The organism is Singulisphaera chitinilytica, assembly GCF_049331405.1.
In the GTDB taxonomy this organism is placed as follows: domain Bacteria; phylum Planctomycetota; class Planctomycetia; order Isosphaerales; family Isosphaeraceae; genus PoT.
In genome coordinates this window covers 114,893-230,235 of record NZ_CP186275.1, presented here as the reverse complement: position 1 = coordinate 230,235, position 115,343 = coordinate 114,893, and the positions used below count along the sequence as shown (strand labels likewise).

Annotated in this window: 91 protein-coding genes and 3 pseudogenes (1 of these 94 cut by a window edge); 38 read left to right on the top strand and 56 right to left on the bottom strand. The window is 65.0% G+C overall.

The genetic code is table 11. The features are described from left to right. On the top strand, positions 1-415 hold the 3' portion of the coding sequence (locus ACOYYX_RS39065) for an Hsp20/alpha crystallin family protein (RefSeq protein WP_422931778.1). Its footprint begins 20 nt before the window's first position; the window shows 415 of its 435 coding nt (coding positions 21-435); the start codon falls outside the window, past its left edge; the stop codon is at positions 413-415. Positions 416-1,411: 996 nt separating this feature from the next. Here ACOYYX_RS39065 and ACOYYX_RS39060 read toward each other — a convergent pair. Beyond that, the gene (locus ACOYYX_RS39060) at positions 1,412-1,636 is read right to left on the bottom strand and encodes a helix-turn-helix domain-containing protein (protein ID WP_422931777.1); all 225 of its coding nucleotides are present in this window, start codon (positions 1,634-1,636) and stop codon (positions 1,412-1,414) included. Positions 1,637-1,883: 247 nt separating this feature from the next. Between ACOYYX_RS39060 and ACOYYX_RS39055 the strand changes: the two genes are divergently transcribed. Further along, complete coding sequence (locus ACOYYX_RS39055) at positions 1,884-2,759, top strand: hypothetical protein (RefSeq protein ID WP_422931776.1); 876 nt, start codon at positions 1,884-1,886, stop codon at positions 2,757-2,759. Positions 2,760-2,935: 176 nt separating this feature from the next. Next, positions 2,936-3,334 carry a hypothetical protein gene (locus tag ACOYYX_RS39050; RefSeq protein WP_422931775.1) on the top strand — a complete coding sequence of 133 codons (399 nt, stop codon included), beginning with the start codon at positions 2,936-2,938 and terminating at the stop codon, positions 3,332-3,334. A gap of 161 nt (positions 3,335-3,495) precedes the next feature. Here ACOYYX_RS39050 and ACOYYX_RS39045 read toward each other — a convergent pair whose 3' ends face one another. The 3 genes from ACOYYX_RS39045 to ACOYYX_RS39035 form a co-directional block, all read right to left on the bottom strand. After that, positions 3,496-3,738 carry a hypothetical protein gene (locus ACOYYX_RS39045; protein WP_422931774.1) on the bottom strand — a complete coding sequence of 81 codons (243 nt, stop codon included), beginning with the start codon at positions 3,736-3,738 and terminating at the stop codon, positions 3,496-3,498. Between the two features lie 318 nt (positions 3,739-4,056). Continuing rightward, positions 4,057-4,944 (bottom strand): hypothetical protein, encoded by an 888-nt coding sequence (locus tag ACOYYX_RS39040; RefSeq protein ID WP_422931773.1) that lies wholly within the window; start codon positions 4,942-4,944, stop codon positions 4,057-4,059. Positions 4,945-4,970: 26 nt separating this feature from the next. Continuing rightward, positions 4,971-5,186 (bottom strand): hypothetical protein, encoded by a 216-nt coding sequence (locus ACOYYX_RS39035; RefSeq protein ID WP_422931772.1) that lies wholly within the window; start codon positions 5,184-5,186, stop codon positions 4,971-4,973. A gap of 212 nt (positions 5,187-5,398) precedes the next feature. On the opposite strand from ACOYYX_RS39035, the gene ACOYYX_RS39030 reads away from it, so the two are divergent. Continuing rightward, positions 5,399-5,950, top strand: coding sequence for a hypothetical protein (locus ACOYYX_RS39030; protein WP_422931771.1), 552 nt, complete (start codon positions 5,399-5,401; stop codon positions 5,948-5,950). Between the two features lie 404 nt (positions 5,951-6,354). Then, positions 6,355-7,002, top strand: coding sequence for a hypothetical protein (locus ACOYYX_RS39025; protein ID WP_422931770.1), 648 nt, complete (start codon positions 6,355-6,357; stop codon positions 7,000-7,002). 135 nt (positions 7,003-7,137) lie between these two features. On the opposite strand, the gene ACOYYX_RS39020 is transcribed toward ACOYYX_RS39025, so the two are convergent. Continuing rightward, on the bottom strand, positions 7,138-7,803 hold the full coding sequence (locus tag ACOYYX_RS39020) for a hypothetical protein (RefSeq protein WP_422931769.1): 666 nt from the start codon (positions 7,801-7,803) through the stop codon (positions 7,138-7,140). A 1,015-nt stretch (positions 7,804-8,818) separates the two neighbouring features. Here ACOYYX_RS39020 and ACOYYX_RS39015 point away from each other — a divergent pair. Beyond that, positions 8,819-9,412, top strand: coding sequence for a hypothetical protein (locus tag ACOYYX_RS39015; RefSeq protein WP_422931768.1), 594 nt, complete (start codon positions 8,819-8,821; stop codon positions 9,410-9,412). Between the two features lie 154 nt (positions 9,413-9,566). Here ACOYYX_RS39015 and ACOYYX_RS39010 read toward each other — a convergent pair whose 3' ends face one another. Then, positions 9,567-9,914: a hypothetical protein gene (locus ACOYYX_RS39010; RefSeq protein WP_422931767.1), complete on the bottom strand. Its 348-nt coding sequence runs from the start codon at positions 9,912-9,914 to the stop codon at positions 9,567-9,569. 82 nt (positions 9,915-9,996) lie between these two features. Next, entirely contained in the window at positions 9,997-10,557 is a 561-nt protein-coding gene (locus ACOYYX_RS39005; protein WP_422931766.1) for a hypothetical protein, read from the bottom strand. Positions 10,558-11,062: 505 nt separating this feature from the next. Here ACOYYX_RS39005 and ACOYYX_RS39000 point away from each other — a divergent pair. Then, on the top strand, positions 11,063-11,872 hold the full coding sequence (locus ACOYYX_RS39000) for a hypothetical protein (RefSeq protein WP_422931765.1): 810 nt from the start codon (positions 11,063-11,065) through the stop codon (positions 11,870-11,872). Positions 11,873-12,202: 330 nt separating this feature from the next. Here the strand turns inward: ACOYYX_RS39000 and ACOYYX_RS38995 are convergent, their stop codons facing one another. Further along, a complete protein-coding gene (locus ACOYYX_RS38995; protein ID WP_422931764.1) occupies positions 12,203-12,376 on the bottom strand; it encodes a hypothetical protein in 174 nt (57 codons plus the stop codon). A 145-nt stretch (positions 12,377-12,521) separates the two neighbouring features. On the opposite strand from ACOYYX_RS38995, the gene ACOYYX_RS38990 reads away from it, so the two are divergent. From ACOYYX_RS38990 to ACOYYX_RS38980, 3 genes are all read left to right on the top strand, one after another. Beyond that, on the top strand, positions 12,522-12,959 hold the full coding sequence (locus ACOYYX_RS38990; protein WP_422931763.1) for a hypothetical protein: 438 nt from the start codon (positions 12,522-12,524) through the stop codon (positions 12,957-12,959). A 1,673-nt stretch (positions 12,960-14,632) separates the two neighbouring features. Then, positions 14,633-14,860, top strand: a complete 228-nt coding sequence (locus ACOYYX_RS38985; protein WP_422931762.1) for a helix-turn-helix transcriptional regulator — start codon at positions 14,633-14,635, stop codon at positions 14,858-14,860. A 46-nt stretch (positions 14,861-14,906) separates the two neighbouring features. Further along, a complete protein-coding gene (locus ACOYYX_RS38980; RefSeq protein ID WP_422931761.1) occupies positions 14,907-16,376 on the top strand; it encodes a tyrosine-type recombinase/integrase in 1,470 nt (489 codons plus the stop codon). Positions 16,377-16,415: 39 nt separating this feature from the next. On the opposite strand, the gene ACOYYX_RS38975 is transcribed toward ACOYYX_RS38980, so the two are convergent. Further along, the gene (locus tag ACOYYX_RS38975) at positions 16,416-20,066 is read right to left on the bottom strand and encodes a beta strand repeat-containing protein (protein ID WP_422931760.1); all 3,651 of its coding nucleotides are present in this window, start codon (positions 20,064-20,066) and stop codon (positions 16,416-16,418) included. 333 nt (positions 20,067-20,399) lie between these two features. On the opposite strand from ACOYYX_RS38975, the gene ACOYYX_RS38970 reads away from it, so the two are divergent. The 4 genes from ACOYYX_RS38970 (at position 20,400) to ACOYYX_RS38955 (ending at position 24,357) form a co-directional block, all read left to right on the top strand. Then, positions 20,400-20,771 carry a hypothetical protein gene (locus ACOYYX_RS38970; RefSeq protein ID WP_422931759.1) on the top strand — a complete coding sequence of 124 codons (372 nt, stop codon included), beginning with the start codon at positions 20,400-20,402 and terminating at the stop codon, positions 20,769-20,771. Between the two features lie 422 nt (positions 20,772-21,193). Continuing rightward, positions 21,194-22,474, top strand: a complete 1,281-nt coding sequence (locus ACOYYX_RS38965) for a HEAT repeat domain-containing protein (RefSeq protein ID WP_422931758.1) — start codon at positions 21,194-21,196, stop codon at positions 22,472-22,474. A 29-nt stretch (positions 22,475-22,503) separates the two neighbouring features. After that, positions 22,504-23,142 carry a HEAT repeat domain-containing protein gene (locus ACOYYX_RS38960; protein ID WP_422931757.1) on the top strand — a complete coding sequence of 213 codons (639 nt, stop codon included), beginning with the start codon at positions 22,504-22,506 and terminating at the stop codon, positions 23,140-23,142. A 165-nt stretch (positions 23,143-23,307) separates the two neighbouring features. Then, positions 23,308-24,357, top strand: a complete 1,050-nt coding sequence (locus ACOYYX_RS38955; RefSeq protein WP_422931756.1) for a DUF1559 domain-containing protein — start codon at positions 23,308-23,310, stop codon at positions 24,355-24,357. Positions 24,358-24,559: 202 nt separating this feature from the next. Here ACOYYX_RS38955 and hpnH read toward each other — a convergent pair whose 3' ends face one another. From hpnH to ACOYYX_RS38940, 3 genes are all read right to left on the bottom strand, one after another. Continuing rightward, on the bottom strand, positions 24,560-25,561 hold the full coding sequence (gene hpnH / locus ACOYYX_RS38950) for an adenosyl-hopene transferase HpnH (RefSeq protein ID WP_422931755.1): 1,002 nt from the start codon (positions 25,559-25,561) through the stop codon (positions 24,560-24,562). A 395-nt stretch (positions 25,562-25,956) separates the two neighbouring features. Continuing rightward, positions 25,957-26,955 carry a DUF1559 domain-containing protein gene (locus tag ACOYYX_RS38945; RefSeq protein ID WP_422931754.1) on the bottom strand — a complete coding sequence of 333 codons (999 nt, stop codon included), beginning with the start codon at positions 26,953-26,955 and terminating at the stop codon, positions 25,957-25,959. Between the two features lie 86 nt (positions 26,956-27,041). Next, a complete protein-coding gene (locus tag ACOYYX_RS38940) occupies positions 27,042-27,488 on the bottom strand; it encodes a hypothetical protein (protein WP_422931753.1) in 447 nt (148 codons plus the stop codon). Between the two features lie 1,363 nt (positions 27,489-28,851). On the opposite strand from ACOYYX_RS38940, the gene ACOYYX_RS38935 reads away from it, so the two are divergent. Continuing rightward, on the top strand, positions 28,852-30,486 hold the full coding sequence (locus ACOYYX_RS38935) for a VWA domain-containing protein (RefSeq protein WP_422931752.1): 1,635 nt from the start codon (positions 28,852-28,854) through the stop codon (positions 30,484-30,486). Positions 30,487-30,608: 122 nt separating this feature from the next. Here the strand turns inward: ACOYYX_RS38935 and ACOYYX_RS38930 are convergent, their stop codons facing one another. Together ACOYYX_RS38930 and ACOYYX_RS38925 are read right to left on the bottom strand one after the other, a co-directional pair. Next, positions 30,609-34,712, bottom strand: coding sequence for a hypothetical protein (locus tag ACOYYX_RS38930; protein ID WP_422931751.1), 4,104 nt, complete (start codon positions 34,710-34,712; stop codon positions 30,609-30,611). Further along, complete coding sequence (locus ACOYYX_RS38925) at positions 34,709-35,875, bottom strand: patatin-like phospholipase family protein (RefSeq protein WP_422931750.1); 1,167 nt, start codon at positions 35,873-35,875, stop codon at positions 34,709-34,711. Before ACOYYX_RS38925 ends, ACOYYX_RS38930 begins: the two co-directional genes overlap by 4 nt. A gap of 922 nt (positions 35,876-36,797) precedes the next feature. On the opposite strand from ACOYYX_RS38925, the gene ACOYYX_RS38920 reads away from it, so the two are divergent. Further along, positions 36,798-37,124, top strand: coding sequence for a hypothetical protein (locus ACOYYX_RS38920; RefSeq protein ID WP_422931749.1), 327 nt, complete (start codon positions 36,798-36,800; stop codon positions 37,122-37,124). Here ACOYYX_RS38920 and ACOYYX_RS38915 read toward each other — a convergent pair. Then, positions 37,105-38,691: an arylsulfatase B gene (locus tag ACOYYX_RS38915; protein ID WP_422931748.1), complete on the bottom strand. Its 1,587-nt coding sequence runs from the start codon at positions 38,689-38,691 to the stop codon at positions 37,105-37,107. The genes ACOYYX_RS38920 and ACOYYX_RS38915 overlap by 20 nt on opposite strands. Before the next feature lie 315 nt (positions 38,692-39,006). Here ACOYYX_RS38915 and ACOYYX_RS38910 point away from each other — a divergent pair. Beyond that, positions 39,007-39,291, top strand: a pseudogene (locus ACOYYX_RS38910) (ECF-type sigma factor); the annotation flags it as partial. A gap of 147 nt (positions 39,292-39,438) precedes the next feature. On the opposite strand, the gene ACOYYX_RS38905 reads toward ACOYYX_RS38910, so the two are convergent. Next, positions 39,439-39,729: a hypothetical protein gene (locus tag ACOYYX_RS38905; RefSeq protein WP_422931980.1), complete on the bottom strand. Its 291-nt coding sequence runs from the start codon at positions 39,727-39,729 to the stop codon at positions 39,439-39,441. Positions 39,730-39,846: 117 nt separating this feature from the next. Then, positions 39,847-40,140 (bottom strand): hypothetical protein, encoded by a 294-nt coding sequence (locus tag ACOYYX_RS38900; RefSeq protein ID WP_422931979.1) that lies wholly within the window; start codon positions 40,138-40,140, stop codon positions 39,847-39,849. Between the two features lie 709 nt (positions 40,141-40,849). Here ACOYYX_RS38900 and lysA point away from each other — a divergent pair. From lysA to ACOYYX_RS38875, 5 genes and pseudogenes are all read left to right on the top strand, one after another. Further along, positions 40,850-42,121 (top strand): diaminopimelate decarboxylase, encoded by a 1,272-nt coding sequence (gene lysA, locus ACOYYX_RS38895; protein ID WP_422931747.1) that lies wholly within the window; start codon positions 40,850-40,852, stop codon positions 42,119-42,121. Positions 42,122-42,401: 280 nt separating this feature from the next. Next, the gene (locus ACOYYX_RS38890; protein ID WP_422931746.1) at positions 42,402-42,653 is read left to right on the top strand and encodes a hypothetical protein; all 252 of its coding nucleotides are present in this window, start codon (positions 42,402-42,404) and stop codon (positions 42,651-42,653) included. Positions 42,654-43,070: 417 nt separating this feature from the next. After that, the gene (gene arr / locus ACOYYX_RS38885) at positions 43,071-43,487 is read left to right on the top strand and encodes an NAD(+)--rifampin ADP-ribosyltransferase (RefSeq protein ID WP_422931745.1); all 417 of its coding nucleotides are present in this window, start codon (positions 43,071-43,073) and stop codon (positions 43,485-43,487) included. Positions 43,488-43,702: 215 nt separating this feature from the next. Next, a complete protein-coding gene (locus ACOYYX_RS38880; RefSeq protein ID WP_422931977.1) occupies positions 43,703-43,930 on the top strand; it encodes a transposase in 228 nt (75 codons plus the stop codon). Next, a pseudogene (locus ACOYYX_RS38875) lies at positions 43,885-44,013 on the top strand (IS1595 family transposase); the annotation flags it as partial. The gene ACOYYX_RS38880 and the pseudogene ACOYYX_RS38875, both read left to right, overlap by 46 nt. Before the next feature lie 114 nt (positions 44,014-44,127). Here the strand turns inward: ACOYYX_RS38875 and ACOYYX_RS38870 are convergent. Beyond that, the gene (locus ACOYYX_RS38870; RefSeq protein WP_422931744.1) at positions 44,128-44,988 is read right to left on the bottom strand and encodes an SDR family oxidoreductase; all 861 of its coding nucleotides are present in this window, start codon (positions 44,986-44,988) and stop codon (positions 44,128-44,130) included. Between the two features lie 84 nt (positions 44,989-45,072). On the opposite strand from ACOYYX_RS38870, the gene ACOYYX_RS38865 reads away from it, so the two are divergent. Further along, entirely contained in the window at positions 45,073-45,531 is a 459-nt protein-coding gene (locus ACOYYX_RS38865; protein ID WP_422931743.1) for a winged helix-turn-helix transcriptional regulator, read from the top strand. A gap of 24 nt (positions 45,532-45,555) precedes the next feature. Here the strand turns inward: ACOYYX_RS38865 and ACOYYX_RS38860 are convergent, their stop codons facing one another. The 9 genes from ACOYYX_RS38860 to ACOYYX_RS38820 form a co-directional block, all read right to left on the bottom strand. Next, the gene (locus tag ACOYYX_RS38860) at positions 45,556-46,365 is read right to left on the bottom strand and encodes a hypothetical protein (protein WP_422931742.1); all 810 of its coding nucleotides are present in this window, start codon (positions 46,363-46,365) and stop codon (positions 45,556-45,558) included. Positions 46,366-46,407: 42 nt separating this feature from the next. After that, a complete protein-coding gene (locus ACOYYX_RS38855) occupies positions 46,408-46,755 on the bottom strand; it encodes a hypothetical protein (protein WP_422931741.1) in 348 nt (115 codons plus the stop codon). A 309-nt stretch (positions 46,756-47,064) separates the two neighbouring features. After that, on the bottom strand, positions 47,065-47,463 hold the full coding sequence (locus ACOYYX_RS38850; RefSeq protein ID WP_422931740.1) for a hypothetical protein: 399 nt from the start codon (positions 47,461-47,463) through the stop codon (positions 47,065-47,067). A 228-nt stretch (positions 47,464-47,691) separates the two neighbouring features. Next, positions 47,692-48,021, bottom strand: a complete 330-nt coding sequence (locus ACOYYX_RS38845; RefSeq protein WP_422931739.1) for a hypothetical protein — start codon at positions 48,019-48,021, stop codon at positions 47,692-47,694. 154 nt (positions 48,022-48,175) lie between these two features. Continuing rightward, complete coding sequence (locus tag ACOYYX_RS38840; RefSeq protein ID WP_422931738.1) at positions 48,176-49,753, bottom strand: tetratricopeptide repeat protein; 1,578 nt, start codon at positions 49,751-49,753, stop codon at positions 48,176-48,178. A gap of 1,396 nt (positions 49,754-51,149) precedes the next feature. After that, positions 51,150-52,577, bottom strand: a complete 1,428-nt coding sequence (locus tag ACOYYX_RS38835) for a hypothetical protein (RefSeq protein ID WP_422931737.1) — start codon at positions 52,575-52,577, stop codon at positions 51,150-51,152. A gap of 291 nt (positions 52,578-52,868) precedes the next feature. Continuing rightward, entirely contained in the window at positions 52,869-53,852 is a 984-nt protein-coding gene (locus ACOYYX_RS38830) for a hypothetical protein (protein ID WP_422931736.1), read from the bottom strand. Between the two features lie 193 nt (positions 53,853-54,045). Next, a complete protein-coding gene (locus ACOYYX_RS38825; protein ID WP_422931735.1) occupies positions 54,046-55,410 on the bottom strand; it encodes an MFS transporter in 1,365 nt (454 codons plus the stop codon). 223 nt (positions 55,411-55,633) lie between these two features. Further along, on the bottom strand, positions 55,634-57,895 hold the full coding sequence (locus ACOYYX_RS38820; RefSeq protein ID WP_422931971.1) for a sigma-70 family RNA polymerase sigma factor: 2,262 nt from the start codon (positions 57,893-57,895) through the stop codon (positions 55,634-55,636). A 277-nt stretch (positions 57,896-58,172) separates the two neighbouring features. Here ACOYYX_RS38820 and ACOYYX_RS38815 point away from each other — a divergent pair, with 277 nt between their 5' ends. Then, positions 58,173-59,861, top strand: coding sequence for an RNA polymerase sigma factor (locus tag ACOYYX_RS38815; protein WP_422931970.1), 1,689 nt, complete (start codon positions 58,173-58,175; stop codon positions 59,859-59,861). Between the two features lie 999 nt (positions 59,862-60,860). Here the strand turns inward: ACOYYX_RS38815 and ACOYYX_RS38810 are convergent. Next, positions 60,861-61,454 (bottom strand): TetR/AcrR family transcriptional regulator, encoded by a 594-nt coding sequence (locus ACOYYX_RS38810; RefSeq protein WP_422931969.1) that lies wholly within the window; start codon positions 61,452-61,454, stop codon positions 60,861-60,863. A gap of 52 nt (positions 61,455-61,506) precedes the next feature. On the opposite strand from ACOYYX_RS38810, the gene ACOYYX_RS38805 reads away from it, so the two are divergent. Then, positions 61,507-61,875, top strand: coding sequence for a CidA/LrgA family protein (locus ACOYYX_RS38805; protein ID WP_422931968.1), 369 nt, complete (start codon positions 61,507-61,509; stop codon positions 61,873-61,875). Next, positions 61,872-62,575: pseudogene (locus ACOYYX_RS38800) on the top strand (LrgB family protein). Before ACOYYX_RS38805 ends, ACOYYX_RS38800 begins: the two are co-directional and overlap by 4 nt. 98 nt (positions 62,576-62,673) lie before the next feature. Here the strand turns inward: ACOYYX_RS38800 and ACOYYX_RS38795 are convergent. After that, positions 62,674-65,262 (bottom strand): sigma-70 family RNA polymerase sigma factor, encoded by a 2,589-nt coding sequence (locus ACOYYX_RS38795; protein ID WP_422931967.1) that lies wholly within the window; start codon positions 65,260-65,262, stop codon positions 62,674-62,676. Between the two features lie 1,530 nt (positions 65,263-66,792). On the opposite strand from ACOYYX_RS38795, the gene ACOYYX_RS38790 reads away from it, so the two are divergent. The 3 genes from ACOYYX_RS38790 to ACOYYX_RS38780 all read left to right on the top strand — a co-directional run bounded on the left by ACOYYX_RS38790 (position 66,793) and on the right by ACOYYX_RS38780 (position 69,272). After that, entirely contained in the window at positions 66,793-67,113 is a 321-nt protein-coding gene (locus ACOYYX_RS38790; RefSeq protein WP_422931966.1) for a hypothetical protein, read from the top strand. A 95-nt stretch (positions 67,114-67,208) separates the two neighbouring features. Further along, positions 67,209-68,039, top strand: a complete 831-nt coding sequence (locus tag ACOYYX_RS38785; protein ID WP_422931965.1) for a helix-turn-helix domain-containing protein — start codon at positions 67,209-67,211, stop codon at positions 68,037-68,039. 102 nt (positions 68,040-68,141) lie between these two features. After that, entirely contained in the window at positions 68,142-69,272 is a 1,131-nt protein-coding gene (locus ACOYYX_RS38780; protein WP_422931964.1) for an NHL repeat-containing protein, read from the top strand. 49 nt (positions 69,273-69,321) lie between these two features. Here ACOYYX_RS38780 and ACOYYX_RS38775 read toward each other — a convergent pair whose 3' ends face one another. Continuing rightward, positions 69,322-71,907 (bottom strand): sigma-70 family RNA polymerase sigma factor, encoded by a 2,586-nt coding sequence (locus tag ACOYYX_RS38775; protein ID WP_422931963.1) that lies wholly within the window; start codon positions 71,905-71,907, stop codon positions 69,322-69,324. A gap of 1,093 nt (positions 71,908-73,000) precedes the next feature. Here ACOYYX_RS38775 and ACOYYX_RS38770 point away from each other — a divergent pair. Beyond that, complete coding sequence (locus tag ACOYYX_RS38770) at positions 73,001-73,411, top strand: BlaI/MecI/CopY family transcriptional regulator (protein ID WP_422931962.1); 411 nt, start codon at positions 73,001-73,003, stop codon at positions 73,409-73,411. Positions 73,412-73,450: 39 nt separating this feature from the next. Next, entirely contained in the window at positions 73,451-77,005 is a 3,555-nt protein-coding gene (locus tag ACOYYX_RS38765; protein ID WP_422931961.1) for a carboxypeptidase regulatory-like domain-containing protein, read from the top strand. A gap of 77 nt (positions 77,006-77,082) precedes the next feature. On the opposite strand, the gene ACOYYX_RS38760 is transcribed toward ACOYYX_RS38765, so the two are convergent. Beyond that, the gene (locus ACOYYX_RS38760) at positions 77,083-77,835 is read right to left on the bottom strand and encodes a hypothetical protein (RefSeq protein WP_422931960.1); all 753 of its coding nucleotides are present in this window, start codon (positions 77,833-77,835) and stop codon (positions 77,083-77,085) included. A 433-nt stretch (positions 77,836-78,268) separates the two neighbouring features. On the opposite strand from ACOYYX_RS38760, the gene ACOYYX_RS38755 reads away from it, so the two are divergent. Both ACOYYX_RS38755 and ACOYYX_RS38750 read left to right on the top strand, forming a co-directional pair. Beyond that, positions 78,269-78,559, top strand: coding sequence for a hypothetical protein (locus ACOYYX_RS38755; RefSeq protein ID WP_422931959.1), 291 nt, complete (start codon positions 78,269-78,271; stop codon positions 78,557-78,559). A 393-nt stretch (positions 78,560-78,952) separates the two neighbouring features. Continuing rightward, positions 78,953-79,159: a hypothetical protein gene (locus ACOYYX_RS38750; RefSeq protein WP_422931958.1), complete on the top strand. Its 207-nt coding sequence runs from the start codon at positions 78,953-78,955 to the stop codon at positions 79,157-79,159. Positions 79,160-79,175: 16 nt separating this feature from the next. Here the strand turns inward: ACOYYX_RS38750 and ACOYYX_RS38745 are convergent, their stop codons facing one another. From ACOYYX_RS38745 to ACOYYX_RS38670, 16 genes are all read right to left on the bottom strand, one after another. Beyond that, a complete protein-coding gene (locus ACOYYX_RS38745; protein WP_422931957.1) occupies positions 79,176-79,514 on the bottom strand; it encodes a hypothetical protein in 339 nt (112 codons plus the stop codon). Between the two features lie 38 nt (positions 79,515-79,552). Beyond that, a complete protein-coding gene (locus ACOYYX_RS38740; protein ID WP_422931956.1) occupies positions 79,553-79,984 on the bottom strand; it encodes a hypothetical protein in 432 nt (143 codons plus the stop codon). Positions 79,985-80,071: 87 nt separating this feature from the next. After that, complete coding sequence (locus tag ACOYYX_RS38735) at positions 80,072-81,289, bottom strand: glycosyltransferase (RefSeq protein ID WP_422931955.1); 1,218 nt, start codon at positions 81,287-81,289, stop codon at positions 80,072-80,074. Next, on the bottom strand, positions 81,286-82,866 hold the full coding sequence (locus ACOYYX_RS38730; protein WP_422931954.1) for a hypothetical protein: 1,581 nt from the start codon (positions 82,864-82,866) through the stop codon (positions 81,286-81,288). Before ACOYYX_RS38730 ends, ACOYYX_RS38735 begins: the two co-directional genes overlap by 4 nt. A gap of 25 nt (positions 82,867-82,891) precedes the next feature. Next, entirely contained in the window at positions 82,892-84,067 is a 1,176-nt protein-coding gene (locus ACOYYX_RS38725; protein WP_422931953.1) for a glycosyltransferase family 4 protein, read from the bottom strand. A gap of 88 nt (positions 84,068-84,155) precedes the next feature. After that, complete coding sequence (locus ACOYYX_RS38720) at positions 84,156-84,809, bottom strand: serine O-acetyltransferase (protein ID WP_422931952.1); 654 nt, start codon at positions 84,807-84,809, stop codon at positions 84,156-84,158. An 88-nt stretch (positions 84,810-84,897) separates the two neighbouring features. After that, positions 84,898-86,418 (bottom strand): lipopolysaccharide biosynthesis protein, encoded by a 1,521-nt coding sequence (locus ACOYYX_RS38715; protein WP_422931951.1) that lies wholly within the window; start codon positions 86,416-86,418, stop codon positions 84,898-84,900. A gap of 75 nt (positions 86,419-86,493) precedes the next feature. Beyond that, positions 86,494-88,074: a hypothetical protein gene (locus tag ACOYYX_RS38710; protein WP_422931950.1), complete on the bottom strand. Its 1,581-nt coding sequence runs from the start codon at positions 88,072-88,074 to the stop codon at positions 86,494-86,496. A gap of 92 nt (positions 88,075-88,166) precedes the next feature. Further along, positions 88,167-89,324 carry a glycosyltransferase family 4 protein gene (locus ACOYYX_RS38705; RefSeq protein ID WP_422931949.1) on the bottom strand — a complete coding sequence of 386 codons (1,158 nt, stop codon included), beginning with the start codon at positions 89,322-89,324 and terminating at the stop codon, positions 88,167-88,169. Positions 89,325-89,375: 51 nt separating this feature from the next. After that, entirely contained in the window at positions 89,376-90,632 is a 1,257-nt protein-coding gene (locus tag ACOYYX_RS38700) for a glycosyltransferase family 4 protein (RefSeq protein ID WP_422931948.1), read from the bottom strand. 41 nt (positions 90,633-90,673) lie between these two features. Next, positions 90,674-91,984 (bottom strand): glycosyltransferase, encoded by a 1,311-nt coding sequence (locus tag ACOYYX_RS38695; RefSeq protein WP_422931947.1) that lies wholly within the window; start codon positions 91,982-91,984, stop codon positions 90,674-90,676. A 122-nt stretch (positions 91,985-92,106) separates the two neighbouring features. Next, a complete protein-coding gene (locus ACOYYX_RS38690; protein WP_422931946.1) occupies positions 92,107-93,165 on the bottom strand; it encodes an SDR family NAD(P)-dependent oxidoreductase in 1,059 nt (352 codons plus the stop codon). Beyond that, the gene (locus ACOYYX_RS38685) at positions 93,140-94,381 is read right to left on the bottom strand and encodes a glycosyltransferase family 4 protein (protein ID WP_422931945.1); all 1,242 of its coding nucleotides are present in this window, start codon (positions 94,379-94,381) and stop codon (positions 93,140-93,142) included. Before ACOYYX_RS38685 ends, ACOYYX_RS38690 begins: the two co-directional genes overlap by 26 nt. A gap of 188 nt (positions 94,382-94,569) precedes the next feature. Then, positions 94,570-95,496 carry an exosortase/archaeosortase family protein gene (locus tag ACOYYX_RS38680; protein WP_422931944.1) on the bottom strand — a complete coding sequence of 309 codons (927 nt, stop codon included), beginning with the start codon at positions 95,494-95,496 and terminating at the stop codon, positions 94,570-94,572. Between the two features lie 333 nt (positions 95,497-95,829). Further along, positions 95,830-98,124 carry a polysaccharide biosynthesis tyrosine autokinase gene (locus ACOYYX_RS38675; RefSeq protein ID WP_422931943.1) on the bottom strand — a complete coding sequence of 765 codons (2,295 nt, stop codon included), beginning with the start codon at positions 98,122-98,124 and terminating at the stop codon, positions 95,830-95,832. Beyond that, positions 98,121-98,918 carry an exosortase-associated EpsI family protein gene (locus ACOYYX_RS38670; RefSeq protein WP_422931942.1) on the bottom strand — a complete coding sequence of 266 codons (798 nt, stop codon included), beginning with the start codon at positions 98,916-98,918 and terminating at the stop codon, positions 98,121-98,123. The genes ACOYYX_RS38675 and ACOYYX_RS38670 overlap by 4 nt, the downstream gene beginning before the upstream one ends. 528 nt (positions 98,919-99,446) lie before the next feature. Between ACOYYX_RS38670 and ACOYYX_RS38665 the strand changes: the two genes are divergently transcribed. The 3 genes from ACOYYX_RS38665 to ACOYYX_RS38655 all read left to right on the top strand — a co-directional run bounded on the left by ACOYYX_RS38665 (position 99,447) and on the right by ACOYYX_RS38655 (position 105,705). After that, a complete protein-coding gene (locus ACOYYX_RS38665) occupies positions 99,447-103,652 on the top strand; it encodes a tetratricopeptide repeat protein (RefSeq protein ID WP_422931941.1) in 4,206 nt (1,401 codons plus the stop codon). A 40-nt stretch (positions 103,653-103,692) separates the two neighbouring features. Beyond that, entirely contained in the window at positions 103,693-105,096 is a 1,404-nt protein-coding gene (locus tag ACOYYX_RS38660; RefSeq protein ID WP_422931940.1) for an FHA domain-containing protein, read from the top strand. A 183-nt stretch (positions 105,097-105,279) separates the two neighbouring features. Then, complete coding sequence (locus ACOYYX_RS38655; protein WP_422931939.1) at positions 105,280-105,705, top strand: hypothetical protein; 426 nt, start codon at positions 105,280-105,282, stop codon at positions 105,703-105,705. Between the two features lie 67 nt (positions 105,706-105,772). Here the strand turns inward: ACOYYX_RS38655 and ACOYYX_RS38650 are convergent, their stop codons facing one another. Further along, entirely contained in the window at positions 105,773-106,735 is a 963-nt protein-coding gene (locus tag ACOYYX_RS38650; RefSeq protein WP_422931938.1) for a DUF1559 domain-containing protein, read from the bottom strand. Positions 106,736-107,605: 870 nt separating this feature from the next. Here ACOYYX_RS38650 and ACOYYX_RS38645 point away from each other — a divergent pair. Then, on the top strand, positions 107,606-108,658 hold the full coding sequence (locus ACOYYX_RS38645) for a DUF1559 domain-containing protein (protein WP_422931937.1): 1,053 nt from the start codon (positions 107,606-107,608) through the stop codon (positions 108,656-108,658). A gap of 98 nt (positions 108,659-108,756) precedes the next feature. Next, on the top strand, positions 108,757-109,215 hold the full coding sequence (locus tag ACOYYX_RS38640; protein WP_422931936.1) for a hypothetical protein: 459 nt from the start codon (positions 108,757-108,759) through the stop codon (positions 109,213-109,215). Between the two features lie 908 nt (positions 109,216-110,123). Here ACOYYX_RS38640 and ACOYYX_RS38635 read toward each other — a convergent pair. From ACOYYX_RS38635 to ACOYYX_RS38600, 8 genes are all read right to left on the bottom strand, one after another. Continuing rightward, positions 110,124-110,735 carry a methionine-R-sulfoxide reductase gene (locus ACOYYX_RS38635; protein ID WP_422931935.1) on the bottom strand — a complete coding sequence of 204 codons (612 nt, stop codon included), beginning with the start codon at positions 110,733-110,735 and terminating at the stop codon, positions 110,124-110,126. A 23-nt stretch (positions 110,736-110,758) separates the two neighbouring features. Then, the gene (locus tag ACOYYX_RS38630; protein ID WP_422931934.1) at positions 110,759-110,932 is read right to left on the bottom strand and encodes a hypothetical protein; all 174 of its coding nucleotides are present in this window, start codon (positions 110,930-110,932) and stop codon (positions 110,759-110,761) included. 104 nt (positions 110,933-111,036) lie between these two features. Continuing rightward, positions 111,037-111,507, bottom strand: a complete 471-nt coding sequence (locus ACOYYX_RS38625) for a hypothetical protein (RefSeq protein WP_422931933.1) — start codon at positions 111,505-111,507, stop codon at positions 111,037-111,039. Between the two features lie 227 nt (positions 111,508-111,734). Then, a complete protein-coding gene (locus ACOYYX_RS38620) occupies positions 111,735-112,259 on the bottom strand; it encodes a hypothetical protein (protein WP_422931932.1) in 525 nt (174 codons plus the stop codon). After that, on the bottom strand, positions 112,256-112,840 hold the full coding sequence (locus ACOYYX_RS38615; RefSeq protein WP_422931931.1) for a hypothetical protein: 585 nt from the start codon (positions 112,838-112,840) through the stop codon (positions 112,256-112,258). The genes ACOYYX_RS38620 and ACOYYX_RS38615 overlap by 4 nt, the downstream gene beginning before the upstream one ends. Positions 112,841-112,951: 111 nt before the next feature. Beyond that, complete coding sequence (locus tag ACOYYX_RS38610) at positions 112,952-113,569, bottom strand: hypothetical protein (protein WP_422931930.1); 618 nt, start codon at positions 113,567-113,569, stop codon at positions 112,952-112,954. A gap of 48 nt (positions 113,570-113,617) precedes the next feature. Beyond that, positions 113,618-113,962 (bottom strand): hypothetical protein, encoded by a 345-nt coding sequence (locus ACOYYX_RS38605; protein WP_422931929.1) that lies wholly within the window; start codon positions 113,960-113,962, stop codon positions 113,618-113,620. A gap of 574 nt (positions 113,963-114,536) precedes the next feature. Beyond that, positions 114,537-115,040: a hypothetical protein gene (locus tag ACOYYX_RS38600; protein WP_422931928.1), complete on the bottom strand. Its 504-nt coding sequence runs from the start codon at positions 115,038-115,040 to the stop codon at positions 114,537-114,539. Positions 115,041-115,343: the final 303 nt, after the last annotated feature.

The window sequence follows — 115,343 nt, the reverse complement described above, 5'->3', positions numbered from 1 at the left end:
TGGAGCCGTCGTCCCCTTCGTCGCCCCGGCCAATCGCCTGGACGCCCTCTTCGACCGCCTCATGGGCGAGGACGGCGGGATGAGCCCGCAGGGCTGGGCACGGACCCCGATGGCGATGTGGGCGGACGATGATCACATATGGATCGAGGCCGAGATGCCGGGCGTCTCGGAGCCGGACCTGGACGTGACGGTCCACAAGGACACGCTCTTCATCCGGGCCGAGCGTAAGCCGCAGGAAGGTCGCCGATACGTGTACAACGGGCGGTCGTTCGGCCGGTTCGAGCGGGCCATCGCCCTGCCCGAGGCCGTCGACGCGGACAACGTCCGGGCCACGCTGAAGGACGGCGTCCTCTGCATCGAGCTGGCCAAGAGGCCCGAGTCCAAGCCGAAGAAGATCGCCATCCAGGCGGGATAGTCCCGGCCCGACGGCGATCGCCTCGCTTCACGCCTATCCTTTCCCTCGCGTCCGTCCCGGGGCATACGCCTCGGGTCGGACGTCGTTGATTGATGGGGGACCGATCGTCCCTCGCGAGCCCTGGTGCTACGGGTTCGCGGTAGGATTCGAGGGACTGTGCCTGGCGCTTGTTCGGGCTAATCGCGATCGCCTGCCTCGCCGCGGAGGGCTGTTCCTTCTCATGACTCGTGGATACATAAGAGAGTGTTCGCGTTGCTCACAACTCCGCTATCAAATCCGCCCTCGAAGCCGTGACCGCCATCGCCCGACGGTCCAAGCAGGAAGCCGAACGGAACGACGAGTGAAACGACCGAAAACGGGCCGATCGCGATTAACGGCCTTGGCATGAGATATGGCGGGTTTTCTGAACGCCTGGATAGATTGACGTCCGGCCACCTAAACGCACGTCTCGTGCGATCCTGGACGATTCTAGGACGGTTCCGGCGGGATGACGGCATTGTCATTCGCCAACACGCCCGTCCCCACTCTCCCGCACCCTCGCCCCGTCGCCGCCCACGCTGGCTGCACGGGCTGCACGCGATGAAAACGGCCTGCACGGGATATATTGCACGGTTTTTTATCGACACTAGTCCATCACAATTAACCACTTAAGAAAAATCTTGGGCGTTCCCTGCTCGCTGCACACGATTTTTCGTACTCGATCTCCTAAGAGAGTTCTTCTCTTACTAATTTATTTCTGAGTCTTCAACTCTCACCACGCGTACAATAGAGAATTATCGTGTGCATCGCGTGTTTGGGTTATGGCACAAGGACTTATGGAAAGTGGTATCCCGTGCAGCAAGGGCCTATCGCGTGCAGGACAATTGTCGTTGGTTGGTAAAATGGGGTGTTTGAGATGAATGCACAAAAAGAGCCTCGCAATCCCCGTTTGTACATGTGCGATTGGGGTAATTGCAAATTGCACGAATTTACTGACGGCGAATGTTACCAATCTTTCTAGCTTTTCCTATCTGTCATAACCCCCGCCTCTTTTGCCATCTCCTCTAACATCTTCACGGCCGCACCCCGCGGCCTCCTAAAATTGGTCGACTCAACGGGAGCCACCCACCTGGCGACGGCTTGCCATTTGACGCCCAAGCGTTCCCCCATCGCTTCGAACGTTAGGCCCAACTTTTCCTTGATGGCAATGATGGTCTCTCGGTCGATCGTGGCGTCCGTCATGGTCTCACCCTTATGAAGTCCACGCCCGGCAACGCCGGCACTCGTGGGCGGCAACCGTCCCTGGCGTCAGTTGCGTCCACGTTCCCCAGCTAACGGACTCATGCAGATTCGCTTGTTAGATTTCACGGATTTCACGTAAATGGAACCGTGATATCTCAACTATTTTATTTCGAACTTGACTTTCCGTCTTTCTCCGTCATTCTGGGCGCTTTAATGAGAAGCCTGGCGGATTTGGCGGAGGTGACTTGTGGGACGTCCCGCGAAACCTTGGCAGCGGAAGGGCAAAGGGCAGTGGTTCGCGACGGTGGGTGGCCGCAAAGAGACCAAGATCGGGACGCCCGAGACGGTCAGGACAAGGAAACAGGCCAATCTTGAGTTCGCAATCCTGCAGGCCGAGGCGAGGAAGGACGCCGCAAGATCGTTCGGCGGTCCCGCCCCTAGAGATGCCCCGCTGAAGCCGCGTCCGATGGACATCAGCGAGCTCCCGGCGTTACGAGATCAATGGCCCAAGAGGCCTCCATTATCGGAATCGGGCGAGCACAAATTCGAAAGCTTTAAAGACAAATACAATGATCTATTCATTGCGCCGTTCCACCCCGGCGAAGCGAATTGCCCCGAGAGGTCTTGGTCCCTGCTCGACGATATCACCATCACCTTAGCACCGAGCGAACCCTTCCTGAACGGTTTCGACTGTTCCTGGTATGAGTGGAGATTCCTCTTCGCTGAAGAAGTCTACGAGGCAGAGAAACGCGGCTGGCCAGGCGAAGCCGACCCGGAAGCGATTCTCACGCCTCAGTACAGGGCGCTCGCCAATCTGGCCGACAGGACTGATACGCCGATCGAGCTCGATGACGATTACAGGGTAGAGAAGTCAGAAGGGGCATGGATCTTAAGAAGGGGTCGCCAAGAGTTCCTCGCGGAACTAGAAGGTCCATGGTTCGGCAGTTACAGATTTTCCGACGAAAGGCCACAACCTTTCCGGGATCCCTACGACGCGGTCGCGGCTTGCGTGCTGATTCAAGCCATTTATAAATGCCGAGAAATACGATACGAAGCAGCCTTGAAGGTGCTCGAGTCGCATCGCAATTTGATGAAGGATCAGGATAAAGCGGCGAAGAAATAGGGTTCGACCATCAGCATTGCAATGAGGCAGACGAATTTCTAATCTGGCGGAAGCCTGGAGGCATCCAACACGTGTCTCCGTAAATTATTGAATTCCCCGACCGATACGTGATAGCCGCCCACCGTGACGCCTCGCCATCCGCTGGGCGGCAATCACCGTTTCCCCCGAGCACCCGAATGGCCATCGAATTCAGCTGCGAATGCGGCAGGCAGATCAAGGTAAGAGACGAATACGCCGGGAGCCCGATCAAGTGCCCGGGTTGCAGGAGTAGCGTCCAGGTCCCCAAGCCGGGCACAGGCGAAAGCCCGCAGGTGGCGAGGGCGACGACACGGGGCCCGTCCACCCCGCAGGACCCCTCGTACTATGGATTCGCGGTCGGGTTCGCCGGTCTGTGCCTGGTACTTTCCGTGTTGGGTTTTGTGATGATCACGATCGCCCACCTGTCTTCAGAGAGCCCTTCCGCCCCGTCACTCATGCTGGTCATCGCGAGCGGTTTCGGGATGCTCTCGAGCCTGTGGATGCTCGCGTTGTCTCTGATCGTGGTGGAGGTGGGGAGGAAGGTGAGGCGGGGTTGAGGCTGAAGGGGAAGTGGGTTGCGACTCCCCGATTAGAAGGCTGCACTGCCTGCGTCGTCCCTGTTCGCGAGTCGATGGATCTTCGGCCGAGATGGACGAAAATGGCACGCTACTCAACATCGAGTTTGCGTGCCATTTCGCCTTATGTCTTTGCCTTGCACTTACAAGCCGATTTGCCAGGCCAATCGGGCGAATACAGTTGCCACACCGACGGTGTACGCGACACAAAGGGCCGCTCCCGTCACGGCAAGTTTCCTCGACCAGCCGGACGCCCCCTTGGTCAGCGATACGGCCCCGATGGAGACCATCGGCGAGAACGGCAGGACCCAGAAGCACGCCACGCTCAGGATGGCCAGTGCCTTGGCCATGCGATTGGGTACCGACGCATCGGTTTCAGAAGTCATTGATTTGAGCCCCTACGGAGTACGACCGATGTCAGAGACGTAGTATCGGCCATCCTCTGACTTTTGTCAATCGGGCACACTTTCGTAGGAGTAGGGCACGCCAGTCGAGTCGAGTGGCATTTCGGGGTGAACTTCGACCGCTCCCACGGGATTGCCGGTTAAGTAGCCCCGCGACGACTGCCCTTCCCTCCCCCGCCAGCGAATACACGTTCGCCCGATACCTCGACCGCCACCCACGTGCTCCCGGCTCGGTGGGCGGCGGAACGTTCTGCATGACTGGCAGGGCGTGAAATCAATGTGTCGTTACGGCCCTTCGGCTCACTTCTTAAGCTCTCTCACCAATGTTGTGAGTCTCCGCTCAAGCTCCGTTTCAAGAATTTTTAGACCCTCTCCGTTCGGCAAATAGCGAAGAATTCTATGGTGCTTAAGGTCAAAAGGCACGTCTTCCATCGATTGAGTAATTGGGACTACATGCTTCCCTAAAGTATGAGCTATTCCAGTTTCATACATTACGTTCGGATTCTTTCCTGTAAAATCGACAATCACTATGGATGACAAAAACAGCAAATTAAAAATATCTTGAATTATAGTGCTATCTTGCCAGATATCGTCTACGCGTTGACACCTTAATCCGCTCCATTTGCAGGCTTTTTGAATGGAACTATAAACGCTACTAAAGTGTGCCGCGAATGGCATCATGACAGCCGCCAAGTCTGGGGAGAGCGGCTCATCGGGCACCTTAAACACAGATGGACAAAACGTTATTTTGCGGGTCGCTTCTCTCGGTCGCAAAACTGACGACACGTAAGTTCCACCGATAGGACTTAGTTTTGCATGGCCATTGCCTTCTGGATAGACGATTTCCAATGCGTACGGCGACAAGGCTTTGTTCAGGAGGTCATGGGCGGCGCGCAGATCAATACGAATCTCAGCCGAGGCATCAAAATAGTCTAAATTCATAAGTTCTTCAATCAAGGTAACCATTTCAGCCGAAGGCATTTTTCCATCGACTGGTGAATCCAAGTTCAGCTTAGCCAATGCTGCTTGTGAACCCTGATTGCGAGTTTGGCCTTCCAAATTCAGGGCAAAGCCAAGCCCTCCATAAAACTCCACCAATGCTTTAACTCCACGGTATGGAAACGGCGAAGGGGCATCGCCACACACATACCGAGCTATTGTGGTGATTGTCGATGGTTTGAATCTCATGCCAAATCCTTTCAAAATGTTTTAATTTATCGTCCACCTGTCCGTTTGGGAGCCACCTTCGGGAAACCTATCTGCTTTGCGTACAGGACCGCCCCCTTCTCCATCACCTGGACAGCGGTTGATCGGTCGAATTCGGCGAGCTCATTGAGCCAATCGCGGAATTCAACCGTTCCTTTCATCGACACGACGATTGCCCGGGAGTCTGAGGTTTCGGGCGTAGCTTCAGGCTTCTTCTTGGCCATGGAAGGCTCCTTTCAGGTTCCCAAGTATATCCCATAGATGCCACGAGGCAATCCCGAAAGATACCCAAAGTAGTCCATTGACCTTTGGACTACTTTGGGATATCATTGGGATGTCGGGTCGAGGAACGGCCGACACCCGACAAACAAAATGGCCCCGCAGGTGGTGGAACACCCACGGGGCCGAGAGGCAAGCCTGTTACGAGGCCCACCCCATGTCAATCCTACTCGCAAGCTCCCCCGCCCGCCACCGGCTCCCCAACGGCCGGATCGCCGAGCCGAGTACTCATGACGTCCTGTACTCCTTGCCGCCCGCCGACGCCCGACGGGTCACACTCGCCCGTCTCCGTGCGATGAACGCGTTCGAGGTGAAGCATCCCGGCATCGAAGACGAGTACATCGAGCATGCCGGTGAGGTGGCCGCGAAGGCGGAGCTTGAGAAGGTGATTGCGGAGAGGAAGGCGAACCCCCGCCGGACGCCCGCGGTTGCCGCCCACACGACTGCCGCCCACGCGGTGGCCACGCCCGCCCGACGAGCCTACGCCCGGCCTCCCGTCCTGCCCACCCGCCGGAGCGAACGCCCCGCCCGTCCGTTCGGCGAAGGCATCTTCGACAAGCGTGCCAAGCACTCCGTCGCCGATGAGCAGTGGTGGCGGGAAAACTCGCCGACGAACGCCTACGATTACGTCGTCCTCGAGCGGACTCGCACGCTCTCCATGTGGGAAACCTGGCCCAGCTCGAAGATCGACCCCGAGCTCGGTTGGTGAGGTGGACTCGGGCGGATGGGAGATGACCTGTCCGCCCGGGGTAACCCTGCGGGGCATGGGGTGTAGGACCGACCCCGCGCCCACGGTGGGTGGCCAATCTCCCGCCATGCCTCCCACGTGGGTGGCTGCACGCCGGAGGAACGTCCACCGTCGGCCCGTCCGACCATTCGTAGTCCTGACGCCCGACCGACGCCACGCACCACGCGACCGCCCCCCCGTGGGTGGCCTGCGTCCACCGTCCACACGCCCAACCGTCCCGTCCCACCCGTCACCCGCGGGCTCGATCGCCGTGCGTCCGGTGAGTGGGATGAGGGCTCTCTCGAGATTCGACCGACCGACTGACTTCACAACCCCGTCCGAGGTGGACCGCCCGGACGTCGACCTTACATCAGGAGTGCCTACCGATGACGAAGACGCGAAATGCCGACAAGTCCCCCAAGGCAGCCGCATCCAAGGCCACCACCACGCTCGAGAGCCAGGCACCCCCCAAAGTTCGCCACCGCACGTCGGGTAAAGCGGAAGCCGCCCCGACCGCCAAAGGTCCCTCGTCCAACGTCACCCGCACCCGCCGTGTCCACCCCTCCACCGGCTCCGGCCGACCGCTGAGCCCCGCGGAGGCGTTCGTGGCCCGTGCCGTGATCGCCCGCTGGGAGGCCGCCCGGTCGTTCGTCGCCACCCACGTGGGGAGCCCGGACGGGGACGACGACTTCCGCCGTGCGAACGAACTGTGGGTGGCATCTGCCTACGACCCGACCGCCTACCGCCAGGCCTGCAAGTCCGAAGGTATCCACGCCATCGGGTCCGAGGCGTTACAGAGCTATGCCGCCCACAGGATGGACTACTCCGAAGGCCTCCCAAGGGTGGCCTGGCAGGTACTCACTCACGCCGAGCGGGACTTAGTGGAACTGTTGGTCGTGCTCGACGACGAACGGAGGATGGATGACGGGGAGGAGGTGGGGATCGTCGTGGACGGAATGAAGTACACGGCCAGTCAGGATGAGTGGTGCCGGGGGGATGTGTTCGCGAGGTTGGCGGTCGATGTGATGGGATGAGGGTGGGAAGCAATCAAAGGAGGCCTGGGTTCACGAGGATGACCCAGGCGTCCGTTTGCTAATTGGATCGCCAAGCTTTTCGTTGCGATGAGAGGATCGCGGCAAAAACATCGCCCGGCATGTCAGCTGGAGAGCCTATCGGCCCACACTCACGTCGCCGTAATAGCCTGCGGACTCGCGAAACCTCGCCTTCTCCAGCTGGATCGTCGGATCATTGGCGATTCTGGCGGCTTCGGCCCTCGCTCGCGCGTACAGATCGGGGTTATCGGTGGCGAAACTCCGAGTCGAGACCGAGCCACCGCCGCTCTTGACCGGAGTTGACTCGGTGTATCCGACGAGCGAGGCGATGGCGGGGATAATCTGGACCTTCTCCCTCTTGTCCGGCTCCTGGGGAGGCCACAACGTTTCGAGCTGGCTCCTAATAGCCGCAATCTCGCGGGCCTTGTCCGGCAATTCACGCTCGGAAGTGTCCACTACCGCCTTGCCGTCAGCGTTGAAGACTCGGAAATAAAGGACATGATCCACGTCCGCGATGATGATCGTGCTCTTAGCAAATATTGGAATCTCTGTCACATCATTTAGTGAAGAAATAAGCTTTAGATTCAATCCAAATAGCTTTTGGCGATAAGGATCTGTGAAGTTTCCATCGCTTTGCTTCCCGTCACGCTCGCGTCGTGATGCGATTGCCTTGAGGCGGTTACGGGTTGTGCGGGGCGTGTAAGATTGCGGGTAGGGCCCCGAATTGAAACCTGGGTAAAAGTCCGGCGAGAAGTCGTTAAACGAGGGATAGCCGTAGGACATCCCGACGCCAGAGCCGTACCGGTGGAAAGTATGCCCCCCAGGTGCGTGGTAAGTGTTTCCGTAACCGTATTGATTCGCCCATCTCATGTGTTGCGCCTGAGCTGGGTTACTCGTGGCTATTAGAAGGAGGGCAAAGCTGAGAACGATTATCCTAAGACTTTTCACCGGATGCGGCCCCGCAGCCAATTGCGTTCCAGATCGACGACGCCGAATCGGCAGGCCGACCCCGGAAACTCCAGTCAAACCGCACTTTTTACACCATTGCCAGCTCACGAGCAATACGTGCACGGACGAATCGCGTGTTGTTCTAATCGGGGCATAGGATCAGCCCACCTCTGCGACCGAGAGTCAGGCCAACGGCCGCCCATCCGTGGGTGGCAAGCTCAAGGACGGTCCACGGGCAAGCCCCATTCCCATGGGGTGCCTCTCTGTGGGTGGCCTGAGTCCCGTCGACTCACACCCTGCGGGGCCGGCTACCACCGTTCGCTCCACTCCCGCGGAGCCAATTACTCCTGCCAAGCCCCCCACCCCGCACTTCAAGCAGTTGGCACGCTCCTTCGACCTCGACGGTCGTCCCGTCCGGGTGATCACCCGATGGTATGACCGCAGACCGAACGTCCCAGGGGCGATGAAGGACCACGAACGACCGGGGACGTGGATCAGCCAGCATGTGGATTGCCGGGCGACGTACGAGAGGTACTGGCCGGAGGGGGCGGTGGGTTAGTAGAGGGGTGAAACCGGCGGCCTCGTGAAGAAATCATCAGGGGCCGCCGGCTGATTGAGCCGTCTCTCACCCATAAACAACACCTGATCCAGTCGCATGCTTCGATTCGTAAGGAGTGTGGAAATTACGCTTGGAATCTGGCTTAGCCAGGTGCAGTAGGCATTGCTAAGGGGTAATCTAGTTACGACCTACTGCGGCAGGCCTAATCACCGCATGTATGCTTCTGGCCTAGATGCCCTGAAGCGAAACCTGGATTGATTTCCTGATCAAATTTCACCGATAGGCAGCCCGATGAACAAGGTATTCAGAATCTTCGTGGTCACGGCCCTTGGGCCAACATCATTGTCCGGATGTAGTTGCGATCGGCAACCGAGCCAGCCCACTTCTCTCGAATCCCAGGTCATCAAACCTGATCTGCCAGAAAACGGTAATGTCGCCATCGAGAATGTTGACCCTGTATCGCAGGAAGTCTCGATGGATAAGGTACCCGCCAAAGTTCTCGGGGCGGCCAAAAACGAATTGCCCACCGTGAGACTGGAGAATGCGTACTTCACCTCGAATGAGGGCAGCATTCTCTCGTTGCCTGACTACACGCTGGACGGTGTTGACTCAGACGGGAAGAGGGGCACGGTTCGCGTTGACGTCTCGGGGAAAGTTCACGCAATCGACGGCCCGATTCCGCTTGACCGGGTGCCCTCAGACATCAAGGCAGAGGCTGCTACGGCGATGCCAGGCGTCACATTCAAATCCGCCAGGATTATGAAGCATGGCCAGTTGGTACGGACCATAGGGATTCGTGACTTCTATGAGCTTGAAGGAGTCGACGCCAGAGGGAAAGTCCGTCGTCACAAGCACAAGCTCCCAACCGGACAAACCGTTCGCTGAGTTATCCCTTGGCTGTACAACAGCGGTTGAGAAGCCAAGCCACTACAAGCAAGCCAGCCGCCGGGTCGTTCGTCGCCACCCACGTGGGCAGCCCGGACGGGGACGATGAGTTCAACCGTGCCAACCAACTGCGGGTGGCATCCACCGATCTAACCTACTCGCCCTCTGCCGCCCGCCGTACCTTCTCCCAGTCGATGAAATCCCTCTGGACGGGCCATGTCCTGAATTGGCCCTTCAGGGTGGCAAAGTCTCGCAAAATGTGGCCGAACAGGATGCCCGACATCATGGCGACCGCCACGTCCAGGTCCAGGGACCAGAAGAAGGCGATGCTGAGCCCGAAGTAGATCAACAAGACGAGGTAATACTTTTTACTCATGCCGAACCAGAGTCGGTAGGTGTAGCCCTGCTCGCGGGCCCTGAGCAGGTTGGTGGCGATCCGCCGTTCCAAGGTGGAGGCTGTCCGGTCGGATTTCGGTCCTTCATACGGGTTCGCGTCAGACATGGCTACCTCAAACCTCCAAACCCCTGCATTGAGTTGCTACGTGGTTGTCCGGTCGCTCCCCGGATATTGGCCGTGGTTGGGATCACGAACCCTCACCACCCACGGGAGGGCGCGAAGGTCGCACGCCTCCCGCCTCATTCAGTCTGGAGAAGACACCGCCCATCAGCCCACCCAGGAGGCCGAATGCCAGGGCCGCGAGCGTGTGGCCGATGCGGCGGTAATGGTACAGATTGATGACACGCCCGGTGAACGGAGCCATGCCGGTAACGCCGGGCTGGATCGATGTTGGCACCTTCGGGGGATCTTCGAAGAACTTTTCTCCCCCCGAGCTCAGATCCACCGTCATGGAAGCAGGCGGACTCGCGACCGGTTGGACGGCATCGAGCAAAGCCTTGGATAGGTATGGCGGCGCGTAAGATCCATTGGGCCCAGGCCAGAGATAGAACGCCGTCAGAAGGTAAATCCAACCGAAGATGCTGAAGCCTGAAAAGGCGTGGCGTAATTTGCCCTGGATCGCGACCGCCGCGAGCGTAGAGGCGGCCAGCAGGAATATCGTGAGTGTGAATAAAGCGCTGGCCCAGACCCCCGTGGCGGCGTGAAGGCCAGCCAACCCGATGGCGATCAAGAGTGTTACGACCATCATCCCTGCGATCGAAAGCCGAACCCTCAAGGGTGTCCTCCCTTCCAACCGAGATCAGGGCCCTTCTCATGGCCCGAATGCCGACCAGACGCGATGGCGTCAGAGACTTGGACCATAACACGCCTGGGTGATTGGGAGTAGGTGGAGGCCACCTATCAGGGCTTGCCGCGGTGGACGAACTAAGCTGCCGACAGGCATGGCGGGATCTTTTTGGCGATTGGAGTGCGCGGCGGGAGCTACTCGGCACGTCAGGATGAGTGTTGCCGTGGGATGGGTGCGTGAGGTTGACGGCGGGATGATGGGATGCGGTAGGATGAACGCCCGGGTTTATGAAATGGGCCCGGGCGTCCGCTCTTTGTGCTGGTTGCCCTTCTCATCAAATGAAGGCAGATTTCGGCATAGCAAATGTACGGCGGCTTAGTGCATCTTCGGGTGGCATTGAAAGCATGATAGAGTTCTATGGGTGATGCCGCTAATCTAGTTTCGAGACGAATTGGCGGATGACATTGTGGCAGAGGTCGATGGCATGGCAATCAATCCCCTTCTCTTCAAATACAAAGGTAATCTCTGTGCTGCTTGCGGGCTGAGCGTAGATGAAATGATGAGAAAATATGGCGTAGTGAACAAACTTTTTCAATTTAATCACACAGATCCGTCTGCTAAGCATCCCGAATACGATAAGCTAATGCAGCGTGTGATTTCGAGCGATCAACTCAACGAGGTCGACAAATGTGTGTTGTTATGCAGCGGTTGCCACATCATTTTGCATGGCCAAAACATTTCAGCGGATTTCACGATCACCGTGCGAATGGGCGGCAGAACTGCTGTCCTGAACGTCAAAGCGCAGGTTATTCACAATAAATACACAAATCAATTTACTTGTTTCACAGAAAAGCCTCTTTTTCTTTACCCCTATGCCGTTAGACGTGGCGATCTCAAGCCATCCCTTATGACTGGTTTTGAATTACACGACGGCCGCTTGCTTGATTACATGCTGGAAACGAAGAACGGTAAGCCTCTTGAGATCAGCGTTAAAGGGGGCGCTATCATGTTCAGAGCCGAAAAGATCGATGACCAGAATTGTAGAGTTCTGCATCATTCGGATTTCCCCTTGCTCAGTCTAAACGTGACCAAGGAAGATGGAAGCTTCGATTTCTCCGTTAGAAATGGTCAAACTATATACAATTCAAAAAACGAGATGAACATTAATCCAGAACCAGCATTTCCAATGTATGAAAGCGAAATGACTTACGATTCCATTTTAACTGCAAAGGTTGAATTTGCTCAGAATCAAGGCAAGCGACGTAGCACATCTTAATCGAAGAACTTAACATATGCTCTCTCGTGGGATTCCCATCCTCATCAAAGAACCGCGAAAGCCTTTAGCTCGACTGATGCCGAAAGCGGAGACCTACGCCGCCTGGGCGAGAGCTCGGTAGAGCAACTCGCGTAGAGGGGCGGAGAGTTTCTCCAGGCCCGAGTCGAACCCGGCCTCTCGAAATACTCCCTCGGACCACAGCCGCAGACGCACGGCACACAAGGCATCCGAGAACAGAACGGACTCCTTGCTCGGCGAGTCTGTGCCTGCGATTCGGGACGGCCTCGTTTCGCGTAAGTTCATCGCCACCCACGTGGGTGGCACCGCCGATCACAGAATCCCCACCGCCCGCATCGCCCTGATGAGCAAACACCCCCGCAGGTCCACCCACTCACGCCGGAAGATGAAGTCGGGACAGTCGCACGTCGGCCCGTGGAGCGTCTGTGCCACGTCGTAGGTGTCGCCGTCGTGCGTCAGGCGGAAGGCACGGGTGACGTCGTCCATCTCGGAGGCGATCGGCCTGACGGCGTGATCCGCAACGTCGCTACGACGGATCGCGACTGGACGGAATGCCGCCCCGGGGTGTAGGCTCCGCATGCCCCCGCGTGCGGTCGCATCGCACGGGATGGGCCGACAGGAGGGAGATCACGTGCGAATACCAAGGATGACGGTCAAGCGTTGGATGATCTCGGTTGCCGTGCTGGCCGCCTTCCTCAGCCGCCCGGCCTACTTGCGGAGTATTGCCCGGAAACATGAGATGGCCCGGGAAAGGCTCGGCGTGACCGATCTGGATATCTACTCCGGCCTGGTGGGAGGGAACGGAGAGGATCCATCAGAGGTCGCCGCTCGAAGGAAGGTCACCAAGCCGATCCATGCCGTCGCCCAGCATCACTGGGATATGAAGGAGAAATACGAGGAGGCGGCGCGTCGCCCGTGGCTCCTCGTGCCGGCCGATCCTCCATCACCACCCATGCCCTCGAAGGAGTGCCTGGAGGGCTTCCGTCGCCTCGTCCAAGATCCGGCCCGGGAATTGATGGCCGATATTAAGAGACGAGATTCGCCCATCCCGACTGGCGAGGTCAAATAGGTGCCGAAAGGGCCGACCGGAGCAAGGGCAGAGCATGTCGGATTCGATAACTCGCCGCCTCACAGTAATGGACATGATGGTCCTGGTGGCATCCGCGGCCGTGGGCCTTGCCGCGGGCCGATTCGCCTGGCACTTCGATCCATTCTCGTATTCTTATGGTCAAATGTGTATCCGGGCAATGAGTGCCTTCGCCCTGGCCGGTCCGATCGGGCTCATCCCCCTGTTCTTGAAGCGGCCCAGGCCCCCGCTTCATCGGATCACCCAGCAGCCGGGCTTGACGGCGTCCTTTGCCGTTGCATTCACATCTGGGTGTGTATTCTTGTGTCGAACCTCAGTCTATATCATGGAGTGTTCGCGGGGCCTGCACAGGTTTAAATGGCTCTGGATCTTCGAAAATGCTGATCTCTTAGAGACAATCAGCTACCCGACAAGGATCGGACATGCGGTCGCTGCATGCTGGATGATCCAATCCCTGAGTGGACGTTGGCGACCCGAGCCAAATCTGCCGGATCGGCTCGGGAGGTTCTGGGGAGTTAGTTGGATTGTTCTCGCCGTCGGGTGCGAGATATGGGTGGAATGGTCCTGGTAAACGAATCCAAATTCCGGCCTCGCGGCCTGGGTACAAGTTGCCATGCGGACGCTACGGATTCGATGTCCCGCATGCCTCCGTTCCGTCGCTTTGGCGGCACCGGAGACGCATCGCGAGCAATCACTGAGACTGACCTCGAAGGGGCCCGATCCAATCGAGCCCCTTCTCATTGCGCAAAGCCAAGTGGCCGTGCAACCGCATCCCCCGCCGACGCCCTGGAGCTGCTCCCCGCGATAGTCGCAACCGCGGATGAGGTCGAGGTGAGCCGGATGCGGGTTCGCGTTGACCAACCTCCCGTGGCCCCTGAGATGGGACCGCCCGGCAACTTTCCCGCCCGGTCAGGAATTGCGGGCCGAAGGCTCGCCCGGCGGACCGCTAAGCCAGTTAGGCCCACGTGACAATCGAGTCGGTGATTATCTGGAGCTCGAGCGTCCCCGGGGGGCGAACTCGCCTCGTGGGTGGCCTGCTCCCCAAGTCGGGCGTCATGAGTCAGCCGGAGGCCGACTCGCATCTGAGTAATGTTGCCAAAAAGCAACACGAGGTGGTTGCAACTCGCCGTGTCTCTAGATTTCTGCTTTTAACCTCATTTCGTCATTAGGTATCCAATCGTTCATCGCGTAACCCCTGTGCGCCTATGCTCTTGGAGATGCGGCATTGTGTCGAATATTGTGCATGCATTGATTTGTGAGTTTTCCGCCTAAACCATCAACTATGGCCAATGGCCCTAACGTGCTTACGCCTCATGGTTTTGTACTCGAAATTGCTCCAAGGATTTCACGAAAATTGGCAAGGCCGACTCCCATGTGGGTGGCTGTAAACAACTTATGAATAGTCACGAATATCACGGAAATCACTGAAATACGTGGAAATCGTGAATTGTAGGACGACGGCCTCTCGTGCCATAAGTTGTTTTGGGGTAATGATTTACGTTTATTCGAATTCTTATAAAAATTGATATCCACTTGTTTTTATTGAGCATTAATGCCATTTGCAATCCGCCGGCGATTTTGTTTGAATTGATCTTCGACGCCGATTGGCATTCGCTGACGGTGACAAACATCAAAATCGAGGTTACTGGTGACACATGGCTACGAAGCTGAGTGACAGGCCGGTTGCGGTCGAGGCGACCCTGCTCGAGAGGCTGTTCACGATTCATGACGTCGCGGGGGCCCTCGGCGTGAGCCGCCGGACGGCCGAACGCATGAAGTCCTCGGGGAAGTTCCCCAGGCCCGACCTTTATGTGGGGGTGTCCCCAAGATGGCGGGCCGAGACCGTCAAGGGGTGGATCGAGAGTCAGGTCCGTGACAACTGAGGTCGGGCGAGCGGTTGGCCAGGGGCCGGCCGCGAGAGGAGTGGTCATGGCATCGATACGGCGGCGGGGCAGAATCTATTACTATCGATACGTGGACGCCTCGGGCGTCCGGGTCGAACGGAAGGGGTGTTCGGACAAGAAGGCCACCCAGGAGATGGCCAGGGCCGCGGAGAGCGAAGCTGCGCAGGTCCGCAGCGGGACGCTAGACCCCAAGGCCGCGAAGTATCGCGAGCACGAGGCGAGGCCCCTGGTTGACCACCTGGCGGACTTCGAACGGTCGCTGCTGGCCAAGGGGGACACCGCCGAGTATGTGGCCACGACCCGCACTCGGGTCGCTAAGACTTTCGAGCGGGCAGGCACACGGCGGATCTCGGCCATATCCCTCTCGAAGACCATCGAAGCCTTGGCGGGGCTCCGCAAGGAGAACGATTGGACCCCCGAGACGCAGAACCATCACGTCCGTGCGGTGAAGGGATTCTCTCGATGGCTGTGGCGGGATGGGCGGACCCGCGAGCACGCCTTGGCACACCTGGCAACGGTCAATTCGGCCGCGGGCAGTCGGAGACGGAGGCGGGCGTTGACCGTCGACGAGTGCCGGAGGCTCCTGGTTGCCGCCCACAATGGGCCGGTGGCCAAGAAGATGACCGGGCCAGTCCGGTCGATGATGTATGACGTCGCGATGAACACCGGGTTCCGGGCCGCCGAGCTGGGCAGCCTGACGGTGGACTCGTTCGACCTGACTTCCGAGCGTCCCAGGGTGACCGTGAAGGCTGCGTACACCAAGAACAAGCACGAGGCGGTCATGCCGCTGCCGCCCGCCCTGGCCGCCAGGCTCCGCGAGTGGCTGCCCGGCCGTCCCGCGGGAGAGCCCGTGTTCCGGTTCACCAAGAGGGAAGCGGAGATGCTCCGCGTGGACCTGGCGGCGGCGGGAATCCCGTACGAGACCCCCGCCGGCCGGGCCGACTTCCACAGCCTGCGAGGCGTGTTCATCTCGAACGTGGTCGCCTCCGGTGCGAGCGTGAAGACGGCCCAGACCCTCGCCCGGCACTCGACCCCCTCGCTCACCATCGGCATCTACGCCAAGGCGAGCGTCCAGGACATCGACGGGGCGGTCAACGGCCTGCCCGAGCTTGCGCCCCAACCGCCACCCATAAGCGATGGCTTTGCCCCTCATTTGCCCCACATGGGGGACGCAAAGGGGCAAAGTTTGTCGCAAGATGTCGCAAAGCCAGGCACAGAACGGGTGATCAAGTCGGGGGATGAACCGGCGTTGCAACCCGTTGGAAGCGATGGGTTTGACTCGTCTTGTCGCACGTTGGCGGATAATGTCGAAGACTGTCGACAGAGGGGCATTGATACTCACGTGAATGGACTTCCAATGGATCATGTCTCCATTGCGTTAAACGGGCGAGATGGGGGATGTCGACCTCGACGGAGGCGATGCGTCTCGATCCCGCCCGAGGCCGCGCAAGAAAAGGCTCGCGGCAGGTTGTGCCGCGGGCCCTGGCTGATGTGATTGCGATGGCAGGCGGCGCCGATAGGCCGTCTCGATCGCTCAGCGGCGGTTGAACGGGAAGCGGATGCCGCGGGGGTTGAATCGCGTGGCCATCTGCTGGAACTGGGGGACGAAGCCCATCCGTGCGATCGGGTTGCCGGTCGTCGGGGTGGCGGGCAGGCTTACGCCGCTGCTGACGCTGCCGAGATAGGTGGTATTGCCGCTGTAGACGGCCCGGAAGAACCCGTTGCCGGAGACCTGGGACCTCGCGGTGACCAGGGTCGCGGTCGAGCCGTTGATCTCGCCTGTGCCGAGGATCCGGGAGCCGTCGAAGAAGATCACGGCGCCGGTGGCTCCGCCGGCCACGTTGGCCTGGAGTGTCACCGTCTGGCCGTTGCTGCCGGGGGTCAACGCGGCCGAGATCGAGGTGGTGGTCTGGACCAGGTTGATGACCTGCGTCAGCGGGGCGCTGGTGCTCGCCAGGTAGTTGAAGTCGCCGACGTAGATCGCCCGGATGTCGTGGGTCCCCGCCTGAGGCGCCGTGTAGTTGAACGTCGCGGTGTTGCCGCTGATCGTCGCCTGGCCGAGCGGCGTGGAGCCGTCGTAAAAGAGCACGGCGCCCGTCGCCCCCGCGTTGACGGTGGCCGTGAACGTCACCTGCTGGCCGAAGTTGCTGACCGCCGGCGAGGCCGTCACGCTGGTGATGGAGCCGGCCCGGTTGACGATGTGGAAGAGCGGGTCGCTGCTGATGTCGTCGTACGAGGCCCAGATCTGGTGGCCGCCGACCCCCAGGTTCGTCGGGGAAATCGTCGCCTTTCCGCCAACGATGTTCGCCGTCTCGATGACGTTGTTGCCGTCGTGGAAGGTCACCTGGCCCGTCGCGTCGAAGTTCAGCGAAGCCGTGAAGGAGGCCGCCTGCCCGAAGGTGCTCGGGGCCGACGAGCCGCTCATGCTGATCTGGCCCGGCTCGATGGCTCCGGTGATGTCGGCCGTCGCAGGCAGGACCGAGTCGAGGATGTAGTTGAGGGCGCCGGAGCCGCTCAGGGTCGCACCGGCGAGCCTCACGGTCTTGTCGTCGCCAACGTTCGGGTCGTCGAAGCTCGCGACGCCGCCGACGAGGCTCACGCCCCCGAGGTCACCGATCGTCGAGCGGGTCACGACGGTCGCGTTTGTGTTGCCGTCATAGGCCTTGTCGGCCGCGGTGAAGGAGCCCTGGATGTGCCTCGGCACGACCGTCATTCCGCCGTTGACGTAGGTGATCTTGTAGTTGCTCAGGCCGTCCCCCTCGGCGTCCGACGGCACGATGGCATAGGGCGGGCCGGAGATGTTCGGGATGGAGCTGACGTTCGCCGAGCCCGAAGCCCCGGCGCTGGCCAGCGTCACCTTGCTGATGGTGTCGGAGTTGATCAGGCCGACGGCCAGGTACTCGTCTCCGGTGAATGTGTACGCATCCCCGTACGTCTTGATGATCGGGTTCGCGTAGATGGACAGGTTGCGGAGGGCGATGGTCAGCGTCGTGCTGTGGTCGATCGCGGCGTCATAGGTCGAGTCGCCGGCGAAGGTGTAGGTCACCGTGTAGGGCGTATCCGACGCGTTGATGCTCGCCGTGTCGATGGTCGTGCTGAAGTTGCCGTTGGCGCCGACGATCGCCGTCGCGTCGTGCGAACCGATCGAGATGGTGATGGTCCGGCCTTCGGGCACGTTCAGGCCGGCGGCGAAGTGCCCGCTCAGGGTCGTCGAGTCGGTGCCGTACTCGATCGAGACCGACTTGAGGTCGGTGAAGACCGGGCTGACCTTCAGGTTGGTTTGGTTGAAGTGGATCTGCGTCGTGTGGCCGGCGACCGTGGCCGTGACCGAGTAGGTCCCCGCCTCGCCATTGGCCTTGAAGGCGATGGCCGGGGCCTGGCCCGAGGAGGCCGAGGCCACCTGGTAGGTGGTGCCGCCCCCCGCGAATGTCCCCGAGGCGCCGGAGGAAGGTGCGGTGTAGGTGACGACCCCCCCCTGCACCAGGTTGCCCGCCGCGTTGCGGAGGAAGACGTTGAGGTTCGTGCCGAAGTTCGTGTTAATCGTGGCCGACTGGTTGGTCCCCGCCAGGTACGTGATGAAGATCGGGTCGTCGTCGTCGAGGATCGTGCCGGTCGCGGGCGTGTTGTTGATCGAGGCCGTCAGGAAGGGCGTGGTATTCAGGGCGATCAGGAGGGGGGTGTCGGCGCCCCCGATCGCGGCGAAGTCGGGCTTGCCGTCGCCGTTGAAGTCGCCGATCGAGAAATCCACCACGCTGGCCCCGAGGCCGGTCTCGGTACGCGCCCCGAACGTCGCCGTCTTGGCACCAGGGGCCGTGATGTTGCGCAGGACCTCAACACGGCCTTCCGCCAGCACGGTGATGTCAGTCAGGCCATCGCCGTTGATATCCTGCAGCTTGACCGGCCCGATCTTGACATATTGATCCAACATCTGGCTGGTGAGCGCCAGGGACGTGGCCCCCGACGTCGTGGAATTCATGAAGACTTGAAGATTGCTCGTGACGAGGGAGAGGGGATTCTGGCGGTTGATCACGGCGATGTCGGGCTTGCCGTCGGTGTTGAGGTCCCCGATCGCCACCGAGATGGGAGAGGTGTTGTTGTCCGTGAAGTAGTCGGTCCTGGGGCCGAAGGTCGCGGACGTGGCCCCCTGCGCGGTGGTGCTCAGCAGCACGGAGAAGTACCGGCTATCGGGTACCGCCACGACGAGATCGGGCTTGCCGTCGGTGTTGAGGTCGCCGATCGCGATCGAGGACGGCCCCCCATCGATGGCGACGTCGGATTTGGGGGCGAACGACGGGGTGGTCGCGCCGGCCGCGGTGGTGTTCAGCAGCACCGAGATATTGTTGGAGCCCGCATTGCCCACGACGAGGTCGACCTTGCCGTCCTGGTTGAGGTCCCCGACCGCGAGCGTGGACGGGCTCGAGCCCGTCGCGAACTCGGCGTAGGGGGCGAACGACGGGGTGGTCGCGCCGGCCGCCGTGGTATTGATCAGGATCGAGACCGTGCCGGCCGTGTCGTTGGCCACGGCGATGTCGGGCTTGCCGTCGCCGTTGAAGTCTCCGATCGCGACCGCCTTGGTGCTCGTGCCGCTCCCCGCGTCGAAGGCGACCCCCGGGGCGAACGTCGCCGTGGTCGCGCCGGCGGCCGTGGTATTGAGCAGGACCGAGACGGCGTCGGCCGACGAGATGCCGAGGACCATGTCGGGCTTGCCGTCGCCGTTGAAGTCGGCGTTGTCGCCGCTCGAGATGAGGTCGCTGAAGTCGATGCTGGTCAGCTGGGCGAATTTCGGATCGGCGAGGTTCACCAGCGAGGTCAGGACCGCGCTGTAACTCCGGTTACCCTGCAGGATCTGGTTCCCGATCCCGAGGATCGAGAAAGATGCGGGCGATCTGTTGTCCAGCTTCACCATGCCGGTGGTCGCCGTGTAGTCGACCCCCGCCTTGGCGGTCCCGTCCACCGTCTTGTAGGTGACCCCCAGGAACGTGTTATCGTCCCCGGCATTGTGGACCGTGTAGGTGAGGTAAGGCGTCGAGCCCGTATCCCCCTCCGGGGCGCTGCTGCCCGTGACCGAGATCAGGTTCGAGAGGTTGATCCGCCCTTCCAGTTCGAGGAGGTCCGGCCGAATCGAGCGGCGAAGGCGCTCATTGCGAGACAAACGGCGGCGACGCGGGAAGGTAGAGGCGTTCAAGATGCTGATCCCCTTTGCTGAAGGACTCCACGCGGCAGCGACGGGGGAGAGGCCGTCGACGGACGGCCGAGTCGCTCCATCACATTTAAAAGCTGCTGATTCTATCAGGCTGTGTTGCATTCACGTGTTGACTACGTCATCATCGCGGAAAAGGGACAGCGGCCGCACAAAGCATTGCGCATAAATAAACGTTAAATGTGTTCCGGCTTGATTTTGTGAAGACGGAACGACCGGATTTTTGTTCATGCAATGGTTCGATGGATCGAAGGGAGCGGCTGGACGGGTCGGTCGCGTGAGCGGTGGGTGCGAAGGGGCTTGGGGCGGGCGAAATCAATGGCCGATGCAGTTCACGAGACGAAGGACGAAGACGACCGCGAGGACTGGGATCGTTCCTGGAGTGCGATGCCGCATCGACGACTGTTGTCCGCGCCGAGGATCAAGCTCTCTGCCGACCCTCTCCGCGGCGGCGGCACGCTCGTCTCGTGCACGATATCGCTGGATCCCCCGCAATACAGCGACCGGGGCTATCGCGAGTCGGACCGCTGCCCGATCTGCGGCGAGGGTACGAAGGCCGGGGATCGGCTCCCCGCGAGCCTCCGCCCCGTTTGGACGACCATCGCCAATATCGGTATAGGCGTATGGGTCCACCCGGCCTGCTTCGAGGCCTGCCCCGAGATCGAAGGCCCCGCGCCGATCCCCTGGTGAGCCGACAGACTCGATGTTGCTTTGAGTCGAAGCTATCCCACGTCGGCCCGCCCCCTGGGTCCGCGAATCCTGCGGGTGCCTTCTGATCGTCGAGGCCTTCGACTCCAGGGACATGAGGATGTCCGCGCGGGCCCCGATGATGGATCTCTCGCGGTCACACAACGGCTTGTTGAAATCAGTGCTCTCTGCGAATCGATGATGTCGTTCCCGAATTCCCGGTGTCAAGAATCAACCTGCCTGTTGTCCGCATTTTTTAGGAGATTCGCCTCGATGCCAGATGTTCATAGCAGAGGGCAGCACCGCCGTCGTGGACGACCGCGGCGCACTCGAATCGGGAGGCGAGTGCAGCCCGTCGGAATTCGGTACAATCCGGGGTGACGTCCCCTCGGATCCACGGATAAACGCCTCGCAGGACGATGGCCATGAATGCCCTGGTCTCGACCCTGATCTTTGCGGTCGGCTCGATCCTCGCGGCGGCAGGCGATGAGCCGCCGATGGTGCTCGGCAGGAGCGTCGACGGTTGGGTGCAGATCCTGCGCAATAAAGGGAGCGCGCCGGGCGCCAGGCTGCGGGCGTTGAAGGCGCTCGCCTTCTTCGGGGCGGAGGCGAAGGCCGCGGTGCCAGATCTCGTCGAGGAGTTCCGCCGGGGCTTGTTCAGGGCCGAGGCGGTCGACGCACTCGTACGCATCGGGGCGGAGACGGATTTGGCGGTCTCTTATCTGATCGATCAATTGGTCAAGGACCAGAACGTCGCCTGGGTTTCCCCTGACAGGGGCGACGTGAGGAAGAATCTCGCAAGGATCGGCGGGCCGGCCGTGCCGGAACTCATCAGGCTCCTGAGCTGGCCGGAGAGGCGCGTACGCGGCTGCGCGGCGGATGTGCTCGGACGGATCGGGCCGGGAGCGAAGGAGGCCGTCCCCGCGCTCATCCGGAATTTCGGGGACGACCAGCACGACCAGATCTTCCCCATCGCGCTTGGGCAGATCGGCCCCGACGCGAAGGCGGCGGTCCCTGCCTTGAACCGCTTGCTCGAACAGGATCGCGATGATTCCGGCCTCATCGTGAACGTCCTGGGCAAGATCGGCAGCCCTCCCGTCGCGTACCTCATGGATCGCTTCCCCGGCGAAGGTGGCGCGGACCTGGTCTCCCTGCTCGCAGGACTTGGGCCGGGCGCAAGAGATGCCGCGCCTCGCCTGCGCCGGTGGCTCGCGGATCCGAGCCCGAGGGTCCGCATCGCCGCGGCGGTCGCCCTCTCCGGCATCGACCCCACCGCAAAGGAGGCGATCCCCGTGCTGATCGAGGCGCTGAGGCATCGCGTGGAACCAGGAATTCCGGAGGCCTCTCAGGCTCCTCAGGCCCTGGCCCGATTCGGTCCCGACGCGAAGGCCGCCCTGCCGAAATTGATCGATATCATTCGACTTATTGATGAAATTGGGATGACGAGGGTCCTGGTGCAGATCGACCCCGAGGGGAAGGAATGCGTCCCCGCCCTTATCTCGACGCTCAACTCGAACCACGCTGAACACGCGAAAGCCGCGGCCGAAGCCCTGGGCCTGCTCGGCCCGGCGGCGGGCGACGCCGTCCCCGCGCTCGCCGCGAGGTTGACCCGGGGGCCCCCGATCCCGAGTCCGCCGTGGGCGAGGCCCTGCGGCGGATCGGGCCGCGAGCCCGCGGAGCGATCCCCGCCCTCATCGTCGCCCTGAAGTTTCGCCGAACCTCGAACCAGGATCACTTGCGAAGAGCCGGCATCGTCGATTGCGAGGCCGCCACCGCGGCAGCGAAGGTCCTCGGCTCGCTCGGCGCAGAGGCGAGGTCGGCCGTCCCCGCCCTGATCGAAGCCGCCAGGACTCGCGACAAGGAGGACGCGAACGAGTGGACCCGCCGCGCCGCGATCGTGGCCCTGGGGCAGATAGGCCCCGACGCCAGGGCCGCCGCCCCCGCCCTCCGCGGCCTCCTTCAGGAGGATGGCGAGCCGTCCCCATACACAGTCGAACTCTTGATCGCCCTCACGCAGATCTCGCCCGAAGGCCGCGAACTCGCGGAGCGCTGGCTTGCGAACCCTGAGGACGACTGGACCTCCGACCCGATCGAGGACGTTCTGGAACGTCGGGCGAGGCTCCTCGGCGCGTTGGGCCGGAGGAGCTTCGAATCCGACCGGCTCGTGCAAAACTCATTGAAAAATCTCGATAAGATCCTCAGGACTTACCCCTTCGGTTACGACCCCTTCGACGGCCTCGAGTGGTGGTTCGAGGAGATCGGCAGCCTCGGCGCCGCGGGGCGGCTCGCCCTCCCCAGGCTCGACGAGCTGCGACGTCATCCGAGCCTCGGGGTCCGCACCTGGGCCAAGGAAGCTCATGACCGGATCACTTAAGTTAACGACATGTCATGATATCAATTAGATCATAACACACTGTTCTATGAGATCGACTCCAGGACGCTCCCGATTGAACGCCCTTGACATCGAGGCTGTCGTCCGCGACATTTGTCGGGGAAGGCGGCTCGATTGGTCGCCGGGTTGAAGGGAAGGAGCCTCGCCATGTCGGATGCCGGGACGGGGACGGTGCGCCGCGGGTTCACGCTGATCGAACTGCTGGTGGTGATCGCGATCATCGCGCTGTTGATCGGCCTCTTGCTGCCGGCGGTGCAGGCGGCTCGCGAGGCGGCCAGGCGGGCTCAGTGCACGAACAACCTCAAGCAACTGGCACTGGCGGCGGCCAACTATCACGACGTCCACGGGACCTTCCCCGGGGCGGCGTACGGGGCGGCGAACCTCGGCCAGTTCGTCAGGCTCCTGGCCTTCCTCGAGCAGACGCAGATCTACAACGCGGCGAACTTCGGCCGGCAGGTGCTCTTCCCGGAGAACGTCACGATCGCCGGCTGCGCCATCGCGGGGCTCCTCTGCCCGAGCGACACCGACCCCGGCCCCGTGCCCGCCCACGTGGACGAGTGGCCCTTCGGCGTCCCTCCCGGCTCGTGGCGTCAGTGCCTCTCCAGCTACGGCGCCAACGCCGGGACCTGGACCCTGAACCTGACCAAGGGCAACGATCGGTTCGCGCTGAGGCTTGCAAATATGAACGGCGTGATCTTCGGCGAGAGCGTCGTGGGGCTCTCGGCGATCACCGATGGGACGAGCAACACCCTGCTCTTCTCCGAGTCGGCCCATGGCGTCCTGTCGGGCGACGCGGTCGTCTCTGGCGGCCTCCGCTGGCCGACGGCCGAGTACCAGTGGTGGCAGGTCGGCTCGGGCGAGCATACCCAGGTCGAGACCTTCTTCGGGCCGAACGGCTCGAAGCGGTTCCGCAAGGCCCTGGGTGAGCACGCGCCGAGGAACCCGTCGAGCTTCCACCCCGGCGGCGTCAACGCGGCCTTCTGCGATGGCTCCGTCCGGTTCATCAAGGATTCGATCGAGAGCTGGCGCAACGACCCCGCCACCGGCTACCCCCCCGGCATCGCCTACGACATCGGCGGCCCCGTCGACCATGGCGACAAGAGCGTCTACACCATCGCCCCCGGCACCTACTTCGGCGTCTGGCAGCAGCTCTCCACCCGCAACTTCGGCGAGACCTTCGGCGCCGATGCCTTTTGACCGATCCGGCTCGAGGATCTCGCGACGCGGACCTCGGGGCGTGAGGGCATCCTCGGCGGTCTTCGGATCCGCTTGAGCGTGCGATAAGCCCGAGCGAACAGGGGTGCAAGGTTGAGGCGGGAAGAATCGAGATCGTCCGTGCGAGGCCTCCGAAGGGCTCGCACGGACGATTGCATGAAGATATCCAGTCGCTAGAGAGTGGTCAGCCGATGGACCAGGCGGCGAGCCTCAGCTTGCCGCCGATGGTCTTCAGGGCATCGCCGACGGCGCTGTGCTCGAAGCCGCTGTGCATCTTGCAGTTCTGGCAGCGGCGGTCCTGGCGGCTCTCCCAGTAGGCCCAGTCGGTGGTGGCCCAGAACTCGTCGAAGTTCTCGTGGTAGCCTTCCCCTTCGATCAGGTAGCAGGGGGCCTTCCAGCCCTTCGGGGTGTAGTTCACCGTCGACCAGGGGGCGCATGTGAGCTCTCGGAGGCCGGCGGCGAACTCCAGGAACGGGGGCGTGGCGCAGACCTTGTACTTGCGGGCGAACTCGCGGATCGCGCGGAACTTCTCGTGGATCTGCTCCTTCGTCAGGAAGATGTCGCGCTCGACGCTCTCGTACTCATACCCGGGCGAGATGAGGATGCCGTTGGCCTTGAGCTCGTCGACGAGCTTGCAGAGCTCCTCGACCTCGGCGACGTCCGTCTGCTTGTAGACGGTCGTGTTCAGGAAGACGTGGTACCCCTGCTCCTTGCCCGTCTTGATCGCGGCGACGGCCTTGTCGAAGACCCCCTTGCGGTTCGTCACGTAGTCGTGCGTCTCGCGCATGCCGTCGAGGTGGACCATCAGGAAGAGGCGGTCGCTCGGCGGGATCACGCCGTAGACCTTGTCCGACAGGCGGAGGGCATTTGTGCAGACGATCACATATTTGCCGCGGTCGTAGAGCCCCTGGAGCAGCTCCTTCAACTCGGGGTAGAGGGTCGGCTCGCCGCCGCAGATGTTGATGATCGGGGCGCCGCAGTCGTCGGCCGCCTTGAGGCAGGCCTCGACCGGCAGGCGGTCGGCCAGCTTGCCCGTGTACCGCTCGGTCGAGCAACCGAGGCAGGCGAGGTTGCACGTATAGAGCGGCTCGAGCATCAGGACGGTCGGATACCGCTTCGCGCCCGAACGCTCCATGCGAGTGCGGTGGAGGGCCTGAGCCATCGTGAAACCGAGCGGGTAGCGCATCGCCTCGGGCCTCCTTGCGGCCGTATAGAATCGTATCTCACATCCGGGAATCCCGGTTCATTCGGGCGTCATAACACATTTCCCCACGCCCGGCGAGGCCGTTTGTCCGCACCCTCGCGATTCCTTCGCAACCCCCCTCCGCCGCCCCGCTCCGTCCGTTCAAGTGCGGAATATGGATAGCCTTGGGCTGAGACCGCGAATTAAGGGGTATGGAGAGACTTTGCCGGCGATCGCTCCTAACTTGGAAATGAAACGGGCCGGCTCCGATCGGGGCGGTTGGCGGCTTTGGGAAAGCGCCAATCGCCCCGGTCGGGCCGACCGTCTTCGATTCGATGTTGCTCAACCGATCGCACATATCAGGATGCGATGCGATCGAAAGCCATGCAAAGCGGGGCTCAGTAGGCGTCGGAGCTGATGACCTCGCCGCCGCCGATGGAGCCGAGGCCTCGCCAGACGGGGAGGCTGATGGAGTTCTTGACGAACTGGACGTGGCCGTCGGCGAAGACGCTGTTGACGCCGCCGGGGTGTCGGCTGCGCGAGCCGAGGACCGTGTTGGCGGCCTTGCTCTGGATGATGCAAGGCGGGGCGCCGTTCAGGTTCTTCGGGTCGCAGTAGGTCGACCAGAGGACGTCCGGCAGCGGGCTGTTCGGCGCGAGGGTGGTCTCGAACGCGGCGGCGTAACCCCAGTGGACGAAGCCTCGGAGGTCGCTCGTCGACTGCCCCTGCTGGATCTCGGAGACGAGCACCGTGTTGCTGGTGCCGTCGGTGATCTGAGCGAAGGTCACGACGCCATACTGCGAGACGGTGTACCCCTTCGGGCCGCCGCTGACCGCCGTGGCGGGCCACATGTCGCTGAACGGGGCCTTGAGGAAGTTCACCGCGCCGGTGCCGGTGCCGGTGGTGGCGATCTGATAGAAGGTGGTGTTGCCGAAGTTCGCGGCGTAATTATACGAAGGGATCCCCGAGAGAGGCTTCGCCGGGATGTCGCTCGGGCAGAGGTAGTTGCTGAAGATCGTCCGAGAGATGGTGGTATTGGCGGCACCGCCATAGCGGAGGTCGGTGGAGTTGGAGCCGCCCGGGGCGCCGGCGGTGGAGTTATCCCCGTTGTAGTTCCACCCGTTGAACGCGGCCGTCTGCTCCATCGCGGGGAGGATGAAGACGACCCAGGTGCCCCAGCAGCACCCCTTGATGCCGGCCGGGAGGTTGTTGTTGGTGCTCTCGTAGTTGGCCATTCCCAGGCCGATCTGCTTCAGGTTGTTCGTGCACTGGATGCGGCGAGCGGCCTCGCGCGCGGCCTGCACGGCCGGCAGCAAGAGGGCGATCAGCACAGCGATGATGGCGATCACCACCAGCAGCTCGATCAGGGTGAAGCCACGACGATACGATCGATTCATGATGGTCTCGTATTCCATATTCGATGGAGAGGGGGCGGATGGAGGCGTAGGTTGGGGTTACGCTCGGGAAGTTCGGCGGGGCGGGATCATCGACCCTTGCGGGCGGAGGAGGTCGGCTTCAGGTCGTAATTCAGCTCGTTGGGCTTGGCCGGCTCGATCGTCGCCTTGAGCGTGCTCTTGACGTTGTAGTCGTCGGGGATCGCCCGGGGGTCGGACATCCCCGCGTCGTCGCCCGGGAGGGCGTCGGCCGCGGCGGATTGGCTCGAAGCGGAGTAGATCGCGACGGTGTAATCGCCCGCGACAGGGCCGGTCGAGGCCGCGATGGAATAGGCACCGTCGACGATCTCGCCCCAGGCGCCCGCCTTCTGGTCGGCGTCCTGCGGCTGGAACTGGATCGAGCCCTTTTCCACGGGCTTTCCGGCGTACGTGACCTTGCCGGAAACCGCCTCTCGCTTGAGCCCATCCCCATCGCCGCAGCCGCAGATCAAGGCGCATGCGGCAAGCCAGGAGGTGACTCGCGGCGCGCCGTTCATCGGGAATCTCACGAATCTCTAGGCCTTCACGGGTTGCATGTCCGGCGTCGCTGAGGGCGACGCGGATCGGGCGGGGTGGGGCTGCGAAGTTTGATCATCGCGCACGTATCCCGGCAAGCAAGCATTGGTTGAATGATCGCCGGGGTTTCATCAGTACCAGGAGATTGCGTGGAATCGAAGAAGAGATGATGTGAAAGTTTCGAGAGTTTTCGCCGAGCTCTCCATCCTCGGCTCAGATGCGCAGCCCGCCGGCCGGCAGTGCGCTTCGAGATCGCCAGGAGCCTACTTCGACCGCATTATTTCAGGCATGGCGAGAGGCTTTGGCAGCTATTGCGCAAATATCTAGCACGATGCCGTCAGTTTTGGGATTCGTCGTACTCAAAACTTGCGGGCGTGAGAAGTTGGTCATCAATGGCTGAATGAGTCAAACGTCTGGACATCCGATCGCCGCCGAAGCATGAAGCCCGATGGCTGCCAGCGGCGCGGCCGTCTCAGTCGGGCTCGGGCACTCGGCCGAGCGGGCGTCCGCGGACGTACCCCGAATCGACTGCATTAGCCGCCTCGATCACGAAGGATTGCAAACCAGGCCACGGCTAAACGGTCTGGGTCATTGCAATCGACCTCTCATCGCTGCTCGACCCTGATCGTCCCGACCACGGCTACCCAGCTTCTATGGAGAGGCGGGGCGAACCGTGGTCGGCGGCTGGTCGTTTCCCGGGGCCGCGAATCGGTTGGGCGTGATTCCGCTCGCTCTCGTCGTGGTTTCGAAGGCTCTGTGGTGAATCGGCGCCGGGATGTACGTTCACGATCGACGAGAGTCGTCAAAAAAAACGGGAGGGAGTGTCCGGTTTCCGTGCCAATGGTGATTACTCTGCGGAGGTACAGGCGAGCGGGCATTGGGGCGGAGTCTGGTGGCCATGACCCGAGCTCACGAATGGCAGTGGCCTCGGACGAGCCTGCCATCGTTTCAGTGGGGGCGTGGACGGCCGTTCCGCGGGGCCCACCCTAGGCGTTTTTGCTTCGAAGAATCTGCACTTCAAAAAATGAAAAGCCAAAGCGCCAGGTCGGGCCGCACCCCGCCCAGACTTCGCCTAAAAACACATCCCGGCGACTGGCGCCTGGATGGATGAATTGACTTCACGTTTACATGAGTTCCAAACTCGGCAATTCATGAAACGAAGTGTCACAAGATGCGGGCGATGTCCGTCATCTTGCGACGAGCGGCGCCAGCCGGAGAGCCTCCGCGCGCCGCGGGCCTTCTGTCGCCGGCGGGCGATCGGGCGACGGATGGGCCGAAGGCTCACGAATGAACACTCGACTGGCATCACATCCCGTAGGCGGTCTAACTGCAAAGGACACGACGATGCGGATCCCCCCGTCCTGGAAGTGGAAGTTCGTCGCCGCGGCCTTCGGGCTTGCGGTCCTCGTCGCCGGCTCCGCCATGGCGGACGGCCCTGCCCTGAGCTTCGAGAAGGTCGTGGAGTATCTCGACCTCGAGGTGAAGGAGTCGAAGATCCTCAAGATCGTGAACGACTCGCCGACCGTCTTCACGCTCGGGGCCGATCAGGTCAAGCTCCTGAAGTCGAAGGGGGCCTCCGACGCCCTGATCGAGGCCCTGCAGAAGAAGGGGAAGAACGACGCGAAGGCGGTCGCCTCGAGCGACTTCACCGACTTCGCCCTGATCCTCGACTGCTCCGGCAGCATGCGTGACCGGACGGCCGACGGCAAGTCGAAGTGGGATGTCGCGAAGCAGGCCGCGCTCGACCTGATCGAGGCCATCCCCGACGGCCGCCAACTCGCCTTCATCACCTACGGGCATAACAAGGAACAGGCCTGCGAGGCCGCCGAGATCCTCCGCCCCCTCGAGTCGCTCGACGCCGCGGGACGCCAGGAGCTCGCGAAGATGATCGACCAGATCCAGCCGGTCGGGAACACCCCGATTGCCCTGGCGATCTCGAAGGCCGATGAGGCCCTCAAGTCGGCCACGGGGCTCGCGAAGGTCGTGCTGATCACCGACGGCATGGAGACGTGCTCCGGCGACCCGGTGAAGGCCGCCGCGACCCTCGTCTCGAACGAGAAGGTCAAGGGGGGCGTCAACGTCATCGGGTTCGACCTGAACGAGCAGGAGTCGGCCGCGGTCTCGAACATCGCCAAGGCCGGCAAGGGGGAGTTCTACGCGGCGAAGAAGGCGGCGGACCTGGTCCGGACCATCAAGGTCGTCAGCGAGACCATCGCCGAGCCGGTCGACAAGCGGCCGACGGCCGAGAAGTCCAACATCAAACCGAGCAACGACCCAAGCAAGCCCGCCCCCCTCGAGCTGGGCAAGTACGCGGGCGGCAGGCTCGGCGAGGGCAAGGCCCACCACTTCGTCTTCGACGGGCCGGCGGGCGAGTATGTCCTCGTGGGCGACATCGAGCGTTCCGACAAGCGTAGCTCGAACCTGCAGTTCGTCTGCCAGGTCGACGGCGACAGGGCCTTCGCCACCAATGATATCGATTGGATCACGCGTGGGGCGGCGAAGGTCAAGCTCGAGCCCGGCAAGCACGTCATCACGGTGTCGAACGGGAGCAGCATCGTCGACTACCGCTTCGGCGTCTTCAAGAGCGACGCGGTGCCCAGCCCGCACCTCGGCCGCGCCTCGCTCGACTTCCACGCGTTCGAGGTGGGCAAGGCGGTGCCGGTGAAGCTCGACCCGAAGAGCATCGACACGCGGACCATCTTCCTCAGGACGAAGCTCGAAGCGGGAGATTACACCATCTCGTTCCAGTTCGCATCGCCGCAGGCGTCGGGCAACTTCGGGGCCTACCTCGACGAGGCGAATGAGTACGGCGTGGACATCAAGCGGATCGGCAGCAGGTACAGCTCGGAGAAGCTCCTGTCGATCGAGTCCAAGCTGATCCTCGCCGACGAGCAGGACCTCCTCCTCCGCGTCCAGGTCAACGCCGATGACCCGATCGAGGGCAACCTGATCATCAAGCCGCTCGACGAGGCCCGCTGAGCCTCCCTTGACATGCACAGGACGTCGATCCTGCATCTTGGAACCGCATCGCGAAGGGCCGCGGCCTCGGGAAACCCCCGACGCCGCGGCCCTTCCTGCGTCGCGACGCCGGTTGTCGACGCTCAGCGAAGGATGGGGCCGAGCCACGTGCGCAGGATGTCGGAGAGGTCGACCGACAGCACCGCCAGGGCCCCGATGAGGGGGACGACGTACGCGACGAGGCTCGTCATCAGGGGCTGGTCGATGGTGACGCGATGGGGTGTCGTGTTGGCCACCCGGCTGATGACCTCGTCGCGGTTCACCGCCAGGACGATCGTGATGATCGTCAGGACCATGAACACGATCAGCGCGGCCATCCCGCCCAGCAGCCGGCCTTGCGAGGGGAATGGATAGGAACTCACCGCGAGCAAGGCACAGATCGTGCCGCCGACGAGGTAGGCGATCATCAGCCAGATCTGCGAGAGCGAGGCCGCCAGCCATCGCAGGGTGACCAGGGCGACGAGGTCCTCGGCCTGCTTGATCCATTCATCGAGCTTCGCCTTCCGTTTTTCCTCCGCGGTGGGCTTCTTCGATGAGGCGTCTCCGGCGGAATTGTCCCGATTCCCCTCGCCTTGCCCTCCCGAGCTTTTAGTCGAGCCGACGAACATGGACGCCACGGGTTGCCTACGCCAGTGCTCGAGGAGGATCGGGCGCAAGTGCTTGAGAGGGTCGTCCTTCAAGGATGGTTGCAGCTCATCCAGGTTTTTCAGGAGCTCGTCCCACTCGTCCGATCCGATTTTGATCCCGGAACTGACGAGTTCTTTGAAGATGGAATCGTCGCTACGGACCTTCAGGGCCATGGCCTGCCTCCAGATCATCTCGAAACGCCCGCCGTCGGGCTTGGGGATCTGATACATCCATCGCACCACCGTCTGCGGGAGCCGGTCCATCGCGCCGAGGAGAGGAAGCCTGGCGATCCGTTGCAACAGTCGACTCATCCGCACCCAGATGAGGATGACCTGGAGGCAGTGGAGGGTCAGGCCCACGAACACCACCGCGTATAAAATCGTCAGGCAGATCGTTATCCAACTCTGGTCGACGGACCGGAACTGGACTCTCCTGAACATGGGCACGAACAGGAGGATTGCGTCGAAGGCGATGACCAGGATCGGGAATATCGGATATCGTTCGATGAGCTCACGCCAGGGCGCGCCCATCGTGCGTTCAAAGGCGAGGCGATCCTTGAAGGCGTCCGACCACGCCCAATAGTCGCGTGCTTTGGAGTCCGTGGGATAGTTCACGTGCTTGGGCCCCGGGGGCGTAGCCTGTTCCAGCACAAATCTGCTGTAAAGGCGTGACCAGGCCCATCCGAGCCCGGCTATCGCCAGGAACAGCAACGAGAAGACGGGCGAGACGCCGCTGGGTAGTGAATTCGCCCGGTAGAGCGTCAGGATCCGGTCGACTTGGTCACTCTGGAGGTCGACGTCTGGAAGTGGGATCCCCTCGAGATGGCTCCCGACCGCGATAATGGCCACGCCGACCGCGACGAGCATCCCCGTGAACAGGACCTCGGCATGGCGACGGATCCAGATCCGCAACTGATAAAGCGACGCGAGCGGCCCATGATAGTCCAGGGCGAGGACGTACGACGGCTTCGCCTTCGGGGCGGGGCGAGTCGACGCTTCCCTGCCGGCTTTATCGATCCAGACCAGGAACGCGGCGATCGCCCCGAGGAGCAAGGCGATGAGGATCGCCGCCGAGATCAAGAACAGCCAGAAATACAGGCTGGAGTAATCCCAGGGTACCGCGATCCAGGCGAGCCGCAAGACAGGGTAAGATGTAAAAAAGTAGATGATTCCTGTATATAGCAATGAACAGGCGAGATATCCCCCAGGGCCCTGGAAGCGACCCTGCGATGTCGAGCCCTTCGCAGGCGCCCAATTCAGGAAGATGGCCAGACGCTTGAGGGATTGCGGCCACTTCGAGAGCTTCAGCTTGGGGTCGCCGCCTCTCAGGCGTCGGGCCCATACGACCTGGATGAAGGCGATCCCCACGAGTACCGTGCAGACCGCCGAGAGGCCGAGGAACAGGGCGAGCCAGCCCTGGCGGAAGATCGGATAGTAGAGCTTGGGGATTTTGGGCTTGCAGCAGGCAGGCTTGTTTATCGTGCAAGAGTGTTTATAGAGTGTGTTGTTATTGCATTTTTCTCTCGCCCCATCGCACTCGGGATGCTTGGGGCTCGAGTCGAGTTCGACATGGATGGGATAGATCCCGTGGTTCCCGACCACGCTGATCCAGATGGGAGGGCAGGTCCCCTGCCGTTCCTGTCCGCAGCGCAGTGCAAAGGGGCGACCATATTCCACGAAGGGTATGTCAGCATCGGCACGATTGCCGATCAGGTCGTGGAGTTGGAGGACGGTCGCGTTGTAGATCCCTTGCGCATCCCCGCTGGGGAAGAAGACCCGGCTTCGTTCTCCGGAGTAAGGGTAGCTCCACGACTGGTTACTGGGGAGGAGGGGATACGTCGAGGCGACGAACATGCCGCGGAGGTCGGAGATCCTCTCGGGATGCGTGAAGACCAGGTCGTTCTCGGTGGTGAAGATACGCGCATCGGGGATCATCTGGCGGATTTTCCCCGCCAGGAAGATCAGGTCACGTACATCGGTCGCGGCGATCCCGACCGTCTGAATGTTCCGACGGCTGATGTCCAGCAGGATCTCGTCGATGACGAGTTCATCCACCGGTGTGGTGAACTCGGGGGTCTGGGGGGCGATGAGGTCGAGCGGGAATTTGGCGTGGTCCGACCCCGGGACGAGTCGCTCACTCGGCGGCAAGAACTGCGAGGCCCCGCGATTGGCGCCTTGCCTCTCGTAAAGGGACCTGATGGTCGAGATATTCTGCGGGAACGGGTAGCGGTGGATATTCGTGTGATCGGAGACGTTCTTATCCTTCTTGCCTCTCTTGCCATTCACATCTTTCGCGATCTGACCATAGCCGGTGTTCGATTCATATAACAAGGCAATATGCGGCCCGGCGTCGTCGTAGGCATTGAGGAATTTGAACATCGCGCGCTCGACGGCATCCTGGCTGTGGATCGTCGTCCGATAGCGGATCAATGCCGAACTATCTTTCAGTTTATCGATGAGCGACTGCTTCGAGATTCCGGAGGCCGAGCCGGAGACCACCTCGAAATAGGGCCTGGGGGCAACTCGACCGAGTTGAGCCAGGATCTCCGGGAACACCCCATTGAGTTGCGACATGGCTCGCAAGACGATCTTGATCGCCGACTTGAATGCAGGTCGGTTTCGGTCGTGCAGGTCGATCAGGCTCCTTCGAGCCATCACGTCCTTGGAGACTCGGCGAAGCCGTTTCGTCGCATGGTTGATAATCTCGGAGATCGTCCCGGCCGTCGTCGCGATCGAGGGGAGCGGATGGGCCAATCGCCTTCGTCTTGTCCAGTCCTGGAGCCCCCGCTCGAGCGAGTCCTGCGACCCGGTATACGCCGGGCCGAGGATGTTGAAGGGGCGATAGGACTCGGGACGATCGCCTGCGGGGACTCGCTTGTGGTCATCGAGCGCTTCGGCCCAGTCGAGGCTTGCCGCGAGTGCCCCCTTGTCGAGCCCCGATGTCGGAGACTCGGGCACGAGGAAGATCAGTAGCAGGGGTGCCATCTTGCCCCCGGGATCTTCGGGCGTGAACCGGCAGATCAGCAGCCCGGGTTCGCCCGGATTCGGGGTCGCCAGCCTCCCCGAGGAACTCGAGGGGCTCCCGGGCTGCGAGGTGGCGACATACCGTTGCCAGGGGAGGCGATAGCGGTCGAGGACGTAACTCTGGGCCTCGACGCCGCGCAGGATCGCCGTGAGCCCCTCGTCGAAGTGGTAGTCGCTGGTCGTGCCGATGGGGTCGGCCAGGGTGCCGACCAGGCAGCGGATCGGGGGGATTTTGGCGCGGGGGACTTCACTCCCGAGGATCTTGTCGATGCTCCTCGGCCCCGGCGAGGGGGCGCTCGGCTCGACCGCTCCGGCCCGAGAGTCCAGGGAGAAATAGTCGCGAAGGAGCCGCTCGATCGATTCGCTCGCGCCCGGGGAGATCGGGCTAGCAGCGGGGATCGCCCTGGCGGGGTCGGATGGCTTGCCCCCGGCCTTCGATGCGTCGGTCGAGTCGGACGGCCCCCGGGGCATCGCGTAGAGCCCGAGCAGGACGAGGATGAACATCCAGAGCGTCGGCCTTCGATCCGTGTCGTTCATAGGTGTGAATCTGGTTCCAGGTTGAGGCCTGCTGATCGTCCTCGGCCCAGCTCGGGTGTCGGCACGCCGGCCGATGACTTGCCCGCGAAACCTCGCGACTCCAGGTGCTGCTCCCAGCTCCATTCGTCGAGGAGGTAGCGCTTCGTGCTCTCGTAGCCCCGTCGGTACAGCTCGTCCTTCTGCAGGTCGGAGAGGCTGAACTGGGTCACGGACACGCCGACATCCGTCACGTCCACGTTGATCGTCCGCGTGCGCTTGGAGACGCTCAAGTTGTGACGGTCATGGGCATACATCATGGTCTTGAACATGGCCTTGAGGATGTCGGGCGCGCTCTCGATCTGCATCGGCTTGCCGGCCCCCTCGTCGAAGAGCCGGAATCCGAAGGTCGGCCACGGGGGCTGCTTCGTGGGATCGGTCTCGTCGAAGATCCAGACGGGGAAGTTGCTCAGGATGCCGCCGTCGACGATGACATCGCCGTGCAACTTCCCCGGGGCGAAGAACAGGGGAATGCTCATGGAGAGGCGCACGGCCTCCGCGACCGAAAACGTGCCCTGCTCATCCCCGTTGAGGTTGTCGGGGAGGACGAGCATCTGGCCACGCGTGAGGTCCGATACGACAACCTTCAGCGTCCGATCCGGATCGCCCTTGCTGACGTCCTTGAATGTGTCCACGCCGGCTTGCTTCAGCGCTCCTCCGAGCCATTGGGCGAACGGATCCGAGGAGAACTGCCCCAACTGCTGTGCGACGAACAACCGCAAGAGCATCTGGACCGGGTGATCGAGGTCGTCGTTGGGGTTGAAGTCGAGGATTCGCCAGTTCGTCTTCTCGCCGATGAAGCGTTGGAAGTCGACCCCGCCGAAGATCGCCTCCAATGCGTCGATGTCCGCGAATGCGGCCAGCAGGGAGGCCGTGATCGCCCCCGCCGACGTCCCCGCCAGCCCCTTCCACCGGATCCCGATCTCGTCGCAGCACCTGGCCGCGCCGAGGAATGCGAGTCCCAGCACGCCGCCCCCCTCGAAGACCCCGTCTGCGAGGAAGACTCCTTCCTTGGGAGACGAGCTCGCCGGGAATTTCTCCCTGATCTTCGTCAGCTCGTCAGGGGAGAGCGAAAGGCCGTGCTTGGCTCGTGCCCCGGCCGGACTCCAATGGCCATCCGTACTCATGCCTTAGGCTCCATGCAATTGTTGGAGCTCGGCACATTTGACTTTCGTCAAGTTGGGGGGGGGGAGCCGAGTCGTCGTCCTGCCCACGCGACGACGCGGAGCAGGACACCCGTGATTGAATCGATTGGAAGAACACGTGTCTTTGCAAGACACCTGTTATTTAAAACAAGGCCGCCTCGAAATGCAATATGCAATCCATACGAGGCATCATCGCCTCCGCATCGAGCGAGAGCATCATGCTAATAGCTGCGCTGTTGATGTTGAAGATTCGAGGCCGCGGGCTCCAATCCTTGCAGCCCGGATCGAGTCGCGTATGCGACTTGCCCGGATGTCTCGAGCGGGCGCTTCGTTTGGATCCTGGCCTCATGCCGGGGCATTCGATGCCTTCCGGCGCCATGTCCGTTTTGAATATAAATTTGTCGATTCGCTAGTGGTGACAGCGGGCGATACCGTGTCCGGTCTCCGCCTCATCCGGCTTGGCTCGAGGCATGCAGGCGTGTGCCGCTGAGACCATGCCCGAAGCGGCCGGCCGCGTCGGTGAGGGCCTCGCGTGCGGCGGCTCGATCGCCGAGGGAGAGGACGATCGCTTCGCCAGCCCGGTCAGCCGTCCATCGGTTCGGACCCCGGCATGAGCCCACCCTCCAACCTTCGCGAAACCCTCGTTCGGGGCGCGATCGCTGTGATCCGGTAGGTCCGACGCGGGGGCAGGATCGGCGGTCATGCCGCGGTCTTACGAATCCGGAGCATGTGGGGAATTCGAGGACTCAACCCTTGAGTCTTCGCGTAGGGGATGGATAGAATCAGGCCTAAGTTCGATGCGTCGACGATTGACGCGATACCGTTGTCCTGGTGCACTCGCTCTGGCCCGCCGCTCTCCCCCTCGTCGCGGGCCTCGGTTTGCTCTGAACCGGAGGCTACGCCCGTGCTCTTGCAAATCGTGACATTTGGTCTCATTGCTAGCCTGTTGGTTTCCGCGGTCGGGGTGCTGGCCCCGCTGCGATCGCTGGGAGTCAGGTCCCGGATTTGCCCGAAGTGCGCGAATTCCAACAGGCTTACGAGGACGCCTCGCAAGCCCTTCGATCGCGCGGTCGGGCTCCTCGTCGCCGTCCGACGCTACCGATGCCTCAGCTGCCAATGGTCCGGCCTGCTCCGCGAGGCGGCCGTCAAGACCGCCGATCCCAACGGGTCGCGAACCGACATCGAGATCCCCGTATTCGACCCGCAGGAGATCAAGACGACCGTGTCCTGACGGCTCCCGATCCACGGCAGGTCGGCCCCGCATCACGCGTCCACGGATCGATGCGTGGAGGATGCGAGTGGACTTGAGACGTGAATCCCGGCGAGAGGTGAGCCGCCGGGATTTGTGAAGAAATGTTGAAGAATCCGCGGTCAATCAGCCTCGCCCCAGACCTTGGGCGTGCGGAAGTCGGCGGCGCGGGGGGCGGCCTTCGGCGGGACGGCCTGGGCGGCGAAGGCGGCGTAAACCTTGCGAAGCTCGGCGACCTTCTCCGGGTTCGAGCCGGCGAGGTTCTTGCTCTCGTTCGGATCCTTCGAGAGGTCAAACAGCTCGGCCGTCCACCTGTCGAGGGGCGCGGCGGGCTTGGCCTCGGCGGCCGGCTCCTCGACGTCGACGCGGCCGGCGCCGGGGCCCGGAGGATCAGCTTCCAGTCCCCCGCGCGGATCGCGCCGGCGACGGGCGTGGTGTTGAGCAGGATCACGTCGTGCGGCGAGGGCTTGCCGTCGGCGATCGAGGGCCAGGCGTCGCGGCCGTCGAGGGGCAGCGACTGGTCGGCGGGGGCTCCCGTGAGGCCGAGCAGCGTCGGATACCAGTCGACCGCATGGAGCGGGGCGTCGACGACGGAGCCGGCCTTGATGTGGCCGTCCCAGGTGGCGAAGGCCGGGACGCGCACGCCCCCTTCGTAGAGGGTCGCCTTGGCGCCTCGGAGGGGGCCGTTGGAGGTCACCTTGCCGGGGTTCGGGCCGCCGTTGTCGCTCGAGAAGAGGAAGAGGGTGTCCTTGCGAATCCCCTTCTGCTCGACCGCCGCCACGACCTGGCCCACCGCCTCGTCCACCGCCGCGAGCATCCCGGCATACGTCCGGCGCGGCTCGGGGAGGTGCTCATAGGGCTTCTTGTACGACTCGGGCACCTGGTGCGGTGCGTGGACCCCGTTGAACGGGACGTAGAGGAACAGGGGCTTCGAGGCGTCCTTCTCGGCGACGAGGCGGGAGGCCTCCTTGCCGATCAGGTTCGTGCTGTACCCCTCGTCGCGGTTGACACGATCGTCGCGGTGCCAGTCGAAGCCTTCATCCCGGATGTGGGTGAAGTAGTCGAGCGCCCCGTTGTAATGGCCGTACTGGTGGTCGAAGCCTCGGTGGGTCGGCAGGTACTCCGGCTGGACGTGGCCTAGGTGCCACTTCCCGACGATCGCCGTCTCATACCCGGCCTGCTTCAGGGCCTGCGGCAGGGTGCGTTCTTCGAGCGGCAATCCATACTTGGCCCAGGGGCGGACGACCCCGACTTGCAGACCATGTCGCATCGGATACCGGCCCGTCATCAGGGCCGCCCGCGTCGGCGAGCAGACCGGCTGCACGTAGAACTGCTCGAGTTTCGCCCCCGCCGCCGCGAGCTTGTCGAGGTTCGGCGTCTTGATCTCGGATCCATGCCAGCCGACATCCCCCCAGCCGAGGTCGTCGACCAGGAAGTAGACCACATTCGGCCGGCTCCCCTTGTCCTTCTCCTCCGCCGCCGCAAAGCCCCCCGACGCCAGGAGTAACACCCCCAGCAACGACCAGGCCCCGGCCAACTTGGCTCTCACTCGCATCGTTCCTCCCAAAGCCTCGAGTCTCATGGCGCTTCGAACCGAGATCGTTCGAAAAGGCTCACCGGACGATAGCGATTCTCATCATGTCGGTCAACAAAATGAAAATTCGTTGAGGGCATTGCATGGTTAGGTGGAATCGGAGTCAAGGGTTTGGTTCGTGCCGGGTTTGGTTGAATCGGATCAGGGTCGAGCCGGTTTGATCATCATCGTCCAGCATGGACGCGAGGGCCCTGGACGTGACGCGAGGTCGCCGCCTATCGGTCGGATCGGCGTTACGTGATTCATTGCCCACGACCTAACAGCCGTGGCATGGACGAGGTTTCGCGACTCCTGGACGAGGCCGAGGCGGGAGATCGCCGGGCTGCGGCCGAGCCGCTGCCGCTCGTGTATGGCGAGTTGAAGCGGCTAGATGTCCCGAGGTGGGCGGGTGGGAGCCACTTCTTCGCCGCATCGGCCGAGGCCATGCGGCACATCCTGGTCGACCGCGCCCGACGCCGGCGCGCCCCCAAACGCGGGGGCGAGGCCGCTCGCGTTGAGCTCCCCGAAGACGCACTCGTCGCCCCCGACTTGATCGGCGACGACGAGGCCGACGCCCAGGCGGCCGAACTCGTCAAGCTGAGGTATTTCGCCGGCCTCACCATCCCCGAGGCCGCCATCCTCGGCGACTCCCCAGGACGGCCGATCGGCTCTGGTCTTACGCCCGCGCCTGGCTCGGCACGTCGATCGGAGAGCCGTAACGCGTCAGTCCCACGGGGCAGGCTTCGCCGAACGACAAAAGTTCGGCACCTGCATCGTGAGCCCTGGCGGGTGACTCGTTCGCTCGCGGCTGACCCTCCCCGCGAGCCATCCTCCCAACACCATGCCGATCACGCCCACGACGAAGGCCACGAACGCCCCGAACAAGCCGAACAACCCACAGGCGCCTTCATTGATGGCCCTCGCCACCATCCAGGAGCCCAGCACCAGGCCCAGGAAGAGGCCAGACAGGGCTCCCAGAAACATCCCGCCGACGATGAACAGGAAGCGCTGCATCGCCTTCACCCCCAACGGAACCTTGCGATTCCACCCGACCGATCCGCCCCGATCATCGGGGGGGCGCGGAATCTTCCACGCTTGAGATCCGAGTTCCCTCAAGCCGAATCGTCCGGGTCAGACTTCGGCGATTGGTTGTGGCTTCCGTACGGCAGTCGCCACGGCCTCGTCAGCCTGCATCGCTCCCGTGGTCAACGTTATGATCAACGTGGTAATTCCCCCGATCATGGCGCCAACCACGCCGAGGAACAGGGTCGCGACGAGGTTTGGTAACACCATCAGACCGCAAATCATTTCATCCGGCCCGGCCTCTGGCGGCGGTACCAGCACCGACCCCAAGATAGAGCCGAGGACCCCGCCCAGGATTGTGCCACCGCAGACCTTGAGGAAACCAATCAGCATCGCCTTCACCCCGACGGATCTCGTCGTTAGGCCTTACGCTCGCCGTTTCCGGGCATTGGACGCCATCATGATCACTTTCGGACGTTTTGCCCGGCGTCATCTGGGACTCTGCCGCAGTCAGACCTTCATTTTACGCCCTTCTGCCCGTCCTCGCCAACGGCGAACACCGTAGACACCTGCTCGGCCGCTGCCTTGAAGTTAACCCTTCTTTCGCCATCCGGGGCTTTACAACTTGGTGCAATTAAGCCGCAAGGCCAACCGCGTTTTGCCGGGGCACTTTCGCGGTCTCCAGTCTTCATTATGGCTGGCCGTGATCGGCACGTTCAGCCTCGCGCATACGGCCACCCGGATTTGAAGAAGAATCGGCCGCGTTTCCCGGCCAGAGAGTCGCCTTGATCGGTGTCGCCGCTGCCTTCAAGACATGGTCGGAAGCGGCGCTTTTCCGGAGAATTCCCGCAGAGGGAAAATCGCCTCACCAGCTAGAAATGAACAAGTTGATGCCCGGAATGATGCGAGCACGGGCACCATCTCGAGTGGCGTGAGGCTGGCGAGGCCTTCAACTCGTGCCGTATTCCTATTCCGCGCCGGGGACTCGCTCAAGTAGTCTATGCAGATTGGGGCGTCGAAGGCCGGGCGGTTTGCCGGCCGGCCGATCGAACCCCGAGCGGTCCCCGATTCATCATAACCCGAACGTAACCCCGGACCTCGACTGACCATAATGAAGGCCAACACCCCGCCCGACCTGCGGACCACCATCGCCGGGGTCCCCGTGCGCGACCTCGCCGATCAATTCGGGACCCCCACGTACGTCTACGACGCCGCCACGATCGTCGAGCGGATCAAAGACCTCAAGCCGTTCGACGCCATCCGGTACGCCCAGAAGGCGAACTCGAACATCGCGGTGCTCGACCTCGTCCGGCGCCACGGCGTGCTCGTCGACGCCGTCAGCGCGGGCGAGATCGGGCGTGCCCTGGCCGCCGGCTATAAGCCCGAAGGGGAGCCGCACCCGATCGTCTACACGGCCGACATCTTCGACCGCGAGTCGCTCGACCTGGTCGTCGAGAAGGGCCTGCACGTCAACTGCGGCTCCCCCGACATGATCGACCAGTACGGCGAGCGCGTCCCGGGCGGCTCGATCACGCTGCGGATCAACCCCGGCTTCGGCCACGGGCACAGCCAGAAGACGAACACCGGCGGCGAGTCGTCCAAGCATGGCATCTGGCACGACCAGGTCGACGACTGCATCGCCAGGGCCGCGAAGCACGGCCTGAAGATCAGCGGCCTGCACATGCACATCGGCTCCGGCACCGACCTCGAGCACCTCTCCCAGGTCTGCGGGGCGATGGAGCGCACGGCCAGGGTCTTCGCCTCGACCCTCGACACCATCAGCGCCGGCGGCGGCCTGCCGACTCCGTATCGGCCCAACGACGGCCGAGTCGACATCGGCGCCTACTTCCAGCTCTGGGACGCCACCCGCAAGCGCCTCGAGGCCGTCGCGGGCCGCCCGATCCGCCTGGAGATCGAGCCGGGCCGCTACCTCGTCGCCGAGAGCGGCTACCTCGTCTCCGAGGTCCGCGCCGTCAAGCGGATGGGGGGGAACACCTTCTATCTCGTCGACGCCGGGTTCAACAACCTCGCGCGTCCGATCCTCTACGGCGCCTACCACCCGATGTCGATCGCCCCGGCCGACGGAGCCACCGATCGACCCCGCGTCTCGGCCGCTGTCGGCGGCCCGCTCTGCGAGAGCGGCGACATCTTCACCCAGGACGAGGGGGGCTACGTCTGCACCCGCGACCTGCCCGAAGCCAAGGTCGGCGACCACCTGATCATCGAATGCGCCGGCGCCTATGGCTTCGCGATGGGCTCGAACTACAACTCCAAGCCCCTCGCCGCCGAGGTCCTCATCCACGACGGCAAGCCCCACCTCGCCCGGCGCCGCCAGACCCTCGAGGACCTGATCCGCGGCGAGTCGATCCCCAAGCTCGACTGACCTTCGGCCCCGCCCTGCTCTTCCTTCGTATCGTACTTATCGCCTCGACGAGCCGCAGCGATGTGCGGCTCGTCGAGGCGATGCTATTGAAGTCGCCCTGAATTGATCTCCGCCGAGGTGGATCGACGGTAGAGTTCCTTCTGCCCGCACGCGAATAGGCCGAATTCGCAAGTCGAAGCCCGTTCATAGCCTTCTCAATGGAATTCCGGTACGCTTCATCTCCGGCATCGTTTCAGGATACGAGGGGAAAGTTGGCGTCATGAAAATCACTCGTGTCGTCGTGAAATTCTACAGCGGACGCATGCTCTCGACGGTCGATCTACACTCCCTGTTCAAAACCTTGCTCCAGGCCTATGGCGGAGACATGCCCATCGAGTTCGTCGCGATGAACGAGGCAGAGCGAATGACGTGTAAATCAACAACCCTGCCGCTCATTCTCGATCGCTTCCATGTCTTTGAGATCGATGAGGCCTCCGGCACAAATCGGCGCCCCGACCTCGAACGAGAAGCCATCGAGTGGGGGATCAAGTGACTTGGGCGTAAGTCGCGGACCTCTGCCCCACATCTCACCGACGTAATCCGATCTCCCATTTCCGATGACCGCGAATAACACGATCCGGGGCGTAAAGAAGCAGGAGTCCCCATAGCAAAGCGCCCCGGCCTTCACGCGGTTTCCTGTCTTATTCGGGTGGCCGTGGTTGGGACAACCGGGGTCGCGCAGCGACAGGAGGTCCATCGCGGTTTGTCTCGGCCAAACCCGGAGGCCATACCCCGATCTTCACGGCCGAGGCGAGAGAGGCCCGTCGCAATCACCCGCGCACACTCCCGATTCGGGTGGACCTGGCCTGTGCCTCCCTTGGTCACCTAGGTTCGACCACCGCAAAGCTCGTTGGCGGCTCGCTCGCATTGGTTATTGAAGCAACTTGACCCCTGAGTAAGGAGTGATCCCGTGGCTGACCCCAACGATACGAATTTACGGCGGTTCTACCACGGCACGCGAGTCGCCCTGAAGCCGGGCGACCTGCTCGGCCCCGGCTACGCCTCCAATTACGGCCGGAGGAAGACGGCAAATCACGTCTACTTCAGTGCCACCCTGGAGGCGGCGATCTGGGGGGCCGAGTTGGCGCAGGGCGAAGGCCCCGGCAGGATCTACATCGTCGAGCCGACCGGCCCGTTCGTTGACGATCCCAACCTGACGGACAAGAAGTTCCCCGGCAATCCGACGAAGTCGTATCGCTCCCGCGAGCCGCTCCTGGTCACGGGCGAGGTCGCGGATTGGCAAGGGCACAGCCCCGAGCAGCTCAAGGCCATGAAGGACGGCCTCGAGCGGTTGCGAGAAGCGGGCGTCGAGGCGGTCGACGATTGATCTAGTGATTGAAATTTAATATAAACGAACTGCAATAAAAACGGCCGATGATCTCTCGACCTCGGGCTGCAGCGGACCCTCTACGGCCGGGAGACTTTTGCTATGAGGCTCAAGACGGATTCCGGGGTGATGAGGAATTTGTCGTTCTTCTCCGCTAGGATCGAGTGCCTTGGACGTCTCTGACCGACATCGCGATCGGTACCGCGAGCCCCATCATGGTGAACATCCGGGACCTCTTCGACGACGCCAGGTGCTTCCGGACCGTCCGCGACATGCGATGGCCCGATGGCGTAGCCTGCCCCTCCTGCGGCTCGACCTCGGCCGTCAAGAACGGCCTCGACGACACCCGGCCCGAGCGTCGGCGCTATGAGTGCCGCGGCTGCCGCAAGCGGTTCGACGACCTCACCGCGGGCTCCCCCAGGGATCGCTGCCGCTGTACCTGACATTCTTCGAGTTCGTCCATAATATCCGGGCTCGCGGAAAGGCCTTGTTCGGGGCCCTCATCACTCAACTGCCTGGAATCCATCTTGAGCCACCTCGAAATGATCTCGGGGCCGGGATGCGGAGGAGTCGTGCGGCCGTTGCTGGCCCCCGAGGAGCAACGGCCGGGGAACCGACTCACAAGTCGCCGCGTCGAGGCTCAGGACTTGATGATCTCGGCGACGACGGCCGACAGGGGCGTCGTCGGCCTCCCGATGAGGCGGCTCATCTGCCGGCTCTCGTCGAACAGGCCGCCCCTGGAGGCGACCGCGTCGCTGTTGGCCAGCAGTTCCGCGAAGTTGTCAGGGATCCCCGCCCCGACGAGCAGGCTCCGGAAATCCTCCTCGGGCATGTCCCGGTACGCGAGCGGCTTGCCCGCCTGGAGGGCCACCTCGGCGGCGAAGTCGGAGAGGGTGTCGCTCTTGTCCCCCGCGAGCTCGTAGATGCGGCCGGCATGACCTTCGGTGGTCATCACGACGGCGGCCGCATCGGCGTAGTCGACCCGAGCGGCCCACGAGAATCGCCCCTCGCCGGCGCAGCCGGGGAGCTGGCCGTGCTCCAGGGCGTGGGGGAGGAATGCGGCCCGGTTCTCCGTGTACCAGCCGTTCCGCAGGAACACGAACGGGACGCCGGACGCTTGCAAGATCACCTCGGTCTCGCGGTGCTCGACGCCCACGAGCAATTCCGTCGTGTCGGCCCGGAGAACGCTCGTGTAGGCCAGGAGTTCCACCCCGGCACGCCTGGCGGCCTCGATCACGTTGCGGTGCTGGGCGACGCGGCGGCCGACCTCGCTGCTCGAGATCAGGAGGACCCGGTCGATGCCCGCCAGGGCCGGGTCGAGGGTCTCGGGGCGGCTATAGTCCGCCTCGCGGACCTCAACCCCGAGCGCCGAGAGTTCGGCGGATTTCTTGAGGTTGCGGACGCCGGCGACGACCTGGGCGGCCGGCGTCGACTCGAGCAGTTTGGCGACGACGAGCCTGCCGAGTTGGCCTGAGGCGGCGGTCACGAGAATGCGGGGCATTGGTGGTCTCCATAACGAGGTCTCTTTTGGTAACCTGGTGAAGGATAGGGACCACCCCAATCGCCCTCAAGGAGGCAGAAATTCGTGACAAGGTTACCCGAAGGTGACCGCCCCGAGAGCGTCCAGAAGGCCCTGGCGACCCGTTTCGAGGCCTGGACCAAGGACGAGTTCGACCCGGATCAATGCCCGGCCCGAGACGCCTTCGACCGGATCGGCGATCGCTGGACCGCCCTGATCATCGTCGCGCTCGCCAAGGAGCCGCGCCGATTCGCCGTCTTGCTCCGGCTCATCCCGGACATCTCCCGGAAGATGCTGACGCAGTCGCTACGCGGATTGGAGCGTGACGGCCTCGTCACCCGGCACGTGTTCCCGACCAAGCCGCCGGCCGTCGAATATCGACTCTCACCCCTGGGCGAATCGATGCTGGAACCGCTCGTCGGCCTGGTGAGCTGGGCCGAGAGGACCCGTGCGGAGGTGCTGAGCGCCCGCGAGCGATTCGACCGGTCCGAGGCGGGACAGGCCCTCGAACTCGGGACGGGTTGAGTTCCGGCCCCGGCTCACCAGGGCTCATTCCCAATCCCAGAGATCCTCGTGGAGTTTCGGGAGCTTCGCGCGGATGTAGGCGACCAAACGTTCCTGATCCTCGGGCTTGCAATGAGCAATGTCTTGCTTCAGTAGCGTCTGACCGTCAAAGCCCTTGAGGAACAGTTGGGTGCGGAAGTGATCTCCGAACGTATTGTAATGGTTGGTGATCTCGCATGTCGCCACGGAAGACCAGGGGACGAACTTTCGCGGGAATGGCCACCAAGAAGTATAGGAGATCCCGTTTGAATCGGCACGCGCCCGCGGTACTTTCCGCCATACCGGATAGGAAAAGAAGACCGCACAGAGCATGAGAGACACGCCGAGACTGGTCGCTATCCAGAACTCTGCCGCCATCAAATTTGGCCTGTCGAGTGTCGCATAGTAGCACGGTATGCAGAAGAACAGGCAAACTATCACCAAGCACATAAACTGGGACCGCGGTAGGTACACCTCGGCGACTTCATCGTCGCCCACATCACCTTCGGGCGTGAGGGACGTCGGCTTTCGCTCCTCGACGACCTTCCCGCTCTGGGAGTGTCCCATCCATTTAAAAATACGTTCCGTTAACCCCCCGGCTATCGCGAGATTGAGCATCCACAGCCGAGCCGGCCAGTCCCCCTTGTCGCGAAAGCCTAGACTCCTCGCGATGGGCCCAACAGCGAAGACCTCGATTAAAATCAATGAAGTAATGAATGCGGATATCATACTGCAGAATATGATATGCGACCATATCCGGTGAGGTTTCCTGATGACCCCAACGATAGGATCCTGTTCGTCGGGTTCTGAGAGCATAAATCCGCCCGTGCAATAAGAAGTCGGTGGAATCAGCCTTTGCTATTCGATTGCGAGGCCGGCTCGTTCGGCGTAATCCGGCCAAAATTCATCCGGCCACCCTCGACGAAATCGCTTGAAGGACCGCCGATAGAAGATCTCGACGACTTCATCGTCGCCCGCTTCACCTTCGGGCGTGGCGGTCGTCGGCTTTCTCCCTTCGACGGTGGTCCCGCTCCGGGAGAGTCCCATCCGCTTGAAGATTTGATCCGCCAGCACGCCGGCGATGATGACATTGGGGAGCCCCATCCCCGCAACCACGCTGGACCCCAGGTGGATGCCGAAAGCCCTCGAGATGCCGAGAGTGATCAATACCTCGACGATCATGATCGCGAAGATCAGGGCAAACATGAGCCCTCGGAAGGTCGCTCGCGATGCCGTCCGGGGTCGTTTCGCACCATTCGTATCAACATCATATTGTGCGTCCGGTTCCGAGAGCATGATAGCCGCCGCATTCCAGATACCGTAGAGATCGACCCATCTGGTATTCTATCGCGTGGCAGAGATATTTGGAGTGTCGGAATCAATGGCCCAGGCGGATCAACCCGGCATCGCCCGAAACTTCCTGAGGGAGAGCAGTTAGGTTGCCGAACCCTCGAATGGTCGCCTCGGCCTCAATGGCGGCCTTTCCCGAACAACAGGACCGGCGACTCGCCCCGATCACGGGGACCAGAACAGGCGGCATCCCACCAGGGCGACGAGGACCGTTGCGGCAAGGGCGGCCCCCGTCATGCCGCATTTCGAGAGCAGCGAGGCCAGGGAGGCCAGCACCGTCCCGGCCTTCGTTTCTCGGCCCGGCCTGGCCATTGTCGAGCCGAGGAGGCCGGTTCCCACCGTCAAGGCGCCCCACCCGATGAAGATCGCCATCATGCCGGGCTGGACGATCTCGCGGAGTGACTTTTGCCAGGCCGCTCCCCACCATTGGGACGTGCCGCCTCCTGAGCCGAAATAGACGACCATGAAGCAGAGATCGATCAACAGGAAGAAGGCGAGTACGAACGAGGACAGGGCTAATACCAATGCCGCACAATGCGAGGCGAGTGAAGTGAACTTCAACATGGAGGCTCTCCTTGCTGGATTCGCGAGAAGATGCGTTCTGTCAGCTATGTGGTGACCACGAGCATTGGGATAATATGAGGCTCAAGCCATTGCGGTAGGCGAACGCCCAGGTTCTTCCGGGCGAGCCTGGAGACGATGCCAACGACGATCGCGATCTCGTGCTACACGGCCGTATAAACAGCCATGATTAATCTCGTGAATATCTGCTGGGGAGGCTCGGGTGGTATTCTATCGCGCGGCAGGGTTATAAGAGATCAAATCATCGGCACTCGGCGAGTTTCGGCGCGACGTCGCCCAGAGGCCGAGCCCGCTGATCGAGACGACGAACACGCCGGCCAGCGCCCAGAATAACCAGCGGCCGCCTTGGGCTCGCTTCAGGAGTGCCAGTGTGGATCTCGTCGTTTCGGGATTGGCCAACTCCTTCGGTGTCAGGACTCGGTCGAGGGCGAACCAGGGCATCACAGGCTCGATAACCAGGCCCATCACGATGAGGCAGAAGCCGGCGACGAGCAGCGGTGCGAAGCAGGAACGGGCGATCGCAGCACGATCATGGATCATCGAGGTGTCCTCCGCCGCCAGCCAGGTTTGTGAGGCGGTGCTTCTCCCGATGATGTCAATACGAGGACGCGGCGGACCACGTCTCGGTGACGTGATCCGCCGCGTTGTTCGGATTCGATGGTGAGAATCAGAGGGGCCGGCCCCTTACCGCAGCTCAGTGCGTGAATTTCAGGGGCGGGGCGTTATCCGGGGCGTTGGGGGGGCGGAACTCGAACGAGTTCGCGTCCGACTGGGTGACCTTGCCGACGAGGGGCGGGCCGTTCTCCTGGAGCAAGGCGAGGTTGCCGTCCTTGAAGCCGGCGGTGCCTTCGATCGTCTGCTTCTGACCCTTCTTGTCGACGACCCAGGTGAAGGCGCCGTCCTTGCTGAGGGTCAGGTCGATCGCGACGTCGTCGGAGGGCTTGGCCTTCCACTCGCCGGTCAGGGCAGCGGGAGGCGGCGGGGGCGCGGGGGGGGCCGGCTCGCCGTCGGCCTTGTTATCGGCGTTCGCCGGGGTCTCGTTCTTGGCCTGCGTGCCGGCGGCTTCCGGTTGCGGCGGCGGGGCCGGCTCGGGCTGAGGTTGAGGCTCGGCGTTCGCGACCGCCGGGGTGGGTTCCTCGGGGGCCGGCGCCGGCTCGTTCGGCTCCGGCGAAGCGTCGCCCGCCTTCTTCAGGACCTGGGCGAACGAGGACGAGAGTTTGTCCTTGGGCTGGAGCTGGACCACCCGGTCGAACTCCGCGGCGGCCTCGGACGAGTTCCCCTGGACCATGTAATAGTAGCCCAGGAGGAAGGCGTCGGACGCCGAATCCGGGTTCGTCTTGGAGTCGGCTTCGAGCGCCCGGAGGTGGTTCGTATAGGTGTCGACGTCCGGATAGAGGCCGATCATGGTGGACCAGTTCCAGCCCGGCTCGGCCGAGAGCACCGCGTACAGGACCGACGCCGCCTCGTTGTACCGCTTGAGCGCGAAGAGGGTCAGGGCCCGGAATTCGTGCATGACGGGGACGTTGGGAGTCTTCCTGAGGGCCTGGTCGGTGAGATCCAGGGCGCGGGGGTAGTCGCCCGCCTTGAAGGCATCGCGCGCATTCGCGAACAACTGTTCCGTCGAAGTCACGATCGCCGGCTCCGGCGGGGGCGCGGCGACGTCGATCGGCCGCGAGTAATCATACACGACCGCCGACGGGTCGGGCGGGCTTGTGTAATAAGGGTCGGCGTAGCCGCTGTAATAAGCGTTGCTCGCCATGGGGCCGAGGCCCCAGCTGGCGTAGTTGCCGATACCCCAGGTCGGGAAGTAGTTATACATCCCGTAGGAGCCGACCGGGAAGCCGAGCGTGTTACCATACGCGTAGCCCGGCGAGTTCAGGATCCCCCCGAGCGAGCCGAGGCCCCACATGGACATGGCGCCGACGCCGAGGCCGGTCCAGAAGCCGTTGCCGCCCCAGCCCCCCTGGTACCAGTTCCCGTAATAGGGGCGGGCCCAGCCCCCGCGGTAGCCGTAACCGAGCCCTCGGCCGCTGCCGAGGCCCCAGTTGCCCCCATTCCAGCCGGCGCCGTGGTAGTTGTTGTTGACGAAGACGTCGTTGCGATTGATGTTCCGATTGTTGTTGTTGACGATATTCGTCGACCGGTTGTTCTCGATCCGGTTCTCGCGCTCGCGGATCAAACGCTCATTATCGATGGGCCGACGGCCCTCGCCGGCGAGTTCGCCGGGACGCCCTTGAGCTCGGCCGCGGAGGCCCGGCCAGTTCCCGGGCACCGGCCGCCGATCCAGGTTCCTCTCAGTTCGGGCGGCTGCCGCCGGGCCCGGAGCACCGAGCCTGTTCGGCGCCGCGGCCTTACCGACTTCCGGGCGAGCGATGGGGGCTCGGACGGCGCCCGTCGGGCCCGGACGAGGAGGGGCCGGTGCGGCGATCCGGCCCGCGGCGCCGCCTGGCCTGCCGGCGGGAGCCGCGGGGCGACCGGCGGGGGGACCACCTGGTCTCCCTCCGCCTCCGCCACCGCCACCTCGGGGCGGGGCGGCCCCGGCATAGCCCTGAGCCAACAGAACCGGCGCCGCGAATAGCACGGCGGCTGAGAATGCCCAACGTTTTCGCGTCATGAACCACCTCGCGATGAGAGCTCGGGTGTAAGAAGATCGCCGATCAAGGGCGACGGCCCGGCGTCACGTTCGCCGTCCATCAGTTTGCGTCGCCGAGCATGGCGGCCCAGTTCCTGGGAGCGTCGTGGGCCGGAGCTCGACGGGCCCGCCCTGCTCGGCTCGAGGATCTTTCGTCAACGTATCCTGACATGATGATCCATGCCTGATTTCGATTCATGGCAGGCTTGCCCGAATCGTCGAGCCGTGATGTCTGAAATCCTTAATATGAATGATTGCAGGCCGCGGAAGGCCCTCGCATCGGAAAGAGCCGGCCCTCATGCGGTGTCGCCGCTCGGACTGGAACCGATTCCCGATCGAGTTCCGGCATTCAGGCGAGGGGGTCGCCCGTGAGCCGAACGATTGCTCGCACTTCAACCATGAATGAACGCAAATGGGATGCCGAACACAGCTTGAAGGGCCCGTCGTGGCGGCTTACCGGTAAGTCCGAAGCGGTTCGATGTGCTCGAGGACGACGCGGCCTCTTTCCGGGCGTGCAGGCGTCCTGAGCCTCGAATTGACCTGCCGCACTACCCTGCTCCCGTGGCGTGAGCATGTCGCGTTCATTGCGATTTCCTCGCGCATGGACTCGGCGGCGAGGATTGAAGAGCTTGGTTCTATGCGGTCGGAATGGGCAAATCCGTGGACGGACGTCGGAAGAGCATGTCCCACTACACGCTCGCCCGGGAACTCTCGTTACCCGGCGACCGTCACGAAATCACCCTGCCCCCGTATTTTTGTGGCGTTTCGGCTGCGTTTGGCCGCGTCTGGCATAGGGTCGTCCGCACATTGACAGGAGGTCATGCGCGGGGGGGCTGAGTCGACCTCGTACTCCAAGCCGTCGCCGGCCAGAAGCCCTCCGCCTACAGGAGTTCAAGGACGCGCCCAACGTCGACGGCGTCTCCCCCGCCGCCGAGCATCGGGCAAGACGCCGATGCCGTCCTGGGTGTTGGAGCTGCAGAGGGGGAGCGGATGTGGAGGGAGGCCGCAAGAAGGCGCCCGGGTCGGATTTGCTTCGCTACTTGGCCTCAGCATCGGCCGCCGCTTGGCTCGCCAGCCGACGGACGGCGTCGACCACCACGTCCTGAACCCGAGGCTCGAAGAAGCCGACCATGGAGTTCAGGTTTCGACTCCACGCCCAGAGCGTCACGCCGATCGCCTCGTGACCTCCTTCGGCGACGACCTTCGCGGACGGCAGGTAGCCGAAACAGTCGTTGTTGTAGCCGGAGATCCAGAGCCCTTCCGGGCCGAGGGCCTTGCGCATCAGCGTCGCGTACTCGGCGACCGGCTCGCCCGGCAGCGCCGCCAGCGTCAGGTCCTTGCCGAACCGCCAGACCGCCACGGGCGCCGTGTAGTGCGTTGGCAATCGTCCGCCCGCGTCCAGCACCTCCAGCATGTGCCGGGCCTGCCACGCCTGGAAGTTCGGGCGATCTCGGTAGCCTCCGATCTGCTCGCGGGACAATCGTTGCAGCGGCAGGTCCACCTGCACATATGCGACCCGGAGCGGCCCTGCGACGGGGGCGAGCGGCCCATCGAGGACCCGGCAGACCTCGCGGCCCAGCGCCTCGCCGTGCGTCCGGGCCTGTTCGATCGTGCCACGAGGTTCGGGGTTGGCGTCGCCGCCGCACCCGGCCAGGAAGAGTGCCGTCGCGCCGGGGTGACGCGCCTCGATGACGGCACGGGCATAGCCGGGATAGTCGGCGCTGATGGCGTTCTGGAAACCGGCGGCCACGGCATGGCAGGAGCATCCGAAGACCACGGCCAGGGTCTTGCCTTCCGGCGAGTCGACGCGCAAGACGGGGACGGAGTCGTCCACCGGGGCGGCCGGGTTGGGTGACATGACGACTCCCTCCGGCTTCGGGAGCCGGCGGCTGGTGGGGACCTTCGTCCGGCCGAACGCCCGGGAGAGCCGTGCCGGCTTCATATCGACGAGGGCACGTTCCACCAGATCGACGAGTTGGTCCTGCAGCCGGCGGGTGTATGCGATCGTCGCCTCGGCCTGCTCGGGGGTCATGTCCGGGTGGGCGACGTTGAGCTTGAGGTTCGGATCCAGGCTGACGACCGGCCCGGTATGGGTGTGCGAGGCGTTGAAGATCAGCCGCTCTGGACCCAGACCCGTCCGCTCGGCGATCCGGCGTGTCACGGCGTCGGTGACGACGGCGGACTGGAACGCGACCAGGTCGGCCGCGACGATCACCGCGCGGCGGCCCTGTGCATCCTCCAGGGCCAACGCGCGGGCCGACAATTCGTCGGAAACCGCCTCAAACGGCCCCTTGCGGCTGGTGTAGCCGAGCAAGGTCAGCGGCCGCTCTGGCGTGATCGTGACGGTTGCCGTCCCGGCCTTCCAGGTGGGACTCGGTTTCCCGTCGTCGAAAGCCCGAGTCGCCGGGACACAGACAGCCAGCATCAAAATTCCGACCACGAACGCACGGCGGAGACTTCGCATCATCGGCTCCTCAAGTCCCAGGGGCCGCCAGCATACCACGTCACGAGGCCCGTCGCTCGCTCCGGCTCCGGCAGGTCGAGGGTTCCAGATATCCAGCCGGAAAGAACGCCAGCCGTTCATACCTGGCTTTCATGGCCGCGGAATGGGCGCGAACTCGCACATCCCGTCTATCAGCGGCACGGCCGAGGCGACCAGCATGAGACGGGGCGGCTCGGGTCCCTCGAGGAGCGGAGGGACGCGGCCAGGATATGACATCAAATATTGAAGCGTGAGAATGCTGATAAACTATGATCACCGCTCGGGCAACGCCAGCGTCAGGGCCGTGACCGCCCAGGCAGACGCCGCCATCGAGATGAACTGGTCCTTGCCGTACGGGAAGCCGCTCTCGAAGTAGGGCTGGAATGGCTTGCTCCGCGAGGCGACGAACCACGAGCCGTCCTCACGCTGCTGGCCGATCAGGAAGCCCAATCCCTTGCGATAGGCCGGGCTGTCCGTCTTGACATCCCCGGCCCGATTCAGGGCGACCAGGGAGGAGCCTGTCGCGTAGGGGTCGGACATCCCGCCGTCGAGCTGGGACCAGCCCCCGTCGTCCTTCTGCGTCGCGAGCAGGTCTTCGGTCGCCTTGCGGATCGATGCTTCCGGGGACGAAGCGGCCTTCATCGCGAACAGCCGGAATACCCGATCTTCCGTATCTTTCGGCTCCGCCATTTCGAGCCATGCCCTGGCCTTCTCCAAGCGGCCGGCGATCCGATCCTTATCCGCCGGCTTGCCGTAGGCCGTCAGGGCGCGGATGGCGAGATAGGTCGACGTGAAGTCGCTCGCCTCCGAGGGCGGGCGGTTCGATGCACCCTTCCAGTGATCGCGGCCCTCGTCCCGTTTCAGCAGGTAACCCACGACCGCTTCGTTCACCTCGTCGGACTTCTTGCCCGCGACGTCGAGGGTGAAGAGGGCATAGCCGGCCCTTGTGACGCCGCCGCCCTGGCCGTCCCCCTTCTTGTAGCTCTCGATCGCACCGCGTAGATCCTCATGGGTGAGCTCGACCTGCTCATCGATCGCGTCGGTGGGGATGTCGAAGCCTCGGCGTTTTGCCGCGTCGAGTGCGAGCACGGGTACCGCCTGGTGGTGGCAGGAGAAGCAATCTCGCTTCTCGGTGTACCCGGACGCGGCCTTGAGGAGCAGAGGGATCGCCTTCTCGACGGAGGCATGGATCGGGTCGTCGGCCATCGCCGGGTCGGCAAGAAAGAACCCCGCGAGCATTAGGATCGGTGACTTCATCGCGCGCCCCTGCCTAGGAAGTGCCTTCCAGGTTATTTCATCGACCTTCGAGAGGAAAATCGGATAGCGTCGTATTCGAACCGCTGACGCGGATTTTATCCGATTCCCTGTCCAACGTCGTCCGTGTTTCGGATGAGGGGGAATCTCCCGACTTTCGCCGGCTCCCGCCGGATGCAATCTCTCGGTCCACACCTCAGCATTCCTTCAAGGCCGGGGGCATCTCCGCGGCGGCGGCGACCTCGCCGGTGGTGGCGTTCGGGGCGGGGAGGATGCCGAGGCGGACATAGACGGGCCGGGCGATCCGGCGCAGGCGAGGCAACTGGGTGGCGAAGGCGAAGCCTCCGGCGATCACCAGCGCGGCGGATCCGAGCACGACCGGACCGGGGCCGAACCGGCTCGCGAGCCAGCCGCCGAGCAGGCTCCCGAAGGGCGCGGTGCCCTGGAAGGCCATGCCGTAGAAGCCCATCACGCGGCCCCGCTTGTCCTCGTCGACCATCGTCTGGATCAACGTATTCGAGGCCGCCATCTGCACCATCATCCCCGCCCCGGTCGTAACCAGGAGTAAGGCCGAGACCCAGACCGAGCCCGACTGCGAGAAGCCCACCAGGCCGAGGCCCAGCACCAGGTCCGCGGCGACGATCACCCGCCCGAGCCCGAGCACCGACGGCCTTGAGGCGAGATAGAGTGCCCCCGACAACGCGCCGAGCCCCGTCGCCGCCGAGAGCAGGCCGAGCGTGTGCGGCCCGCCGCCGAGCACCTGGGTCGCGAAGATCGGCATCAGGACCGTCTGCGGCATCGAGGCGAAGCTCACCAGCGCCAGCAGGAGCAGCAACGCCCGGATCGGCGGGAACCCGGCGATGTACCGCACCCCCTCAACCAGATGCCGGCCGACCGTCGCCGTCGAGGCGGGCCTCGGCCTCGACGGCACCCGCATCGCCAGCAAGGCCGCGATCACGGCCGCATAGCTCACGGCGTCGATGGCGAAGCACCAGGCCTCCCCCGCCACCGCGATCACCGCCCCCGCCATCGCCGGGCCGACGAGCCTCGCGCCGTTGACCAGCGACGAGTTCAGGGCGATCGCGTTGGGCAGGTCCTCGCGGCGATCCACCATCTCGATCAGCAGCGACTGCCGCGCCGGCATGTCGAACGCGTTGATCACCCCTTGCGCGACGCTCAGCGAGATGATCAGGCCGATCGCGACGGCCCCCGCCTCGCCGCGGAAGGCCACCACCGCCAGCGCGGCCGACTGCAGGAGCGAGAGCACCTGCGTCACCACGAGCGCCTTGTGCCGCCCCCAGCGGTCGACATAGACCCCGGCCACCGGCCCGAGGAAGAACGTCGGCGCGAGCCCTGCGAAGCTGACGAGCCCGAGCAGCCAGGGCGCATGGTCCCCCCCGAGCCGCAGGACGAGCCAGCCAGTCGCCAGTCGGGTCATCCAGGTCCCGACCAGCGACACCCCCTGCCCGGCGAAGAAGAGCCGGTAATTCCGGCTCCCGAACGCCCGGACCATCCCCGCTCGACGCGAGTCGCCCCCTCTCGCCGCATCCGCCGTCAGCATTGCTGGTGCCCTTCCCCCAAGGCCCGACCATCCCCGAAGCGTCGAGGATTTCATCGGCTGGGAGAAGGGCAGCAAGTTACGAGCCGAGCGGCATCATCCCTCGATATGCAAGCTCATCCAGGTCGGCAGAGCCCGCCTTTCCGACCCGGGATTCCGCCCGGGGCCTTATCCCCAAAAAGCCTCTGGCTGAGCCCCGGCGTGGCGGGCACGCAGGCGGCGATGATTAACCCTTCTTCAAGGCAATCTTGAGTTTCACGGTCTCCCCCGCGCGGCAGTCGACCTCCTGGTCTTTGCCCCGGGGGTCGACCCGATTGTAGAAAGGAGGCAGGAAGCGCCAGCCGGCGCCGAAGCGATGGCGGCCGGGCTCGACCAGGGTGCGGAGCTTGCCGTCAACATCGGTGCGGGGCCTCTCGACCCAGGCGATCCGCGTCCCAACCTCCCACGATCGGAACGAGACTTCTTCGCGCTGAGGGCGATCGCCGATGAGTTCACAGAGGTCGACGTCGGGGAGCCCCGCGCCGGTGTCCGCGTCCACGACGGTGGCCTCGACGATCGCAGCCGGGCGGACGTTGAACACGAGCGGTTTGGCCGGCGGATTGGCCTCGACCACGAGTTTGTCATCCTTGACGAGGTAGGGCGTCCCTCGCTCGGGGAGGTTCTGGAGGTGATATTCGCCAGGCGGGATCTTCAGGACGACCTGGCCGCGTTCGTCGCTCGTCTGAGCGGTGTTCACCAATCCGCCCGCGGCCTGGACCAGCACCTTGGGGGCCGGCTTGCCCGTGTCGGCGTAGACGACCTGGATCGGGACATCCACGGGCGTTGCGAACGTCAATTTGAAGTCGCCCGCATAGACGGGGCTGCCGTCCTTGTCCGGCTGGGGGTCGGGGCTCGTCGTGGCGTAAACCCATCGCTCGGGGAACCCCTGGGCCCTGACGTCGATCCGGAAGAGGCAATCCGAAGGCATATCCTCGAACGCGAACTTGCCTTCGGCATCGGTGGTGCGAACCTTCATCGAGGGAGGGGCGATGTTCCGCTCGTTGAGGATGCCCAGCGACAACCCGACGACGTTGTCGACCGTGGTCAGGGACTCGCAGTCGCGGATTTCGAGGCGGGCCCCCGCGAGTGGATTTCCCCGGTCGTCGACGAAGGTCCCCGAAAATCGGGCCGGGCGCCGGAAGTTCAGGTCGATCTCGATCTTGTCGTCGGGCCCGTACAGGTCTTCGCCGTCCCCAGGCTCGTACTCACGGTTCGGAGGCCTGGATGCGGGAAAGAAGAGTTTCTCGGGTCGCCAGGTGAACCCGAGGCCGTCGGCCTGGCCGAAGATCTGGAACGAGCCGATGTCACGCTTGGGGATTTGATTGGGGTCGGGACGCTCGATGGGTAGCCCCACCGCGGGGAATGAATAGCGTGCCTCGTCATCGGTGACGGTCTCGGCGATCCGCTTGTGGTCTCCCCTACATGATGCCAGGTAAATGTGCGCACCCACCAATGGCTTGCCGTCGGGGTCGATGGCCCGGCCGGTGATCGTGATCGGGTGAAGGTAGACCTTGGGCAGGGCCGGCTCCGGTACGACGGCGGGGCGCTTCGCTTCCGGAGCAACCCCGGGTATGGCCTTCGTGGCGCCGGCCTGGCCTCGCTGATCGGGCGGCCCGGCGAGGGCGAGCCAGGCCCAGGAGAGGCTCCCGATCCCCAGCAGTAGGAGCAATGCGGCGACCTTCATCTGATGAAACAGCATGGCGTTGAGGACTCCCTGCGCCAGGGCAGCGGCCACATTGCCGGCCCCGAAGCCCAGCGCGATCCGGACGGTGGAATGGACGAGCACGACGGGGACGGCGGCCTGGGCCTCTCCGGCCGCGCCGGCGACGAGCAGGCCAGCGGGGATCGTCACGCCTCGGCGGGTCAGGCTCTGGCGCAACCGCTCGCGAGCCCGCGCCAGCCGGCCCCGGACCGCGACCTCCGTGACGCCCAGCCGATCGGCCGCGGCGGCGTAGGTCAGCCCCTGGAAATAGCAGAGCACGACAGGGTCGCGCAGCCGCTCGGGGAGTCCGTCGATCTCCTCGTGGAGGTGGAGGGCCTGGGCCTCGGGGGCCTCCTCATCCGGCTCCTGGGGCGAACCCTCCGGCGTCCGCCCGGCGATCTCCCGGCCGAGCCGGCGACGACGCGCCGCGCCCCGCCGCGCCCGCAGGGCCACGCGATGCGCGACCCCGAAGAGCCAGTTCGCGATCGAGCCGCGGCGTCGGATGGACCCCGCCCGGCTGGCCAGCACGAGGAAGACCGCCTGGAAGGCGTCCTCCGCGTCGTGGGGGTCGCCGAGCACGTTCCGGCAGACCCGCAGCACCATCGGCCCGTGCCGGCTCACCAACTCCTCGAAGGCCGCCTCCGAGGCGTCGTCGCGCCCCGAGAGAAACCGATCCAGGAGCTGCGTATCGGTCATCGTCCCGACCGCACCCAGGTTGAACAGCCAGCGAAACGGACTCCCCGCCATGGCCGACGATCTCCTCGTTGTTGAATTTCTCCCAGTAGTACCCGACCGTCCGAAACCCTCACGGGGATTCCCGACTCATCCGAAATTTCAACGCCTCGCGGCCCGTTCGAACCGCATCAACCTCATCCCTCCGGGGGCGGGCGAGCGGGGCCGCTCCCCATGCCGACGCCATTGCCGTGGTCAAGCCCTCGCAAGTTTTTCGAGAAAGTTGGGTCCGCTCGTTGGCTTCCCCGCATGATAAAGGAGGAAACGCGTAGGCGAGGAGGCGGGCGGGACGATGAAGCAAGCTTTGACCTCGGATTTGCAGAACCTCCTGGTCGTCGGCTCGGCGGCCGGGCTCACGGACGGGCAACTCCTGGAGCGGAGCCGGCCCGGGGGCCGACCCCACGACCCCGCGGCGGTCGAGGCCGCCTTCTCGGCGCTGGTGGACCGCCACGCGGCGATGGTCTGGGGCGTCTGCCGCCGGACCCTCCGCGAGCGGGCCGACGCCGAGGACGCCTTCCAGGCCACGTTCCTCGTCCTGATGCACAAGGGGGCCTCGGTCCGGCTCGACGATCGGGGCTCCGTCGGCCGCTGGCTCTACGGCGTCTCGCGCAAGGTCGCCGCGCGGCAGCGTCGCGATGCAACTCGACGCCCCTCGCCCCCGTCATTCGACCCGGCCTCTGGCGAGGATCCGTCCATCGCCGCCGAGCGCCGGGACGCCTGCGAGGCCGTCACCTCCGAGCTGGGGCGGCTCCCCGAGCGTTACCGCCGCGCGATCGAGGCCTGCGACTTCGACGGCCTCACCTACGAGGCCGCCGCGCGTTCGCTCGGCTGGCCGACCGCCACCGTCAAGAGCCGCCTCGCCCGGGGCCGTGCCCGGCTCCGCGACGGCCTCGCCCGCCGGGGCCTCGCCCCTGCCCTCGCGTTGGCCACCGGAGCCTTCGCAGCCGAGTGCCGTGCGGGCGTCCCTCGCTACCTGATCCAGTCTACCGCCCGCGCCGGCCTGATCGCCACGGGGACCATCCCCGCGGCCGTCGCGCGCCTTGTTCAAGGAGTCGCATGGACCATGTTGATGGAAAAGCTCCGTCCCATCGGTTTTGCTTTGCTGGTGAGTGTCGGGGTCGGCGTCGCCGCCACGGCCTCCGCGCGTTCTGGGAATGAAGGGGCCGCCAAATCGCAGCAACCTCCGGCCCGCGAGCGAGTGGATGTGACCCCGGCCCGAGAGAGGGTGGATCTGGCCCCGAATCCCAAATTCACGCGGAAGATGAAAAACGGCACCGTTGTCGAGGTCCTGGCCGTCTCCTCCATTCCCTCTGGCCCCAAGACCTGGTGGCGACCCGATGGCACGCCCCTCGCCGAGCCCGCCGCCGATCCGAAGTTCGATGACAAACCAGGGTCACCGCTCGGAAAACGCAAATATCAAATCATCTACGAGGTCAACTACAAGGTCGACGCCGATGCCATTCCAGACGACGTGTCGACGAAGTCGACAGACTCTAGCGTGGCCTATTCTCGCGAAGTGAATCGGAACGGAAAGGAACTCTCGAACCTTCGCACGGTCATGGCCGTTCAACCGGAATCTCTGAAAACCACGGCTCTGGACTTCGAGGCGGCCTATGGGCCTTGGGAGACGGTGTCGTCCTGGGATAGCTTGGACGGAATAGCTGGGACCACGACAGAGAGGGGTCCTATCGCCTTCACCCAAATCGTCAACGATCGCGGCCAGATGGTGGTGACGGTCGCCCATGTGATTCCGGTGAGGGAGAATCAGATTCGGGTCGTCGCTGTTGACAAAGAGGGGAAGGAGCACTCTTCCGTATCGCAATTCGGCGAGGCAGGAGCATTAAATCTCTGGATGAGAGTCGCGACTTTCGACCTACCCAAAGACCAAATCGAGAGCTTCCGCTTCCAGCGACGACCCATCGAGACCATCACCATCCCGGATATCGCCCTGGAACCGACCAAAGTCGCCGGCTCGCGGTAGGCTTTCCAAACGCAAATCCGCCGGACATGACTCGCCTTCCGTCCGCTGCGTTAGGGCACGACGACAAGGCCTGGACTCCTTCTCGGGTGGCCGCGATGGGGACAATCGGGGTCGCGCAGCGACGAGAGGCCAATTGCGATCACCCCGGCCGAACCCGGAAGTCGTCCCTCGTTTTCCACCAAGACGCGGTCGTCAAAAACGACGAGATACCGACCTCAATCCCCGGCCGATTTCTCGTATTTCGGGTGGCCCAGGTTCGCAGAACCTGGGTCGCGCAGCGACAAGAGGTATTTCGCGATGTGCCCCGTCCGGACCTAGTGGCCGTCCGCGACCTCCTCGGCCAATCCACGGCCTAAAGAAAGCGCGTGAGTCGGTGCACTCTGGCTAAATCCATATAATTCATTTTATTCGATCACATGCCAATAAAATAATACTGTATTATGTATTTTTACTATTAATTCCAGGCGTGACGAATCGGCCGGGCGGGATGCAGAGGGCTCTTATCTCGGCCATGCGATTGGGCGAAGAACCTCCTGTCGCTGCGCGACCCAGGTTCTGCGAACCTGGGCCACCCGAATTACAAGAAATGGGCCGGAGAAGGCCCGGCCGGATTCTGGCCTTTCCCCGGGGCCTCGTCACGGCCGGGGAGGATGCAGAGGGCTTCCGCTGCCAGCCTGGCAAACTGCGGTTGGCCTCTCGTCGCTGCTCGCCCCGATTGTCTCAGCCACAGCCATGCTCGAGAGACGGGGCCCCACGACGAACCGCGGCCGGCATCGCGTCGCCCTACGACACGCGGGGCGAAACGGCTGACGACGGTGTCGCGGGAGGCGAATTACGCCCAGAATACGAGAGTGTCGGCCCGTCGCCGATCACTTCGAACGCCCTGAGCTGGAACCACCAGCGGCTGGGCCGTTCGCGTTGCACGACTCGAGGCGGATCGTCGGACAAACGGCGAAACCGGTGATAATCCCTCGCCACATTGCTTCACAACGGCAGGGCTCACCCTTCGATCACGCGCAAAGCCGCCTCGGCGAGGCGGCGGGCGTGGGTGGCGGTCAAGGGCTGACGGGTCGCGAGGCGGAACCAGATCGCCCCGTAGGTCATCTCGACGACGCGATCCAGCGTATTCTTGCCGATCTCCCGGCCGCCGAGGACCGCCTTGAGCTCGGCGACGCGGCCTCGCAGGTAATGCTCATATAGCTCTGAAGCAAATTCAGGGTCGATCAGGGCCTCGGCCAGGAGGCTGCGGAAGACGACGCCCCCGGGCCCGCCGATCCGACGATGCACGGCGACGAGGAACGACGCCAGATCCGCCCCGCGATCCCCCGTCAGCCGGACCTCGACGGCGGCCGACGCGTCGCGCGCGAAGGCCTCCAGCACCACCGCCGCCCGGGAGGGCCACCAGCGATAGATCGTCTGCTTGCCGACCCCCGCCTCGGCCGCGATCCCCTCCATGGTCAATTTCGCGTAGCCGACCCGGCCCGTCAGGCGCAGGGAGGCCGCAAGGATCGCCTCCTGCGTCGCCGGATTGCGGCGACGACCCGGCCGAACCGATTTGCGAGACGACGCGTCTTCTTTTAGAATCTCGTCCATAACGAGACGCAGTGTATCGCAATTGGCCCCGAGGCCGAAAGGGTGTTCGGCGATGTTCTCGGCTTTCTTCCCGTTCCTGACCCTCGTCCTGGCGCAGTTGATCGGCGAGGTCATCGCCCGGGGGTGCCGCCTGCCCGTGCCCGGCACGGTCGTCGGCGCGGTGGTCCTGTTCGCGGCCCTGTGCGTCGTGCCGGGCCTGCACGCGAAGATCGCGACGTTCTCGCATACGTTGTTGAAGAACATGCTCCTGTTCTTCGTCCCGGCCAGCGCGGGGATCATGGCAGTCTTCGGCGACATCGCCAAACAAGGGCCGTTCCTCCTGGTCCTGATCGTCGTCAGCACCTGGGGCACGGCCCTCGCGAGCGCCCTGGCGTTCGACGCCCTGCGCGGGGGGAAGCCGGGGCGGGAGCCTTCGGCATGATCACGCAGACCGAGACGTTCGCGCTAGCCCTGACGCTCGCCTGCTACGAGGTGGGCGAGGGCCTCTTCCGCTGGTCGGGCCGCCGGGCCATCTTCAACCCCTTGCTCTGCGCGGTGATCCTGCTCGTCCCTTGCCTGAAGCTGGCGAGGGTCGATTACGCCGCGTATTTCTCCGGGGCGAGGTTCATCCACTACATGCTCGGCCCGGCGACCGTCGCCCTGGCCGTCCCGCTCTATGAGCAGCGGCATCGCGTGCGCGACGCCCTCCTCCCCTGGCCGGCGCGACGCTCGCCGGGGCGGTGACGAGCCTCGGCATCACGGTGTCGACGCTCGCCGCGCTGGGCTCCGGGCGGCTCCTCATCGCGTCGTGCGCCCCCAAGAGCGTGACGACCCCCGTCGCAATCGCGGTCTCCGAGCGGCTCGGCGGCTCGCTCCCGCTGACGGCGGGGTTCGTCCTGATGACGGGCCTCTTCGGCTCGATCACCGCCCCCGGCATGCTCGACGTCGCCGAGCGCCTCCTCGGCCGCCGCTCGAACGCCGCCCGAGGCTTCGCCCTCGGCATGTGCTCCCACGGCGCCGGCGCCGCCAGGGCCTTCCAGGAGGGCAACGAGCCCGGCGCCTTCGCCGGCCTCGCCATCGGCCTCCACGCCCTCGTCACGGCGATCCTGGTACCCCTGGCCTTGCGCCTCGCCGGGGTCTAGCGGGTTGATAGACCTTGCGGCGCGTCGCCCGGAGGATGCCCCGAGGACGCGCCTGTTTCAAAATCATGCCGGCATGATTCATTCAAGCTAACGAAGATTTAACGAGGGATGCCGTCGTCGAGGGGCGTACTGGGGAGGAACCTGAATTCGACGGTGTCCTGGTCATCCGAGAGGATCTCGGTGAGCCTTTTCGATTCGCGGCCTCGATCGTAAGTCGCATGCATCGTGACCTCGCCCCGGGGGAGCCCCCGGGCGATGAATGTCCCCTCGCGGTCGCTCACCACGGAACAGATCGTGTTCCAACGCGTGGAGATACCATTCAAGTACTTCTCAGTCTTGCTGACGCGAGCATCGGCCTTGGCGTCGACAATCGGTCGGCCGTCGCCGTCGACGACGACATGCCTGATCAAGTACTTCTCAGTTTTGCTGACGCGAGCATCGACCTTGGCGTCGACAATCGGTCGGCCGTCGCCGTCGACGACTTTCCCGATCACGGTCCTTCCCTCGGGCAATCGGGGAATCCGGGGAACAGACCGTTGTCGGACGCTCTTGACGACCCGGGTCTTTGTGATCGTCCCACCGATGCCTGCTGGCTGAGCCGCAGGAGGCGGGGCCGGGCTCGGCCCGACGATGCGAATCGCAGGGACCTCGCCCTCCTCGGGGATTTTGGCCCAGGCATGCCCGCGTGGTCCGGAATCCGGAACATTCAGGGAGACAAAAACGTCCCCGGGAGGCACGAAGAATTGGAATTTGCCCTGATCGTCACCGCGACAATAACCCGAAAGGCTCCCCGAGATGGGATGCGCGGAGCTTTGACAGGAGACCCAGACGTCAGGATGCGGCTCATTCGTCGTAGGATCGATGACAACACCCTTGAGCGGCCGGCCATCGAAGACCTTGAACTCGATGGTTGCGTCCTCGTCGGCGCGGACGCGAACGCCTTTCGCGGCGAGGGCCGTCGCCTTCGGCCTTCCCGGTATTGGCGAAAGGCAGACGTTGTGGACCCCGGCCTCGAGTCCTCCGATCGCGAATCGGCCTTCGGCATCGCTAGTGGCGGACCCTGTTTCGCCGTTGCTGTCGTTGGGATATTCCAGAGGCTGGTAGCTGACCTGTGCCCGGGCGATTGGAGCACCGGTCGCCGCATCGATGACCCGTCCGGTGATCCGGCCCGACGCCTGGAGCTTGATAGGCTCCAGGAAATCCATGTCGTAGAGGGCGTCGATTTGGACATTGACGTACCGAGGATGGAGGAAGGCGAGCGGGACGTCCACTCCCGCCGGCAGCATGAGTTCGAAGTGACCCCCGGCATCGGTCATGCCGGTACCGAAAGGATAGGCCTCCTGCTCGACGAAAAGCTGTTGCAGGAAGAGGTTGGTCTCCTCGAATCGCAGCCCCCGTCCAAAAACCCGGACTCCGGAAATCGGGTGCCCTTGCATATCGACGACGGAGCCCTTGAACCGGTGCGTCAGGGGCCGGAGCACGAGCGTCAGAGGCCTACCGGCGGTCCCGCCCTCGAGGTCCATTGGGGGGTAGTGGGTGTGGCCACCCACCGCGTCTTTCGCTCGCGCAAGCAATGAAAATGGTTCGTCGGCTCGCGGCTTGTCGAAAACGACCAAACCCTCGCGATCGGTCCTTTGCCGAGAGACCGCTTGGTCCCACGTAAAGGCGATGACCTCCGCCCCCACGACCGCCCTGCCCTGGGTGTCGACGACCCTGGCATGGATCGGCGGAAGCAGAACCCTCGGCGGTTTCGCCGGCAAGGCCCTCGGCGACTTCCCGGGCACCGAACCGAGGGCCGGCGAATCCTCAATCCCCGACTTCTGGGCATAGGCCGCGGCCAGGGCCACGCCGACCACCAGCATCGCCGCGCCGGAGGCGACGACGCGCCTCAACGAGCCGTGCACCAACTCCGTCCGCAGCGTGGCCGCGAGCGAGGCGGGGGTCAGGATGGCGGCGCCTCGGGAGGCGAGCCGGGCGCCCTCGACGACCCTGGCCGCGAGCGAGGCGGGGACGACCGCGTTGGCCTTCGAGACGAGGCCGTCTCCCCAGGCCGACGCAAGAGTCGGGGCAATCCCGCGTCGGATCAACTGCCGGCGCAATCGCTCGCGGCCCCGGGACAGGCGGCTCTTCACGGTCCCGACCGGCCACCCGAGCCGACTCGCGGCCTCCTCGCACGAGAGGCCCTCGAGGTGGCAGAGCACCAAGGGGGACCGATGCTGCTCCCGGAGCCGGCCGAGTTCCTCGTGGATCAAGGCGGGCAGCTCATCCGGCGGATCGCCGGGCGTCGAGTCGCGGCGGGCCTCCGCTTCCCTCGCGGCGATCCGCTCGCGCTCCCTCCGACGCGAGCCCGCATACCGGAGCCCCGCCGCCTCGCGCAGGGCGACGCCGTGGAGCCAGCTCCCGCATGAGTCCAGCTTCCGGATCGCCCCGGCCTTCCGGATCAGCACCAGGAATGTCGCCTGGAATGCGTCCTCGGCGTCGTGCGCATCCGGCAGCAGGTTGCGGCAGACGCTCAGCACCATCGGCCCGTGCCGCTCGACGAGGATTTCGATGGCCCGTTCGGAGGACTCGTCGTCTCGGCGCATGAACCGTTCCAGCAACTGGCCGTCCGTCAGGTTCGCGAAACCCCCGACATCGAAGAGTGTGCCGAGATCCTTCACGACGCCGTCACGCGCAGAGATTGTCACGGGCCAAGCCCCCTATCCGGTCCGATCCGATGGCCCGCCAGGTCGCGGCGAGATCCGCTCGTCCGCCCGCGACCCCTACCCGGCAGGCCCTTTCGACCGGGATAGCCTCGCCTGGCGCCGATTCGGTTCCCGAATTCCAGGAAATTGGCGAGCTTCGACCTCAAGATGCGCGCCGCCGAGACTCCAATCACCTGGACTCGGTTTCCGACTGCCGGACCTTGGCGAGATTCTGATTGTCGAGATAAGGCGTGACGACCCCACATTCCAGGCAAGCCGCCCCGTACAGGGGGACGTCCCCGAGCAGGCGGAAACCCGGCTGGAACCGTGCCCGGAGCCCCCCAGGGTCAGCTTCTCACTCTTGCAATTCGGGCATGCAGTCGGTGGCACGTTAGCCTCGCTTATTCGGTTGATAAGCTCCCTATTTATCGGATCCGATCGGCGGAATCGATTTATATTCGAATAGGTTCTTTGAGTTTCGACCTCGCCGGGTCGAGCATAACCGATTGAAACGTCGGCTGCACGCCTCGGGCATCTCTTGAGTTCGCCGGATCGATGACCGCCTCGCGGCCTGGATATCATGGTTGCCGGTGGTTAGCCTCAATACCCTTGGTTAAGGCTATGGCCCATGCCCCGGGCGAGGATCCCGCAGCCAGAATCAAGGGCCGAGGCCCCTGGCCAAAGGACCATATCGCGGAATGCACAACCTTAACTGAGGGGAATGTAGGGTGGCCGCGATTGGAACAATCGGGGTCGCGCAGCGACGAGAGGCCACTTGCAGTCCGCCCCGGCTATTTCGCGGACGCCCGTATTCGATCCCCGGGGATCGAAGTCTCCCTCGTGGACGATCGAGCCATCGGGTCGGATGACCCCAGATGGGACCACGCCGGAACGGCGAAAAGGCCGGAGATCTTGCCAATGCCCTCTCCGTCTGGCCGGACCGAGCGAGGAGGGCCTCTGTGAAAGCCGTGGTCGTTTGCGCTTTGCCTCTCGTCGCTTCGCGACCCCGATTGTTCCAATCGCGGCCACCCGGAGACCGTGGGGACGCGAGGGTTTGCGTAGGGCCATTCGGCGTCACCGAGGCTCGCGGTTCAGCGAGGGAAATCCCGAGGCGGGCGCTCGGGCCGACCGGGGCGGTTTGCATTCGGCCTCTCGTCGCTGCGCGACCCCGATCGTCCCAATCGCGGCCACCCAATACCACCAAGTCAAGGTTTCAGCACATGCTTCGGGCGAGGCTCCCAGGGCCAAACTCAAGGGTCCCAGGAGATCGGCCGAGGGACGAAACGAGGGAGACAGGCTTAACTAACCCATGTGCATAAGTTATTTTGTGCAGTTTCGCCCCACGTTTAACGCGGACCTCGACCCGAACGATGGCCCGCTTGCGGCGGGAGGAGCGAACACGAAGGGCCGTCGCCTTATACAACTATTAAATCGTGATTCGTAAATGATAACCTCCGTGTAAACCACGACCTTGCCGTCCGCGGGGCGTTGGATACACTTGAACGCACGAGCACATGCTGTCCGAGGTGAGATATGGACAACCGGCAACTGAAGAACCGCCTGTGGAGGCTCCTGGGGATCGGCGCCTTCCTGGCGATCCTGATTTACGTGGCCCCGATCGCGTATCGGGCGAGGCCCAAATGGGCCAACAACCGCGTCCGGGCCCAGTTCCTCCTCGACATGTCCAGGAGCGAGGCGCTGCATGCCCGCGACGACGAACGGCAGGCCGCCCTCCTCCGTTCGCAGGGCCAGACATCCGCGGCCGACCAGTTGAGTGTTCAGGCGAAAGGGCATCGCCGGAAGGAGTCCGACTTCGGGCGGGAGTCGAAGCGGCTCCGCGAGAGTTGGTGGTGACCTTCCGCTGACCGCTTTTCCCTGGATATCCCGAAGTCCGCGGAGTACCCTCTCGGCCGTCGTGCTTTTGCGCCCCGCGCGGGAGGAACCAAGCGGTGAAGCGGCTTCGACCCGGCGAGTTCTTCGGCCGCCAGAACTGGGAACGGCGCGTCAACGGGCTACTCCTCACCGTGTCGGCCTACAGGCCCGGCCCGGTCGAGCCCTGGCATGAACATGCGAACCCGACGTTCTTCATCCTCCTGGACGGCTCCCACCGCGACCACGCCCGCACCGCGCACGGCCAGTACGATCAGCCGCACTTCAGCCTCGTGTTCCATCCCTCGGGGCATCCCCACGCCGCGGAGTACGGCCCGCAGGGCATGCGCGGGCTGAACATCGAGTACGAGCCCCCCTGGCTCGAGCGCAATCAACTCGATCGCGGAGACCTGGCCGAGCCCCTGGCGCTCGACCGGGCCTGGATCCGGCCGGCGATACTCCGGCTCCTGGTCACCGCGTTTCAGTCCGACCCCCGCGCCGAAGCCGACCTGGAGACGCAGGTCACGGAGTTCCTCGCGGCTGTCCCCGACCCATCCCGTCACGGCGACTCGGGACGCGCCCCGGCCTGGCTCCGCTCGGCCGAGGAGTTCCTGCGGGCTCGGTCGCGCGAGACCGTCGGCCTGCGGGACGTCGCCCGGGACGTGAACCTCCACCCGGTCTACGTGGCGCGGGCCTTCCGCAGGCACTTCGGCTGCCCGGTGAGCGAGTACCTCCGGGGCCTGAGGCTGGCGGATGCCGGCGGGCTCGTCTTGCAGGGGGCCACCCTGGCCGAGGCCGCGCATACCTCGGGGTTTGCCGACCAGGCGCACTTCTCGCGGTCCTTCTCCGCGACCGTCGGGCTCCCGCCGAGGAGCCTCTGGCCGGCCCGGGCGGCGTTGGCGAAACTTTGAGCCGGGTTCCAACCGTTCAAGACGGCGATGCGTCGGGCCGCGACACTGTGGTGGATAGCAACGAGGCTATCCCCGGTCGTTGGTCCCTACAGAGGTCTCTCCATGTTGCGTCCTCAGATGCCTGCATCAGTCGCCTGGAATGTGATCTGGCTCGCCACGGCGGCCGCCCTGCCCTCGCTCGCCCTTGACCAGGCTCATGGCGAGACCGGCCCCGGGGCGTCGTATACCATCTCGACCGTGGCGGGCGACGGCGAGTCGGGGTTCGCCGGAGACGGCGGTCCCGCGGTCAAGGCGAAGTTGGCCCGTCCTTGCGCCGTGGCCGTGGACCAGCAGGGCAATCTCTACGTGGCGGACTCCGGGAACCATCGCATTCGGAAGATCGCGGCGGACGGGACCATCACGACCTTCGCGGGGACCGGCGAACCGGGCTTCGGCGGCGACGGCGGTCCTGCCGCTCGGGCGCAGCTCAAGGCCCCGTACGGGGTGAGTGTCGACCGACACGGGCAGGTCTTCGTGTCCGATCAGCAAAACCATCGGGTCCGCAAGATTACCCAGGCCGGCATCATTTCCACGGTCGCCGGCGACGGCAGGCGGGGATTCGATGGGGATGGGGGGCCTGCCGCGAAGGCCGCCCTGGACCACCCCGACGCCACGGTCTCCGACGACGCCGGGAATCTCTACATCGCCGACGCGGTCAACCACCGGATCCGCAAGGTCGACCCCGACGGGACGATCACGACCTTCGCGGGCACGGAACGGGGCTATTCCGGCGACGGAGGCCCGGCCGCTCGTGCGAAGCTGAATGTGCCGGCATCCCTGGCGCTCGACCCGCAAGGCAACCTGTACATCGACGACCTCGTCAACCACGCCGTCCGGAAGGTCACTCCGACCGGCCTCATCACCACCGTGGCCGGCACCGGCGACCGAGGTTCCAACGGCGACGACATCCCCGCGACCCGAGCCCAGTTGAACGAACCTGGCGGCGTGGCCGTGTCTCCTGACGGGTCCCTCATGATCGCCGACGGGGGCAACTTCCGGATTCGCCGGGTTGACCCTGAGGGCAAAATCACCACCGTCGCCGGGACCGGGCATCAAGGTCACGCCGGCGACGGCGGCCCGGCCTTTCAGGCGGAGCTCTCCGTCCTCGACATCATGGCGGTCGACGACCGCGGTAACGTCTTCGTGGCCGACTACGGCAATCACCGGATCCGCAAGCTAACGGTCCGGCCCTGACGCGGCTCACGGGCGACGAAGAGACCCGATAAAAAACTTGGCGGCCTCGTCATTTCTTCTCGTCCGGTGGGACCACCTTGAGGTCGCCCAGGTCCCTGGTTTCGCCGGGCTTGACGACGAGGTCGCGGAAGAGCTCGACGTAATACTTGAAATCCTCGCCCGTGCCTGCGCCGTACTTGAGGCCGGGGACGAGCCCCTCGATCCGGAAGCGCCCGTCGCGGCCCACGCGGAGGCCGCCGTCGGTGGCGCCGTCGGGGAAGATCGCCTGCTCGGCGGGTCGACTCGGGTAGAGACCGTTGAGGCTCGAGACACTGAGCCCGCCGAGAGGCCGGCCCTCCTCATCGACGAGGCGACCGATCACCGTGCCCGATGGTTCCAGCCGGAGCGTCAACGGGCTGGCCTCGCCCCCCTTGAGTAAGATCGAGCCGATGAGGCCTCGACTCGCGTGCCTCACGGTCAGGCGACGGGGATGGGATGGGTCGAAGCTCTCGACCTTGATCGAGTCGGTCGGCTGCGAGAATTCTTCCCAGGCGCTCCGGTCGTTGATGCCGACCGCCGTCGTGTCGGAGACCGGCCGCCCCTCGGGATCGACCGGGTTCACGACGATCGTGCGACCACCTTCGACCTGGAGATCCAGCGTGATTGACTCGACCCCTTCGGGGATGTTCAACTCGGCGAGCGTGTGGTAATTCGAGGCAATGCAGAAATGCGGGAGTGTCCGAAAGCCCTTGAATTTCGGGTCATATCCTTGAATTCCATCGACACCAACTTCCGTCCGATAAGCGGGTGAGTACCCCGCGACGATGACGCCGATGATCCCGCGGCCCGGCAGGGCGACGGCCTCGTACCGGCCGTCCTCGGTGAAGACGGGAGACAGGTTGCCCACCCCGTACCCCGGAAATTCGCGGGTGTGGGGATTCTCGTCGAACGTGTAAACATGAAGGCTTGCCCGCACCGGTTCGCCCGTCTCCTTCTCGGTCACCCGGCCGCGGACGATGACCCCTCGCTTGATCGCCACATTATACAACACAGCCCTTGATGTTAATCTGTCCCCGGGGATGCGAAGCGTGACATTCGGATACGGCACACCGCGACCCGGATCGACGAAGAGGCGATAGGACGACGCCCTCGGGAGGCCGTCGAGCCGATAAGCCCCTCGACTGTCGGTCGTCGAAGAGATGCCCGGCGCGGGGACCAGGCTCTGCTCGTCGTAAACTGCGGCTCGGATGATCACGCCAGCCATTGGTTGGCCGTTCTCGCGGTCCTGGACGACGCCCTGAATCGGCTTGGTGGGCGTGACCACATGGTCGTATTGCCTGGGATAATAATAGGCCCTCTGGCCGGGCATCCCCTGGCGGATCAAGGCGCTGACCGCGGCGCCGTCGCGTGCCATGATATAACGCTGGACGGTGGCGATCGTAGGTCCGCTTATGCGGATCTCGGCGACCTGATCGTTCCCGAGCCCCGGCTGATGGAAGCGACCATCCCGGTCCGTCGTGGCAAATTTGGGTAACTCCCCGGAAATGCGCCGAAGGTGGTTGATCGTCGGCACACTCCCCGGCACGAGCCCGTCGAGGGGATGCCGCACGCCAAGATCCCGGGCCCGCTCCAGCCACTTCTTGAGGCTATCCGGCGCCGTCGCGACGTTCATCAACTCGATCCGGGCCCCCTCCACCGGCCGGCCCTCGAGGTCGATGACCCGCCCCTCGATCCCCGGTCCATCCTCGGCGGGAGCCTTGGCCTTCGCCTCGATCGCGCGACGCCTCTTGGCGGCCTCGCTCGAACTCCCCGACCGATCCCCGACCGCGAGCACCCCGGTCGTCGCGACCGTGACGACCACCAGCGCCAGCCCGACCGCCGCGAACTTCAGCCTGCCGAGGAGCACGATCCTCATGAGGCCATCTGCAATCATCGATACCGCAGGACCCTCCTCGCCGCCGGCCCCCGCGACTGCCAGGCGGATCAACGCGGCGGGGACCTCGAGCCTCGCGCCGGCCGCGGGGCCGACGAGGCTACCGACGGCCCCGGCGTTCAGGCCCCGCCGGGCGAGGCGGTCGCGGATCCGCTGCCGGGCAGCGGCGAGCCGGTGCCGCAAGGTCGGCTCGGTCCAGCCGAGACGCATCGCCGCCTGCTCATAGGTGAGGTCCTCCAGGTCGCAGAGGATCAAGGGGAGGCGCTGGCGATCGGGCAAGCGATCGAGCTCCTCGTGGACGATGCCGGGGATCTCGGTCTCGGCGGGAGCCGACCGCAGGCTCGCGATCGCGGCCTCGGTCTCGAGGAGCCGACGACGCCTCGCCGAGGCGCTCGCCTGCACCGCCGCGCGGTAGGCGACGCGATGCAACCAGCCCCCCAGGGCGTCGCCGGCGCGGACCGAGCCGGCCTTGCGGGCGAGCACGAGGAAGGTGGCCTGGAAGGCATCTTCGACGTCCTGCTCGTGCCCGAGCACCGCGCGGCAGGTGGCCAGCACCATCGGCCCGTGCCGCGTCACCAACGCCTCGAACGCGGCCTCGTCGCCCGAGCGGCTGTACCTGGCCAGCAACTGGCCGTCGTCGACGCCCGCCGCCGTCCCGAAGCTGAAGAGGTCGCGGAGGGCCTGCGTGCTCCCCCCCGCCGGGCCGATTGTCATGGCTCGCATCCTCGAAAGACTCCCCCGCCTGACCCGCTCCGTGCCCGATTCACCGCGCCTCGGGCCTCGCCATCACGTGTTAAGAGCGGCTAGCCCGGCTGATCCTCCCAAAATTCCTGGAGAATTCTCCACGGTCGACGGAGCCCCTTCGCCGGAAACGACATGCGGCCCCGGCGACCCTCAACGTACCGCCCGGGCGAGACCCCGCAAAGCCCCCGCCGGATTCCTCGGTGATACGCGCCTGAGGCCCGTTGAGTTTGCGGGTTGTTGATGCCAGGGCGGCAGGTTGGGCGATCGCGATGATCGATGGGAGGATCCTCGCGGCGAGATCCGGATCGGCCTGATCGACGGCAAAGTGGACCAAGCATCGATTCGTCATAAAACGGGTCGCCCCACAGGCCTCGATTACGTCGAGCGTCCGTAGCAAGTCTGGGCGGATACGCGGGCTTCTGAGGCGACGAGGGGCCATCCGCAAACCCTCGCCGCCCTACCTCATTGGGTGGCCGCGATTGGGACAATCGGGGTCGCGCAGCGACGAGAGGCCAACCGCAACTAGCCCCGGCCAAGCACGAAGGCCTTCCCTGCATTTCCGGGTATTGACCATGCCGGCGAGAACGCATGGGCGAGGCGGTCGGGCCCTCGCCGGTCCCCTGGGGACGCGAGACGCCCAAGGTGTTGGCAGACGGCCCCCGGTCTTGGTCTCGGGGATCGGCTCGAAACCTCTTGTCGCTTCGCGACCCCGGTTGTTCCAACCGCGGCCACCCGGAGATATGAAGAAGCGGCGATAAATAATGCGGGCTTTCCCGTGTCGGCCGAGCCTCTCGTAGGATGGCCCGCGTGCTCGGCAAAGGCTCCTTGTGGCTGGCCTCTCGTCGCTGCGCGACCCCGATTGTCCCAATCGCGGCCACCCGGAGACAGGGTGCTCAGCCGTGTGTTTAAGCATGGCCCCTCGTCGTCTCCGAGGCCCGCATGCGGAGGATTCCCATCGCCGGATCGTTGACAAACGTAACCGATCTGCGTACGATCCTCGACATGAAGACTGACCGGAGGTATCCCGGAGGGCGAGAGGCCCGACGGGGTAGCCGCAGAGGTGCGGGGAGGGATGATGACGCTCGAGGATCGCAAGGAACTTTCCAGGGCCGAGTGGAAGGTCATGAAGATCGTCTGGGAGCTGCGGAAGGCGATGGCGCGCGAGGTGTACACCATCGCGGGGGAGCAGCATTCGTGGACGCCGGCGACGGTGAAGACCATCCTCAAGCGGCTGGTCGACAAGGGGTATGTGTCGACGACGCAGGTGGGGAACGGGTTCGTCTATCGGCCGGCGGAATCGGCGTTGTCGGCCTTCCAGTCGGCCGCGGATAGCCTGCTGGCGAACGCCGTTGAGGGGGTCACGGGGCCGCTGCTGGCCCACATGGTCGAGAACATCCCGCTCAGCGAGGAAGACCTCGACTCGCTGCAGAAGCTCATCGACGCCAAGAAGAAATCGCTCAAGAACCCGGGAAAGAATAAGTAAGTCACCCATCGATAGCATTCGCAGGGGAGGACATCGAGGATGTGGAATGTCGCGATTCCCTACGTCAACTCCGCGGCGGCCCGATGGGCGGCCTGGATGCTCACCGCGTCGCTGAGCGCGGCCCTGCTACTCGCCATCGTCGGCCTCGTCTGGCTCGTCATCCGACGCCGCGCGTCGCCCCAGGTGGGGTACTGCCTCTTCCTCCTCGTCCCGCTCAAGCTGTTGCTCCCCGTCGTCGTGACGGTCCCCTCGGCCCTCGCATGGCCACCGCTGGAAATATTGTCGAGCTGGATGAATTCAAGGCAGCATGTCGTCACTTCCAAAACACGAGTGGATCCAAGATTTGAGCCTACTTTCAATTCGATGACGACGGCCGTCGAGCCTCACAGAACCCCGGCGACCTCCCCCGCGACCATCGCCAATATTGAGGCACGGCCGGCGGTGGCAACTCCTTCGATAAGGCCCGCGAGCGTCCTCGCCGCCCAGCCCTTGCCCCGCGCCACTCCACGTTTCGAGCGACTCTCAATCGCGGCGATGTTCATGCTCGGATGGATCGCCAGCGTGGGCTTCCTGGCGATCCGGTTCGTGGTAAGCCAGCTCCGGTTCCGGGCGAGGCTCCGCGGCATCTCGGCGGAGGCAGGGTCGGGGCATGCGGGCGAGGTCCAGGAGCTGGCCAGGCTCGTCGGCCTGGGATCGAGGATCCGAGTCGTCGAGAGCCGGGAGGTCCCCACGGCCTCGGTCTGGGGGATCCTGCGGCCGACGATCCTGCTGCCCTCGGGAATCGCCGGGTCGCTCTCGGGGCCGCAGCTCCGATGGGTGTTGCTCCACGAGCTGGCGCACGTCAGGCGGCGCGACCTGCTCGTCGCGGCCTTCCAGCGGCTTGCGACGATCCTGCACTTCTTCAACCCGGCGATCTGGGTCGCGAACCGGATGATCCACCAGTTGCGCGAGTACGCCTGCGACGACCTCGCGCTCGAGCTGAGCGAGGCGTCGGGGCTGGAGTCGGGCGAGGCCTTCGTGCGGATGCTCCGGCACTTCGACCGCGGCCGGCGGAGGCTCGAGGGGGCCCTCGGCGTCTTCGGGCTCGACTCGAGGGCCTGCTGCCTCCGACGCGTGCAGAGGCTCATCGATGTGGATCGCCCGATCCGGACTACGCCCGGCTCCCTCTCGATGCTGGCGATCCTGCTCTTCGCCCTCGTCTCGGTCCCCCACCTCCGCGCCGCCAACGGCCCCGGCTCGACCTCGGCCGAACCCCCTGCCCCCGCCAAGGCTGATGCCCCCAAGCTCAAGGATCAGGCCGCCACGCAGGCATTCACCCTCCAGGTCGTCGGGCCCGACGGCAAGCCGATCCCCCGTGCCCTGGCGAGATTCCAGACTCAATCACAAATCACCGACAAACAAGTCCTCACGGGTAAAACCGTGAAGTCTGACCCCTACAGGATCGACATCGAGGGGGACGCCGAAGGGAGGATCATGGTCGAAATTCAAGGCAAAATGAATCTCGACATCTATATCAACCTCCCAGGCTACGGCCCCTACTGGGCGGAGTGGCAGGCGGCGGTCAACAACGAGGTCATACCTGCCTTCCTCAAGGCCGAACTGGATGCCGCGTGGTCGGTCGGCGGCATCGTCGTCGACGCCGATGGTAAGCCCGTCGAGGGCGTGGAGGTCGACCCTTTCATCGAGGCCAAGAAGCGCCCGGGCATGACGCGTCAGGGCCTCGGCGGCTCCGCGACCAGGACCGACGCCTCGGGCAAGTGGCATTACGATGGCGTGCCCGACTCGCTGAGCCTCGTCCACTTCGACTTCAATCATCCGAGCTTCAAGCCCCTGCGATCGAACCTGTCTCGCGCCCAGTACGGCATCGAGCGCGGCAAGGAGCCGACGGAGAAGCTCGTGATGGATCGCGGCCTCACGGTGACGGGCAAGGTCACCGACGAGGCAGGCAAGCCCATCGCAGGGGCGAGGGTCTATACGAAGTTCCTCAATGACCTCCGCGAGACCAAGACCGGACAGGACGGGACCTATCGCCTGGACGCCTGCGAGGCCTCGCCCACGCGCCTGGTCGTCGCCGCCAAGGGGCGGGCGACCGACATGAAGGAGATCAACGTCGAGGCCGGCATGGACCCCGTCGACTTCGCCATGAAGCCGGGGGGCAAGGTCCGCATCCGCGTGGTCGACATGCGAGGCAAGCCCGTCCCCAAGGCCCGGATTCACTTCCAGCGTTGGCGGGGCATGATCCATTATTTCGAGTTCAAAAACGTCAACGAATACGCTGACGCCGATGGTTCATGGGCCTGGGATGAGGCGCCGCTCGACGAGTTCAAGGCCGATATCTGCCCGCCCGACGGCATGCAACTTGTACTGCAACCGATCATCGCACGCGAGGATGAGTATGTCTTCAGGACTCCCGACACGCTGGTGATTTCCGGTCGCGTCATCGACGCCGAGTCGAAGAAGCCGGTCCCGAAGTTCCGGGTCGTCCCCGGCTGGCAGACGGCCGACGGGCGGAAGGGCTGGAACCGCAACGACAGCTTCGTCGCCAACGACGGCCAGTACAGGATCGCGGAGGATCGGGGCGAGAACCTCGGCCTCATCCGCATCGAGGCCGATGGATATGAAGCCATGACCTCGCGTGAGATCAGGTTCGACGAGGGGGCGATCACCATCGATTTCGCCCTCAAGCCGGGCCTGGGCGTCTCCGCCAAGGTGGTGACCCCCAACCTCAAGCCGGCCGTCGGCGCGAGGATCGCGCTGGGGATCGCGGGCTCGCAGATCAACATCAAGGACGGCGACATCGACGATGGTTCGACTTATGCATCGAGGGAGACGACCGATGCCTCGGGCCGGTTCCGCTTCCCCGCCCAGGACACGGATTTTCAATTGATCATCACCCACCCCGACGGCTTCGCCCACATCAAGTCGAAGCCGGAATGGGACCGCACGAAGATCATCCGCCTGGAGCCCTGGGCGCGCGTCGAGGGGACCTTCCACATCGGCAAGGACCTGGGTATCAACATCCCCCTGACGCTCAACGTCCGCAGTCCCCACTCGTATGGCAACGACGTGGCGAGCATCTTCACGAGTTACGAGGGGAGCACCGGACCCGACGGCAAGTTCCGCTTCGACCGCGTCTTCCCCGGGCCGGGGAGCATCGGCCGGTCGATCAGGCGCATCGTGGGGCAGGGGGCGACGACGGTGGCCTCGTCGGCCCAGGTCCACTTCGACTTCCCGGCGGGGAAGACCCTCCGCATCAACCTCGGCGGCACGGGGCGCGCGGTCGTCGGCAAGCTCGTGCCCCCCGACGACTTCAAGGGCCGGGTGCGCTGGAACCTCGCGGATGTGTCGCTCCGGGTGGAGGATCCGAACAGGCAACTATCGGCCACCTACTTCTACGCGAGCGCCGACAAGGACGGCTCGTTCCGGATCGACGACGTCCCCGAGGGGACGTATCACCTCAACGTCCGGTTCGACAGCGACCCTCCCGGCCACCTGTTCAACCAGCCCCTCATCGTCCCCCAGGCCGAGGCGGGCGACGACAAGCCCGTCGACGCGGGCTTGCTCAAGCTCGTCAAGTTGCCGAATCGGCCTTGATCTGGATATGAGCGCATGCGGAGGCCTCGACTCATCTCGCGATGGCCGAGGCCTCCTTGATTTCATGCGTCAGGCGCTCAGCCGTGGTCGTTCGGGTCGCGTTCGGCCCTGGGCCTGGCGTCGGCCCGGCTGTGGATGTTGGGGGGCCGCATCATGCGTCGGAGGTTGCGTTCCAGGCCCTCGTAGCTGAAGGAGTGGCCCCCTTCGGTGTGGCTCTCGTCGTAGAGCCGATCGAGGAAGTCGAGGGCCTCGTCGCGGCTGATCTGCCCGTCATGGTTGGGGTCGTGGATGGCGAACGTCCGCGAGCTGAACGTGTGGCCGCCGCGGTTGCGGTCGCCGCCGTGCCCGAAATGGGCCCCGTTCGCCATCGCAACGCCCATGCCCTTGTTGATGGCCTCGGCGAGCATCTCCTGGTCGAGCGCCACGGCTTCCACATTGCCCGCCTGGCTGATGAACTGTTGGGCGGCCCTGGCCGCCTCCTCGGGGAGGATCCGGCCGTCCTGATCGGTGTCGGCGAGTCTCATGATCATGGGTGCCAGGAATGTCCCCGGGCCGAAGCTGCCGGGGATCTGCCCTCCCGGGTTCGGGCTGGCGTTCACCCCCCCCGACTTCTCCGACCAGATGAAGCCGGCGGCCAGGAGCATCGCCCCCACGTTGGTCGCCGTCATCAGCCCGATGACGAGCGTCCCCGGCTCGGCCGATTTCTTGCGCATCAGGGCGAAGATCCCCGCCGCCGGCAGCGAGATCGTCAGCGCGGCGAGGATCGCCACGATCAGGGTTTCCGGCGACCGGCTGAGAATCATGTCATAGATGGACTGGAGCAGTAACATCTTCGCCCCCCTGCGGATCCGTCGAATGCCATGCCGGGACGTCGAGCCGAGTCCTTCCCTTCAAGGCGCCCGGATCGCGGGCCGCTCGGGCCGGCAACGAGAATTATAGGCGTCAACGCCCCGCGAAAGAGCCCGGGAGTTTGTCGATATTGACAAGACTTGACGCAAGTCCGCGAGCCGACCATACTCGCCCGGGCCTGCAAACGGGGTTTTCACACTCGGGGGAATCCCACCCGATCCGATCAGCGCAAGCTCCATCCGCGCAGGGGTCTGCAATCGGATCGGCGTGGTCGTGTCAGGCTGAATCGCCTGACTTCACAAATCTTTAGGAGGTTTCAACTGGATCGGTCGCCAGGCCTTTTTTGCTACACTTCCGGATTTGCGGCGTGGGGCTGGTTGCGGGAGCGCCCCTTTGGGTATCGAGGCTCATGCCATGCGACTGCGAATCCGAATGCTGATGATCGTGGTAGCAGCCCTGGCGGTTATCCTCGGCACGATAGACCACGTCCGGGCCCTGATACGAGCCGAGGATGAATTCGCCATGCCCATCCTCATGCTCGAGGGAGTCGCGGGGTCGGTGCTCGTCGGGATCGGACTTGCGATCGCAGGGCTGATCCGGTTCGTTCGCAAGGATGACGCTTATGCCGCCCAATTGCGACGCATAGACCTCCCCGCCGAGTGTCCCTTCCCTCCAGCAGAGGTGAACTCGCCGGATGAGGTATGAGGGCGAGGTTCACGTCATTCAATGGCCTCGGCCGACACAAGCGGCCCTCCGCGAAATTGCCTCAGCACCTCCACAATCTCTCGCATTTTCCGGGTCGACGCGATTGGGACCATTTGGGCCATTCAGAAAGGGTGGATCGCCGGGGGATTCGGGGGCGGCCACTCGTCGGTTGCGTGAGCCGATGTTCGGCCGGGGACGCGGGGAACGGCACCTGACTTCGGCCGGGATGACCGCAGCCGGCCTCTTGTCGCTGCGCGACCCCGATTGTGCCAATCGAGGCCACACATAATCTCATCTTCACATAATTCATATAAATTTGCAAAGACATAAAGCTTCACAAGCGCCGATGAATTCCGCCGACGAATTCCCTAGAGCGGACGGAGAGTGTCGCCCATGAAGTTGCCGGGATCACGAATCGACCCGGAGGATGCCCCGGCAGACGCGCAGGACCATCGGGCCGTGCCGCTCGACGAACGGCTCATTTCCAGGGGTAATGTCGCGGGCGGCCCCGGCCTGTCCGGATTTCTCCCGGATTTTTCCGAAAGACGGCAGGCGGCGTCCGACACCTTCGCCGCAACCCCTGTCCTCTCGGTGAGATAAGGATGAAGGCGAGGGCTCAGGAGCCGGCGTCGAGGGCACGCCGGCGGGCGAGGTGGATCTGGTCGGCGAGGACGTCGCGGAGCTTCTGCTTCGACTCGTCGTCCATCTGGTCGGCGAGGTCGCGGGCGGTGGATTCGATGTACGTTTGCCTGGCGCGCTCGGTCTCGGCGGGGTCGGTGCCGGGGGGCTCGTGATTGGCGAGGGAGCGTCGCCACTGGTTCTCGGCGAGGTGCTCGACGATCTGGCGGATCGCGTCGGGGAGGAGCCTCTCGGCCTCGGCCTGGATGTCGGCGTCGGTCAGCATGTCGGCCAGGTGGACCCGGCCCAGCAGGCGGTCGATGTTGATGTCGGCCATCGCGAGGCTCCTCCGTCGGCGAAGGGATCAAAGAAGGCTCAGGCCGAGGGGCGGGCGCAACGCCCGAGCGCGGTGACGATCCGGCGTCCGGCCTCAGCCACGTCGAAGGTCTCGCCGACGACGCGGGCCTGCGGCCAGGGGGCGCCCTCATCGGCCATCGTGTAGGAGATCACGTAGGACCAGCCGGCGGGGTCGCCGAAGGGGATCCTCGTGTCGTTCGTGTCGCGCATCTGGATCAGGACGAGCGAGGGGGAATCCGCGCGGTCCTCGCCGAGCAGGCTCAGGCCCAGGTGCCCGGTCAGGCCCCAGACCTGCGGGCCTTCGACGTTGTCGCGCAGGTGCTCGACCAGCTCGAGCATCCGCCCGGCGATCGGCACCCCCGCGCTCCCCTCGGGGAAGTTCGCGGCGGCCTCGGTGTAGAAATCAGCCAGCGTCATGGTCGTCTGCGAAGTCACGGGCGAGATGATCATTCGTGTCCAGCCTGTTCGAGGAGTTGGCGTCCCTTGCCCTGCGGCGGACGCGATCCGATCCATGGTCAACGCGAGGTCGGGCGGATCTTACCGCCTCGACCCGGGGGCCGACGCGGGAGCATCGGCATCGACTTCGTTCAACACTTTCTCATAGATTTCCACGAGCTGCGCGGCGTGGCGCGACCAGTCGTAGCGGCGGCAGAAGGTTAGGCCCTCGGCGCGGCGCCGGAGGTAAGGTGGGGCACTGGAACGGGCCTCGGCGAGGAGCTCGACGGCGGCGGCGGTCCAGGCGGGGATGTCGGCGACGGGGCGGTAGACGGCGGCATCGCCGGCGACCTCGTGCAGGATCGGGAGGTCGCTGGCCAGGAGGGTCGTGCCGCAGGCGAGGGCCTCCGCGGCGGGGAGGCCGAAGCCTTCGGCCTCGGTCGGCATCAGCACGAGCGAGGCGCGGCGGTAGACGGCGGCGAGGGTGGCGCGGGAGCAGAAGGGGAGACTGAGGATGGCGTCATAGATGCCGAGGCCGCGGGCCTGTTCCTCCTGACTTGAAGTCAGGGGGCCGCCGACGCGGATGAGGCGTGCGCCGGGGACCTGGCGACGGACTTCGGCGAAGACATCGAGCAACACGTCGATCCGCTTGCGGGGGATCGTCGAGCCGACATGGAGGAGGTCGGGGGGACGCGAGGGATCGGCCGGGCCGAGGAGGCGCGCGGCCTCGGCGTCTGCGACGGGGTCGGCGTGTTCCGAGCACTCGGGATGTCGGCCCATGTAGACGACGTGGAGGCGTGAAGGTTCGATCAAAGCATACTTGAGGATCGCGTCGCGGGTGGCCTCGCTGTTGCAGGCGACGGCCGTCGCTTTGCGGAAGCCGTCGAGGGTGCGCCTGACGAAGGCGAGGAACCAGGCGGGCCTCGGCTCCAGGTCCGGCTCGAGGATGCAACGGAAAGTGTCGAGGTCGTGGCAGGTCACGACCGTCCGGCCTCGCGGCAGGACGTGCAACAGTTGCGAATAGCTGTGGTCCACGAGGTGGTAGAGGTCGAACTCGCCCCGGCGCGCGATCTTGCCCAGGGCCTTCGGGTAGTCGTGGTAGCGGTTGATGAGGCGGTCGGCGTTTTTCGCGGCGCCCTTCGATTTCACGAGCGGCCAGCGGGCCAGGCGGTGGCGGAACGGCGGGCAGACACGCGTGGCGGCGACCCGCTCGGATTGCTCGGCCGCGAGGTGGGATAGGACCATCTCGGCGGTGAGGTCCATGCTGGGCCAGCCCTCCTCGGGGTAGTCGCAGACGACGGCCAGGCGCGTCGAGCTCATCGGCTTGATCCCGCGGAGGCCGGAGTGGGTGCCAGGGCCGGTGTCGGCGCCGGGACCTGGGTGCGATGCACGTAGAGGGAGAGGACCGGGGAATAGGTCTCGATCGGCTCCACCTTCGTCTCCTTGAGGAAGTCGCGGACGAAGTCGCTCGACGCCCCCTTCGGCCCCTTGCCCAGCAGGGCGACGAACCAGGGGCGACTCTCCTTCGCGAGGTCGGCCTCAAGCTGGCCGGGGGGATCGATCGGCTTCAGCTCATACGTCAGGGGGCGGATCCGGTAGATCGGGGACTCGGTCGGCACGCCCACGAGCTTGGTGAAGCCCCCTTCGAAGAGGATCAGGGAGCCCTCGGGGATATTCGCCACGACGGCGTCACGCGCGTCGCTCAGGGTCTGGAGGTGTTGCTGGTGCTTCGAGAAGGCGTATTCGATCGGCATCAAGGAACAAACACATGCGACCGCCACGAGGACCTTCCAGGCGACGGGGGATAGCAGCCGCCTGATAGGGGCGGCGACCCAGTCGTCGAGCATGCCGCCGTAGCTGACGATCCAGACCGGCAGGGCGACTTGCAAAAGACGCTGGCCGACGATGGCGGTCTCGAGCCAGTTGGCCCCCTTGTCGTGGAAGTAGTAGAGGGTCAGGAAGCCGAGGTAGAGGGCGCAGAGGCCTCGCACGGCCCAGCGCACCGGGGACTTATCCACGAGTGGGGCGATCAGCATGCATGGCCAGACGACCATCAGGGCCGAGCCGTAATAGATCAGGTGCGGGACGAGGAACTCGAACGAGAAGAACCCGCGCTTCCCGGTGAAAGGCTCGGTCAGGGTGCCGTAGACGGTCAGGTTGTAGAGCGCGATGAGCGAGCCCGAGGCCCCGGCGCCGATGACGCAGAGGATGGCGTCGCGCCAGGCGTGGGGGCGGCCTTTCGGGAGCAAGAAGGCGAGGGCGACGAAGGGGACCGCCAAAGCCGAATGGTAGCGCATCGCGGCGGCGAGGCCGATGGAGGCGCCGGCGGCGAAGCCGGCCCAGGGGGCGCGCGACGTGAGCGCAAGCAACGCAAGCAAGAGCCCGGTGCCGGCCGTGGAGTCGGCCATGATCGTGCGGGAATAGAGCGCAAGCGTCGGGTGGACGAGCAGGAGCGTGGCCCATAGGGGGGATCGGCCGAGGCGCACGAAGACGAACGCGGCGATCAGGGTCGCGATGAGGTGGAGGACCAGGCCCGACGCGAAGGCCCCCTGGACGCCGCCGAAGTAGAAGAACGGCAGGGCCACGAGCGAACGCCCCGGGTGCCGCGCGGGGACGTGCTTGCCGTCGAGCGGGAAGAAGTCGGCAAGGTCGGAGTAGCCGGCCCCCTCGGCGTTCAGCGAGCCCTTCGACCAGATGAGCGTCTGGTTGATGAACCCGACCTCGTCCTCGATGCCGGGGAACGGCGGGTAGAAGGCGAAGAAGATCGCCGAGAACCCGGCCATCAGGGCGACGAGCCCGACCCACTCCAGGAACCGGCCGGGGCCGGCGCCGGAGTCGGGGGAGGATCCTGGCTCGAGATCGAGATCGCCGGGGATGCTGGTCGTCGACGGTTCCACGTGTGTCTCTGCCTTGGGGGTCGGCTCAGGATCGGGCCTGGGTCTCGGAGATACGCTGGGATCCCTCGCGCAACTGCATGAAAAAGTCGAGATACTGCTGCGCGACCGTCGGCCAGGCGAAGGTCTCCTTCGCGCGGGTCCGGCCGCGGACCCGCAGCTCGTGGCGCTGGGCGCGGTTCTGGAGGAGGCGTTGCAGGGCGATGACCCAGGCCGACTCGTCGGCCTCGGGTATGATCAGGCCGGCGTTGGAGACGACGTTGGGGATCTCGCCCGAGTCGCTGGCGACGATCGGCACGCCCACCCCCATCGCCTCGACGAGCATCCGGCCGAACTGCTCGCGCCAGGCGGGGGTGGTCTGGCTCGGGGCGACGAGGAGGTCCATTGCGTTGAGGTGCGCGGGGACCTCGTCGTGGTTGACCCCCGTGACGATCTTCACCGAGTCGCCGAACCGCGAGGCCCACTCGCGCAGCTCCGCCTCCATCGCCCCGCCGCCGACGATCATGGCGCGCCAGGTCGTCGGGTCGAGCCGGTTGAGGACGCGCATCAGCATCGGCAGGCCCTTCTGGGGCACGAACCGGCCGAGGTAGCCGATGATCGGCGGCCCTTCCTCTTTCCAGCCGAGGCTGGCGAGGACGCGCTGGCGGGCCATGGCGTCTGGCTGGAAGACGTCGAGGTCGACGCCCACCGGGATCGTCCTGGAGGGACGCTCGCGATAGCCGGGGCGATCCTTGAGGTTATGGGCCACCGTGTCGCCGAAGGCCGTCCAGCCGGCCGCCCGCTTCAGGCAGTAGCGCTCGAAGAGGTTGAACGGCGGCGGGTACTTCTTGGGCTGGTTCTGGAAGCTCGAGTAGATCAGGGTCGAACGGGGGGGCGTCCACCAGGCGAGCTGCGCCCCGGCGAAGATGTACGGCTCCTCCCAGACGTGGACGATGTCCCAGCGCTGGCCCTGCAGGAGCTTCTTGAGGGCACGCCCGTAGCTGAAGACGTGGGGGATCTTCGAGAGCGAGGTGGGGATCCCCACGAGCTTGAAGGGCTCATTCTCGGGAGACTCGAGCTGGATCGGCCCGAGGTCCCCCTGGAACGACGCGGGCGCGGCCACCGTGACGTCGAGCTCGGGACCGCCCGCCAGGGCCACTTCCTGGCACAGGCGTCGGTTCAACGTGACGACGTAGGAGTGACCGACCATCAGCAGTTTCGTCATGGCTCGTAGTTCGCGAGGCGGCCCGGGGGTTCATATTCTTGCGTCTGGTTCGGAACGAAAATCGGACGTAAGCCGCGTAAAGACCATTTCAATCCGTCGCATAGGCCTGCGGCAAGGGGACGTATTCGACGGCGACGGCCCTGGCGATGGTCCTGGCCGGCACGTCGCGATGGACGACGGCGTTGGCCCCGACCATCACGTTGTCGCCGAGCTTGATCGGGCCCGTCAGCACCGCGCCCGCGAAGATCCGGCCGTCCCGGCCGAGCCTGGGCATCCCCGACTTGCCGGGGGAGCCCCCCATCGTCACGTTCTGGAAGATCCAGGCCCGGGGGCCGGTCAGCACGTCGGCGCCGATGACGATCCCCTGCGGGTGGGGCAGGATGACGCCGCCGTAGAGCCTGGCCGTGGGGGCGATCGAGCAGCCGTAGAAGTGCCGGAGCCACCAGAAGAGGAAGGCCGAGGCCAGCTTGCCCGGCGGGCCCCCTCGGTGCACCAGCGTGTGCGAGACACGGTGGACGATCATCACGTGGAGCCCGGCCGACCTCACCACGATCGAGGCGAGCTTGAGCCGCCAGCGCAGGCCCCCCGCCTCGCGATTCTCGGGCGGGACGTGCGCCAGGAGGTCGTCATGCAGCGAGGCGCGAAGGGGCAAGGGGCGCCCCGGCTCGGGCTCGGCCCAGGCCGGCTCGGGTTCCTGGCTGCTCGTCGTGCTCGTGCTGGCGGGGCCCAGGTCGGTCGACATTCCGCGCCTCGGGTTCCTTTCGATTCGATCCGGGAGAGGGACAGATTGATCACACCCCAAGCAAATGTCACGGGCAAGTGGGCCGGCGTCAACCCCTGCCGAAGATCACGCGGAGCCGGAGGCGCCAGATGGCGCGTTCGTGCTCGTCCAGGGCGATCAAGGTCGCCGCGATGCCGAGGTAGACCGTCGCCGCCAGGCTCATCTCGATCATCAGGCCGGCCCAGCCCCTCGGCGTATGCCCCTGCGTGAGCCAGGCGAGGCCCAGGGCGAAGACGACGCCCGCCGCCAGGGGGCCGCCCACCGCCGCGGCGAGGTCCCGCAGCGAGACGCCGAAGACCTTCTTCAACAGCAAGGGGAAATTCCAGATCCCCACCGTCAGGAACGAGAAGGACGTCCCCAGCAAGGGGCCGACCAGGCCGAACGTGTAAGTCAGCGTGATGCTCGCGACGATGTTCACCACGGCCGCGACCACCGACGTGACCACGACCTTCTGCATCTGCCCGGTCCCGCTGAAGCACCAGCCCCAGAGGGCCAATTGAGCCTGGAGGAACGCGTTGATCGCCGCGATCAGGATCACGAGGTCGCCGCCGTAGGCGAAGTCGGGGCCCATCCAGAGCCTCACGAAGTGCCTGTTGTACACGACGATCGGCGCCAGCGCGGTCATGCTCAGGATGGCGATGAGCCTGGAGAGCTCCACGAGCCGGCGCCGGAAGTTCTCGAACTCGCCGCGGGCGTGGAGGTCGGCGAGCTGCGCCCAGATCGACGTGCTGATCCCGCCGAGGAGGGTCGCCACCAGGGTCGCGAGCCGCTGGGTGAGGAAGAGGGTCGTGACGAGCGAGGTCCCCAGGATCGGCCCCACGACGAGGTTGTCGGTCATCAGGCTGACCCGGCCGCTGAGGTTGATCGCGAAGGCCGCCGCGCTCATCGTCCCGAGCGACTGCCGGGTCTGGCGATCCGTCTTCGTCACCCACGAGCGGATCAGGCCAGGATCGCCCCAGAGGACGCTGGCCGTCACCGCGATCGAGAAGACCCAGACCCCGATCACCTGAGCCAGCGACTGCCCCGTGATCCCCCACCCTGACTTCGCGAAGTAGAGCGAGAGCCCCGTGATGATGAGGGTCTGCACCGTCAGCATCAGGTTGATCCGGTACCCGTGCTGCCTGGCCTCGACGATCGTGCGGAAGGGGATCAGGCCGAGCGTCAGGAAGCTCGCCAGGCCGATCAGCCAGGCCGTCCGGAAGTCGAGCAGGTCGGTGGCGGAGAGCCCCTTCCCCAGCTTCAGGACGAAGAAGGTGGAGAGGACCCCGACGACCACCGTCGCCAGCGAGATCCCCAGGTACGCCTGCGAGGCCACGGCCATCGACCGCTTCAACGCGTCCCGGTCCCCCCTGGCGAACGCCCTGGCCAGGAGCGGTGAGAGTGCCCCGCCGAGGCCCAGCTCCAGGAGGGTCAAGTACCCCTGGCAGTCGATCAGCAACCGCGCGGCGCCGAACCGCGCCGGGTTCAGCCAGCGCTCGAGCAAGGGGGACGTGAACAGGGCGACGGAGGTCGTCACCACGGTGAACGTGACGAGCGTCAAGATGTTGAGGACGGCGTTTCGGCTTCGCAAGGTTCTTCGGCTTCGTTCGTTTTGAAGTTTGGTTTTATGACGTTGCGATTCGAGGCATGAAGGAGTTCGGGGCGGCTAGGCCATCGCGGGCCCCGGGCGCGGCATGGGCGCTGGCCCGATGGCCGGGGCCTTCTTGACGACCCTCGTCCGGGCGTCGGCGGCGTGGAGCGCCCCGGAGAGGAGCCAGAAGGGGAGCCCGAGCGGCGAGAGGAACGTCACGATGCTGAAGCAGGTCGCGATCGTGCTCAGGTTGTACGCGATGATCACCGAGGCCCAGTAGGCGACCTCCTTGTCCTTGCACGTCAACGCGATCCGCAAGGAATCGAACATCGCGGCGAGGATCGCGATCACGTAGCCGATGAACAGCGGGAGCCCGCCGTCGAAGACCCAGGCGGGGATCATCACCTCGCACCAGACGGTCGAGGGCTTGCCCGGCGAGCCGAAGATGGCGTTGATCATCCCCCACCAGCCCATCCCGTAGCCGAGCGGGTAGTCCCAGATCAGGACGTCGAACGTCTCCTCGATGAAGCTGCCACGGCTGTCGCCGTAGAGCTTCCCCGGGTCGTTCGTGGCGAGGGTCATGAAGCGATTGACCATCGCGTCGCCGGCCGTCAGGGCGACGAACGTGAAGGCGACGACGATGAGCGAGATCGCCGAGGTCGACAGCAACGCCGCGCGTTTCATGTCGCGCTGGAGTATCAACAGGCCGGTCAACGTCAATACGCAGATCGAGAGCATGACGAACGAGAAGCGGACCTGCGTGTAATAGATGACCGCGACGCCGAGGAAGGCGATGCCGAGGCTCCCGATCCGCTTCCAGATGGCCAGGGGCATCATCGCCCAGCAGAGGCCGGTGAGGGCCGTCGCCAGGGCCGCAGGCGCGACGCCGCCGGGGGTGTCGGTCAGGCCGCAGGGGCGCATGATCTTCTTGCCCCCCGCCCCTTCATACATGAGGTCGGCGCCGCCGAAGATGTTATTCATCGCCGGGATATAAGGCGGATTGAACGTCTCGGGCTTGTAGACCTGGAGCATGCCGAACATCGAGCTGGTGGCGTTGCAGAAGAGCATGATCATCATCAGGCGGCCGACCTGCTTCGGCGACTTGAGCGCCAGCGGGGCCCATATGGCCGGCGAGAGCACCGAGAAGTACATCGCCACCTGCGCGATCGCCGAGACGAGCGAATACGTGTTCGGGTGCAGGATCGAGAGGATGAGCCAGTATCCGCAGGCGAGCAGCCAGGGGCGTGCGGGGAAGCTCTTGGAGCCGGGCCCGAACTTCGCCTTCTTGGCCACGTAGTACCAGGCGACCAGGCCGATGACGTAGGCCGCCGCGCGGATCGGCGTGCGCAGGGGGCTCGTCCCCGGGATGAAGACGAGAGCGGGGAGGACCGTCTGGGAGATGAGGAAGGCCTCGAGCCAGCCCCAGGGGGCGGGCTTCTCCTCGGGGGTTTGCGGCCCCTTCCCCTTGCCTTTCCCTTGGCCTTTAACCTTGGCCTTACTCCCCTGCACCTGGCCTTGATCCGCGGGAGCCGCCGACGGCCGATTCAGGGGCACTCCCCAGGGGGGGAGCGCCGGGCGCGGCGGGACCGGGGCCGGCCTCGGCGGCGGGACGGGGTCGGGGCTCGGGTTGGGGATCGGGCTCGGCTGGGATGACACGTCTGGGTCTCGGCCCTTCGGGTGGGGTCGTTCGTTCGGTTGGAGGATCGGGCCCCGGCCGGGGAACTGGCCGGGGCCTTCGTCGCTCCATCTTACACCGCGACGGTCGCCCTGGGCTCCGCCGCCGCCACGATCTCGAGGAACTGCGCCGCCATGTTATCCCAGGTCGACGAGCGGAGCTGCTCGGAGAAGGCGGCGAGCGCCGGGTCGGGGCGGTCGAGCTCGTCGCGGACCTTCTGCAACCGCTGCGCCAGGTCCTGGACGTCGTTGGCGTCGGGGATGAGCAGGTGCCGGAGCGGCCCGGGGAACCGCTCGGAGATGCCGGCGACCTCGGTGATGAGCGCGGGGATCCCCGTGCAGAGGGCCTCCTGGGTCACGAGCGAGTAGCCTTCATACCGAGACGGCAGGACGTGGGCGTCGCAGGCGCGGAAGATGTCGGGCGCGTCGCGGCGGAAGCCTAGGAAGTGGATCCGGCTGGCGATCCCGGCGGCCTCGGCCCGCTCCTTCCAGGCGGGGAGCTCGGAGCCGGTGCCGACGACGACGAGGTCGGGGTCCCAGCCGTTCCCCTTGCAGAGCTGGTTCCAGGCGCCGAAGAGGGTGTCGAACCCCTTGCGACGATCGCCGAGGGCCCCGACGAACGCGAACAAGGGGCGGTCGCCCGGCAGCGAGAGCTTCTCGCGGAGCTGGTCCTTCTGCCCGGGGGCCGGGGGGTGGAAGGTCTCGGGGTCGGTGCCGTAGTAGGCGACGTGGACCTTCTCCGGGTCGGTGCCGAGCCAGCGGATGAGGTCGGTCTTGTTGCGCTCGCAGGTGGTGATGATCAGCCTGGCGACGTTCAGGGCCGCGCGGTCGTCGTGCGAGTAGAGCTTGTACGCGAGCTTGCGGTGGATCCGCCTGACGAGCCCGCCGCCGGCCACCGGCATGTCGAGGACATTCAGGTGGTGGAGCCAGTTCACGTCGTTCCAGAGGCAGTTGCCCCCGTTGACGATGGCCCGGTAGCCCGGCCCGAGCTTCCTCGCCACCGCCCGCCCCGCCCGGTTCAGGACCGGGTGGCCGAGCAGGTACGAGTTGAGCGGCTTCTTGACCGCGTGCAGGGTGACATTCGGATATTCGAGGATGTCGTCCGCCGCCCGGTAGGCGACGAGGTGCAGCTCATGACCCAGGCGGGCCAGGTGCAGCGCCAACGCGTAGTTGGCGCGGTCCATGCCCCCGGTCTTGACGAAGTCGCCGCTGATCAGCAGGAATTTTTTCATGGATCGCAGGGTGTGAAGTTAGATCGAGTGATTCGAATACGTCCGCGAATGTCAAGGGCGTCGGGGAGCATCGACCGCCCGGCCCCGGATGGCCTCGACGGTCCGCCGGATCTCGAAATGCTGCTCGTAGAAGGCGCGGGCCTGGGGACGCAGGGCGGCGAGCCCCTCGGGGTTCGCCAGGGCCGACCCGGCCGCCGCGATCACGGCGTCGGGGTCGGGCACCGGGGCGAGGATGATGCAAGGGCTCTGCGACCAGACCGGCTCGCTCCTGGCCCCGAGGTTCGTCACGGCGGGGACCCCATTGGCCAGGCCCGCCATCAGGCTCCCGCGCCGGCTCGAGACCCCGTCCGGATACGGCTGGATCAACAGGTCGCACGCCTGGAGGTGCGCCGAGAGGTCGTCGGGGGCGAGCCCGCCCGTCGAGATGAGCCGGCCTTCGAGGTGCGGATTCTCGGCGATCAGACGCGAGGCGAAGCGGTCGCTCCCCCGCCCGATCAGGACGAAGACCCGGCCGTTGTCGGGGGTGACGAGCCCGGGGACGATCCGCCCCATCATCGAGCCGATCGTCTCGCCGAAGGTGCCGAAACTCGCGAGGATCGGCCGGCCGTCGGGGGACCATTTCCGGCGGAGGGCGGCGACGGCCTCGGGGTTTTGCGTGTAAGGGACGTTGCTCGGCACAGGGGTCCAGGTGATCGGGCGTTTCTTGCCGGGGGGCTCGGAGCGCCTGAGCATCGACTCCCAGTACGGAATTGACATATACACTTGGGACGACGCATTCATCAGCGCCCTGGCCATGAGCCGCTGGACCGCGACGAGGACGTAGCGCATCGGCTTGTCGCGGCGCTCGAGCGTGTACCAGCACTCGTGGAACATGACCCGGACGTCGTCCCCGCGCTTCTTGCGCCTGACCAGCCAGCGGCAGAAGCCCAGGTTCATCCCCTTGAAGCCCCAGGCGTTGGGGGCGTACTGGACGACGATGTGCTTGGAGCCGGGGATGGCCTCGAACTCGCGGTCGAGCCGGGCGAGGTCATCCCCCGACCAGCGGCCGGCCGAGCGATGGACGGTCACGCCTTGAATCTCAGTCGCCGGGTCGTCGGGGCCGGAGGAGGTCCAGACGTGGACGTCGTCGCCGGTCTTCGCCAGCTCGGCACCGAGCAAGGCGGTGTAGTCGGCGACGCCGCCGGGCTGCGGGGGGTACTCGCCCGTGACGAGGTGCCAGGCGTTGCGATTCGTGCTCTGCGTCGGCGTCTGGGTCATGGTCGGGTCGGGGGCGTTGGCGGTCAGGGTCGCCGGGGCGTCGTGGTCCATGGCAATCCTCCCCCGATGGGACGTGTCTCGGTTCGGTCGGGTCAGGCCGATGGGGACCAGGCCGCGCGGTGGGAGACCTGCGGGATCGCGGCGCCGGTCAGGACGTGGTCGTAGATCGCGAGGCTGCGGTCGGCCATCACGCGGTGGTCGAACTCCTGGATCGCACGCCGCTTGGCCGCCGCGCCGAGCCTGCTGCGGAGGCCCGGCTCGGAGATGATCCGGTTCGCCGCGTCGGCCAGGGCGAGCGGGTCGTCGACGGGGACCGTCAGGCCGGTCTCCTCGTGGAGGCTCACCCAGGAGACGCCGCTGTGCGGGATCCAGGTGTTGATGACCGGGCAGGCGCAGGCCATAGCCTCGACCTGCACCAGGCCGAAGGCCTCGCTCCGGGCGTTGGACGGGAACCAGAAGGCGTCGGCCGCGAGGTAGTACGGCACGAGGTCGAGGTAATGGGGCAAATTGCCGGGGAAGATCACGCGGTCGGCCACGCCCAGGCGCTCGGCCTCGGCCTTGAGCAAGGGTTGATCCGGCCCGCCGCCGACGAGGATCAGCTTGCCGCTGACGCGGGTCAGGGCCCTGACGGCGTTGAGGAACCCCTTGTAGTAGACGTGCCGCCCCGCGCCCAGCCAGAGCGGGCCGTTGCTGGCGTGCTTCTCGCGGATCTCGGCCGCCTTCTCCTGGTCCCCCGGCGAGGGGTCGAGGTACGGCGAGAGGTCGATCCCGTGCGGCAGCACGTACAGGCGGTCGCCATAAGGGCGGAGGAACTTGGAGCCCCCCGGGTACGCTGGGCTCGTCGGCATGACGGCCGCGACGTTCCGGTAGGCGAGGCGCTCGAAAGGGCGGAAGGCCATCCCCAGGTACTTCTGCCGGATCAGGTCGCTGTGGTACGTCACCACGGTCGGGATCTTGGGCCTGGCGGCGAGCAGGCCCAGGATCATCGTCGGGTTGGGGACGTGGAGGTGGAGGATGTCCGCCTCCACGCGGGCGAGCCCGCGCGCGGCGTCGGGGGTGAAGTCGAACTTGCCGAGCGAGGCCGATCGGCCGAACCGGGTGATCCGGATCTGGCCGTCGTAGTCGACGACCGTCGGCCCTTCCTCGTGGTTGATGGCGGCGACCTCGACCGCGAGCCCCGCGTCGACCTGGGCCTGGGCCAGGGTCCGGACGTGCGACTCGATCCCCCCGGCGGCGGGCGGGTAGTACTTGCCGAGGTGGCAGACGCGGATCCTCGACATCCTGGAACCCCCTGGGAGCCTCGAGCCCGGCACCGGGGCCACGCCCCCGCCGATCGCCGGCGTCTCACCAGACGCCGAGGCGATGCCCGCCGTGCCCGCGTTCGATCCGAGTCGCCAATTCATAAGATTGAATTCAACACGTGAAAAGCTGTCAACCCAACCCGACGCTGGCCTATCGACGACGCCCGGGGCGGCCGGCCCGGGGACTTGCATCCCCCGGGGCCGGCGCCCGTCTTCCCTTCGGATCAGCCGAGGCCGACGGCCCGGAAGAGGTCGCCGTTCTCGCGGACCCACTTGAGGAGCTGCTGGACCCCTTCCTGGGTCGACACCTTGGGGGACCAGCCGAGCATGCGCCCGGCCTTGCGGATGTCGGCCACGAAGACGCGCTGGTCGCCGGGGCGCCAGTCGGCGAAGGGGGGGTTCAGCGTGCCGCCGAAGGACTCGTTGAGGATCGACACCAGCTCCAGCAGGCTCAGGGTATTGGCCGGGCCGCCGCCGATGTTGAAGACCTCGCCCGCGACGCTGTCGATCTTGTCGTAAGCGCAGAGGTAGGCGTCGATGAGGTCGCCGACCCAGAGGGTGTCGCGGATCTGCTTGCCGTCGCCGAAGATCGTGAAGGGCTTGCCCAGCGTGGCGGCGACGCAGAACCAGGCGATCCAGCCCTGGTCCTCGATGCCGAACTGCCGGGTCCCGTAGATGCACGACTGGCGGAAGGCGACCGTCTTGAGGTCGTAGATCCGGGCGTAGTCGCGCACGTACTGGTCGCCGGTCCCCTTCGAGCAGCCGTAGGGGCTGTGGAAGTCGAGCGGCTCGTGCTCGTCGACGCCCTGGGGCAGGTCCTCGTAGGCGTAGCGGCCGTCGCGCTCGACGACCTTGACGTGCTCGAGGTTGCCGTAGACCTTATTGGTCGAGCTGTAGAAGACGGCCGGCTTGCCCTCGCCGGCGGTGCGGACGGCCTCGAGCACGTTGAAGGTGCCCAGGGCGTTGATCTCGAAGTCGTTGCGGGGGTCGACCACGCTGGTCGTCACGGCGACCTGCGCGGCGAGGTGCAGGACGACGTCGGCGTCGCTGTGCTTGGCGACGACGTCGCGGATCGAGTCATACTCGCGGATATCCGCCTTGATGAAGTCGTTGATCCCCTGATCCCGCAGCCAGGCGAGATTCATGTCCGCGCCCCGGCGGCTCAGGTTATCCACGACCACGACGTGGTGGCCTTCCTGGTGGAGTCTCGCCGCGGCGTGGCTACCGATGAATCCGGCCCCACCGGTGATGATCCACTTACGCTGTCGAGCCGACGGCTTCATACAAATGGCTCCATTGTTCTGCCAGGCGACTGCGGTCAAAGTGCGTGACGGTGGCTTCTCTGCCGGCTACCCCCAACCCTCGCCGCAGGACCGGGTCGACGACGAGCCGGTCGATCGCTTCGGCGAGCGCGGCCGGATCCCTGGGGGGACAGCCGAGCGCGGACACTCCATCCTCGAACAACTCGGCCGCCCCGCCGTCGCTCACGGCGATGACGGCGCGGCCGCAGGCCATACCCTCTACGATCACCCGGCCGAATGGTTCGGGCCTCGTGCTTGCATGGACGACGACATCCAATCCCCGGAATACCCGGGCGGGGTCGGTCTGATGCCCCACGAAGCCGATCCGGCCGACGATCCCGAGGCTTTCGGCCTTCGCCTTCAGGCCCTCGAGGGAGACTTGAGAGCCCTGCGTCCGATAGATCGGTCCTCCTACAATGTAGAACCGACTCGGCCGTTTTGCCGGAATTCTGGCGATTGCATCGAGAAAAACGTCGTGCCCTTTCCAGACAGCATAGGTCGCGACCAGGCCGACGCGCACCGTCCCCTCGGGGGCCGGCGGGAGCCCCGCCTCGCGGTCGAGCCAGGCCGGATCATCCGCGCCTGGGCCTTCGGGGGAGAAGTGGTTCAGGTCCAGGGCGTTGTAGATCGTGCCGACCTTCACCCTGTCGCCGAGCACCGCGCGGGCGTCGTCGGCGACCGACTTCGACACGGCCACCGCCGAGATCGAGCGCCGGGTCGAGGCCCTCAGCAGCTTCACCATCATCGGGCGATTGCTGAGGTACTCGTGCAGGTGCCAAATTAAAGGGACGCCCCGAGAGACGGCCCAGGCCGCCAGGACGTGCGCCTTCATCCCATTCGTCTGGACGATGTCGGGGGCTTCCCTGCGGATCAGGTGTTTCAGGCTCGCCAGGTAAGACATCGACGCGAGCCCGACGGAGCCGAGGCGAGCCGCCTTGGCCAGCGGCCCCTTGTTCTTCTGCCCGGCCTGCCCTTCCTTGCCCCCGGCGTCCCCCATGCCGGCGAGCGAGGCCGGATATGGCAGGGCCTCGCAGGGGATCCCCATGCCGACGATGGCCGTCTTGAGCGGGCCGTCGTCCCCCAGGATGACCTTCAACTCCCAGGACGGCCTCGCCTCGCGGACCTGAGCCAGGATGTCGAGCAGGCACATCTCGGCGCCGCCGATGGTGCCCACGGGGTTGATGTAGAGGATCTTCAAAGGGGGTCTCGGAAGGGAAAGGTCCTGGCTCGGGCCGTTTGTTTCGCGACGCCAGCGTCGCGGCAATGAAATAAGGGAGGAGTCCCCGGTTCCAGGTCGCGTCGGGATCGAATCGGGTCGGGTCGAAGCGAAGGGGCCTCGACCCGCCCCCTTTGGGTCTGTCGCGGAGAACCGGGTCGGGCCGGGGGTCAGCGGGGATTCGTGCCGACGATCCGGGGGCCCGTCGTGCGGGCGGGCGCCGGGGCCAGGGGCTCCTCGACGACCAGCCAGGAGAGGATGCGGAGCTCGAGGAAGGCGAGGGCCAGCGCGATGACCGGCATCACGAGCCCGGCCATGTCGTGGGCGATCTTCTCCCCCGTCTCGTGGCCGAACTTGTGGTAGCACCAGGCCGTCGCCACGATCCGGATGATGTTCGCGATCAGGGCGATCGGGATCGCGCTCAGCATCAGGGTGATCCGCTCCCAGAGGGGCCTCGGGATCAGGATGACCATTGCCGTGATCAGCGTGATGAAGCTCAGGAGCATCGAGAGCCCGTTGCAGGCCTGGGCGACCTCGAGCGGCTCGGCCCCGATGATGATCACGTTCCCCTCGGCGAAGACCGGCAGGTTCATGACCTGGAGCACCGTGATGCTGCCGAGCGTCGCCACGCGCTGGAGCGGGTCGGCGAGGATCGAGTTGATGCTCGGCGGCAGGGGGAGCATGAACAGCAGGAACGCCAAGGCCGGCCAGGCCACCTTGAAGAGGTGCCAGCCGCCGACGGCGAGCGTCAGGCAGGCGATCACCAGCGGGAAGGTCGCGTTCTCGATGTACTGCTCGTTCCACTCATAGAGCGGATACCGCAGGGCCAGGACCGCCAGCAGGAGGCCGAAGCCGATCGCGCTCGGCTTCATCTTCGCCCGGTCGAGCTTGTGCCGGCGGGACCAGAAGATCATCAGGGCGATGGGCACGACCAGGAAGCCGAACGACTGGTTCGGGTCGCGGATCCAGCGATCCACGATCCCGACGATGTTCGACGCGTAGGACCAGCCCAGCACCGGCGCGATCAACAGCAGCGCGACTCCGTCCGATACGCTTGGCTTCCATGGCTCGGAGACGTTGACCGGAACCGTCGTCACGACTGCTCCTCCCGTGGCTCTCTTATCGCCGATGATGCCGACCCCCGGCCCGCCGACGAGGCGGGCCAGCCCGGACCCCCGGTCGAACGGAAACTCGGCCCGTCGACCCCCGCGATCCGAACCGGCATCAAGGCCGCTTAATTAGTTGATATACACGATCAGGCGCGGCCGTTCAATCGTTCCGGAAAGATCGCCCCGCCCGCACGTAAGTCCTTAGCTACCTTTAATAAACCATTCTAGGTCGCGCGGGACCGCGCGGCCAGACAGGATGGGCCGCAGTAGGCCTCGTGTCGCTTTTCGGCAACCTCGGGCCGCAGGGGCGGGGCCCGGCGCTCAAGCTTCGGGGTCGGGGGAGCCGTTGGCTGCCCCGCCGCCGACGTAGGCGTAATAGCCGCCGTAGGACGAGGACTCGGACGACTTGACGCCGTTGACGACGGCCCCGATCACGGGGACGCCCACGGATGTCAGCCGGCGCTGGGCACGCTCGACGGCGTTGAACCGGCTGTTGTCGTAGCGGACGGCCAGGACCGCGCCGTCCATCCAGCGCCCGATCATGAGGGCGTCGGGGACGGGGAGCACGGGGGAGGCGTCGACGAGGATCATGTCGAAGCTCTCCCTGGCCTGGGCGAGCAGGCTGCCGAGCCCGTTCCCCTGGAGCAACCGGCTGGGGTCGATCCGGGGGCTGCCGGCCGGCAGGAAGTGGAATCCGCCCGCCGCGTCGATCACCTTGATGACCTGCTCGGCCTCGACCTCGCCCCTCAGGACGTTGATCAGGCCCTCGCTCTCGGTGCTGTCGAGCATCCGGGTGAGCGTCGGGTTCCGCAGGTCGGCGTCGATGAGAAGGGTCATGAGCCCGGCGTTGACGCAGCGCTCGGCGAGCTGGGCGGCCAGGGTGGTCTTCCCCTCGCTGCCGCAGGCGCTGGTGATCAGGAAGCAGTGGCGGTTGCGGCCCCAGGGGTCGGGCCTGGCGCAGAGCGTGACGCGGAGGTGGTCGAGGCTCTGCACGAACTCGTCGAGCAGGCGCTGGGCCCGGTCCTCCTCGCGGCTGCCGGGGAGCCCCACCGCCCTGACGACGGGCAATGGGGGGACGACGCCGAGCACCTGGAGCTTCGCCCGACTCGGCAGGTCGTCGGGGTCGGCGACCCGCCCCGCCCGGCTCTCCAGCAGGACGAAGAGGGCGAGCGCGATGAGGAAGACCCCCGGCGGGGTCATCATGATCATCTTGGTCCGGTTGCCGCCATTGGGGCCGACGGCCTTGGCGGGGAACTCGCGGCGGACCCGCGCGATCGGGTTGCGGGCCTCGTGCTCGAGCTGGTTCAGGTTGTCCTCGACCTTGTGCAGGACGCTCGCGGCCCGCTCGGCGTCATACTGGGCGATCGAGAGCTGGAGCGACTCGGTCCCCGCCTGCCGGCTCCGCAGCTTCATGTTGCCGAGCTGGGTCTTGAGGTGCTCCTCCTGCTTGGAGAGCGTCACGAACTCGCGCTCGGCCTGGGCGAGGACCCGCTCCTGCTCCTTGTCGCCGATCCCGATGCCCGAGCTCAGGTCGCGCTCGATCTGGGGCCGGAGCTTGGCCTTCAGGCTCGCCTCCTGCTTCCTGAGCGTGGCGAGGTTCCTGGCCTGGTGCTGGTAGGCGAGGTCCATCTTGTTGGCCGTCTTGCGGCGCATGTGCTCCATCTGCAACTTGACCCGCTCGATCTCGGCCTGGATGCTGGCCATCTTCGGGTGCGACTCGATCGAGTCCTCGACGGCGGCCTTCAGGGCCTCCCCGTCGGCCGGGCGGGCCGGGTCGAGCTTCTCCCCCCGGAGGAACTCGAGCTCGGCCTGGGCGCTGACGCGCTCCATCTCGACCTTCGCGAGCTGGTCGCTCAACTGCCGGTAGTCGTCGCTGGTGACCGAGTTCTTGTCCTTGAGCCCGTCGATGTCGGCCGCGCCGATCTGGTCGCTGAGGTTCTTCCACTCGACCCGCTTCTGGTCGAGCTCGACCTTCCGCTTATCGATTTCCTTGCGGAGCTGCTCGATGCGCTGCTTCGTCTCCTCGTCCGTCATGTTCGAGACGCTCTTGACGTAGGCGTCGAGGACGGCGTTGACGATGTCGGCGCACTCGTTGGCGACCGTCGAGGTCATGCTGATCTCGATGAAGCTCTGCTTGGGCAGGATGTTGACGCGGACGCAGCCCCGGATGGTCTGCTCGACGTCGGAGGCCCCCTGGAGCCTCGGGTACCGATAGAGCTCGGGGTGCTCGGTGAGGGCCAGGCCGATGACGACCGGCGTGAGCACCGAGTTGGCCTGCATCTCCTTGAACTCGGTGTAGTCGAGCGTGGCGCCGCTGTTCCTGACGGTGTAGAGCGACTGCTCGCCGGGCTCGACCCGGACGCGGCCGACGGCCTCGTACGTGGGCTTGATCCGCGTCTTCGCCATGAAGATGCCGACGCCCGAGCCGACGGCCCAGAGCAGGAGGATCTGCCACCAGTGCCTGCGGAAGGCGCGGAGGATCAGCTTCGGCGAGATCTTGGGCCGCGACGGCCCCCCACCGTCGCCGTCGTCGTCCTGGTAAGCGGCCATCGGCCGGAGGCCGGCCCGGTACGATGTCGGCAGGTGGGGGTGGGGATCATCCAGGGGCGTGCTCATCGGGCGGCTCCCTCGGCGGTCTTGGCGGAAGGCGCGACGGGGGGCGGGGTCGAGGCGCCCTGGCCGACATCCCGCGCCAGGCGGGCCTCGATCACGGGGAGCAGGAGCCTGAGGAACTCCTCATTGGGATTGTCGATATCGCGACGCTCCTTGGGGGTCAAGGTCCGGGCCACGTGGACCTTGAACATGCCCGGGATCCGCTCGAACTCCTTGTGCTTCACGAGGTCGGGCGACCACTTGCCGTTGTATCGCCACGAGTAGATGACCTCCTGGAGCGCCGACTGCCCCCCCTCTCCCTTCGCGTAGACGAGGCTGCGGAAGGGGAGCTCCTCCTTGCCGACCTTGATCATCACGGTCTTGGCGTCGCCGGCCTCGGTGAACCCGGCGTTCGGGTAGCAGACCTCGGGCCTGTGCAGGAAGACCTCCGACGAGGGCCCGTAGAGGACGATCGCCTCGAGCGAGGCCCCGGTGGTCTGATCCGTATATCGACGGGTGATGATGTCGGTCGCGCCCGAGACCCGCACGATCAGGGGGTCGAGCGTGACGGGCTTGCCGGTCCAGGTCCCGATCTTCATCGGCAGGGACTCGAGCGGGAACGGCGAGTCCCTCGCGTCCCTGAGGACCCCGGCCAGGCGCCTGGACTGCCACCAGCGGACCCCGCCGGAGCCCGCCAGGAGCAGGCAGACCAGGCCGAGGCTCAGCCAGAATCCCAAGTTGCTCGGCCGCCGGCCCGCCCCGGGGGTGGGGGCCGCCGGGCCGGTATCCGGTCTCACGGCTTCGTCGGTGATGCTCATGGCCAACCCGTCATCGCCCAGGTGTTTCAATCAAGACAGGACGTCGCGTGCGAGCGTAACGCCCATGATAAGCATAGGATCACTTTCGGGCACCATGATCCGATCGTGCGATCGGGGTCATTTTTCCGGCCCGAGGCCTATCCGTCCAAGCCGTATCTCGTCCGAAGTTGGACAGGCGCAGGGCGCCGGCGGAGAAGGGGTTCGACGGCCCCGGCAAACGTGTCCTACAATCGAAAAAAGGTCGTCGATGATGCGTCCCTGCCAGTATCATGGAGGTTCGCCATCGACAGCACAAGGGCGGTTCATCTCGGGCCCGGGCGGACACGCCAAATCGTGCCGAGGACCGAGACGCCCCCCGAGATCGCGTTGAAATTTCGCAACATCGCCCTCCCTCCTGATCTTCGGGCCGCCCGATTCGTGTAGGGTGGCTAATCATTAGTAAACGCTCGGCCTTAATGGGTCTCTTCCACCGCCAGCGACGTGGCCGCGATGGGTGACCGGCGGCCGGCTCCGAGGGTATTTTCGGCCATGAGTAGCAGCAATCGCCCCGTGAGACGGCGGCTCAACCTCCGCGCCCTGGTCGTCATGGTGATCGCCCTGGTCGTCATCGTCGGGGGCTTCTTCGGATACCGGGCCTATCGCCAGAGCCACGAAGGGGCGATGTACCTCAGCGAGGCCAAGAAGCGGCTCGAATTAGACCAGCCTAATCTTGCCATCCAGTACCTCAACCGCTACCTCGAGATCAACGGGGACGACGCCGACGCGCTCGACATGAAGGCCAAGATCCTGGCCGACAGCGCCCGGAACGTCGAGGAGGCGATCGCCGCCCTGCCGATCCACAACCAGGTCCTCGGCCTCGACGCGAAGAACCCGAAGCGGCAGGAGACCCGCAAGCGGCTGGTCGAGCTGACCCTCAAGATCCCAGGCCGGGAGCGCGCGGCCGAGACCCTCGCCCGGGAGCTGATCGAGAAGGGGGGCGGCAACGACCCGAGGGCCCACTGGCTGCTCGCCACCGCGATCTCCTCGGGGCGGGTCGACGGCGACATGGACGCCTTCAAGGAGTCGGCCGCCGAGCTGGAGAAGGCCCTGAAGCTCGCCCCGGATGACGTGGACGTCGCCGAGCAGCTCGCGACCCTCGAGCGCGACAAGCTGAACGACGCAGCCAGGGGCAAGCAGGTGCTCGACAACATGGTCAACGGCCTGGCCAAGGCCCCGGCCAAGCTCGCGCTGGCGCACCTCGCCCGCGCCCGCTACTTCGCCTCGGGCGGGCAGCTCGACCGGGGTGCGGAGGAGATCGAGAAGGCGCTCAAGGCCAACCCCGACGACCTCGAGGTCCGGCTCATGGCCGCCGACGCCGCCAACCAGCGCGGCGACACGGCCGCGGCCCACAGGCACCTCGACGCCATCCCCAAGGCCAACCGCAACGAGCTGCGGATCAAGCTCCTCGAAGGCATGGTCGAGCTGAACGAGCGCCGGCCCGACGCCGCGATCGAGAGCTGGCGGACCGGCCTGATCCAGACCGGAGGCAGCAACGCCGACCTCACCTGGCGGCTCGCCCAGGTCCTGCTCGAGATGGGGCGCGTGGAGGAGGCCGAGCCCCTCATCGCCCAGTACCGACGCCTCTCCGGCGGCGACGAGCCCGACTTCTACTTCAAGTATCTGAGCGCCTACGCCCTGCTCGTCCGCGACCGCGCCAACGAGGCCATCAAGGACCTGGAGGCGATCCGCTACAAGGCCCCCAAGGGGCTGGAAGGGCGGCTCTTCCACCTGCTCGGGCAGGCCTATGAGAAGGTCAGCGACACGGCGAAGGCCCTCCAGGCCTACCGCCAGGCGACCAAGGCGAACTCGCACTGGAGCACCCCCTGGATCGCGATCGCCAACCTCGAGGGGAACGAGCACCTGGCCGAGGCCCGCCGGACGCTCGAGCAGGGGTTGGCCCTCAGCCCGGGCGACCCCGCCCTCTCGATCAACCTGGCGCTCGTCGTCCTGCGGCAGCAGCTCCTGATCGCCAAGGAGGACCGGAACTGGGGGAACGTGGAGAAGGTCCTGGAGGTCGCCCACAAGCTCGCCCCCAGCTCGGCCGAGGTCGCGCTCGTCGAGGCCGACTACTACCTCGCGTCCGACCGGCCCGACGACGCCATGCGGGTCCTCAAGGACATGAGCAAGAAGAACGACCGCTCGTCGCCGCTCTGGATCGCCCAGGCGAACCTCCTGAACCGGCTCGGCAGGACCTCCGAGGCGCTCGAGGCCGTCCGCCAGGGGCTCGCCAAGATCCCCGACGCCGGCCTCTACGTCATCAGGGCCTCGATCTTCCTCTCCCAGGGGCACATCAAGGAGGCGAGGAGCACCCTGCTCGACAGCCTGAGCCGGGTCGCCGCCGAGCAGCAGTACCAGATCTGGAAGGCCCTGGGCGAGCTCTACACCAACCAGGCCGACTTCCCCAACGCCCGACATGCCTACGAGGAATGGGCCAGGCTCCAGCCGAATAGCGCCCAGCCGAGGATCGCGCTCTTGAACCTGGCGATCCGCCAGGGGGACGAGGCCGCGATGAAGGCCGAGATCGAGGCCATGCGGAAGATCGGCGGTGAGGACGCGCCCTACTGGCGGATCGCCAAGGTCGAGTCGCTCCTGCGGGACCGCAGCGGCGAGCCCCCCGACCCCGCCCAGCAGGCGGCCGGGTTCACCGAGGCCGGCCGGATCATCGCCGAGATCCAGGCCCAGCAGCCCCACTCCCCCACCGGCTACGTGCTCGAGGGGCAGCTCCTGGAGAAGCAGGGCAAGACCGACGAGGCCATCGCCGCCTACAAGAAGGCCAGCACCAAGCGAGGGGGCAGCATCGCCATGGGCCCGCTCGTCCAGCTCCTCGTCCGCGAGGGGCGCGACGACGAGCTGACCAGGCTCCGCAGCTCCTCCCCCCTGACCACGGCCGACTTCGAACGCCTGGCCACCGCCCAGGCCCTCCAGGCGGGGGACAAGGCCCGCGCCGAGCACCTCGCGAACATGATCGTGCAGGGGGATCCCAAGGCCCTCGACCTCCGCGTCTGGCAGGCCCAGGTCCTCGACAAGCTCGGCAAGCCGAAGGACGCCGAGGCCTCGCTCAAGAAGCTCGTCCAGCAGCACCCCGACTCGCCGACCGCCCTGCTCCAGCTCCTGATGCTCCAGGCGAGCCGGAAGGAGATGAAGGACGCCCGCGAGACGATCGAGATGATCCGCGGCCGGGTCAAGTCGAACCGGCCCGAGCTGCTGATGGCCCAGTGCTTCCGGGCGATCGACGACTTCGACCAGGCCGACAACCAGCTCCAGGCCGCCCTGAAGAAGTACCCCGAGGACCTCTCCGTCCTCTCGGCGGCGGTCAAGCTCTACGAGCAGATGGGGCGCATCGGCGACGTCGAGGCCGCGCTCCGGCAGATCCTCAAGGTCGACCCCCAGCTCTCCTGGGCGACCCGGACCCTGGCCCTCAGCCTGGCCAACCACCCCGGCGACCGCGCCGCCTGGGACGAGGCGGTGAAGCTGATCGGGGCCTCCTCCCGATCCGACGACAGCCCCGACGACCGCATGACCCGCGCCCAGATCCTCGCCAAGGGGCCCGACCTCAAGACCAGGCAGGACGCGGTCGTGATCCTCGAGGAGCTCGCCTCGGAGCTCCCCAACGCGGCGATCGTCCACGAGACCCTGGCCCGGCAGCTCAGCGACCTCGGCCAGCTCGACAAGGCCAGGCCCCACGCCGAGAAGGCCGCCGGCGAGAACGCGAGCCCCGACACGATCCTCTTCTACGCCGGCATCCTCTACGGCCTCAAGGCGTATGACGAGGCCGACCGCCAGCTCGACCGGCTCACGAGCCTCGACCCCAACAACCTCGCCGTCGCCGAGCTGAAGGCCAAGGCCCTCATCGGCAAGGGGCAAGGCAAGGAAGGGGCGGCCCTGCTCGAGAAGGCGTTCAACGCCCGGCAGCCGGGGCCCGAGACGGTCGCCCTCGGCGAGAAGCTGAGCGGCCTCCTGCTCCGGATGTCCCAGCCCGAGGCGGCCGAGCGCGTCGCCAGGCGGATCGGCACCATGAGCCCGAAGGGGGCCGCCGTCTGCGCCATGTTCCTCGGCGGCCAGGGGAAGAACGACGAGGCCGCGACCTTCCTCCAGAAGGCCGCCCAGGGGGGGGCCCCCGGCGACGCCGGGGAGGCCGCGATGACCCTCGCCTTCGCCCCCAAGCCCGACCCGCGCTGGGTCGGCCTGGCCGACCAGTATCTGGCCCAGGCCCTCAAGGTCAAACCAGACGCCCCGAATCTTCTCCAATCTTTGGCGAGAGTGCGGTATCTTCAAGGGAAGTACCCGGAGCAGATCGCCCTCTTCCGCAACCTGCTGAAGAGCAAGCCGAACGACCGGATGTTCCTCAACGACATGGCCTGGACACTCTCGGAGAACCTCGACCAGCCGAAGGAAGGCCTGGAGCGTGCCAACGAGCTGATCGACCGCGTCGGCGGCCAGCCCTACCTGCTGGACACCCGCGGCGTGATCCTCACCCGTCTGGGACGGTACGACGAGGCGATCAAGGACCTCGAGGCGGCGTCCAACGCCGTCCCCAACGGTCCCTTCCTCTACCACCTAGCGCGTGCCTACTTGAAGAAGGGGAACAACGAATCGTTCCAGAAGACTCGCGCCCGGACCAAAGAAGCCGGGCTCCGGCCGGACCAGCTCCAAGCCTCGGAGCGGGCCGACTGGGACGAGGTCATGGGACGCTGATCGGCCGCCCGGCCCGAAGGGGCCGGCGGGGGAGATTCGGTTGACGCAGGTTCACGACGATCCGCGAGAGACGATCAGCGACGGCACCCTCTGGGTCGAAGGGGAATTCCTCCTCCGGATCCGGGGGGGCGGGCCGGGGCCCGACCGCACCGTCCGCATCGACCGCCCCTTCGCGGTCGTCGGCTTCGGCCCCGACGCCGACGTCCGGATCTACGACCGGGGGGTCGCCGCCCTGCACGCCTATCTCCACCTCGACCGCCGAGGGCTCTACGTCATCGACCTCCTCAGCCGGGGGGGGACGCTCGTCTCCACCACCGGCGAGATGGCCGGCTGGCTCGCCCCCGGCGACCACTTCGAGGTCGCCGGGACCCGCGTCGAGCTGCTCCGGATCGAGCTCGACGGCCACCCGGTCTCCCCCTCCCCCTGCGACGAGGACCCGCTCGCCCCGGTCGAGCCCGGCGGCCTCATCCCCGTCCGCCTCGAGCCCGAGGCCGGGCGCGACGCGGACCTCCCCTGGGATCTCGGCTCCGAGCTGATCTTCGTCGGGCGGGCCCCCGGCTGCGGCATCACCTTGAAGGACGAATCGGCGTCGAGGATCCAGGGGGCCTTCTTCCGGACCCCGACCGACGCCTACTACGTCGACCTCTCGAGCCAGTCCCCCTACACCAACGGCGAGCGCTTCCGCCGCGCGACCCGCCTCGAGCCCGGCCATCGCCTGGCCTTCAGCTCCCATTCGTACGTCGTCCAGGTCGAGCCCGCCCTTCACGAGGTCGACGAGCCGGAACTCCCCGAGTTCCCGCCGAGGCCCGGTGCGACCCCGACTCCGTCCCCGGCCTCCTCGGAGCCTCCCGCGCCCGAGCCGACCGAGGCCCCCGCGCTGGTGGCGCGGGTGATCCACCCGGAGGTCGAGCAGTTCCGCGGCCAGTTCGACGACGAGGGCACGCTCAACGGCCACGCCAACGGCCAGGCCGGTGCCACTGGTGGCCACGCCAACGGCACGGAGCTGGCGGTCCCCGAGGCGAGGGACGCCCTGCTCGCCTGGATGGTCGAGACCGTCCGCGACTCCAAGAATCAGAACGCCGAGCTCCAGCGCACCCTGGGCCTCCTCCTCCAGAAGATCCAGGACGACAACGCCCGCCTGATGGAGGCGCACCTCTCCCGCCTCGAGGCGATGGACCGGGAGATCTCGGCCCTCCGCTCCGAGCTCTCGCGCCAGGCCGGCCAGATCGGCACCGACGCGAAGTCCATCGCCGCCTTGCCCCCCCCTCCCCTCGCCCCGCCGCTCCGGATCCCGCGCCCCGCCGAGTCTCACCCGACCCCGGACGACTCCGCCGCCTCCGCGAACTGGCTCCTCGACCGCGTCAGCCAGCTCGAGGAATTCGACCCCGTCAAGCGCTCCGCCTGGAAAGAATGGCTCGGCCAGTTCACCACCTCCCGGCGCTGAACGTCTCCCGATCAGGCCGACGGGTTTCGGCACTCGCCTGCGGTCGTGAACGCGCCTGGATTCCAGGCCCATGGACCTCCCGCGCGGACCGGGATCGGGTAGGATCGAGATACCTGGCCGCGACCCGATATCTTCACATCTCGAAGAGGCACGGCCTTCCTCGTCCTTGCAGGGAGCCGGCGGATGGCGAGACTCTCGATCCTCGGGATGCTGATCCTGATCGCGCTGGTCGCGGTCGTCCTCGCGATGTTCGTGCGTCTGGGCGATGAGGCGGCCTTCTACGTCGCCGGGCCGATCCTGGGATCGCTGCTCGGTGCCCGGGGCTATCGCCTCGACCGCTGGGCGTTCGTCAAGGGCGGGGCCGTCGGCGGCCTCTGCCAGGGCCTCGTCGCCTTGCTGGTCCTGAAGCACGGCTATCCCTTCCAGGACCCGGCGATGATGACCGGCACCCTCTTCCTCGCCGCGATGGCCGTCCACCTGACGATGGGCCTCGGCCTCGGCCTCCTCCTCTCCCTGGCCTTCCGCCAGACGCTCCCCCGCGTCAACATATCAACGTCGGCCGGAGATAACGCCTCGGCATTCCTCCCCCTCGATCGCCCCGAAGCATGATCCCGGAGCCTCGTCGCTCGCCGGTTCACCACCTCCCGGCGATGAGGATTTACCCGAGACGCCCCGATCAGTACGAGTCGGAACCGACGACCTCGCCGCCGGCTCGAGTGGCCAGCGCACTGAACGTCATCGGGGCGATATGGGACTTGATGAATCTCACCGACCCGTCGCAGAAGAGGAAGTTGCACCCGCCGGGATGCATGCTCCAGAATCCGTCCGCCCCCGCCCCGGGCGAGTTGGGCATGTTGCCCGCGGGGACGGCCCCGAGGAGAATGTCGGATTTCGGGCCGGTGCGACCCAGCACCATGAACATGGCGGACGCGCAGGATTCCACCGGCCATCCGGCCTTCGTGCAGAGGATGAAGACCGGGTCCGCCACTCCAACCCAGGTCGCATCGGCGACATTCCGCGAACGCTCCCCGATCATCAAGGTCGTAGACGTCCCATCGCGGAGATCCCGGGCCGACACCCGGCTGTTGAGATAGAAGACCCCATCGCCCTGGGCGGCCTGCTCGCTCCCCCCCTTGACGGCCATCTCACCGGCCGAGGCGACATACTGTCCCGGCGCCAGATCCTCGAGGCCGGCGATCGGCTGGACGATGTATCCCGAGCTCACGGGGCCGTCGCCCCCGGAACTCGGGCAGAGAAATGCGGTTAGGCGAGTCCCTATGACCGTCTCATTAGCTGAATTTACATACGACAACATCTGGTTGACGGCGTTATACAGGGCCCCCTGCTCCAACCCTCCCAGGAGGCGTTCGCCCCAGGCCCATCCCGGCCCGACGAATCCCACTGCCGGTTTCTCGAGCGAGAGGCCCGAGGGGAACTGGCCGTGAACGTCGTGGTATCCGTGGAGCGCGAGGCCGATCTGCTTCAGGTTGTTCTGACAGTTGGCCCGTCGAGCCATTTCTCGCGCCGACTGCACCGCGGGCAGTATCAGCGCGATCAAAAGGCCGATGATCGCCACGACGACCAATAGCTCGATGAGAGTGAAACCCCGAAGGCCCGTCGAAAGTCGGATACGTCGCATGCCGAGGCTCCCTCCCCGATACCACGAAGGAACTCCATCCGGCCGATACTAACAAGTCCGGGAATCCTGTCGAGTCACTTGGGAGCGGCCCAAGGATGAGGTAACGCCTCGACCTTGTCCGTCCTCACGGAGACGCCAGGGCGGGACGTCCCTTGGCCTCGCGACGCGAACGATGTGTCAAAATCTGTGCGCATCCCTCGCCGACGCGTGACGAGCCCATCGATCGAGCCCGATAACCCGCCCCACCGGTCCCCGCGATTCCCCTGGCAGGCTCGGCCGAGATCCGCGGACGCTGTGCGCAAGGGTGTGATAATCCGTTGGCATGTTGCACGCACGCTTGTAAGCCAAACCTGGCCTTGGCCGGGCGAGGGCGATGGATCTCTTATTTTAGCGATCAGTTGGACTCCAATCACATGCGATCCTGTCACCTATGCAATTTTGTGCCCGGAAACAACGATATCATTAGTTTTACAAAATTAGAAGGATAACCGTTCGCGGGGAAATGCCGACGCACACCGAATTGATTCGCGGTTGTAAGCCTTTGAGAATTCAAGTTTTCAAGGTAGATGCCGGCGGACGATTTAGCGGGGCCCTCGACACGGTCATCGTCACGGTTTGTAGATAGGTGACACTCTTTTGAACACATTGGTGTCCGCACGTCTAACACCAACTTAGCAAATGGGACAGGAGCATTGTTTTCTTTTGAATTCTTTGTGTTAGGATGTCTCGGTTCCTTCTCAGGCCAACGGCCGTTTCTCCCGTTTCGCCCCAGATGACGTGCGTTCCACCGCATCCGCCCCGGCTCCGGGAGCGTGCATGCAGATGTGAAAACTCTTATCACGCAACTATCCTTCTCAGGAGAGGTGAGCCATGAGACGAGGGTCGCGGCGCGGCTTTACCTTGATCGAATTGCTGGTGGTGATCTCCATCATCGCGGTCCTGATCGCGCTCCTCCTGCCGGCCGTCCAGGCCGCGCGCGAGGCGGCACGGCGGGCCCAGTGTGTCAATAACCTCAAGCAGCTCGGCCTCGCCTGCCATAATTACAATGACATCATGAATTCATTGCCGGCGAACCTGTATCTGCATCCCGCCTACTCGACGGCCACGTATAACTGGAATAATTCCAGCTGGCTCGTGATGGTCCTGCCGCAGATGGAGCAGATGGCGCTCTATAATGCGATCAATTTCAATTTCATGTGGGGCGTGAACAACGTGGGGTGGCCGGGCTCGATGGCGCTGGGCCAGCAGAACTCCACGGTGCGGGTGACTGTGCTCAACTCGCTCGCCTGCCCCTCGGATCCCAGCCCGAAGACCGACACGACGAACGCCGACGAGATCAATACCGACCTGGCGGCCGGCACGTCGTACGTGGGCAACCTCGGCGACAACTGCCTGGCCTGCAACACGCCCAATGGCTCGACCACGGTCATGTTCTGCGCCGCGCAGGGTTATAACTGCCGGGGGGCCCAGCTCGGCGATCCGTCCGCGGGTGCCGCCACGGTCCCCCCGCCCCCGTCCACGGGGAGCGGCATCTTCTGGCGCGAGTGTTCGGGCGTGCCCCTGGCCCAGATCACCGACGGCACCTCGAACACGTTCCTGGCCGGCGAGCAGATCATGAAGGTCACCCTGTGGAACGCCTGGGTCGAGGCGAACCAGTGCGTCGCGTCCACGGCCGTGCCGCTGAACTACCTCGCCCCCGGCGTCAGCATCAGCGGCGCCGGCAGCACCGTGACCGCCACGGGCGCGTCCGACGTCGGCAGTTGGACCCACTGGTACAGCTTCCGCAGCATGCACCCCGGCGGCGGGAACTTCCTGCTCTGCGACGGCTCCGTGAAGTTCATCAAGAGCTCGATCAACATGGCCACCTATCAGGCCTTGAGCACCCGTGGGGCCGGCGAGATCGTCTCGTCGGATTCCTATTGATCGGCCGGTCCCGTTCGCTTCAACTCGTCACCATCGGGGCCGCGTCTGAGACGCCAATCGATCCGGCGCGGCCCGCCCTTTCTCGCGGAGATTTGACCTTGAAGACGCCAGCCTCCAGGGCCAACGGGGCGCGGCCACTCCGTCAATCCGGGCTCGCCCTCGCCTTCACCTTCACCGCGTTGATCCCCGTCGCCTGCGGCCCATCGGGTCCCGAGTTGGCCAAGGTCACGGGCACGGTCACGTATCAAGGGAAGCCCGTCCCGAAGGGGAGGATCACGTTCGTCTCCACGCAGGAGGGGGGCCGGAACGCCACCGGCGAGCTCGGCAGCGACGGCAGCTACCGCCTCCAGACCGAGAACCCCGGCGACGGTGCCCTCCTCGGGAACTACAACGTCACGATCTACGCCCACGACGAGCCGATCCTCGACTACATCCCGCGCAAGCCCGTGAAGCCCAAGATCCTGACCCCCGAGAAGTACGAGAAGCCCGACACCTCCGGCCTGAGCCGGAAGGTCAAGAGCGGGTCGAACACCTTCGACTTCGACCTGACGGATTAGCGCGAAGCACACTCACCGCGACGTCGGACGCAGTCGCCGGCACGATCGAGGTCGTGCCGCGACGATCCGATGGCGGCAGTTCTCCCGGCCAGTCCTTCTCGCAGGCGCTAGCCGCAATGCCCCCTGAGTTAAGGCCGTCTGTCCCGTTGTTTCGTCCCTCGGCCGATCCATTGCGGCCCTTGATTTTGGACGAAGGACCTCGCTTGAAGCATATGCATAACCTTACTTCAGGGGCATCTTTGGGTAGCCGCGATTGGCACAATCGGGGTCGCGCAGCGACAGGAGGCGAATTGCAGTCCGATCCGGCTGTTTCGCGGATGCCCGTGTTCGATCCCCGAAAATCGAAGTCGCCCTCGCGAACGGTCGAGGCTTCGGATCGGATGACCACGGGTGGGACAACACGGGAACGGCGAAGCGGCGACCCGATGTTCGCTAGTTGGGTATAATCCCGCCGGCTTTAACCCATGACTTGCACCAATTGCAATCGCAGGCAACCCATCCGAGTCCTCTCCTTCCAGCCGACTCACTCGTCTGCAAGTCAGCCTTCACCCAGGACCAGGGTCGGCGTGCGGCGTCCTGCCATTTCTTCGCCATCTGGTCATGGTATCGCGCGCTCGCCTCATCCTTGGCGAGACCACGTGGATTATTGAAGGCGTCGATGCAGATCCCGCGTGCCCCCGCGGCCTTGGCGTCGTGAAATCGCCCCTTCTCGACACAATGCTCGGACCAAGCCTCCCATTGCCTCCGCTTGACTTCACCCCCGAGTAGCAGTGCGAAGGCTGCCACAATCGCCATCATTCGCCACACGGTCAGACGCGGCTTTGGGAGCTTCATACGGCGGTCCCCTTGACTTTATCGATGGGCCGAGCCTCGGGAAACCGCCGATCCTGGGCGATGGACGGCTCGCGTTACTTGATCACGGCCGGCAGGGGCTTGCCCTCGGGGTAGAACTTCATCGAGACCGAGTTGACGCAGTGGCGTGTGTTCTTATCGGTGAATCTTTCCCCGACGAAGACGTGGCCGAGGTGTCCGCCGCAGTTCTTGCAGAGGATCTCGGTGCGATCGCCGTCGGCGTCGGTTTCCTTCCTGACCGCGTTGGGGATCTCGTCGTCGAAGCTCGGCCAGCCGCAGTCGCTGGCGAACTTGTCCTGGGAGCGGTAGAGGGGCGCGTTGCAGCGGCGGCAGACGTAGGTGCCCGACTCTTTCGTATCCGTGTACTCGCCGCGGAATGGGGCCTCGGTCCCCTTGTCGAGGATCACCCTGGCCTCGGCGGCCGTGAGGGGGTTGTACTGGGGTTCGGCGACGGGGGCGGCCGGCTTGGCGTTCTCTTTCTCTGCGGGCGGCATCTCGGTGGCTCCTGCGACGGGAGTTGACGGCGACTTGCCGGCGACGTTCGCATCCGACGGGTCGGTCACGTTGCATCCGGAGGCGGCGAGGCCGATCATGACGACGGCCGTCCGCCATCGGCTCGGTCTGGGCGTGATCGCCAGGGGCCGATCGATCGCGAAGAAGGTTCGCATGATGCGACTCCGAAGGACAGGGATCAGGGTTCAGGCGGTCGAGGCGCCTCCCCGTACATCCTCGGCGAAATCGCCGCCCCGAGCAATCCCACCAGCCGGGCGAACAGGCAATGGCCGATCCTCGCGAACGCGTACGGCTCCTCGACCCCGGGCAGTCGCCCCATGCGGCCGATCAGGAGGCCTCCGAGTGTCTCCACCCCGTGAGGCCTCCCTACCGAGGCCTGGGTCGGTAGGCTACTCTACCCGGGGATGGCGACGGCCTCGAGGAAACGTCGCGGGGCTCACGCATTGGCCAGGCAAGCTAAAGACCATAGGTTTGATTCAACTCGATGCAGATCGAGAGAACAACCCCGGGAAATACCACCGAGCAAACCAGACAACCGAGTCGATCCGTCCATCGGCAAGGGACATCGACCGACGGCCCCAATACGCTTACTGCGAGATAGATTGCTGCATATAACGAAATAAGGAAATGGATCAAAGCCGCGATCGCGAGGAATACGTTGAGGATGCCGAGGCCCATGTCGAGGTAACCCCACACCAGCAACGGCAGGATGAGAGAAGAAGAGGTCGCCCACAGCCGTTCGCCATGGCTGAGTGCCGTGCGACGACCGCTCCACCATTGACCGACGAGGACGAACGGCCCGGCGAGAATGCCACTCGCCAGGAGCATATCAATGAGCCAGAGGGCATTGAAATGGCCGTTCGTTGCGTTCTTCGCGAGGCCCATCCCCGCCGCCAGTGCCCCGATCAGGATGACACCATCCCTCAAGGAGAATCGACTCCAACTCGTCGCCATCGAGGGGGGCCGGTGCATTCTCTTCCCTTCGTGAAACTCCGCGTGATGCTCGGTTGGGCCTGTCGCGGGCGCGCAATGATTGGAGCTTGAGCGAAATGGCCTCGGTCTTTACGGCATGGATTGGTTTTCGGTTGCCCAGGGTCGGGACGACTGGGATGGCCGGTGATGTAAATCGGCCCAACTTGGCGGAGATTTCTCGCTCATCCGAATATAACGCCATAGGCGATCGTCATCGCCGCCCCGGACATCCACATCCCGGCGATGAGCTGGCCTCGCCAGCCGACCTTGCGGCTGAGGGTCACGAACCAGGCGCCGAGGATCGCGCCGGGCATGCGATATTCCAGCAAGTTGCCCAACACGTAGCTGAAGCCGTTCGGGTTCCGCATCCAGGTCGAGGCCATCATGGCGTTAGCGGCCGTCAGGCCCGAGGCGACCAACGCGACGATGACGATGATGGTCGCGGGGTCGACGGGGCGCCTCCAGGTCTTCGGGTCGAGGACGATGACCCCCGACCCGACGGTGACCGCCAGGCAGAGCATGGTCCAGGCATGCTGGAGGCGACGATAGGGGCGCTGGATCGCCCAGACCCACGGTGGCCGGGAGACCGCATGCGCGTCCGTCGATGTTTCGGCTCGCTGGAACTCCCGATCGGCCCAGGGGACCCATGCGGCCGTCAGGGCGATCGTGCCGAGGACCATCGCGATCGTCAATATGCGAGATCTCATCCGGTCCATTTCGATATGAGCCCCCGGAGACCCGGCCACGTCATGAGCAAATACCAGGCGGCGAGTTGGACAATCCAGTAGAGCCCCAGGGCGCGTCCGGTGCGGTCGACCCACGAGGCCTCGGGCCGCCACCGACGCGATAAATAGAGGGCGAACCAGGCGCCGGGCACGGCCGTGTCGACCCAGTAGGTGCACAAGGTCCAGATCTGTTCGAATCCTGTCGCGCGTTGAAATCCCGGGCGATGCTGGATCGTCAGGATCCAGGCGATGCCCGGCAGCAGCGCGATGAGCGTGACCGCGCAGGCGACGAACCCCGGCTGCAGTTGGAAGAGCCTCGGGCGAGGGTTCCGCAGGCGGATGACGACCATCGCCGCCATGCAGGGGATGACGAAGCACGACCCCGGGCCTTGCGCCCAGGCGAGTAACCGCCAGGGATCTTGCGGCCCGGGATAGAGTGAGGGGGAAATGCTGAGTTGTTGCCTGAAGCCCGCCATATACGGCCGCAAGATGAGCGAACCGATGGCCATCGCCACGACGAGGATCATGAGGTCGGCGAGGGTCAGGTGTCGCTTCGGTCGCATCAGCAGGCGTCCTCCTTGCCGGGACCCGGGTCGCAGAGGCAATGTAGCAGAGGGGGATAGGGGACTCAACGACGAAGTGCCTGCTGGGTGTCATCGGTTCGAACGCGTCATTCACCAGCGATCGAAGGGGGCGAATAGCATGAAGTCGTGGCCAGCGACTCCCCAGAAGACCCAGAGGATGCCGAAGACGAGGCAGAAGCGATCGAACCAGTCGGCCGGCCTTCGGCCCGTCCTCGTCAGGGCGAGGATCGTCCAGGCGGCGACAACGCCGGGGGGTACGCTCACGCTCGCTTCATAAACGAATCGAAATGACGCCCGGATATAAATGGACTCGGGCCAGTAGGGAAAGAGCGGGAATCCTCGATAATAGCTGGCCAGGCCCGCGGAGGTAGCCCTGACGATGTCGAAGAGGATGGCCGCGGTCGCAACGAAGATCGCGGAGTATCCATATGACATAATTATGCGTCGTAGCCTGGAACGATTCGAGATCACGGCCGCGAGGGCGAGGCTCGGGGTCCAGAGGATCAGGGCCAGCGAAGTCTGGTAGACGGCTCGCGAACGATAATCGAAAGACGACGAGGGCTTCCTCATCCATGTGAAGAGGGCTGGAACCAAGGAGATCGTCAGCGCCACCGCCGCCACGATCACCATGAGGTGGGTTAATCGCATCGGGCGGTTCGACCCGTCATCGGGAGAATCAGACGGGGGAGTCGCGTCGTCGGATGTCATCGCGTCTCTCCGGTTGTGATGGAGTGAGCCGAGATGGGGTCGGCTCGGCTAATCGCGCGAAGCGTTGCGTTCGACGCCGAGAATGACTCCGATCGGGGCACCGATGATCCAGGCTAAAAAACAGCCCCCCAGGCAGGCGTTGATGACGTCGGGACTCGGATGATCCACACTCGGAGTGAGCAGGAAGAAGAGCATCGGGATCGAGAAAGCGATTGGGCGACGCATCGACCCGACAGCATAGACTGCGGCGACGACGCATGCCACCGGTATCACGATGCGTTTATCCGTAATTCCTCGTCCCGGGCGGTCCCTTGTTGTGAGGACGAACAGAATGAGGGCGGAGGCCGCCACGATTTTGACGAGGGTCATGATCCGGAACTGGCAAGGCATCATCCGCCCGCTCCTGAGAGTTCCGCCCCAAAGTCCGGGTCATCATCCAACAGCGATACGGACAGCCTGTGCGATCCCAACGATCTCGACGGCAAACCCCTGGGATACGATCACGAGGATCAGGATCGACGCGAATCATACCCAGGTCGCGAGGCCAAGATAGCAGATCCAGAGCACCAATTCTGGTTCGCCGCCTCGAAATCGCCCGCTCGCAGAGATCGTGAGATACCCCTGGATGGGGCGACGAGGCACCGGACAAAGACGTGTCGACGAAGACCTACGTCAATATCCGATCCTGCATCCTCCGAAAGCTGGCAACCCTATTCGGGATCCAATGTTCCGGGGCCAGGATAATCCCGAGCGTGATCAGGAGCATGAAAGGCACGACGATTGGAAACAGGCAGGAGAGCGATCCTTACAAGACCAAGGCACACGATGGCAGAGGAAAGCCTCTGAGAGGCCAGTTACTCCGAGGTCCTCGCCGCTTCCAGCTTCTATCGGGCATCGGGGCCGACCGGGCGAGGGCCTGGGGGGGGAGTCTCGGGACCCTCGCGGTCAGGAGCCGGTGGAATCCCGATCAGGAGCCCCGGCGATGCTTGAGGAAGGCCTTGGCGTCGTCGCCCGAGAGGGTCAACTGGGCGAAGTCGTCCGAGATCCGGGAATTGAAGTAGATGAAGACCGAATCGCCTTTGGTTTCGATATAAGCAATCTGCTCGAGGTTGATGAAGCTGTTGCCATGCCTCTCGAAGTGGGCACCGGCCCCGGACCGGTCACTCAGGGATGACTTGGCCTGGGTGATTTCCGATGCGTTCGTCAAGCGCAAAGGGTCGCCTCCCCTTTGCGATGAGCATGCGAAGTAGATGTCGAATTTGCCGTCTCCATCGCTCACGTAGGCGACGTTTTCCATGTTGACCAAGAAGTGATCGCCAACGGAGACGAACGGCGTCTTGATCGAGTGCCCCGGGGCCCTCGAGGACTCCCCCTGCGGCTGGGCCTTGACCCACGCCGAGCTGGCCGACACCAGGGCGGCCAGGACCAGGGCCGAGACGAACCAGGATGCCCTTCGCAGTTGCAACGTCATGGGATCTACCCCGCGATTTCGAAATGAGTCGTACCCCGAGAGCCTATGCCCGATTGTCTCGCCCGGGGGGGCGAAAAGGAAGGGGCTCGACCGGCGGGAAGGCCCCGGATTTGGCGAAGGGGGGCTCCTGCGGTAAGCTGGGGACTGGGACGCTCGCGGCGACGGCGGCCCCGCTCCGTAATCCTGGGAAATACGGATCGCATCCGAACCCGATCGACCCATGATGGCCTGATCTTACGAACATGTCGAACCCTGACACCTTGCAGAATCAGGTCAAGGAGCAGCGCGCCGCAGGGGGTGGTC

What these genes read in the sequence shown, in the direction of transcription:
- ACOYYX_RS38810 (WP_422931969.1), bottom strand. Translation starts at nt 61,454, where the DNA reads ATGGACGAGATTCTAAAAGAAGACGCGTCGTCTCGCAAATCGGTTCGG.
- ACOYYX_RS38970 (WP_422931759.1), top strand. Translation starts at nt 20,400, where the DNA reads ATGGCCGATGCAGTTCACGAGACGAAGGACGAAGACGACCGCGAGGAC.
- lysA (WP_422931747.1), top strand. Translation starts at nt 40,850, where the DNA reads ATGAAGGCCAACACCCCGCCCGACCTGCGGACCACCATCGCCGGGGTC.
- ACOYYX_RS39035 (WP_422931772.1), bottom strand. Translation starts at nt 5,186, where the DNA reads ATGGCCAAGAAGAAGCCTGAAGCTACGCCCGAAACCTCAGACTCCCGG.
- ACOYYX_RS39020 (WP_422931769.1), bottom strand. Translation starts at nt 7,803, where the DNA reads ATGTCCTACGGCTATCCCTCGTTTAACGACTTCTCGCCGGACTTTTAC.
- ACOYYX_RS38645 (WP_422931937.1), top strand. Translation starts at nt 107,606, where the DNA reads ATGAGACGAGGGTCGCGGCGCGGCTTTACCTTGATCGAATTGCTGGTG.
- ACOYYX_RS39045 (WP_422931774.1), bottom strand. Translation starts at nt 3,738, where the DNA reads ATGACTTCTGAAACCGATGCGTCGGTACCCAATCGCATGGCCAAGGCA.
- ACOYYX_RS38720 (WP_422931952.1), bottom strand. Translation starts at nt 84,809, where the DNA reads ATGTCGACCGACCTGGGCCCCGCCAGCACGAGCACGACGAGCAGCCAG.
- ACOYYX_RS38655 (WP_422931939.1), top strand. Translation starts at nt 105,280, where the DNA reads ATGGCGAGACTCTCGATCCTCGGGATGCTGATCCTGATCGCGCTGGTC.
- ACOYYX_RS38955 (WP_422931756.1), top strand. Translation starts at nt 23,308, where the DNA reads ATGTCGGATGCCGGGACGGGGACGGTGCGCCGCGGGTTCACGCTGATC.
- ACOYYX_RS38775 (WP_422931963.1), bottom strand. Translation starts at nt 71,907, where the DNA reads ATGCGAGCCATGACAATCGGCCCGGCGGGGGGGAGCACGCAGGCCCTC.
- ACOYYX_RS38695 (WP_422931947.1), bottom strand. Translation starts at nt 91,984, where the DNA reads ATGAATTGGCGACTCGGATCGAACGCGGGCACGGCGGGCATCGCCTCG.
- ACOYYX_RS38670 (WP_422931942.1), bottom strand. Translation starts at nt 98,918, where the DNA reads ATGAGCATCACCGACGAAGCCGTGAGACCGGATACCGGCCCGGCGGCC.
- ACOYYX_RS38765 (WP_422931961.1), top strand. Translation starts at nt 73,451, where the DNA reads ATGTGGAATGTCGCGATTCCCTACGTCAACTCCGCGGCGGCCCGATGG.
- ACOYYX_RS38855 (WP_422931741.1), bottom strand. Translation starts at nt 46,755, where the DNA reads ATGTTTGCCCTGATCTTCGCGATCATGATCGTCGAGGTATTGATCACT.
- ACOYYX_RS39030 (WP_422931771.1), top strand. Translation starts at nt 5,399, where the DNA reads ATGTCAATCCTACTCGCAAGCTCCCCCGCCCGCCACCGGCTCCCCAAC.
- ACOYYX_RS38725 (WP_422931953.1), bottom strand. Translation starts at nt 84,067, where the DNA reads ATGACGAAACTGCTGATGGTCGGTCACTCCTACGTCGTCACGTTGAAC.
- ACOYYX_RS38760 (WP_422931960.1), bottom strand. Translation starts at nt 77,835, where the DNA reads ATGTTACTGCTCCAGTCCATCTATGACATGATTCTCAGCCGGTCGCCG.
- ACOYYX_RS38980 (WP_422931761.1), top strand. Translation starts at nt 14,907, where the DNA reads ATGGCATCGATACGGCGGCGGGGCAGAATCTATTACTATCGATACGTG.
- ACOYYX_RS38615 (WP_422931931.1), bottom strand. Translation starts at nt 112,840, where the DNA reads ATGCGACCGAAGCGACACCTGACCCTCGCCGACCTCATGATCCTCGTC.
- ACOYYX_RS38965 (WP_422931758.1), top strand. Translation starts at nt 21,194, where the DNA reads ATGAATGCCCTGGTCTCGACCCTGATCTTTGCGGTCGGCTCGATCCTC.
- ACOYYX_RS38605 (WP_422931929.1), bottom strand. Translation starts at nt 113,962, where the DNA reads ATGATGCCTTGCCAGTTCCGGATCATGACCCTCGTCAAAATCGTGGCG.
- ACOYYX_RS38820 (WP_422931971.1), bottom strand. Translation starts at nt 57,895, where the DNA reads ATGGCGGGGAGTCCGTTTCGCTGGCTGTTCAACCTGGGTGCGGTCGGG.
- ACOYYX_RS38945 (WP_422931754.1), bottom strand. Translation starts at nt 26,955, where the DNA reads ATGAATCGATCGTATCGTCGTGGCTTCACCCTGATCGAGCTGCTGGTG.
- ACOYYX_RS38665 (WP_422931941.1), top strand. Translation starts at nt 99,447, where the DNA reads ATGAGTAGCAGCAATCGCCCCGTGAGACGGCGGCTCAACCTCCGCGCC.
- ACOYYX_RS38650 (WP_422931938.1), bottom strand. Translation starts at nt 106,735, where the DNA reads ATGCGACGTATCCGACTTTCGACGGGCCTTCGGGGTTTCACTCTCATC.
- ACOYYX_RS39050 (WP_422931775.1), top strand. Translation starts at nt 2,936, where the DNA reads ATGGCCATCGAATTCAGCTGCGAATGCGGCAGGCAGATCAAGGTAAGA.
- ACOYYX_RS38825 (WP_422931735.1), bottom strand. Translation starts at nt 55,410, where the DNA reads ATGCTGACGGCGGATGCGGCGAGAGGGGGCGACTCGCGTCGAGCGGGG.
- ACOYYX_RS38815 (WP_422931970.1), top strand. Translation starts at nt 58,173, where the DNA reads ATGAAGCAAGCTTTGACCTCGGATTTGCAGAACCTCCTGGTCGTCGGC.
- ACOYYX_RS38740 (WP_422931956.1), bottom strand. Translation starts at nt 79,984, where the DNA reads ATGATCATCTCGCCCGTGACTTCGCAGACGACCATGACGCTGGCTGAT.
- ACOYYX_RS38600 (WP_422931928.1), bottom strand. Translation starts at nt 115,040, where the DNA reads ATGACGTTGCAACTGCGAAGGGCATCCTGGTTCGTCTCGGCCCTGGTC.
- ACOYYX_RS38620 (WP_422931932.1), bottom strand. Translation starts at nt 112,259, where the DNA reads ATGAGATCTCGCATATTGACGATCGCGATGGTCCTCGGCACGATCGCC.
- ACOYYX_RS39015 (WP_422931768.1), top strand. Translation starts at nt 8,819, where the DNA reads ATGAACAAGGTATTCAGAATCTTCGTGGTCACGGCCCTTGGGCCAACA.
- ACOYYX_RS38635 (WP_422931935.1), bottom strand. Translation starts at nt 110,735, where the DNA reads ATGCGAACCTTCTTCGCGATCGATCGGCCCCTGGCGATCACGCCCAGA.
- ACOYYX_RS38675 (WP_422931943.1), bottom strand. Translation starts at nt 98,124, where the DNA reads ATGAGCACGCCCCTGGATGATCCCCACCCCCACCTGCCGACATCGTAC.
- ACOYYX_RS38700 (WP_422931948.1), bottom strand. Translation starts at nt 90,632, where the DNA reads ATGGACCACGACGCCCCGGCGACCCTGACCGCCAACGCCCCCGACCCG.
- hpnH (WP_422931755.1), bottom strand. Translation starts at nt 25,561, where the DNA reads ATGCGCTACCCGCTCGGTTTCACGATGGCTCAGGCCCTCCACCGCACT.
- ACOYYX_RS38705 (WP_422931949.1), bottom strand. Translation starts at nt 89,324, where the DNA reads ATGAAAAAATTCCTGCTGATCAGCGGCGACTTCGTCAAGACCGGGGGC.
- ACOYYX_RS38835 (WP_422931737.1), bottom strand. Translation starts at nt 52,577, where the DNA reads ATGCGAAGTCTCCGCCGTGCGTTCGTGGTCGGAATTTTGATGCTGGCT.
- ACOYYX_RS39010 (WP_422931767.1), bottom strand. Translation starts at nt 9,914, where the DNA reads ATGTCTGACGCGAACCCGTATGAAGGACCGAAATCCGACCGGACAGCC.
- ACOYYX_RS38935 (WP_422931752.1), top strand. Translation starts at nt 28,852, where the DNA reads ATGCGGATCCCCCCGTCCTGGAAGTGGAAGTTCGTCGCCGCGGCCTTC.
- ACOYYX_RS38880 (WP_422931977.1), top strand. Translation starts at nt 43,703, where the DNA reads ATGGTGAACATCCGGGACCTCTTCGACGACGCCAGGTGCTTCCGGACC.
- ACOYYX_RS38845 (WP_422931739.1), bottom strand. Translation starts at nt 48,021, where the DNA reads ATGATCCATGATCGTGCTGCGATCGCCCGTTCCTGCTTCGCACCGCTG.
- ACOYYX_RS38805 (WP_422931968.1), top strand. Translation starts at nt 61,507, where the DNA reads ATGTTCTCGGCTTTCTTCCCGTTCCTGACCCTCGTCCTGGCGCAGTTG.
- ACOYYX_RS38850 (WP_422931740.1), bottom strand. Translation starts at nt 47,463, where the DNA reads ATGTTGAAGTTCACTTCACTCGCCTCGCATTGTGCGGCATTGGTATTA.
- ACOYYX_RS38925 (WP_422931750.1), bottom strand. Translation starts at nt 35,875, where the DNA reads ATGAGTACGGATGGCCATTGGAGTCCGGCCGGGGCACGAGCCAAGCAC.
- ACOYYX_RS38905 (WP_422931980.1), bottom strand. Translation starts at nt 39,729, where the DNA reads ATGCAGCGCTTCCTGTTCATCGTCGGCGGGATGTTTCTGGGAGCCCTG.
- ACOYYX_RS38930 (WP_422931751.1), bottom strand. Translation starts at nt 34,712, where the DNA reads ATGAACGACACGGATCGAAGGCCGACGCTCTGGATGTTCATCCTCGTC.
- ACOYYX_RS38940 (WP_422931753.1), bottom strand. Translation starts at nt 27,488, where the DNA reads ATGAACGGCGCGCCGCGAGTCACCTCCTGGCTTGCCGCATGCGCCTTG.
- ACOYYX_RS38770 (WP_422931962.1), top strand. Translation starts at nt 73,001, where the DNA reads ATGATGACGCTCGAGGATCGCAAGGAACTTTCCAGGGCCGAGTGGAAG.
- ACOYYX_RS38985 (WP_422931762.1), top strand. Translation starts at nt 14,633, where the DNA reads ATGGCTACGAAGCTGAGTGACAGGCCGGTTGCGGTCGAGGCGACCCTG.
- ACOYYX_RS38755 (WP_422931959.1), top strand. Translation starts at nt 78,269, where the DNA reads ATGCGACTGCGAATCCGAATGCTGATGATCGTGGTAGCAGCCCTGGCG.
- ACOYYX_RS39040 (WP_422931773.1), bottom strand. Translation starts at nt 4,944, where the DNA reads ATGAGATTCAAACCATCGACAATCACCACAATAGCTCGGTATGTGTGT.
- ACOYYX_RS39060 (WP_422931777.1), bottom strand. Translation starts at nt 1,636, where the DNA reads ATGACGGACGCCACGATCGACCGAGAGACCATCATTGCCATCAAGGAA.
- ACOYYX_RS38995 (WP_422931764.1), bottom strand. Translation starts at nt 12,376, where the DNA reads ATGGACGACGTCACCCGTGCCTTCCGCCTGACGCACGACGGCGACACC.
- ACOYYX_RS38780 (WP_422931964.1), top strand. Translation starts at nt 68,142, where the DNA reads ATGTTGCGTCCTCAGATGCCTGCATCAGTCGCCTGGAATGTGATCTGG.
- ACOYYX_RS38750 (WP_422931958.1), top strand. Translation starts at nt 78,953, where the DNA reads ATGAAGTTGCCGGGATCACGAATCGACCCGGAGGATGCCCCGGCAGAC.
- ACOYYX_RS39025 (WP_422931770.1), top strand. Translation starts at nt 6,355, where the DNA reads ATGACGAAGACGCGAAATGCCGACAAGTCCCCCAAGGCAGCCGCATCC.
- ACOYYX_RS38830 (WP_422931736.1), bottom strand. Translation starts at nt 53,852, where the DNA reads ATGAAGTCACCGATCCTAATGCTCGCGGGGTTCTTTCTTGCCGACCCG.
- ACOYYX_RS38745 (WP_422931957.1), bottom strand. Translation starts at nt 79,514, where the DNA reads ATGGCCGACATCAACATCGACCGCCTGCTGGGCCGGGTCCACCTGGCC.
- ACOYYX_RS38870 (WP_422931744.1), bottom strand. Translation starts at nt 44,988, where the DNA reads ATGCCCCGCATTCTCGTGACCGCCGCCTCAGGCCAACTCGGCAGGCTC.
- ACOYYX_RS38690 (WP_422931946.1), bottom strand. Translation starts at nt 93,165, where the DNA reads ATGAAGCCGTCGGCTCGACAGCGTAAGTGGATCATCACCGGTGGGGCC.
- ACOYYX_RS38735 (WP_422931955.1), bottom strand. Translation starts at nt 81,289, where the DNA reads ATGAGCTCGACGCGCCTGGCCGTCGTCTGCGACTACCCCGAGGAGGGC.
- ACOYYX_RS38790 (WP_422931966.1), top strand. Translation starts at nt 66,793, where the DNA reads ATGGACAACCGGCAACTGAAGAACCGCCTGTGGAGGCTCCTGGGGATC.
- ACOYYX_RS39005 (WP_422931766.1), bottom strand. Translation starts at nt 10,557, where the DNA reads ATGATGGTCGTAACACTCTTGATCGCCATCGGGTTGGCTGGCCTTCAC.
- ACOYYX_RS38610 (WP_422931930.1), bottom strand. Translation starts at nt 113,569, where the DNA reads ATGACATCCGACGACGCGACTCCCCCGTCTGATTCTCCCGATGACGGG.
- ACOYYX_RS38860 (WP_422931742.1), bottom strand. Translation starts at nt 46,365, where the DNA reads ATGCTCTCAGAACCCGACGAACAGGATCCTATCGTTGGGGTCATCAGG.